Origin of the sequence: Pragia fontium DSM 5563 = ATCC 49100 (assembly GCF_900112475.1) — a bacterium.
GTDB classification, from domain to species: Bacteria; Pseudomonadota; Gammaproteobacteria; order Enterobacterales; family Enterobacteriaceae; genus Pragia; species Pragia fontium.
On record NZ_FOLW01000006.1, the window covers coordinates 57,672 to 173,014 of the forward strand.

At 44.5% G+C, this 115,343-nt stretch carries 99 protein-coding genes, 2 pseudogenes and 2 other annotated features (1 of these 103 only partly in view); of the genes and pseudogenes, 44 read left to right on the plus strand and 57 right to left on the minus strand.

Features of this window, described 5'->3' with window-relative positions; genetic code table 11:
- Positions 1 to 48 precede the first annotated feature (48 nt).
- Positions 49 to 279 carry a bile acid:sodium symporter gene (locus BMZ28_RS10200; protein WP_074822901.1) on the minus strand — a complete coding sequence of 77 codons (231 nt, stop codon included), beginning with the start codon at positions 277 to 279 and terminating at the stop codon, positions 49 to 51.
- A 229-nt stretch (positions 280 to 508) separates the two neighbouring features.
- On the opposite strand from BMZ28_RS10200, the gene BMZ28_RS10205 reads away from it, so the two are divergent.
- From BMZ28_RS10205 to gstA, 9 genes are all read left to right on the plus strand, one after another.
- Positions 509 to 2,212: a formate--tetrahydrofolate ligase gene (locus BMZ28_RS10205; RefSeq protein WP_074822905.1), complete on the plus strand. Its 1,704-nt coding sequence runs from the start codon at positions 509 to 511 to the stop codon at positions 2,210 to 2,212.
- A gap of 112 nt (positions 2,213 to 2,324) precedes the next feature.
- A complete protein-coding gene (gene rsxA / locus BMZ28_RS10210; protein ID WP_047782613.1) occupies positions 2,325 to 2,906 on the plus strand; it encodes an electron transport complex subunit RsxA in 582 nt (193 codons plus the stop codon).
- Positions 2,906 to 3,484, plus strand: coding sequence for an electron transport complex subunit RsxB (gene rsxB, locus BMZ28_RS10215; protein WP_047780978.1), 579 nt, complete (start codon positions 2,906 to 2,908; stop codon positions 3,482 to 3,484). The genes rsxA and rsxB overlap by 1 nt, the downstream gene beginning before the upstream one ends.
- Complete coding sequence (gene rsxC / locus BMZ28_RS10220; protein WP_074822908.1) at positions 3,477 to 5,633, plus strand: electron transport complex subunit RsxC; 2,157 nt, start codon at positions 3,477 to 3,479, stop codon at positions 5,631 to 5,633. The genes rsxB and rsxC overlap by 8 nt, the downstream gene beginning before the upstream one ends.
- Complete coding sequence (rsxD, locus tag BMZ28_RS10225; RefSeq protein WP_047780976.1) at positions 5,634 to 6,683, plus strand: electron transport complex subunit RsxD; 1,050 nt, start codon at positions 5,634 to 5,636, stop codon at positions 6,681 to 6,683.
- Positions 6,684 to 6,692: 9 nt separating this feature from the next.
- Positions 6,693 to 7,319 carry an electron transport complex subunit RsxG gene (gene rsxG, locus BMZ28_RS10230; protein WP_074822910.1) on the plus strand — a complete coding sequence of 209 codons (627 nt, stop codon included), beginning with the start codon at positions 6,693 to 6,695 and terminating at the stop codon, positions 7,317 to 7,319.
- On the plus strand, positions 7,320 to 8,039 hold the full coding sequence (locus tag BMZ28_RS10235; protein WP_047780974.1) for an electron transport complex subunit E: 720 nt from the start codon (positions 7,320 to 7,322) through the stop codon (positions 8,037 to 8,039).
- A complete protein-coding gene (nth, locus tag BMZ28_RS10240; protein WP_074822914.1) occupies positions 8,036 to 8,671 on the plus strand; it encodes an endonuclease III in 636 nt (211 codons plus the stop codon). Before BMZ28_RS10235 ends, nth begins: the two co-directional genes overlap by 4 nt.
- 105 nt (positions 8,672 to 8,776) lie before the next feature.
- On the plus strand, positions 8,777 to 9,382 hold the full coding sequence (gstA, locus tag BMZ28_RS10245; protein ID WP_047780972.1) for a glutathione transferase GstA: 606 nt from the start codon (positions 8,777 to 8,779) through the stop codon (positions 9,380 to 9,382).
- A gap of 74 nt (positions 9,383 to 9,456) precedes the next feature.
- Here the strand turns inward: gstA and pdxY are convergent, their stop codons facing one another.
- The 8 genes from pdxY to BMZ28_RS10285 form a co-directional block, all read right to left on the minus strand.
- Positions 9,457 to 10,317, minus strand: coding sequence for a pyridoxal kinase PdxY (pdxY, locus tag BMZ28_RS10250; RefSeq protein ID WP_047780970.1), 861 nt, complete (start codon positions 10,315 to 10,317; stop codon positions 9,457 to 9,459).
- A 131-nt stretch (positions 10,318 to 10,448) separates the two neighbouring features.
- Complete coding sequence (gene tyrS, locus BMZ28_RS10255) at positions 10,449 to 11,720, minus strand: tyrosine--tRNA ligase (protein WP_047780969.1); 1,272 nt, start codon at positions 11,718 to 11,720, stop codon at positions 10,449 to 10,451.
- A 115-nt stretch (positions 11,721 to 11,835) separates the two neighbouring features.
- Positions 11,836 to 12,486 (minus strand): pyridoxamine 5'-phosphate oxidase, encoded by a 651-nt coding sequence (gene pdxH, locus BMZ28_RS10260; protein WP_074822917.1) that lies wholly within the window; start codon positions 12,484 to 12,486, stop codon positions 11,836 to 11,838.
- Between the two features lie 97 nt (positions 12,487 to 12,583).
- Entirely contained in the window at positions 12,584 to 12,898 is a 315-nt protein-coding gene (locus BMZ28_RS10265) for an MliC family protein (RefSeq protein WP_047780967.1), read from the minus strand.
- Between the two features lie 68 nt (positions 12,899 to 12,966).
- The gene (anmK, locus tag BMZ28_RS10270; RefSeq protein ID WP_047782612.1) at positions 12,967 to 14,070 is read right to left on the minus strand and encodes an anhydro-N-acetylmuramic acid kinase; all 1,104 of its coding nucleotides are present in this window, start codon (positions 14,068 to 14,070) and stop codon (positions 12,967 to 12,969) included.
- Between the two features lie 197 nt (positions 14,071 to 14,267).
- A complete protein-coding gene (gene slyA / locus BMZ28_RS10275; RefSeq protein WP_047782611.1) occupies positions 14,268 to 14,699 on the minus strand; it encodes a transcriptional regulator SlyA in 432 nt (143 codons plus the stop codon).
- A 363-nt stretch (positions 14,700 to 15,062) separates the two neighbouring features.
- A complete protein-coding gene (gene sodC / locus BMZ28_RS10280) occupies positions 15,063 to 15,584 on the minus strand; it encodes a superoxide dismutase family protein (RefSeq protein ID WP_047780966.1) in 522 nt (173 codons plus the stop codon).
- A gap of 166 nt (positions 15,585 to 15,750) precedes the next feature.
- On the minus strand, positions 15,751 to 15,990 hold the full coding sequence (locus BMZ28_RS10285) for a DUF1289 domain-containing protein (RefSeq protein WP_047780965.1): 240 nt from the start codon (positions 15,988 to 15,990) through the stop codon (positions 15,751 to 15,753).
- Between the two features lie 221 nt (positions 15,991 to 16,211).
- On the opposite strand from BMZ28_RS10285, the gene gloA reads away from it, so the two are divergent.
- Together gloA and rnt are read left to right on the plus strand one after the other, a co-directional pair.
- Positions 16,212 to 16,619 (plus strand): lactoylglutathione lyase, encoded by a 408-nt coding sequence (gene gloA, locus BMZ28_RS10290; RefSeq protein ID WP_074822919.1) that lies wholly within the window; start codon positions 16,212 to 16,214, stop codon positions 16,617 to 16,619.
- Positions 16,620 to 16,773: 154 nt separating this feature from the next.
- Positions 16,774 to 17,427, plus strand: coding sequence for a ribonuclease T (rnt, locus tag BMZ28_RS10295; RefSeq protein ID WP_074822922.1), 654 nt, complete (start codon positions 16,774 to 16,776; stop codon positions 17,425 to 17,427).
- Between the two features lie 53 nt (positions 17,428 to 17,480).
- Here the strand turns inward: rnt and BMZ28_RS10300 are convergent, their stop codons facing one another.
- The gene (locus tag BMZ28_RS10300; protein WP_047780962.1) at positions 17,481 to 17,813 is read right to left on the minus strand and encodes a Grx4 family monothiol glutaredoxin; all 333 of its coding nucleotides are present in this window, start codon (positions 17,811 to 17,813) and stop codon (positions 17,481 to 17,483) included.
- 412 nt (positions 17,814 to 18,225) lie between these two features.
- On the opposite strand from BMZ28_RS10300, the gene sodB reads away from it, so the two are divergent.
- Positions 18,226 to 18,804: a superoxide dismutase [Fe] gene (sodB, locus tag BMZ28_RS10305; protein ID WP_047780961.1), complete on the plus strand. Its 579-nt coding sequence runs from the start codon at positions 18,226 to 18,228 to the stop codon at positions 18,802 to 18,804.
- Between the two features lie 69 nt (positions 18,805 to 18,873).
- Here sodB and nagK read toward each other — a convergent pair whose 3' ends face one another.
- The 19 genes from nagK to yceD all read right to left on the minus strand — a co-directional run bounded on the left by nagK (position 18,874) and on the right by yceD (position 38,216).
- Positions 18,874 to 19,785 carry an N-acetylglucosamine kinase gene (nagK, locus tag BMZ28_RS10310; RefSeq protein ID WP_047780960.1) on the minus strand — a complete coding sequence of 304 codons (912 nt, stop codon included), beginning with the start codon at positions 19,783 to 19,785 and terminating at the stop codon, positions 18,874 to 18,876.
- Between the two features lie 109 nt (positions 19,786 to 19,894).
- Positions 19,895 to 20,866: an AraC family transcriptional regulator gene (locus BMZ28_RS10315; RefSeq protein ID WP_074822925.1), complete on the minus strand. Its 972-nt coding sequence runs from the start codon at positions 20,864 to 20,866 to the stop codon at positions 19,895 to 19,897.
- Positions 20,867 to 20,947: 81 nt separating this feature from the next.
- Entirely contained in the window at positions 20,948 to 23,305 is a 2,358-nt protein-coding gene (locus BMZ28_RS10320) for a glycoside hydrolase family 3 C-terminal domain-containing protein (protein ID WP_074822928.1), read from the minus strand.
- Positions 23,306 to 23,322: 17 nt separating this feature from the next.
- Positions 23,323 to 24,687, minus strand: coding sequence for an MFS transporter (locus BMZ28_RS10325; RefSeq protein WP_074822931.1), 1,365 nt, complete (start codon positions 24,685 to 24,687; stop codon positions 23,323 to 23,325).
- A gap of 244 nt (positions 24,688 to 24,931) precedes the next feature.
- Positions 24,932 to 26,068 (minus strand): tyrosine-protein phosphatase, encoded by a 1,137-nt coding sequence (locus BMZ28_RS10330; protein ID WP_074822934.1) that lies wholly within the window; start codon positions 26,066 to 26,068, stop codon positions 24,932 to 24,934.
- A gap of 331 nt (positions 26,069 to 26,399) precedes the next feature.
- On the minus strand, positions 26,400 to 27,512 hold the full coding sequence (locus BMZ28_RS10335; protein ID WP_074822937.1) for an AAA family ATPase: 1,113 nt from the start codon (positions 27,510 to 27,512) through the stop codon (positions 26,400 to 26,402).
- The gene (locus tag BMZ28_RS10340; RefSeq protein ID WP_074822940.1) at positions 27,496 to 28,215 is read right to left on the minus strand and encodes an RNA ligase family protein; all 720 of its coding nucleotides are present in this window, start codon (positions 28,213 to 28,215) and stop codon (positions 27,496 to 27,498) included. Before BMZ28_RS10340 ends, BMZ28_RS10335 begins: the two co-directional genes overlap by 17 nt.
- Positions 28,216 to 28,509: 294 nt before the next feature.
- On the minus strand, positions 28,510 to 29,286 hold the full coding sequence (locus tag BMZ28_RS10345; protein WP_047780953.1) for a metal-dependent hydrolase: 777 nt from the start codon (positions 29,284 to 29,286) through the stop codon (positions 28,510 to 28,512).
- 28 nt (positions 29,287 to 29,314) lie between these two features.
- Positions 29,315 to 30,292: a DNA polymerase III subunit delta' gene (holB, locus tag BMZ28_RS10350; protein WP_074822943.1), complete on the minus strand. Its 978-nt coding sequence runs from the start codon at positions 30,290 to 30,292 to the stop codon at positions 29,315 to 29,317.
- Positions 30,289 to 30,927, minus strand: a complete 639-nt coding sequence (tmk, locus tag BMZ28_RS10355; RefSeq protein WP_047780951.1) for a dTMP kinase — start codon at positions 30,925 to 30,927, stop codon at positions 30,289 to 30,291. The genes holB and tmk overlap by 4 nt, the downstream gene beginning before the upstream one ends.
- 2 nt (positions 30,928 to 30,929) lie before the next feature.
- Complete coding sequence (gene mltG / locus BMZ28_RS10360) at positions 30,930 to 31,949, minus strand: endolytic transglycosylase MltG (RefSeq protein ID WP_047782610.1); 1,020 nt, start codon at positions 31,947 to 31,949, stop codon at positions 30,930 to 30,932.
- Positions 31,950 to 32,076: 127 nt separating this feature from the next.
- The gene (gene fabF, locus BMZ28_RS10365; RefSeq protein WP_074822947.1) at positions 32,077 to 33,318 is read right to left on the minus strand and encodes a beta-ketoacyl-ACP synthase II; all 1,242 of its coding nucleotides are present in this window, start codon (positions 33,316 to 33,318) and stop codon (positions 32,077 to 32,079) included.
- Between the two features lie 81 nt (positions 33,319 to 33,399).
- Positions 33,400 to 33,633 carry an acyl carrier protein gene (gene acpP, locus BMZ28_RS10370; protein ID WP_047780949.1) on the minus strand — a complete coding sequence of 78 codons (234 nt, stop codon included), beginning with the start codon at positions 33,631 to 33,633 and terminating at the stop codon, positions 33,400 to 33,402.
- 152 nt (positions 33,634 to 33,785) lie between these two features.
- Positions 33,786 to 34,520, minus strand: coding sequence for a 3-oxoacyl-ACP reductase FabG (gene fabG / locus BMZ28_RS10375; protein ID WP_047780948.1), 735 nt, complete (start codon positions 34,518 to 34,520; stop codon positions 33,786 to 33,788).
- Positions 34,521 to 34,553: 33 nt separating this feature from the next.
- A complete protein-coding gene (fabD, locus tag BMZ28_RS10380) occupies positions 34,554 to 35,483 on the minus strand; it encodes an ACP S-malonyltransferase (RefSeq protein WP_047780947.1) in 930 nt (309 codons plus the stop codon).
- A 21-nt stretch (positions 35,484 to 35,504) separates the two neighbouring features.
- On the minus strand, positions 35,505 to 36,458 hold the full coding sequence (locus BMZ28_RS10385; RefSeq protein WP_047780946.1) for a beta-ketoacyl-ACP synthase III: 954 nt from the start codon (positions 36,456 to 36,458) through the stop codon (positions 35,505 to 35,507).
- 6 nt (positions 36,459 to 36,464) lie between these two features.
- Positions 36,465 to 37,493: a phosphate acyltransferase PlsX gene (plsX, locus tag BMZ28_RS10390; RefSeq protein WP_074822950.1), complete on the minus strand. Its 1,029-nt coding sequence runs from the start codon at positions 37,491 to 37,493 to the stop codon at positions 36,465 to 36,467.
- A 14-nt stretch (positions 37,494 to 37,507) separates the two neighbouring features.
- Positions 37,508 to 37,678 (minus strand): 50S ribosomal protein L32, encoded by a 171-nt coding sequence (rpmF, locus tag BMZ28_RS10395; protein ID WP_029095369.1) that lies wholly within the window; start codon positions 37,676 to 37,678, stop codon positions 37,508 to 37,510.
- 16 nt (positions 37,679 to 37,694) lie between these two features.
- On the minus strand, positions 37,695 to 38,216 hold the full coding sequence (yceD, locus tag BMZ28_RS10400) for a 23S rRNA accumulation protein YceD (RefSeq protein ID WP_047780944.1): 522 nt from the start codon (positions 38,214 to 38,216) through the stop codon (positions 37,695 to 37,697).
- 244 nt (positions 38,217 to 38,460) lie between these two features.
- On the opposite strand from yceD, the gene BMZ28_RS10405 reads away from it, so the two are divergent.
- Both BMZ28_RS10405 and BMZ28_RS10410 read left to right on the plus strand, forming a co-directional pair.
- On the plus strand, positions 38,461 to 39,231 hold the full coding sequence (locus BMZ28_RS10405) for a hypothetical protein (protein WP_074822953.1): 771 nt from the start codon (positions 38,461 to 38,463) through the stop codon (positions 39,229 to 39,231).
- A 32-nt stretch (positions 39,232 to 39,263) separates the two neighbouring features.
- Positions 39,264 to 39,851 carry a Maf family protein gene (locus BMZ28_RS10410; RefSeq protein ID WP_074822958.1) on the plus strand — a complete coding sequence of 196 codons (588 nt, stop codon included), beginning with the start codon at positions 39,264 to 39,266 and terminating at the stop codon, positions 39,849 to 39,851.
- A 73-nt stretch (positions 39,852 to 39,924) separates the two neighbouring features.
- On the opposite strand, the gene rluC is transcribed toward BMZ28_RS10410, so the two are convergent.
- Positions 39,925 to 40,881 carry a 23S rRNA pseudouridine(955/2504/2580) synthase RluC gene (gene rluC / locus BMZ28_RS10415; RefSeq protein ID WP_074823145.1) on the minus strand — a complete coding sequence of 319 codons (957 nt, stop codon included), beginning with the start codon at positions 40,879 to 40,881 and terminating at the stop codon, positions 39,925 to 39,927.
- 604 nt (positions 40,882 to 41,485) lie between these two features.
- Between rluC and rne the strand changes: the two genes are divergently transcribed.
- Positions 41,486 to 44,773: a ribonuclease E gene (gene rne / locus BMZ28_RS10420; protein ID WP_074822961.1), complete on the plus strand. Its 3,288-nt coding sequence runs from the start codon at positions 41,486 to 41,488 to the stop codon at positions 44,771 to 44,773.
- Between the two features lie 69 nt (positions 44,774 to 44,842).
- On the opposite strand, the gene BMZ28_RS10425 is transcribed toward rne, so the two are convergent.
- Both BMZ28_RS10425 and dbpA read right to left on the minus strand, forming a co-directional pair.
- Positions 44,843 to 45,133 carry a putative quinol monooxygenase gene (locus tag BMZ28_RS10425; protein ID WP_047780941.1) on the minus strand — a complete coding sequence of 97 codons (291 nt, stop codon included), beginning with the start codon at positions 45,131 to 45,133 and terminating at the stop codon, positions 44,843 to 44,845.
- Positions 45,134 to 45,176: 43 nt separating this feature from the next.
- Positions 45,177 to 46,562, minus strand: a complete 1,386-nt coding sequence (dbpA, locus tag BMZ28_RS10430; protein ID WP_074822964.1) for an ATP-dependent RNA helicase DbpA — start codon at positions 46,560 to 46,562, stop codon at positions 45,177 to 45,179.
- 247 nt (positions 46,563 to 46,809) lie between these two features.
- Positions 46,810 to 46,912, plus strand: a sequence feature (Trp leader region).
- A 55-nt stretch (positions 46,913 to 46,967) separates the two neighbouring features.
- On the opposite strand from dbpA, the gene BMZ28_RS10435 reads away from it, so the two are divergent.
- From BMZ28_RS10435 to trpA, 6 genes and pseudogenes are all read left to right on the plus strand, one after another.
- Positions 46,968 to 48,530 carry an anthranilate synthase component 1 gene (locus BMZ28_RS10435; protein ID WP_074822968.1) on the plus strand — a complete coding sequence of 521 codons (1,563 nt, stop codon included), beginning with the start codon at positions 46,968 to 46,970 and terminating at the stop codon, positions 48,528 to 48,530.
- Positions 48,530 to 49,099: pseudogene (locus BMZ28_RS10440) on the plus strand (glutamine amidotransferase-related protein); the annotation flags it as partial. The gene BMZ28_RS10435 and the pseudogene BMZ28_RS10440, both read left to right, overlap by 1 nt.
- A 161-nt stretch (positions 49,100 to 49,260) precedes the next feature.
- Positions 49,261 to 49,363 (plus strand) — a sequence feature (Trp leader region).
- Between the two features lie 65 nt (positions 49,364 to 49,428).
- A pseudogene (trpD, locus tag BMZ28_RS10445) lies at positions 49,429 to 50,433 on the plus strand (anthranilate phosphoribosyltransferase); the annotation flags it as partial.
- A gap of 3 nt (positions 50,434 to 50,436) precedes the next feature.
- Entirely contained in the window at positions 50,437 to 51,798 is a 1,362-nt protein-coding gene (gene trpCF, locus BMZ28_RS10450; protein WP_074822973.1) for a bifunctional indole-3-glycerol-phosphate synthase TrpC/phosphoribosylanthranilate isomerase TrpF, read from the plus strand.
- Between the two features lie 32 nt (positions 51,799 to 51,830).
- Positions 51,831 to 53,021, plus strand: coding sequence for a tryptophan synthase subunit beta (gene trpB / locus BMZ28_RS10455; protein ID WP_074822977.1), 1,191 nt, complete (start codon positions 51,831 to 51,833; stop codon positions 53,019 to 53,021).
- The gene (trpA, locus tag BMZ28_RS10460) at positions 53,021 to 53,830 is read left to right on the plus strand and encodes a tryptophan synthase subunit alpha (protein ID WP_074822980.1); all 810 of its coding nucleotides are present in this window, start codon (positions 53,021 to 53,023) and stop codon (positions 53,828 to 53,830) included. Before trpB ends, trpA begins: the two co-directional genes overlap by 1 nt.
- A gap of 233 nt (positions 53,831 to 54,063) precedes the next feature.
- Here the strand turns inward: trpA and BMZ28_RS10465 are convergent, their stop codons facing one another.
- The 3 genes from BMZ28_RS10465 to phoB all read right to left on the minus strand — a co-directional run bounded on the left by BMZ28_RS10465 (position 54,064) and on the right by phoB (position 56,774).
- Positions 54,064 to 54,639, minus strand: coding sequence for a type 1 glutamine amidotransferase family protein (locus BMZ28_RS10465; protein WP_074822983.1), 576 nt, complete (start codon positions 54,637 to 54,639; stop codon positions 54,064 to 54,066).
- Between the two features lie 135 nt (positions 54,640 to 54,774).
- Complete coding sequence (phoR, locus tag BMZ28_RS10470; RefSeq protein WP_074822986.1) at positions 54,775 to 56,061, minus strand: phosphate regulon sensor histidine kinase PhoR; 1,287 nt, start codon at positions 56,059 to 56,061, stop codon at positions 54,775 to 54,777.
- A 23-nt stretch (positions 56,062 to 56,084) separates the two neighbouring features.
- Positions 56,085 to 56,774, minus strand: a complete 690-nt coding sequence (gene phoB, locus BMZ28_RS10475) for a phosphate regulon transcriptional regulator PhoB (protein ID WP_047780932.1) — start codon at positions 56,772 to 56,774, stop codon at positions 56,085 to 56,087.
- Positions 56,775 to 56,968: 194 nt separating this feature from the next.
- Between phoB and sbcD the strand changes: the two genes are divergently transcribed.
- From sbcD to trhP, 13 genes are all read left to right on the plus strand, one after another.
- Complete coding sequence (gene sbcD / locus BMZ28_RS10480; RefSeq protein ID WP_047780931.1) at positions 56,969 to 58,222, plus strand: exonuclease subunit SbcD; 1,254 nt, start codon at positions 56,969 to 56,971, stop codon at positions 58,220 to 58,222.
- Entirely contained in the window at positions 58,219 to 61,899 is a 3,681-nt protein-coding gene (locus BMZ28_RS10485) for an AAA family ATPase (protein WP_074822988.1), read from the plus strand. Before sbcD ends, BMZ28_RS10485 begins: the two co-directional genes overlap by 4 nt.
- A 119-nt stretch (positions 61,900 to 62,018) precedes the next feature.
- Positions 62,019 to 62,930: a recombination-associated protein RdgC gene (gene rdgC, locus BMZ28_RS10490; protein WP_074822991.1), complete on the plus strand. Its 912-nt coding sequence runs from the start codon at positions 62,019 to 62,021 to the stop codon at positions 62,928 to 62,930.
- 185 nt (positions 62,931 to 63,115) lie between these two features.
- Positions 63,116 to 63,703, plus strand: coding sequence for a hypothetical protein (locus tag BMZ28_RS10495; protein WP_074822992.1), 588 nt, complete (start codon positions 63,116 to 63,118; stop codon positions 63,701 to 63,703).
- A 206-nt stretch (positions 63,704 to 63,909) separates the two neighbouring features.
- Complete coding sequence (locus BMZ28_RS10500; RefSeq protein WP_074822995.1) at positions 63,910 to 64,392, plus strand: FidL-like protein; 483 nt, start codon at positions 63,910 to 63,912, stop codon at positions 64,390 to 64,392.
- A 201-nt stretch (positions 64,393 to 64,593) separates the two neighbouring features.
- Positions 64,594 to 65,811, plus strand: coding sequence for an MdtA/MuxA family multidrug efflux RND transporter periplasmic adaptor subunit (locus BMZ28_RS10505; RefSeq protein WP_074822998.1), 1,218 nt, complete (start codon positions 64,594 to 64,596; stop codon positions 65,809 to 65,811).
- Positions 65,808 to 68,942, plus strand: a complete 3,135-nt coding sequence (locus tag BMZ28_RS10510; RefSeq protein ID WP_074823001.1) for an MdtB/MuxB family multidrug efflux RND transporter permease subunit — start codon at positions 65,808 to 65,810, stop codon at positions 68,940 to 68,942. Before BMZ28_RS10505 ends, BMZ28_RS10510 begins: the two co-directional genes overlap by 4 nt.
- Before the next feature lies 1 nt (position 68,943).
- Positions 68,944 to 72,039, plus strand: a complete 3,096-nt coding sequence (gene mdtC / locus BMZ28_RS10515; RefSeq protein ID WP_074823004.1) for a multidrug efflux RND transporter permease subunit MdtC — start codon at positions 68,944 to 68,946, stop codon at positions 72,037 to 72,039.
- Positions 72,040 to 72,093: 54 nt separating this feature from the next.
- Complete coding sequence (gene mdtD / locus BMZ28_RS10520; protein ID WP_047780923.1) at positions 72,094 to 73,515, plus strand: multidrug transporter subunit MdtD; 1,422 nt, start codon at positions 72,094 to 72,096, stop codon at positions 73,513 to 73,515.
- A gap of 21 nt (positions 73,516 to 73,536) precedes the next feature.
- On the plus strand, positions 73,537 to 74,940 hold the full coding sequence (baeS, locus tag BMZ28_RS10525) for an envelope stress sensor histidine kinase BaeS (RefSeq protein WP_047780922.1): 1,404 nt from the start codon (positions 73,537 to 73,539) through the stop codon (positions 74,938 to 74,940).
- A gap of 2 nt (positions 74,941 to 74,942) precedes the next feature.
- The gene (baeR, locus tag BMZ28_RS10530) at positions 74,943 to 75,650 is read left to right on the plus strand and encodes an envelope stress response regulator BaeR (RefSeq protein WP_373876058.1); all 708 of its coding nucleotides are present in this window, start codon (positions 74,943 to 74,945) and stop codon (positions 75,648 to 75,650) included.
- Between the two features lie 55 nt (positions 75,651 to 75,705).
- Entirely contained in the window at positions 75,706 to 76,542 is an 837-nt protein-coding gene (locus tag BMZ28_RS10535; protein ID WP_074823007.1) for a hypothetical protein, read from the plus strand.
- 159 nt (positions 76,543 to 76,701) lie between these two features.
- The gene (gene trhP, locus BMZ28_RS10540; protein WP_047780919.1) at positions 76,702 to 78,066 is read left to right on the plus strand and encodes a prephenate-dependent tRNA uridine(34) hydroxylase TrhP; all 1,365 of its coding nucleotides are present in this window, start codon (positions 76,702 to 76,704) and stop codon (positions 78,064 to 78,066) included.
- Between the two features lie 289 nt (positions 78,067 to 78,355).
- On the opposite strand, the gene BMZ28_RS10545 is transcribed toward trhP, so the two are convergent.
- The 4 genes from BMZ28_RS10545 to BMZ28_RS10560 form a co-directional block, all read right to left on the minus strand.
- Positions 78,356 to 78,700: an antibiotic biosynthesis monooxygenase family protein gene (locus tag BMZ28_RS10545; protein ID WP_047780918.1), complete on the minus strand. Its 345-nt coding sequence runs from the start codon at positions 78,698 to 78,700 to the stop codon at positions 78,356 to 78,358.
- Positions 78,701 to 78,896: 196 nt separating this feature from the next.
- Positions 78,897 to 79,397 (minus strand): GlcG/HbpS family heme-binding protein, encoded by a 501-nt coding sequence (locus BMZ28_RS10550; RefSeq protein WP_074823010.1) that lies wholly within the window; start codon positions 79,395 to 79,397, stop codon positions 78,897 to 78,899.
- Between the two features lie 108 nt (positions 79,398 to 79,505).
- A complete protein-coding gene (locus BMZ28_RS10555; protein WP_074823012.1) occupies positions 79,506 to 80,129 on the minus strand; it encodes a response regulator transcription factor in 624 nt (207 codons plus the stop codon).
- A 3-nt stretch (positions 80,130 to 80,132) separates the two neighbouring features.
- Positions 80,133 to 81,446, minus strand: coding sequence for a sensor histidine kinase (locus BMZ28_RS10560; RefSeq protein WP_074823015.1), 1,314 nt, complete (start codon positions 81,444 to 81,446; stop codon positions 80,133 to 80,135).
- Between the two features lie 253 nt (positions 81,447 to 81,699).
- Here BMZ28_RS10560 and yegS point away from each other — a divergent pair, with 253 nt between their 5' ends.
- A complete protein-coding gene (yegS, locus tag BMZ28_RS10565; RefSeq protein WP_047780914.1) occupies positions 81,700 to 82,602 on the plus strand; it encodes a lipid kinase YegS in 903 nt (300 codons plus the stop codon).
- 2 nt (positions 82,603 to 82,604) lie between these two features.
- Here yegS and BMZ28_RS10570 read toward each other — a convergent pair whose 3' ends face one another.
- Positions 82,605 to 83,534 (minus strand): LysR family transcriptional regulator, encoded by a 930-nt coding sequence (locus tag BMZ28_RS10570; protein ID WP_074823019.1) that lies wholly within the window; start codon positions 83,532 to 83,534, stop codon positions 82,605 to 82,607.
- Between the two features lie 165 nt (positions 83,535 to 83,699).
- Here BMZ28_RS10570 and BMZ28_RS10575 point away from each other — a divergent pair, with 165 nt between their 5' ends.
- Together BMZ28_RS10575 and BMZ28_RS10580 are read left to right on the plus strand one after the other, a co-directional pair.
- Positions 83,700 to 85,496 (plus strand): adenine deaminase, encoded by a 1,797-nt coding sequence (locus BMZ28_RS10575; protein WP_074823024.1) that lies wholly within the window; start codon positions 83,700 to 83,702, stop codon positions 85,494 to 85,496.
- A 72-nt stretch (positions 85,497 to 85,568) separates the two neighbouring features.
- Positions 85,569 to 86,897 carry an NCS2 family permease gene (locus BMZ28_RS10580; RefSeq protein WP_047780911.1) on the plus strand — a complete coding sequence of 443 codons (1,329 nt, stop codon included), beginning with the start codon at positions 85,569 to 85,571 and terminating at the stop codon, positions 86,895 to 86,897.
- 56 nt (positions 86,898 to 86,953) lie between these two features.
- Here BMZ28_RS10580 and fadR read toward each other — a convergent pair whose 3' ends face one another.
- On the minus strand, positions 86,954 to 87,670 hold the full coding sequence (gene fadR, locus BMZ28_RS10585; RefSeq protein ID WP_047780910.1) for a fatty acid metabolism transcriptional regulator FadR: 717 nt from the start codon (positions 87,668 to 87,670) through the stop codon (positions 86,954 to 86,956).
- A 304-nt stretch (positions 87,671 to 87,974) separates the two neighbouring features.
- On the opposite strand from fadR, the gene dsbB reads away from it, so the two are divergent.
- Positions 87,975 to 88,502, plus strand: coding sequence for a disulfide bond formation protein DsbB (dsbB, locus tag BMZ28_RS10590; protein ID WP_074823027.1), 528 nt, complete (start codon positions 87,975 to 87,977; stop codon positions 88,500 to 88,502).
- Positions 88,503 to 89,053: 551 nt separating this feature from the next.
- Positions 89,054 to 89,791, plus strand: a complete 738-nt coding sequence (locus BMZ28_RS10595; RefSeq protein WP_074823148.1) for an ankyrin repeat domain-containing protein — start codon at positions 89,054 to 89,056, stop codon at positions 89,789 to 89,791.
- A gap of 366 nt (positions 89,792 to 90,157) precedes the next feature.
- Here the strand turns inward: BMZ28_RS10595 and BMZ28_RS10600 are convergent, their stop codons facing one another.
- The 5 genes from BMZ28_RS10600 to BMZ28_RS10620 all read right to left on the minus strand — a co-directional run bounded on the left by BMZ28_RS10600 (position 90,158) and on the right by BMZ28_RS10620 (position 93,550).
- Positions 90,158 to 90,604 (minus strand): hypothetical protein, encoded by a 447-nt coding sequence (locus tag BMZ28_RS10600; RefSeq protein WP_074823031.1) that lies wholly within the window; start codon positions 90,602 to 90,604, stop codon positions 90,158 to 90,160.
- A gap of 197 nt (positions 90,605 to 90,801) precedes the next feature.
- On the minus strand, positions 90,802 to 91,248 hold the full coding sequence (ycgN, locus tag BMZ28_RS10605; protein ID WP_047780908.1) for a cysteine cluster protein YcgN: 447 nt from the start codon (positions 91,246 to 91,248) through the stop codon (positions 90,802 to 90,804).
- A gap of 103 nt (positions 91,249 to 91,351) precedes the next feature.
- Positions 91,352 to 92,008, minus strand: a complete 657-nt coding sequence (locus BMZ28_RS10610) for a fumarylacetoacetate hydrolase family protein (RefSeq protein WP_047780907.1) — start codon at positions 92,006 to 92,008, stop codon at positions 91,352 to 91,354.
- A gap of 156 nt (positions 92,009 to 92,164) precedes the next feature.
- A complete protein-coding gene (locus BMZ28_RS10615; protein WP_074823037.1) occupies positions 92,165 to 93,202 on the minus strand; it encodes a lytic murein transglycosylase in 1,038 nt (345 codons plus the stop codon).
- Between the two features lie 66 nt (positions 93,203 to 93,268).
- Positions 93,269 to 93,550 carry a YcgL domain-containing protein gene (locus tag BMZ28_RS10620; protein WP_074823040.1) on the minus strand — a complete coding sequence of 94 codons (282 nt, stop codon included), beginning with the start codon at positions 93,548 to 93,550 and terminating at the stop codon, positions 93,269 to 93,271.
- A 147-nt stretch (positions 93,551 to 93,697) separates the two neighbouring features.
- Between BMZ28_RS10620 and minC the strand changes: the two genes are divergently transcribed.
- The 3 genes from minC to minE are packed head-to-tail and all read left to right on the plus strand — an operon-like array spanning position 93,698 to position 95,496.
- Complete coding sequence (gene minC, locus BMZ28_RS10625; protein ID WP_047780905.1) at positions 93,698 to 94,381, plus strand: septum site-determining protein MinC; 684 nt, start codon at positions 93,698 to 93,700, stop codon at positions 94,379 to 94,381.
- A 23-nt stretch (positions 94,382 to 94,404) separates the two neighbouring features.
- Positions 94,405 to 95,217, plus strand: coding sequence for a septum site-determining protein MinD (minD, locus tag BMZ28_RS10630; protein ID WP_047780904.1), 813 nt, complete (start codon positions 94,405 to 94,407; stop codon positions 95,215 to 95,217).
- A 6-nt stretch (positions 95,218 to 95,223) separates the two neighbouring features.
- A complete protein-coding gene (minE, locus tag BMZ28_RS10635) occupies positions 95,224 to 95,496 on the plus strand; it encodes a cell division topological specificity factor MinE (RefSeq protein WP_074823043.1) in 273 nt (90 codons plus the stop codon).
- A 246-nt stretch (positions 95,497 to 95,742) separates the two neighbouring features.
- Here minE and BMZ28_RS10640 read toward each other — a convergent pair whose 3' ends face one another.
- Positions 95,743 to 96,132 carry a RidA family protein gene (locus BMZ28_RS10640; protein WP_047780902.1) on the minus strand — a complete coding sequence of 130 codons (390 nt, stop codon included), beginning with the start codon at positions 96,130 to 96,132 and terminating at the stop codon, positions 95,743 to 95,745.
- Positions 96,133 to 96,714: 582 nt separating this feature from the next.
- Here BMZ28_RS10640 and BMZ28_RS10645 point away from each other — a divergent pair.
- Positions 96,715 to 97,329 (plus strand): PAS and helix-turn-helix domain-containing protein, encoded by a 615-nt coding sequence (locus tag BMZ28_RS10645; protein ID WP_083399679.1) that lies wholly within the window; start codon positions 96,715 to 96,717, stop codon positions 97,327 to 97,329.
- A gap of 44 nt (positions 97,330 to 97,373) precedes the next feature.
- Here the strand turns inward: BMZ28_RS10645 and BMZ28_RS10650 are convergent, their stop codons facing one another.
- The 10 genes from BMZ28_RS10650 to BMZ28_RS10695 all read right to left on the minus strand — a co-directional run bounded on the left by BMZ28_RS10650 (position 97,374) and on the right by BMZ28_RS10695 (position 111,724).
- The gene (locus tag BMZ28_RS10650; RefSeq protein ID WP_074823046.1) at positions 97,374 to 97,691 is read right to left on the minus strand and encodes a DUF1330 domain-containing protein; all 318 of its coding nucleotides are present in this window, start codon (positions 97,689 to 97,691) and stop codon (positions 97,374 to 97,376) included.
- Between the two features lie 128 nt (positions 97,692 to 97,819).
- Complete coding sequence (locus tag BMZ28_RS10655; protein ID WP_083399680.1) at positions 97,820 to 98,407, minus strand: cupin domain-containing protein; 588 nt, start codon at positions 98,405 to 98,407, stop codon at positions 97,820 to 97,822.
- A 10-nt stretch (positions 98,408 to 98,417) separates the two neighbouring features.
- Positions 98,418 to 99,818 carry a GntP family permease gene (locus BMZ28_RS10660; protein ID WP_074823050.1) on the minus strand — a complete coding sequence of 467 codons (1,401 nt, stop codon included), beginning with the start codon at positions 99,816 to 99,818 and terminating at the stop codon, positions 98,418 to 98,420.
- Positions 99,819 to 99,894: 76 nt separating this feature from the next.
- Positions 99,895 to 100,671, minus strand: a complete 777-nt coding sequence (locus BMZ28_RS10665) for an SDR family NAD(P)-dependent oxidoreductase (RefSeq protein ID WP_074823052.1) — start codon at positions 100,669 to 100,671, stop codon at positions 99,895 to 99,897.
- 543 nt (positions 100,672 to 101,214) lie between these two features.
- Positions 101,215 to 103,680 carry a DUF3772 domain-containing protein gene (locus tag BMZ28_RS10670; protein WP_074823057.1) on the minus strand — a complete coding sequence of 822 codons (2,466 nt, stop codon included), beginning with the start codon at positions 103,678 to 103,680 and terminating at the stop codon, positions 101,215 to 101,217.
- 51 nt (positions 103,681 to 103,731) lie between these two features.
- Positions 103,732 to 105,687, minus strand: a complete 1,956-nt coding sequence (locus tag BMZ28_RS10675) for a peptidase U32 family protein (RefSeq protein WP_074823060.1) — start codon at positions 105,685 to 105,687, stop codon at positions 103,732 to 103,734.
- Positions 105,688 to 106,104: 417 nt separating this feature from the next.
- A complete protein-coding gene (locus BMZ28_RS17735; protein WP_437438251.1) occupies positions 106,105 to 106,464 on the minus strand; it encodes an IS1/IS1595 family N-terminal zinc-binding domain-containing protein in 360 nt (119 codons plus the stop codon).
- Between the two features lie 120 nt (positions 106,465 to 106,584).
- Entirely contained in the window at positions 106,585 to 108,285 is a 1,701-nt protein-coding gene (locus BMZ28_RS10685) for a TolC family protein (protein ID WP_047780897.1), read from the minus strand.
- Positions 108,286 to 110,445, minus strand: a complete 2,160-nt coding sequence (locus BMZ28_RS10690; protein ID WP_047780896.1) for a peptidase domain-containing ABC transporter — start codon at positions 110,443 to 110,445, stop codon at positions 108,286 to 108,288. It abuts the gene before it with no gap.
- Positions 110,446 to 110,470: 25 nt separating this feature from the next.
- Entirely contained in the window at positions 110,471 to 111,724 is a 1,254-nt protein-coding gene (locus tag BMZ28_RS10695) for an HlyD family secretion protein (protein WP_047780895.1), read from the minus strand.
- Between the two features lie 1,036 nt (positions 111,725 to 112,760).
- Here BMZ28_RS10695 and BMZ28_RS10700 point away from each other — a divergent pair.
- Positions 112,761 to 115,343: the 5' portion of a hypothetical protein gene (locus tag BMZ28_RS10700; protein WP_047780894.1), read on the plus strand. The gene runs 1,059 nt beyond the window's last position; only the first 2,583 of its 3,642 coding nucleotides appear in the window; its start codon is at positions 112,761 to 112,763; the stop codon falls past the right edge of the window.

Sequence of the window (115,343 nt, forward strand, 5' to 3'; positions counted from 1 at the left end):
GGCTATTTTTTGCGCATGGCGTTGTGTTAAAAATGTACGCACCATTAATTATATCTGATGAAATATCATTAACGATAACACCATGATACCTATTGACGCAGCTGGAAACAATACGTTAGCCATGGGAATACCGCTTACCAAACTCTTTTTAGCACCACCAAAAACAAGGGGTATTTCATCTCGAATATTGAAACCCAGTAAAGGCGCCACTGCAGTATTAATCATTAGTGCCATCGTTAACAATAATGATAAAAGATAATAATACTTAACAATGCACAACCATTTACCTGATTCCAGATCCCTTCAACGAACCCCTGACGATTTAAGCTCAAATTAAGTAATAGCATATTTTTTGAACAATGTTAGCTAATGATTTGCCATAACAAAATATAAATAAAATGATCGTTGCCACCCTTTTCTACTTTGCTTTATGACATAATCAAGCTCTTGCTTACGCCCGATCCTCATAGCGTATATTGACTATATAATACATAGGATTTTGTAGAGAATGGCATCGATAGCATTAAAACCAATTAATGAAATTGCCCAGCAGTACGGCATCGCGCAGCAATATCTTATTCCATATGGCTCCAGTATAGCGAAAATCGACCCGATACTGATTAATCCTGATGCTGCCAAAGGTAAATTGGTACTGGTTTCCAGTATTACCCCAACGCCGTTGGGAGAAGGTAAAACGGTAACCACTATTGGTTTGAGTCAGGGGTTTAACTTTATTGGTAAACCCTGTATCGCCTGTATCCGTCAACCGAGCTTAGGGCCGGTATTCGGTGTAAAAGGCGGCGCAGCCGGTGGCGGTAAAGCTCAAGTTTTACCTATGGAAAAACTCAACCTGCATCTGACCGGTGATATTCATGCGATTACCGCGGCACATAATCTAGCCGCCGCGGCTTTAGATGCGCGTTTATACCATGAACAACGTTTAGGTGATCAATTCACGCCACAGACGGGTTTGCCAAGATTAAATATCGATATCAACCATATTTTATGGAAAAGAGTGGTTGACCATAACGATCGTGCTCTGCGTCATATTACTGTGGGTGTTGGTGGTGGCGTTAACGGTGTCGAACGTGCTGATGGCTATGATATCACTGCCGCATCAGAACTGATGGCCATTCTGGCGTTATCTGACGATCTCAAAGATATGCGTCAACGCATCAGCCATATTATTTTAGCTCATGATATTCATGGCGCCCCTATTACCGCAGAGCAGCTTGAAGTTGCCGGGGCCATGACAGTATTGATGAAAGATGCTATTCAACCTACCCTAATGCAAACCAGTGAGAACACGCCTGTTCTGATTCATGCTGGTCCATTTGCTAACATTGCACACGGTAACTCTTCCGTTATTGCTGACAGAATAGCTCTGCAACAGGCTGATTATGTGATTACCGAAGCGGGTTTTGGCTCTGATATGGGGATGGAGAAATTCTTCAATATCAAATACCGCCAGTCTGGTATTAAACCTTCCTGCGTAGTTTTAGTCGCTACCTTACGCAGCTTGAAAACCAATAGCGGTAAATTTGATATCAAACCAGGTCAGCCTTTACCGCCAGAAATTGCCGAGAGCAACGTTGAATTGCTGGCGTTAGGCTGCCAGAACTTAAGCTGGCACATAGCCAATGCCAAACGTTATGGCTTACCGGTAATTGTGGCCATTAACCGTTTCCCTACTGATTCAACTGAAGAGTTGGACTATTTACGCCAGTATGCCTTGTCCTGTGGAGCTGAAGGCGTAGAGATCAGCGACGCGTTCAGCGCAGGTGGAGCGGGTACCGCTAAACTGGCGCAAGCTGTTATGGCGGCTTGTGAAAAACCAAGTGATGTTAACCTGCTCTATCCTGATGAAGTATCCCTGATCGAAAAAGTTGAGGCACTAGTCAATACCTATGGTGCCAAGCAAGCTATTTTGACGAAACAAGCAACTGAGCAGTTATCCGCTCTGGAAAAAGCCGGATTTGGCCATTTACCCCTGTGTATTGCCAAAACTCCGCTCTCGATTAGTGCCGATCCGGCATTAAAAAATGTACCAAAAGATTTCACCGTCACGATTTCATCATTCAAGGTTTCTGCCGGTGCTGGTTTTATTCGAGCCTATGCAGGTAACATTATGACCATGCCAGGACTGGGAACCTTACCGGCTTATCGTCATATTGATATTGATGATGCTGGCAATATTGTCGGTCTGAGTTAGGTAGGTGATTTAACTCTATTGAGGTAAATACCAATAACCCTACATTTACAGTGTTGTGATTAAGCCGCCAATTATTGATAATATGGCGGCTTCTTTTCTTTTAGGCAAAACGATGAGCGATTATTTATTGCTTTTTGTCGGCACGGTTTTTGTTAATAATTTCGTCTTGGTTAAGTTTTTAGGTTTGTGCCCTTTTATGGGGGTATCTAAAAAACTTGAAACCGCTATCGGAATGGGATTAGCAACAACATTTGTGCTGACCCTCGCGTCAATCTGCGCGTGGTTAGTTGAAAATTATATTTTACAACCGCTAGGGCTGAGCTATCTGCGCACGCTGGCGTTTATTTTTGTTATTGCTGTTGTGGTTCAGTTCACAGAGTTAGTCGTGCGTAAAACCAGCCCGGTTCTCTATCGTTTACTGGGTATTTTCTTACCACTAATTACCACCAACTGTGCGGTATTGGGTGTCGCTTTGTTGAACGTGAACCAGTCACATAATTTTATGCAATCGACTATTTATGGTTTTAGTGCTGCGGTAGGTTTTTCATTTGTGATGGTTTTATTTGCCGCTATCCGTGAACGTTTAGCTTCCGCTGACGTGCCCGCACCGTTTAAGGGCTCATCTATAGCTCTGATTACGGCAGGATTAATGTCGCTGGCATTTATGGGTTTCACCGGATTGGTAAGGTTCTAATGTTTTCTCTGTGGTCCAGTATTATTGTTCTGACGCTACTTGCCTTAGTGTGCGGCGCTATTTTGGGTTTTGCCGCGCGCCGTTTTCAGGTAGATGCCGATCCGATCGTGGATAAAGTCGAAGCGCTATTGCCACAAAGCCAATGTGGGCAGTGCGGCTATCCTGGTTGTCGTCCTTATGCCGAAGCCGTGGCGAATGACGGTGAAATGATCAATAAATGTGCGCCCGGTGGCGAAAACGTGATGTTAAAGCTGGCGGATACGTTGGGTATTGAGCCTCAGCCTCTTGACGTAACCACCATGGAAACCAATCCACCTCGCAAAATCGCCTTTATCGATGAAAGCAACTGTATTGGCTGTACCAAGTGTATTCAGGCGTGCCCGGTTGATGCGATTGTCGGTTCAACCCGAGCCATGCATACGGTCATTATCGATCTCTGTACCGGATGCGATCTTTGCGTTGCTCCCTGCCCAACCGATTGTATAGAAATGCGCCCCATTGAACCTACTACGGCTAACTGGAAATGGGACTTACAGTCTATTCCAGTAAAAAATATTGAGACAAATTCACATGTTTGATCTGTTTGCTAAATTTAGAAAAACCAAAGTTTGGGATTTCAATGGCGGCATTCATCCTCCAGAGATGAAGGATCAAACACGTCTGATACCCATTAAACGCTTTGGTTTACCGAGCCAGCTGATTATTCCACTGCAGCAACATCTTGGACCATCAGGCGAGCTATTAGTAAAAAAAGGCGACTATGTCCTTAAAGGGCAGCCGTTAACCGTTGGTAAAAACAGAACACTTCCGGTACATGCCTCTACGTCTGGCGTGATTACTGATATTGGTGCTTATCCCAGTACTCATCCATCCGCCATACCCGAACGTTGCATTTCCCTAAAGCCAGATGGTCTGGACACGTGGTTTGATCGCTGTCCATTAGCTGACTACCAGAATTATTCGCCAGAACAGTTAATTGCCCATATTCATCAGGCCGGCATAGCGGGATTAGGTGGTGCGGTATTCCCTACCGCCAGCAAAATTAACGGCGCGCTTAGTCGCATTCATACCCTGATTATCAATGGCGCAGAATGCGAACCCTACATCACTGCCGATGATCGTCTGATGCAAGAGTACGCTGACGAGTTGCTTACCGGATGTGAAATTTTACGTCATATCCTGAAGCCCAGCGAAATCCTGATTGGTATTGAAGACAATAAACCAGAAGCTATCGCTAGCTTAAATAAAGCGTTACAACGTAACGAAAACCACAATATCTCAGTCCGGGTGATTCCAACTAAATACCCGTCTGGTGGTGCCAAACAGCTAACTAAGATTTTAACCGGCCGGGAAGTCCCGCACGGTGGTCGGTCGTCAGACATTGGCGTTTTAATGCAAAATGTAGGCACGGTTTTAGCTATTAAACGCGCGGTGATTGACGGTGAACCGCTAATTGAACGTATTGTGACATTAACTGGCGATGCTATTGCAGATAAAGGTAATGTTTGGGCTTTACTGGGCACACCGATTTCCGAATTACTTTATCAGGCAGGTTATCAGCCCCAACCACAACCAATGGTTATTATGGGCGGCCCGTTAATGGGATTTGCCCTGCCGGACCTCAATGTTCCAGTCATCAAGATGAGTAACTGCCTCATTGCGCCTTCAGAGACAGAAATTGCGCCGCCGGAACCAGAACAGTCATGTATCCGCTGTACTCAGTGTGCTGATGCGTGCCCTGCCGGACTGTTACCTCAACAACTCTACTGGTTTAGCCGCGGTAAAGAACATGAAAAAGCGCGTAACTACAATCTGTTTGACTGTATTGAATGCGGCGCTTGCGCTTATGTTTGCCCAAGCAATATTCCACTGGTGCAGTATTACCGTCAAGAAAAAGCCGAAATTAGGGAGCAGGACGAACAGGCGGAACTGGCCCGTATCGCAAAAATACGTTTTGACGCGAAACAAGCGCGGATGGAAAGAGAAAAGCAGGCGCGCATGCAACGCCATAAGCGAGCAGAAACCAAGCTGGACGCTGACGATAACCAAATGATTCAATCGGCGCTTGAGCGCGTTAAAAGTAAAAAAGCGGCGGATAAATCCGAAGAAGCTCTACAACCAACGATTAAATCAATCAATGGGGAAGTTTTACCTGATAACCGTGCAGCAATTGCCGCCCGACAAGCCAGAAAAGCTCAGCGCCAAAATCAAGTAGAACAAAGCAATCTATCGGTAACGTCTGAAACGCCATCGTCTACAGAATCCGATCCGCGCAAAGCCGCTCTGGCAGCCGCGATTGCCAGAGCCAAAGCTAAAAAAGAACAGCAAAAGCGGGAAAGTCAAAGCAACACTGATACGGCAATATCCACAGATAGTCAGGAAGCCTCAGCCGAAATCATTGACGATCGTAAGTCTGCCGTTGCCGCCGCCATTGCCCGAGCTAAAGCGCGTAAAGAGCAGCAAAAACAGGCACCGGATACAACACCGCAGTCGACTGCACCCAGCGATGATCGTCGTAAAGCCGCTGTTGCAGAGGCGATTGCTCGTGCTCAGGCACGTAAACAACAACGACAATCTCCAGAGCCACAAAAAACGGTTACCACTGTTGAAACACAAAACCAGACGGATGATGATGAACGCAAAGCTGCCGTTGCTGAAGCTATTGCCAGAGTGAAAGCCCGTAAAGCACAGCAAAAAGCGCTGTTAACTACATCAGGTAAAGAATAAATGTCATTTCGCATAACCAGCTCGCCCTTTTCTCATAGCCAGCAATCTACCCAAAGGCTAATGTTGCTTGTTGTTCTGGCTTGTCTGCCGGGGATCGCGGCTCAATGGTACTTTTTTGGTTATGGTAATTTGATTCAGATAGCGTTAGCGATAATTGTCGCGCTTCTGTCAGAAGGTCTGGTCCTCAAGCTACGCCATATTCCTGTAATACCAAGACTAGCTGACAACTCAGCACTATTAACCGCCCTGCTATTAGGAATCAGTATTCCTCCTCTGGCGCCTTGGTGGATTATCGTTATTGGCACTTTCTCTGCCATTGTTATCGCTAAACAGCTCTATGGCGGTCTGGGTCAAAACCCATTTAATCCAGCCATGGTTGGTTACGTTATTCTTTTGATCTCTTTTCCGATCCAAATGAGCAGTTGGCTACCACCGGAGCCGCTTCAGGCAACCCATATTGGTTTTATTGATACGCTGAGCATCATATTTACTGGACACAGCCAAAGTGGTGATGATGTCTTTAAATTGATGCTGGGTATCGACGGTGTCAGTCAGGCCACTCCACTTGATACGCTGAAAACTGGATTACGTAGCGGGCATACGATGGCGGAAATACTCAGCCAACCTATTTATGACAGCTTGGCTGGGATCGGTTGGCAATGGGTCAATGCAGGCTTTCTGCTTGGTGGGCTATATTTGCTATGGAAAAAGGTTATCCAGTGGCACCTTTCGCTGAGCTTTTTGTTAACGCTGACCATTATCTCTACCCTCGGTTGGCTGCTGGACCCGACACATAATACCGCCCCTTGGTTCCACCTGTTTTCTGGGGCCACCATGCTTTGTGCCTTTTTTATTATTACCGATCCGGTTACTGCTTCTACCACGGCAAAAGGACGAATTATTTTTGGCGCATTGGTCGCGGTATTAGTCTGGCTTATTCGTAGTTATGGCGGTTATCCTGACGGCGTGGCCTTTGCTATCCTGTTAGCGAATATTACCGTACCGTTAATCGATCACTATACTCAACCTCGCGTTTACGGACATCGTTAAGGAGCCATTATGCTGAATACGATGAAAAAACACGGATTAACATTAGCGTTGTATGCAGCGCTAGCGACAGGCATAACTTCTGCGGTTTATCTATTAACTCAGCCGACCATTGCGCAGCAGGCAAGCTTACAACAAAAAGCCCTGTTTGATCAGGTGCTTCCTCCATCAATGTACGATAATCAATTGCAGAATGAATGTTACGTTGTCACGGATTTGGCATTAGGATCAACTAAACCACATCGATTATTTATCGCCCGTAAAGGTTATATGCCGGTGGCCGCCATATTGGAAACCACGGCACCTGATGGTTATTCTGGGGCAATTCAACTGATGGTAGCGGCCGATTTTAATGGTCATGTTCTTGGGGTGCGAACGCTGGAACATCATGAAACACCGGGTCTAGGTGATAAAATAGAGCTAAGGATTTCTGATTGGATGACTAAGTTCGCTAATCAAACAGTAGAGAGTGATAACGATCCTCGCTGGGCGGTACGCAAAGATGGTGGTATGTTTGATCAATTTACCGGTGCAACCATTACGCCAAGAGCCGTGGTAAAAGCGGTTAAGCAAACTACTTTGTATATTCAGCAATACCATCAACAATTTGAATCACTCCCACGCTGTGAGGCGCAGTAAATGAACGAAATAAAGAATTTACTCAATCAAGGCCTATGGAAAAACAACTCAGCCTTGGTTCAACTTTTAGGGCTATGCCCCCTGTTGGCCGTCTCATCTACAGCAACAAATGCTTTGGGACTTGGGCTGGCAACCACCTTAGTGTTAATTTGTACCAATATTGCCGTTTCTGCTTTACGTCGCTGGGTTCCGCAAGAAATTCGGATTCCCATCTACGTGATGATTATTGCCTCGGTCGTTACGGTGGTTCAATTATTAATTAATGCCTACGCCTACGGTTTATATCAGTCGTTAGGGATCTTTATCCCATTAATTACCACCAACTGCATTGTGATCGGCCGAGCTGAGGCCTATGCTTCGCAGAATCCGCTATCCCTGTCTGCAATCGACGGTTTTGCCATGGGAATGGGTGCAACCTTTGTGCTGTTTATTTTAGGGGCCATGCGTGAAATTCTGGGGAATGGGACATTATTTGATGGCGCCGATACGTTATTGGGTGAATGGGCCAAGGTATTACGTATTGAAGTCATTCATTTGGATAACGCCTTCTTACTGGCGATGCTTCCCCCTGGCGCATTTTTAGGACTCGGTTTTTTGCTGGCGTTTAAATATGTTATCGATGAAAAGTTAAAGGCCTATAAACGTCGTACCGCCGAACTAAAAAATGAACCGCTGAATAGCGAAAAAAAAGAAATTATGAATAGGGATATCTCAGTTTGAATCAGGCAAAACGCATTGAAATTTTAACTCGATTACGTGATAACAATCCAACGCCGACTACAGAGTTAGCTTTTTCCTCACCTTTTGAACTGCTTATTTCGGTGCTACTCTCTGCTCAGGCGACTGATGTTAGCGTGAATAAAGCCACGGCTAAACTGTATCCGGTCGCCAATACACCAGAAACCATTCTGGCATTAGGCGTTGATCGATTAAAAGATTACATTAAAACGATTGGCCTGTTTAATAGTAAAGCAGAGAATGTCATTAAGACCTGCCGAATCCTTATTGAACAACACCATAGTCAGGTTCCGGAAGATCGCGCCGCGCTGGAAGCCTTACCTGGCGTTGGACGTAAAACGGCCAACGTGGTGCTGAATACCGCATTTGGCTGGCCAACCATTGCTGTCGACACTCATATTTTCCGCGTTTGTAATCGTACTCGATTTGCCCCAGGAAAAACCGTTGAACAGGTAGAGGAAAAGCTGATTAAAGTCGTTCCGGCAGAATTTAAAGTGGATTGCCACCATTGGCTGATTTTACATGGTCGCTATACCTGTATTGCCCGTAAACCCCGCTGTGGCTCTTGCCTGATCGAAGATTTATGTGAGTTCAAGGAAAAAACCGAAGAATAGTGCATTTAGTTTTCAGTTTCATAACATATATCAAACATACTATAGACGCGCTAGAATGCTCAGGTTCGTTCATTAACTTGTTTAATCAACAGCGGAGAAGTCTTGATGAAATTATTTTATAAGCCTGGAGCTTGCTCGTTATCTCCACATATCATTCTCAACGAAGCCGGACTGAACTATTCAGTAGAAAAAGTCGATTTGGCGACCAAAAAGACCGAACACGGTGACGACTTTCTGCAAATTAACCCTAAAGGTCAAGTGCCAACGCTACAATTAGATGATGGCAGCATTCTGACCGAAGGTGTGGCTATTGTTCAGTATCTTGCCCATAAAGTACCGGCTAAGCACTTAATCCCTGCGGTAGGTACACCTGAGTATTATCACGCCATTGAGTGGTTAAACTATATCTCAACTGAGCTACACAAAGGTTTTAGTCCGCTGTTTACTCCTCAAACGCCAGAAGAGTATAAAAAAATAGCGAAAGAGAGATTGTTAAAACAGTTTACCTATGTCGACAGCGTACTACAGAAGCACCAATTTATTTTGGGCTCTACCTTCAGCGTAGCAGATGCGTACCTGTTTACCGTCACTAACTGGGCCGCCGTGGTTAAACTTGATTTAAGCCATCTGAGTGCGTTAGCTGCTTATATGAAGCGCATTGCGGATAGACCTGCCGTCAACGCCACCTTAAAAGCGGAAGGTTTGAAATAATATTTAGTCTGATTAAGACTAAAGTAAAAAACGGGCCTTATGGCCCGTTTTACATGGAAAAGCTGTTAACTAACTTAAAGTTTAATCGCCGGGAAATGATGTTCTGGGTTAACCATTTTTTCCTGAGCAGCCACCAATTGCAGTTCATACTCACCTCTTCTCTGGGTTTCCAGCATCACTTCGTAAACCGCAGCCGTCACGTGTTCCAGTGCTTCAGGTAAAGACTTTTCCAACAGGAGATTAACTAGTAAAAGTCCACTGGTGATATCCCCGACACCAACCGGTTGGCGTGGGCCAAAATCGACCAATGGACGATTAATATGCCAAGCCTCATCAGGAGTGACTAAAGCCATCTCAAAGCAATCCGCCCGGTAACCAGCTCGACTCAGATGCTTAACCAAAATCACCTTCGGCCCTTTTTTGCATAGTTCACGTGCGGCACTGACAACTTCATCTACCGTGGTAATTGTTTTTCCACTCAGAATCTCCAATTCCAGCAAATTAGGTGCCATCATATCGCTAACCGGCAACGCTTCATTACAGAAGAACTCCGAAACACCTGGCGCAACAATACATCCCTTTTCCGGATGCCCCATCACAGGATCGCAGAAATACAAGGCTTTCGGATTAGCCGCCTTCACTTCAGCCACAACCTCAAGAATGCTTTTACCTTGCTCTGGAGAGCCAATATATCCACTCAGAACAACATCACAGCGAGATAATTGATTAATCTCGCTAATTCCCCGCACGATATCTGTTAAATGGCTCGCTGGCATCACACAGCCTTCCCATTGCCGATATTGCGTATGGTTAGAAAACTGTACCGTATTGAGCGGCCATACATTCACACCCATTCTACGCATTGGAAACTCTGCCGCACTGTTCCCGGCATGCCCATAAACCACATGGGATTGAATGGATAAGATATTTTTCATTTTGGAAATGTCCCTAAACAAGAAAGGTATATTATGGTTATTGTGTCAGATATCAGGCGGTTTACACTATGTATAATCCAAAAAATTCGGCCGCTTAGCGGCCGATATTATGAAATAAAATTATTTCCTGACTATTTCCACAGAATCAAACAATAATGTTTTTTACCACGACGTAATAAAGTATAACGATTAAACAAGCGATCGCCGTCGGTAAAGGTATACTCTGGGCTCGACTGTTTTTCACCATTAATCGTTACCGCATTTGAGCTAATCATGGTTCTTGCCTGACCACGTGAAGGGACTAATTCAGCCGTTACCAACGCCTGTTGTAAATCAGCATCATTCTCCAGTTCAATCGCTGGCATACCATCCTGCGCCAATTGCGCGAAGTCATCCTCAGTAATATCAGACAAATTACCTGAGAATAAGCTCTGAGTAATACGCTGGGCCGCTTCCAGTCCTTGTTCGCCATGAACTAAACGCGTCACTTGTTCAGCTAAAACATACTGTGCACGAGGAGCTTTACCGCTGTTTTTATCCTCTTCTTCCAGTGCATTGATCTCTTCAATGCTCATAAAAGTGAAGAACTTCAAGAAACGATAAACGTCAGCATCCGCAGTATTGATCCAGAATTGATAGAATTTATATGGACTGGTTTTCTTCGGGTCGAGCCAAATTGCGCCCCCTTCAGTTTTACCAAATTTAGTGCCGTCAGACTTAGTGATTAAAGGAACGGTAAAACCATACACCTGTTGCTGATTCATGCGACGTGTCAGATCAATCCCTGAGGTGATGTTACCCCACTGGTCTGAACCACCAATTTGCAGTTCAACGCCATGTTCTTTATTCAGACTGGCAAAGTCATAAGCTTGTAACAGGTTATAAGAAAACTCGGTAAAAGAAATACCGCTGTCATCGCGATTCAGACGCTGCTTAACCGCTTCTTTATTAATCATGGCATTGACAGAGAAATGTTTACCAATATCCCGTAGAAAGGTCAGTACTTTCATGCCACCAAACCAATCGTAGTTATTGGCCATTTTGGCGCTGTTAGTACCGCAGTCAAAATCCAGGAATGGAGAAACTTGCTGACGGATCTTGTTCACCCAATCCCCAACGGTATCTTCAGTATTCAGTTTACGCTCTGCCGCTTTAAAGCTAGGGTCGCCGATCAGCCCGGTGGCGCCACCTACTAATGCTACGGGTTGATGGCCCGCTAATTGAAAACGTTTTAAACACAACAACGGAACCAAATGACCCAAATGCAAGCTATCAGCGGTAGGATCGAAGCCACAATACAGAGCGATAGGCCCCTGTGCCAATCGTTCTGATAACGCCTCTTCATCCGTGACCTGGGCTACCAGCCCACGCTCTTGCAATTGTTTAATCAAATTGTTCGCCATTGGTACATAACTCCGTTGTTATAGATTGCGATAATTTATCTGTTTACTTATCGCTGAATAAAATAGTTTAAAGGAACTGGATAGCATAAACCTCACTTAACATATTGACCAGTGCTTAAGGCGCTAAACGGTCAATATTCCAGTGATTTTCTGTTCGTTGATAAACGAAACGATCGTGCAGACGGTTAACGCCACCTTGCCAAAACTCAATTTCATCAATACTGATACGAAATCCCCCCCAAAAGCTGGGCAGTGGCACTTCTCCCTGAAGAAATTTTTGTTTCAGTTCAATAAATTTACTTTCCAGTACGCCCCGGGCCGAGATACGAGAAGACTGCTGGGAGACCCAAGCTGCAATTTGGCTATCTTTTGGACGGGAATGAAAATATTTTAATACTTCCAGAGATGACAGGCGCTCCGCCTGACCAGAAACGATGACCTGTCGATCAAACGCATGCCATGGAAATAAGAGGCTAACCTGATTATTTTGTGCAATTTGCTGCGCTTTACGACTTCCCAAATTGGTATAAAAGACAAATCCTTGATCATCGTAATGTTTAAGTAAAACTATCCGCTGAGAGGGGCGCCCGTGTTCATCAACAGTTGCAACACACATTGCCGTGGGATCGGGCAGCTTCGCCTCACAGGCTTGTTTTAACCAGAGCTCAAAAAGCGTGAGCGGATTTTCAGGCAAATCTTTACGGCGTAAACCACCCTGAATGTATTCCCGCCGCAAATCTGCAATATTATTGGATTGATTAGGCATACCAGAAAACCTGTTGGACTCTACGTTGCTTTATCTTGCACTTACAACCACAGGATTTCAAACATTCAAAAAAAGAAAACAATAAAAAACCAATCAATTAAGGGAGCAGATTACAGTCATTAATGATGATGTCATCATTATGCATCACCATCGCACTATTCCCTTTCGACCAGAATGTATACTCACTATCACTGTATTTGGCTCCGGAAGCGGAGATAACCTGATTCAATAAGCGTAACTTACCATCAATAGTTAGTTGAAGATGTTGCTTTTCATTATCCAGGATAACAGTTAACAAGTGTTGTTTTTCACATTGATAGGTCAAGGTTGTTTCTACTGCCTGTGACTCAGTTGTCGAACTATGACAACCCATTAATACCACTGCCGCTAATCCAAGCATTAACTTTTTCATCCAACTCCCTCAATATTAAATATCGATAATCAACGTAACCTTTATATTTTATAACATAAAAATGCAGGTTATGGTGTATAAATTGCACCCAGCACTGTTGGTTTACTGGCTCCGGTTACCGCAGGTAAATTACCCGGTAAACCAGATACGGTACGAGCAGCTAACCAAGCGAAAGCAATAGCCTCCATATCATCACCACTAATACCATAATTATCGGTTATATCGACTCTTGTATTCGGTAACTCTTCCGCCATTCGTGCTATTAATAGAGGATTTCGAGCGCCACCACCACAAACTAATAACCTATCACATCCCCCCACCGCTTTAACGTGACGAATAATGGTCTGTACCGTTAATTCAGCTAATGTTGCCTGTATATCCTGTGGTGATACGTCCGAAAATGTTGTCAATAGCTGATGCAACCACTGCAGATTAAAATGTTCTCTACCGGTACTTTTCGGCGCGGGTAAATTAAAGTAAGGGTCAGACAACATTAAAGATAATAAGCCATTGTGAATATGGCCCTGACGAGCCCATTGGGCATCTTTATCGTATGGCTTGCCTTTCTGTTGTTGGATCCATGCATCCATCAACATATTTCCCGGGCCAGAATCAAAACCGGTCACTGCTGCATCTGGTGCCAATACGGATAAATTAGCAATACCACCGATATTCAATACAATTCTACGCTCATAAGGAACGGCCAATAATGCCTGATGAAAAGCAGGGACTAATGGCGCCCCCTGCCCACCAAATGCCATATCTTTACGGCGAAAGTCGCCTACCGTAACAATACCAGTCATTGCGGCAATGCGATTATTGTCACCCAGTTGCATAGTAAATGGATAAGGACTTTTCGGCTGATGCCAAACAGTTTGACCATGGCAGCCAATGGCAATAACCTCTGATGCGGCAATGTGATTATTGCTTAATAAACCGAGTACGGCTTCAGCAAACAGGAGCCCTAAACGAAGATCTAACTGACCGACTTCAGACAGCGTTGTTGTCTGCCCCTGACAAACAGATAAAACATCTGCTTTGATATCATCAGGCATGGGATGAAAATAACTGACTCTTTGCGTAACGCTACTCTCACTAATATTGACCAGAGCAACATCAACACCATCCAGACTAGTTCCTGACATTACCCCAATATAGTTACCTGTTTTTATCATTAATACGTTTCCGTTATTTCTGAAATAACCTAAATAATCAGACTAGCATTAGAACAAAAACATTGACGATTGCCATCTAAAAAGAAGAAGAATATTGAAAAGAGTTTCAGGGGATCTGATGCACACCTCCGCAAAGAGGTGCTTTACCGTTAAATATCATATTGATATTTTAATTGAATATGCCGTTAACTAAACTACTTACCTGATAGATCAGCAATATTCTTCTCAAATTTATTGATCAGATTAACAAATATAGCTAACTCTTCGTCTTTCACATCGCGCAAGATGCCACTGCGAACCCCGTCAACTACACCATTTACCTGATTTATGATTGGCTTAGCTTCTTCTGTTAAATTAATTTGTTTTGCACGACGATCGCATGGACATGGGTCTCTTCTTACATATCCCATACTTTCTAATTGGTCTAGTGTACGCACTAAAGAAGGTTGTTCAATCCCTATGGCTTTAGCTAATTGTATTTGTGACTGATTCAATGGTAAGCAATTTAAATAGTAAAGCGTAATCCAATGAGTTTGAGTTAAACCTATTGGCTTGAGTTGCAAATCAATAATACTACGCCAACTACGTACTAATCGTGCAATATCTGCACCCAACGTATATTCAATCTTAGAATTCATAATGTAGTCCGTTAATCAGTAAAAGTGAATGATATTGTATGATTGCTAATTATGACTTTTTTCAATGCAAAATGCCTAACAAATAAAGCATTAAATGAGAATTAATTTTCACAAATATGATTTCGTCGACAATTAATGCGTTTCAAATCGACAGCAATATTTTGAATATATAAAAAAATCATTTAATTTCAAAATGATAAATAGAAATAAAAAATCATCGATTTAAATAAGGCTCATTATTATATTAATGTTAAATAATAACGCATGAAAATAAACGCCAACTGAAAATGTTGGCGTTATATAGTAACGAATGTTATTAATGTTAATGCATTTTAAAATATATATGACAAGTTACTTGATTACACCACAAGCCGTTCTTGCCCCACCACCACCTAAAGGCTGTGGATTATCTGAATGATTATCGCCACCAGCATGAACCATTAAGGCAAGACCTTTAATTTGATCGATAGTCTTTAAGCGTGGTGCTAACACTGGATCGGTTGCGATACCCTCAGCATTAACATAAATTGCTGGTAAATCACCCAAATGCCCGTTTGCATATGGGCCTAAATGTTGCCCCGTTTTTTGCGGGTCCAAATGCCCACCAGCGGCTAATGCTGCCACGGCTTTGCCATCTTTGGTTCCTGGCTCACAGCTTCCCTTTTCATGTACGTGAAATCCATGGATGCCCGCAGGTAGTGATTTGAGATTGGGGGTGAAAAGTAAACCATAATCAGTTTCACTGATAGTTACCGTTCCAATTGACTGTCCGATTCCTTCAGCGGAAACACTATTAACGGGAACCTCAACGCTAGCAGCCTGAACGCCAGCACATGCCACCAGAGCAGCTAAAGCGGTTAAATAACGTTTCATTGTTTATCCTTTTATGATGATCGCTTATTTATCTAAGCGCTAATAGTATGATTGATACCACAAAAAAAATGCAGTCATATCATGGCACGGAGTGATCGGAATCACGTTGAATAGGCAAAAGCTGGTTGCTACGGTAAAGAAGATAACCGTAACGAGTTGAATTACTTTAGAATAAGGAAGGTTGTTCGGGAGGCGTATCCTCGTTTTCCTGCGCTTTTTTATTACGTAACATTTTGCGCCGATAGCATAAGCGCAACACTTCTCTTTTTTGTGCGTCATCCATAGACATCCATTTAAAGCGTTCATCCCGGCTTCTGAAACACCCAAGACAATACCCTCTACTATCGCTTTGACAAACGCCGCGGCAAGGTGAAGGGATCTCAAAAAATTCCAGTTGCTGTAACATAATGAGGCTCAATTAGCTGTCTTTGTTTAGCAAAATAATTGTTATTAATAGGTAATAGATTGAACTATGATAAAAAGCAAGAAGTTTGTTGTACTACGGATTAATGGTTGGTTCCGTCACTCCTCTGATAACAAACAATAAAAGTGTCAGTCCGGTATACTGGTTTTGTACTATTTAACTAAAAAATCAATTTAAGCTTTCATGCTCAAGGGGATAACAATATGCGTTTACTTCATACCATGCTACGAGTCGGTAATTTACAGCGTTCTATCGACTTTTATACTCAAGTGCTCGATATGCGTTTACTGCGCAGCAGCGAAAATACTGAATATAAATACTCACTGGCCTTTGTCGGCTACGGTGATGAAAGCCAAGGTGCAGTTATTGAATTAACCTATAATTGGGGCGTTGAAAGCTATGATATGGGCAGCGCATTCGGTCATATTGCTTTAGGCGTTGATAACGTTGCTGCCACCTGTGAGCAAATTCGTAAAGCCGGTGGTAACGTTACCCGCGAAGCTGGCCCGGTAAAAGGTGGTTCAACGATTATTGCCTTCGTTGAAGATCCCGATGGCTATAAAATTGAATTGATCGAAAATAAGCAAGCCAGTCATGCCCTAGGAAACTAAGCCATTTCACTTCCTCATTGAATATCCCTGTATGTTCAATGAGGTTATTATCAGCCCATTCGGACCGCAGTTTTTATGTTCCATGATTATGCAGAGCATCAGTCAACAAAATTTGGCATAATGGCGGCTTGTAAATATTAAAGAATAGGTAGACATGGCTGATAATCATTCCAAAAACAGTTTAAGCGAGCGTTTTCGTGGCTTCTATCCGGTCGTTATTGATGTAGAAACTGCAGGTTTTGACGCACGTAAAAATGCTTTATTAGAAATAGCCGCATTTACCTTAAAAATGACCGACCAGGGTTGGTTGATTCGCGATCAATCACTCCATTTTCATGTCGAGCCATTTGAGGGTGCCATTTTATCCCCTGAAGCGCTGGCGTTTAATGGTATAGACCCCACTAACCCACTGCGTGGTGCGGTGAGTGAGTATGAAGCATTACACGCTATTTTTAAGATGGTTCGTAAAGGTCTCAAAGACCAAAACTGTAATCGAGCCATTGTTGTTGCCCATAATGCTACCTTCGATCATAGCTTTTTGATGGCGGCAGCGGAGCGCGCAGGCTTGAAACGCAATCCATTTCATCCTTTTGCTACATTTGATACCGCAGCATTAAGTGGATTGGTTCTTGGCCAAACGGTACTGGCGAAAGCGTGTATTACCGCAGGAATTCCTTTCGATAGTTCTCAAGCTCATTCTGCGTTGTACGATACCGAAAGAACAACCGAACTATTTTGTGAACTGGTGAATCGTTGGAAAAAACTCGGTGGCTGGCCACTGACGCCCGATCAGCAGGTTAGAGACTAATCGTAAAAAAGCCCCATATCATAGGGGCTTTTTTATCAACACTAATCGGTAAACTATTCTGCGTCTTGAGAATCGTCAGCCGCTTCCTTCAGCAAAGGCTGTAATTCACCACGCTGATACATTTCCAGAATAATGTCACAGCCGCCAATGAGCTCGCCGTTAACCCACAGCTGAGGGAACGTTGGCCAGTTAGCATACTTAGGTAATTCCGCACGAATGTCTGGATTTTGCAGGATATCCACATAAGCAAAACGTGCACCACAAGCAGATAGAGCCTGTACCGCCTGGGCACTGAAGCCACAACTTGGTAGCTTTGGTGAACCTTTCATATACAGTATGATTGGGTTTTCAGCGATTTGACGCTGAATTTTTTCTAGTGTCGTCATTATTTTGCTTCCTCAAGCAGACATTACGCTTATTATATGACTATTGTAACTGCTATATGAACAGGAAAAAACACCACGTTCTACAGGGTCTTATTGTAGCAGATGGATGGGATCTTACCTGACATAGCCTGTAATCAAAATACTCTATTAATTTTGTCTGGTTGCCCTGCTTTTCTGCTACAGGTTTACAACACTCTGAAAGCCGCTTGTCCCGGCCTTTCTGAACAAAAATCGGCTTTAGTCTTCCTGCCTTTTGCTATCTACCTCTTTTAATATAACAAAAAGTTGATAAAATCATTTGTTATAACAAAGTAACAACAGTTTTTTTGCAAATGACTCATGATTTATCTAACCAAAATTTATTTGGTTAATAAAATTAATGAGCGCCATGTTTTTATTGAGGAGCAATATAATGTCGTTTGAATTACCAGCCCTACCTTATGCTAAAGATGCCCTGGAACCACATATCTCAGCTGAAACGCTGGAGTACCATTATGGTAAGCATCACAACACCTACGTGGTTAACCTGAACAACTTAGTAAAAGGCACTGAGTTTGAAGGTAAATCTTTAGAAGAGGTTGTTTTAAAATCATCTGGTGGCATTTTCAATAATGCTGCTCAAGTTTGGAACCATACGTTCTACTGGAACTGTCTGGCACCAAAAGCCGGTGGCGAACCTACTGGCGCATTAGCTGATGCTATTAACCAAAACTTTGGTTCTTTCGCTGCATTTAAAGAACAATTAACCGATTCTGCCGTGAAAAACTTTGGTTCGGGCTGGACTTGGCTGGTGAAAAAAGCTGACGGTAAATTAGCTATCGTTAACACCTCTAACGCAGCAAACCCAATGACCAATGGTGATAAACCACTGTTGACCGTAGACGTTTGGGAACATGCTTATTACATCGATTACCGTAACGCGCGTCCTAAGTATCTGGAAAACTTCTGGGCACTGGTAAACTGGGCGTTTGTTGCTAAAAACTTGGGCTAATTTTTTTACCCAAAGGTGTCATCCTAAAACGCCGCACTAATGTGCGGCGTTTTTTATTCGCTAAACTTCCTAATCTAATAAATTTAAACAGGCGGCCCCTCTCGCGCCTCCAGCATCACCATAGCGAGCTTTTTCTATTTGGGGTAACGTTGCAATACCGTACAAGTATTGCGGCAAATATTCAGGAAGTAGTCGATAAATTTCATCAAACTGCGATAAACCGCCGCCAATCACTAACAGGTGCGGGTCAAATAACGTCAGAATGTTCCCTAGGTACATCGACAATACGGTAACATAGCGTTCCACATGAACTTTTGCTGCGTCATCGCCAGCATAATAGTTTTCAATAATTTTTACTGCGCTCAGTTTTTCATGATAAAAGCAGCTATAAATTCTCTCAAATCCCGGACCGGAAAGGTACCCTTCAAAACACCCAGTCTTACCGCAACCACACACGATTTCGGGCACTTTATTGGTCAGCACATTAGCTGCCGCAGTCGTTAAATTTAGGTGGCCTATTTCACCAGCAATGCCGTTTTTACCGGAAATAACTTTGCCATCGACCACAAAACCACCGCCCACACCAGTCCCTAGGATCATGCCTAAAACGGTTGGATATTGGCGAAACTCCGTATCCCAAGCTTCCGACAATGCAAAGCAATTGGCATCATTATCAATTCTGACCGGACGTTGTAAGCAATGGGTTAAATCGGCAACCAGCGGTTTATGTTTTGCTGCCGGAACATTGGTGGTAAAAACCGTGCCCTGCTTAGCATTAACAATTCCCGGAATACCAACGCCAACCTTTCCTTTACTATTAAACCGTTGATCCGCTTCAAGGGTAAGCTCGGTAAACGTCTGTAATAGTGCCTGATAATCATCTTTTGGGGTTGGTACTCGTTTTTGCCACAGCTGTTTTAGATGCTCATCAAATACGGCCAATTCAATTTTTGTACCGCCCATATCAAAACCATAAAACATCTTAATCTCCGCATTATGTTTGGCTGACCATCGAATTTATCGTTGTTATCCGTCAGCTTTACTTTGTTGTGCCATCAATAGGTAACCCCAACTGACTGATAAAATACAATCAGCAGGGATGAATAATCTTATTTAAAATCTCGGGTGATAATTCAATATATCTAACGTCAGTCACCATTTCACTAAGCTCCTCATGCGTTTCTGAAACATAATTTTTTCTGAATTCTGTCGGTGTCATCAGGTAGTATTTTTTAAACACCGAAATCAAATGCTTATGTTCACTGAAACCGCAGCTATGGCTAATATCGGTAATAGGAACCTGCGTATTTTTTAATAAAAATTTGGCACGGTTAATACGTACAAAAGACAAATACTCTTTAAAGTTATAACCACTAATTTTTTTAAATAACCGAGAAAAGTAGTGATAGCTGATACCAGCCCTATCGGCTAACTGGGTTAGATTCAATTCACGGCTATAATTATTATTGATGTATTCAATGCAGGTTTTGATTAGCTGCTCATCTTTTTTACTCGTAGATACCTGAAGATCGTCAAGATGCTCGCCGGCCTGCTCCAAATTAGCCAATAGCATATAAATCAATGACATTTTATGAAATGACACCGAGTCTGAAACATGTAAACAGTCCTGTACTAACGCAATAAAAGCGTCGCGAACTTGACTATCTTTTGCACGGTAATCAGCGGTGCCGTTAACATAATAGTTAATGAGCAGACCATGACTCAGATCGTCAAATAAGTTTGGTGAAAACTGAATAGTCAGCAGTAAACTACCTGGTTCCGAGGCTTCCAAAGAATGTATTTCATCATGGTTAATGTATAGCATTCCGCCGGCAGTTAATTTCATAACATTGCGATTAACCGTTATTGCAAAGCCCCCTTGCAGTACATAGATAAATTCGGAAGCGTTGTGCCAGTGAGGCTCACAATTGCGAAACTGGGCGGCAAAAATATTGATTTTTTCCTTATCAAACGTTACCAGCTCGTAGCCAGAAACCTCATTGTCTGACGCTACAATTTCCTGCTGCTGATTCAACTTTCTGGTAACAGAAAACGGGAACATAATCTTATCCTGAGTTAACATTGATTGGCGTATTATGAGTATCATAAAACAGCCAATGATACTCATAACAACATCAAAGATTTACCCGACCTCAATCTCTAATGCTTGTGCCAACTCTGTACGGGAAATCTCCAACTCTAACATCTCGGTCAATGTAATAAATAACCCACAAAACATCTCTGGTGCTATCTCTATTAACCTTTGCTTGGCAAGTTCGGTATCCAATTGGCTTTTACTCGCAATCAGCTGTGCTACGCGCTCAAATACCGGTGGATTCTGAATGAGCTGTACCAGCGATGAATCAGGCTTAATATGTGGTAAACGCACTGGAGCCTGAACCTGTAAAACATTGCTCAGCTCAATCTGCCTTGAGGATTTTCCTATGCACAATTGATATTCACCGCTCTCAACGACCCATTCAGCGTAAGCCGGATCGTAATAGGCTAAATCATCCCAATTTAATATCAGTTCTACCGTTTTTGTTTCCCCCGGCAATAAGGCGATTTTTGCAAAAGCCTTTAGTGCCTGCACCTCTCGACTTAAGCGAGAAATTGGCGGTATAACATACAGTTGAACCACTTCTTTCCCCGCATATTTTCCGCTATTGCTGATGTCCACATTGATGGTTAATTGCCCACCATCACTTAAATTTGAGGAAGAAAGATGCATATTACGATAATCAAATTGGGTGTAGCTCAAGCCAAAACCAAACGGAAAGCGTGGTGTTATTTGACGTTTATCGTAGTAACGGTATCCAACATAAATACCTTCTCTATAATGATGTTGTAGGTTATCCCCCGGATAGCCCAAATAGGCTGGTGTTTCCTGCAAACTGTTCGGCACCGTAACCGTTAGCTTACCGCTGGGATTAACCTTACCAAACAGAATATCGGCAACCGCACGTCCCATTCCCTGACCCGCAAAGAACGTTTCTAATACTGCTGCGGCATTATCCAACCATGGCATCACCACCGAATCGCTGTTGGCTAATACCACCACCAGTTTTTTCTGTACCCGGGCAACTTCTTTAATCAGTACCTCATGGCTAGGCAAAATAGCTAAATCTTTACGGTCACCATTCTCACCATCTTCCCCTACCGCGGTACTGACAAACAAAATGGCAATATCGGCCTGCTCAGCGATTTGAACAGCTTTCTGCATCGCTTCTCTATTAACTTCGATATCGTCCGGCGTTCCGATCGCGTAGTGAATATCAAATTGTTCCCCAGCCACATCAAAAATTTCATCCAGTGGCCGATCCAAAACATAAGGAACGGTGGTAGCACAGCCGGAACCTTGAATTACCGGCTCTTGAGCCGGTTTTCCCAGCACAGCAATGCTTTTTACCTTTTGCGGCAATATGGGCAATGTTTCATCGTCGTTCTTTAATAATACGATGGATTCAGCGGCAATTTTTTGGGCTAACTGATGGTGTTCTTTGAAATCAACCTTCACACCAGTTTTCTTATGGTGCTCGAACTTCGCCAATAAATTTAACATGCGTTCACAAGCAGTGTTCAATGCTTCATCGGAAACCCGCCCTTGTTTGATGGCTGCCAGAAGTTCACTTTTATCGCGTTTACACTCGGGCATTGCCAGGTCATTACCGGCTAACAGAGACGCAGGGCGATCCTTGATGCCGTACCAATCGGACATCACTAACCCATCATAATGCCATTCATCGCGTAAGACCTGATTAAGTAGCCAAGAATTATGGGAGGTTTGTACACCATTCAATAAATTATAAGATGACATCACCGTCCATGGATTCGAGCGATCAATGGCTCGCTTAAAACCGGCCAGATAGATCTCCCTTAGGGCTCTTTCATCAACCACTGAATCCATTTCGGTACGGCGATATTCAGAGTTGTTACAGGCAAAATGTTTTAGGCTGGAACCGACGCCTTGATCCTGTAATCCGCGGATCAATGCCCCAGCGGTTTCACCGCTGACAATAGGATCTTCAGCATAATACTCATAGCCCCGACCGGCTAACGGCGTTCGGCGAATATTAATGCCTGGCCCCAACAATAAGCTCACCCCCATCGACTGACATTCTTTAGCTAAAGCCTGCCCCATCTGATAAGCCAGCGACAAATCCCAGGAACAGGCCATACTTGCACCATTAGGGAAACAGGTTGCCGGTTTGGATTTGCTAAACATCGCTTCCGAACCGCCCTTCTTATCAGTTGCGGCTTCATCTTTAGCGTCATCCGCATTGAGATTCACCACGGAGATAAAATCTTTAATGTTCCAGTTTTCACCCTGATCTATCTGACTGGAACTGTAGCGAACGCCATAAGTACCATCCGTCATAATAAAATCGCTAATACCATATTGCGGAAACGCCGTCGTACGCCATAAACCTTTCCCGCTTAACAAATCAACTTTCTCTTCAGCAGTCATTTGCTCAATAATGTGGCGAATTCTTTTTTGCATAATCGGTTATCTCAGGGTTAAAGCGCATTTTGTTTACGTAATTCGATTTTTTTCACAATGTTGACATAGGTCTTTTCATCGAGTTTGTAGAACAAAATAAAAATGAAGCCAAGAATGAACATCGCTGCAGGTACCAGCGTCATCATAATATTGATGCCATTTAAGGCGGAATCAGTGATCTTATCCGCAGAGTAATCGGAGTAATCTAACAACAACCCGGCCAAACCACCGCCAATAGCCATGGCAATTTTGGTGATAAAATTGAAGAAACCATAGATAGCACCTTCGGCACGAACCTCGGTTTTCCACTCAGCAAACTCAACGGTGTCGGCAATCATCGACCACATAGTGACAAACGCCATCCCCAGGCCCATGCTATAGATACAAATACAGGCCATGGTTAAATAAAGATTATCCTGCACAAACCAGTATTGAAAAATCAGCGCACCGGCGACAAATGCGGTGGCAAACAGCGTCAGCACTTTCTTACCTAACAGAGACACCAATTTTTCACAGAAAATGGTGCCAACAATATAGGCCGCAGTCTGAATGGCAAAGAATTTGGCGGTAAAGGCTTCGTCCTGTAAAACGTATTTAATAAAGTAAATCGCAATGGCCATCCATACCGTGTACGCAATGTAGATCGCTACGGTAAACATCGATAAATGCATTAACGGGGAATTACAATAAATAGCCTTAGCCATCTCTTTTAAGGTCGGCGGTGCGATATCTTTCTCAATCAATACCCGTTCTTTCGTCATACCAAAACAGGCAAGAAATAAGAATGTCGCCAATAAAGAGAAACAGCTTACGGCAAAGACATAGCCTTCTCGTGGCTCGGTAAAAAGCCCAATAAGATACTCAGCGTTAGTCGAAACGATCAAATAACCCACAATAGCCAATATAAAGCGATAAACCGATAACGATGCTCGAGAGCCTTCGTGTTGGGTCATCATATTAGTCATGGCTGAATAAGGGGTGTTAACGGCGGTATAGGCCATGCAATAGATGGTATAGGTGATTAAGGCGTAATAGAACTTCTGATCGGACTCAATTGAGGTAAAACACAATACGGTTAAAAACCCTAAAGGAATCGACCCAAATAATAAATAAGGCCTTAACTTGCCGTATCGAGTATTGGTTTTATCGACGATATAACCGATAAGAATGTTAAATACCGCATCAATAACTCGGGCAATAACAAAAATCAGGCTGGCCTGTGCCGCAGAAATACCGTAAATATCGGTATAAAAATAGAGCAAAAACAGAGAAACAAAACCAAAAGAGAGGTTCGAGGCTAAATCGCCAAATCCGTAACCTATTTTTTCTTTAATTCCGAGTACAACATAGCTTGTTGAGTTAACAGACTGTACATCCTTCATCCCAACGATCCTTTATTAAAATTATCTGTGTGAATGATATAACCGGCTTATTTCTATTACTTTGAACTCGTTATTTCCAACTGAGCGCTTTGTTTGCCATCATTTAATCAGCGAGACAAATATCACCATGAATTTAATCATGATCATGGATAAGCAAAGATAAAATAATCAATATATTCAAATTGATAATAGAAAAACATCCAGAACCGGATAGGCATCACGGCTCTGGATATGACGCAGTGGATTACTCGGTATACATCGCTTTTAAAGCTTCAATTTGTTGCTTAGTGATACCCATCTCTTTAAGCAAATAATTATCCACTGAACCGTACTTTTGTTTAATCAGATCCAAGGCCGCCTTAATATACTCCGGTCTGGACTGCTGAATAGCCAGAAAACCCTTAATCGCTTTAGGATCTTGATTAAACTCTTTACTCATGTCCTCAAGTTCTTTTTTATCAAACTCTTTGCGATACTCATTGGTCAATAAATATTCATTAACGATGGTTTCTTCCGGTACGCCTAATGCAGCCAGGAAGACCGCCGACACATAACCGGTACGATCTTTACCGCCGGCACAGTGCCATACCAAACCTTTTCCTTCCGCCGTTAACGCCGTCGACAGTATTTGCTTCATAGAGTCATGGCTTTTTGGTGCTTCAACCATATAAGCGTTGGTATCAACATAAAAGCTTTCGGCTCTTGGCGTACTGACAAAGTTATAGATCGTTTCTGTGGTATCCCAAGAAACGTCTTTATATGCCGGAGGAATATCGGGGATCTGGGTATGGAAATAAGTGATGCCATTCATAGCCGGGTCTGGTTTTTTAGCGACCTCATTATCATTGCGCAGATCGAATACGTAACCCATATTCATGTTATAGGCGACATAGTTATACCCTTCAGATTTTAGCTTATAAGGGGTATCCGCACGATACATCATGCCCCACTTGGTATAACGACCATCGACAGTTTTAAACCCACCAAGATCGCGCAGATTATCCAGCCCCTTAGCCGGAACTTTGCGTTCCGCCAAGGTAATGACGGTATTTTTATTGGTAGGCAGTTTGAATAGCGTGCGATGTTGCGGATTTGGATCGTCAAAGGTTACCGCACCCTCTTTGGCGATTACCTCTAATGCCGTTGACTTACCGGAAGCCACATCAACCCAATGAATGGTGACTTTGCCTTGTGTGGGCATATCCGCCCAACGAACAGTGAGCTGATTGCCATCACGCGTTACGTTACCATTTTGATTAATAAGTTGCTGGTTAATCGCAATTGCAGATGATTCCGTTTGGGCTGCATAGGCGGGATAACTAATAGTTAACGGAGCAAGAAGGACAGCGGTAAATAATAGCGATGATTTAATATTACTCATTATGCATACACTCCATCTATGTCATGGATTTATTATTATGTGAGTTACGCTTAACAGCGCAATCGTACATCTCTGCTGATGTAGGATGATTAAAGCATTAAAGATAGGGGTACAGCTTCCCGCTAATTGTGATTCCATGTCCGATTTTTTGTCATATCCTCACTTATTGCCAATACTGTGAATAAGCTCAACATTTAACAAAATAAATAATCTCTTTTGAGAAAAGAAACCTAAAATAGTAAAAAGCAATTTTTTTAAAATTAGCGAATTAATTTAAAACAAAAACACCGTATATATTAATACGGTGTTTATATAAGTCTACTGATTAATATCAATCAGTTATCTGATAAATAACCTGATGTGCTTCTTCCGGCGATGGTAACTCTAACTTTGCCAGCATGCGATCCATGACTTTATCTGGCACCATATACTCGCGTTCACGATTCTGCTGTCGCCATTTAGCATAAGGGACTTCAATATAGACGACCCTAACCCGTGCTTTATAACTGACAAATAAATTGATCAGCTGTTGGCGCATTTGATGAGTAATATTGGTGGCATTCCAGACAAAATCATCACCACGACGCAGCTTTTCCCGCGCCTGTTGCTTTGCCTGCTGAACTACCCAACCATTGGCTGCACTATCATCAGGATTGATCCTATGCTGACGACGAATATCATCCAGACTGATAATCGCTGCTCCACCACAGGCCTGTTGTATATATCGGTCTTTGCCCATACCCGGTAGGCCGCATAATAATGTGACCTGACTTTGATAATCATCATAAGGCTGATAGTTAACAGGCGCACCGTCTGTGGCAAAATAGCGGTAACGCGCTTCATCAGATGAAAATTGCCGCGCCTGCCGCCAACACTGTTGCTCATGGCAGTATAGGTTAAACAATTCAATGCGCCCCAGCAGCTCATCCACATCGGAGCATTGTCGCCCCAAAACATCAGCCTTAGCTAATAGTGATAGCAAATGGGTATCAACCCGCAGCGACGCAGAAAACAGCGCTTTTTGTGGGTCAGGCTTCTCCATCACCCAAAGCGGTAAGCCATGGTAACGCACTAATGCGGCTATTTGTTCACGAACGGCAAACGGCGCGGGAGAATCTTTAAACAAAATCTGCCTTGCCGTGAATTCGCCTTTACGAGCATGGCCTGGAGACACTATCCGGCCATCATGATCGACGCGAGTCGTGCTGCGTTTTTCCACATCATGCAACAGTGCCGCCATCCACAGAATTTCTTGTTCCTGCGGGGTTAATTGCTCATATTCCGCCATAGAGACTAAGGCAGCCAATACACTTTGAGTATGTACTGCAACATCCCCTTCAGCGTGATGCAGAGGATCTTGCAAAACCCCAGCCATATCAGTCACCCAAGAATAGCGTTCTGCCAAAAATGACCATGATTTATCAGCACTAAACATCCAGCTCATTTTGACCTCCTGCCGTATTTCTTTCGTAAACCAACGGGGCTCGCTGCCAATTTCGTTTCCAATGAATATCCGTTTTAACATGATTTTTACGCACATACTTAAACACGTTATGTGAAAAGTCTGCCACGGGATAAGCATTAAGGTTACGACTGACAATACCTTCCATTGAACAACGTTGTTGTGAATCCCATGACTCAAAATGACTATCGCGTTGAGCATGAGCAATAATCAGCTGGCTGAATTCGAACTGCCCGACCCCTTTCGTAGCTATGTTTACTTCGGGTATCAATGGAAAATCAAATAAGGCGGCATAAAACCTGACCTCTTCCCAACTCAACCACATATCATGGTGACGTATCGCAAATACAAAAAAGTAATCTTCCAACCGGCGATATTCAATGGAGTGAATGGCATACAGATTTTCGCCAAAAATCTCGATATCGCCTAAATCATCCTTAATCAATTGCCAGCGTTGGCGAATTTGCTGAGTCCAGGCAGACTGAGTTACAGCCCCATGGGAACGGGCAAATACGCCATATTTATTCAGACAGTTATTTTCACCATCCAGCTTTTCGGTATGAACCAACTGTGTAATATTTGATATATCGCGCCACCAATGATGATTGATACGATCGTCACTGGTGGTACCCGGAGAAAACGGGTAATGATAGGTTCTGCCATATTTTCTCGATTGCATGTTCATAATGCTGCTTCACTCTACTGATGCACATTATTTCATGACCAAGTTATTAAACGTTTCAATCCCGGCGCAGTAAGGCGCAAAAACAATCCATTCTCTGAAACTTATTCTTTGAAACAATAGTGCAAATTCATCTTACCCAAATGAGCAGATGTAATAGCGTAAACGGAGGGAATTTAACGCGGTGATATTTCGAAGGCGCGCGCATACTAACAACATAAAAATAGAATTGCTAATAAAATGTGCGGCAAAATTAAGTGAATCAAACCTACTTTGACTCACTTAATTGAAGATAAGTTACAGGGTAACTTTAAATAACTGACTGAAATTATTGGTGGTTACTTCTGCCAATGTTTCCAGTTCAACGCCCTTCAATACCGCCAAATACTCGGCCACATCACGTACATAGGCGGGCTGATTCTCTTTGCCGCGGTGAGGAACTGGCGCTAAATAAGGTGAATCAGTCTCAATTAACATTCTATCTAACGGAACGTAACGAGCCACTTCACGTAGCGCTTCGGCATTACGAAACGTCACGATACCGGAAAATGAAATATAAAAGCCAATATCCAACAGTTGCTGAGCAGTATCGATATCTTCAGTAAAGCAATGCAGCACACCTCGGCACTCTTCGGCTCTCTCTTCTTTCAGAATACTCAAGGTATCGGCTCGCGCATCACGCGTATGAACAATGACCGGTTTATTTAATTGGCGGCCAACCTGAATATGCTGTCGAAAACATTCCTGCTGTAAGGGAATATTGTCCTGTTGATAATAATAATCCAGCCCGGTTTCGCCTAACGCAACGACTTGGCTATCAGCAGCCAACGCCAATAGCGTCTCCGGCTGGTAAACCTCATCCAGATTAAGAGGATGAACGCCGCAGGAAAGAAAAATGTTTTGATGTCCGGCTACCATCTTTTTTAAAGCTTGAAACCCAGGTAGCGTGGTTGAAACCGCCAGACAAGATTTGACATCCCGCTGTTTCGCAGCAGTGAGCACGCTGTTTAAATCAGTATGCTGCTCGGTATAATCCAAAGCATCAAGATGACAATGTGAATCGACTAAATACATAAAAATAAGCTCATAACAGAAAAAGTGATCACGCCAATAAAATATCGGCCTGATTTAGCATATTGGTCAACAGTAACTCGCGGTTAACGCCCGCAACGCTAAGTAATTCATGGCGACACTTCAGCCAATCCTGCGCAATACGGTTAAACAGCTGAGGTGAACCCAGTCCAGCTAGGTTACGAATGACAGATTGGCAGTCTTGATTGACTACAAAATCAAACGCTCCTTGTTGGTCTTTCACCACATCGAGCAATAGAGAAACGGCCCAGTGAATCCGTTCATCGGCATTATCATGATTTAATGCCGGTAGGAATGAAAGTAAATCACGCTGGAAAAATGCCGACGATAATGACTGACAAACCCCTTCCCGGTTTTTCCAAGTTTCCGAGGTTAACAATTGCTGCGCCGCCACCGGTGCCCCGTGACTCAGGCGTAATGCCGTTTTCAAACTGTCCGGTTGGCCAGCGTTCTGGCGTCTTAGCCATTCAATGCTGAACGTTTCCTCAGGACAATCCATAACCCAAAACAAGCAACGGCTACGCACCGTTGCGGGTAATTTCGCCGGTTCATGACAGCCCAACAAGAAATAAGTATCGGCTGGCGGTTCTTCCAACGTTTTCAATAGTGCATTGGCGGCAGCCTCACTGAGGAGCTCCGATTCAGGAAACCAAGCAACCTTATAACCACTTTGCTGCGCGTGGTTATATAGCGTCTCAGTTAATTCACGAACCCGATCAACACCAATAGCACTTTTACCTTTTTCAGGCTCGATAACGTGCCAGTCGGGATGGGTTCCTGCTTTCATCAAATTACAGCTATGGCATATCCCACAAGTTTTTTCACCCTGTGGATTACGGCACATTAACCAGCGCCCGAGCGCCTGGATCAGCTGTCGATCGCCACTTCCGGGGATTGATTGCAATAGCAACGCATGGTGTTTGCGATCGGAAGCATATTGGCTAACCAATTGCCGATAGATCGGTGTCAACCATGGATACCAAATCACTTCACATTCTCCAGCAGCCATTGACGCATGGTTGTCTGAATATCAGCAGTGACCTTTGCCAGGGATTGCGAGGCATCGATAGTGATAATGGAATTATCGCTTTGTGCTAATTCCAGATAACGCTGACGAGTTCGCTCAAAAAAGGCCAAAGACTCTTTTTCAATGCGATCAAGCTCACCACGGGCTCTGGCTCGTTCTAACCCTTTCTCTGGTAACACATCAAGATACAGCGTTAAATCAGGGTGAAAATCCCCCAGTACCGTATCACGCAAGGCGGTCATTAACTGATTATCGATTCCTCGGCCGCCGCCCTGATAAGCCTGAGAGGATAAGTCATGACGATCGCCGATAACCCAGGCACCGCGAGCTAAAGCAGGTTTCATCACATTCTCAACCAACTGAACTCGCGATGTGTACATCATCAACAATTCAGCCTTATCGGTCAGAACTTCATCTCCGATTCCCTGTTTTACCAATTCACGTAATTTCTCCGCTAATGGTGTTCCCCCTGGTTCTCGGGTGAAGACAATATCGGTAATTCCTTTGGCGTTTAATTCTGCTACGATCGTATCACGCGCCGTAGTTTTGCCTGCGCCTTCAAGCCCTTCAATGACAATAAATTTACCTTTACTCATGTCTATTTTCCTGCCCTCAGAGTCTGAAGATATGTGCGAACGGCCTGATTATGGCTCTGTAAATTAGTGGTGAACGTATGCCCACCTTTACCATCTGCGACAAAATATAAATATGGCGTTTTCGCCGGATGCGCCGCGGCCTTCAATGATGCGATACCCGGCATAGCGATCGGCGTTGGGGGTAACCTGTCAATGACATAGGTATTATATGCCGTTGGTGTGGTTAAATCTTTACGGGTGATATTTCCGTTATACAGTTCGCCCATTCCATAAATCACGGTTGGATCGGTCTGCAATTTCATCCCAATGCGCATACGATTGATAAACACCGAGGCGACCTTATCCCGCTCCGAATCAAGGGCTGTTTCTTTTTCAATAATCGAGGCCATTATCATCATTTCGTAAGGTGTTTTATACGGCAGATTCTCTTCCCGCCCCGCCCAGATTTCATCTATAGCGACCTTCATTCGATTGTGTGCCCGTTTAAGCAACGCAATATCGGTGGTACCCGCAGTATAATTATAGGTATCCGGATACAGCCAACCTTCCGGGTGTTGCGGATCGTTGATATCCAGACGCTCGGCAATTTGCCGCTCGTTAAGCCCTTTTAAACTATGTTCCAAGTAATTAGCCTGTTCCAGCAGCGGCAGCCAGTCTTTCATTCGTGTACCTTCAATAAAACGAATAGAAAACTGAGCCTCGCGTCCTGAACGCAGCAGCAAAAGCAAATCTTTGACGCTCATACCGGACTTAATTTGGTAGGTCCCTGCTTTAAAACCGCCTAATTCAGGCTTCACCCGCAGCAACCATGGAAAAGGCTTAATATCCGTTACCAGTTTCTTATCAACCAGCAACTGCGCTAATCCCACTCGTCCAGTGCCGGCAGGCAGAGTAAAGTATGTCTCTTCAGTAATATTGAGTGGCGTCTCTGCATACTTCTCCAGCCATTGATATCCGGCAAATACTCCAGCCGCTCCAGCCAGAATCAAAATTGCAAAGATCCCTATAATTTTTTTCTTCATTGCCTTGGTCATTCTCGTTAGCGCATATCAGAAGCGTATTAAATTTATCCTGATTTTATAAGCAAAACGGCCCGGTGAATATACCAGGCCGTTTATTTACGCATTATCGAACGTATTCGTTTTGAACTTACACTTTACGGAACAGGACTGAACCGTTAGTTCCGCCAAAACCAAATGAGTTACATAATGTGTATTCCATTCCTTTAACCTGACGAGCTTCATGCGGAACGAAGTCCAAATCACAGCCTTCATCTGGGTTATCCAGATTGATGGTTGGTGGAATCGCCTGATCCCGTAGCGCAAGGATTGAAAAAATTGACTCTACTGCGCCGGCAGCACCAAGTAAATGGCCTGTCATTGATTTAGTAGAGCTCACCATCACACGTTGAGCATCCTCTTTAAAGATACTCTTCACTGCCTGGGTTTCAGCTTTATCACCTGCGTGAGTTGAAGTCCCGTGGGCATTAACGTAGCTAACCTGTGAAGGATCCACATTGGCATCACGTAACGCATTTTCCATGGCCAGCGCAGCGCCAGCACCATCTTCCGGAGGAGATGTCATATGGTAAGCATCGCTGCTCATACCGAAACCAACGATTTCAGCATAAATTTTTGCGCCACGTTTTTTAGCGTGTTCGTATTCTTCCAACACCATGATGCCGGCACCATCTCCCAGAACAAAACCATCACGGTCTTTGTCCCACGGGCGACTTGCTGCCTGAGGATTATCATTACGGGTTGAAAGTGCACGTGCAGCACCGAAGCCACCAACGCCCAAAGGCGTACTGGCTTTCTCTGCCCCACCCGCTAACATGATATCAGCGTCATTGTGAGCAATAATTCTCGCAGCATGACCGATATTATGCACGCCTGAAGTACAGGCCGTTGCAATAGAAATGCTTGGCCCTCTTAATCCATAAATAATGGATAAGTGGCCCGCGATCATATTAACAATGGTTGAAGGTACAAAGAATGGGCTTACTTTACGAGGGCCACCGGCCATTAAGGCGCTGTGGTTCTCTTCAATTAAACCCAAGCCACCGATTCCTGAACCGATAGCGGCACCAAAACGCGGTGCATTTTCTGCTGTGACTTCAATACCGGAATCTTTCATTGCCTGTATACCAGCAGCAATACCGTATTGAATAAATGAGTCCATTTTTCTGGCATCTTTGCGAGAAATGTACTCTTCACAGTCAAAACCTTTAACTAAACCAGCAAAACGCGTTGCGTAGGCGCTAGTATCGAAATGGTCTATTAGGCTGATACCACTCTGCCCAGCAAGAAGAGCTTTCCACGTAGTCTCTACATTATTGCCGACAGGGGATAACATGCCCATTCCAGTCACTACAACTCGACGCTTAGACACGTTGAATCCTCCAGAGGGGAATGATTTGTATATGGAAATGAGAAAACTTAGGCGGTCGAATGACCGCCTAGATATGTCTGATTACGCGTGAGCAGTGATATAATCAATCGCTGCTTGAACTGTAGTAATCTTCTCTGCTTCTTCGTCTGGAATCTCAGTATCAAACTCTTCTTCCAGAGCCATAACCAGCTCAACAGTGTCAAGAGAATCAGCACCCAGGTCTTCTACGAAAGAAGCTGCGTTTTTGACTTCTTCTTCTTTAACACCCAGTTGTTCAATAATGATTTTCTTAACACGTTCTTCGATAGTGCTCATACTCTTAAATTTCCTATCAAAACTCGCTAACGCGATGGTTTTCGTAGTTTATTCAATGTTGAAAAAGATGCAACCAAATATAGGCTGGTCGAACCACAATTTTAAGTTATTTTGCTAAATTTAACGCAAATAGCTTAAAATTTCAGCGATTCTTAAAGCATATACATGCCACCATTCACATGTAAGGTTTCACCCGTAATATATCCAGCTTCATCAGAGGCTAAAAATGCAGCAGCGCTGGCTATCTCTTTTGCTTCGCCCAAGCGGTTAGCTGGGACTTGTGACAAAATGCCTGACCGTTGTTCATCTGTCAATGCGCGCGTCATATCAGTTTCAATGAAACCTGGTGCAATCACATTAACAGTAATACCTCTTGAGGCAACTTCACGCGCCAACGATTTACTAAAGCCAATAAGGCCAGCCTTAGCTGCGGCGTAGTTAGTCTGCCCTGCATTACCCATTGTACCAACAACTGAGCCAATAGTAATTATCCGACCACAACGTTTTTTCATCATGGCACGCATAACTGCCTTAGATAACCTGAAAACGGATGTCAGATTGGTGTCAAGAATATCTTGCCACTCATCATCCTTCATACGCATAAGCAGATTATCACGGGTAATACCTGCATTATTGATCAAAATATCAATTTCGCCAAACTCTGCACGAATAGTCTCAAGCACAGCTTCAATAGATGCGGAATCTGTCACATTTAGTGCCATTCCTTTGCCATGCGTACCCAAATATTCGCTAATCGCTTTCGCCCCATTCTCTGTTGTTGCCGTGCCAATAACACGAGCCCCTTCAGAAACTAGTTTTTCCGCGATCGCTCGGCCTATTCCCCGGCTTGCGCCAGTGACCAGAGCAATTTTTCCTTCTAACTTCATGCATTTCCCCTTTAGGATAAATTCAGCTCTAACTTACAGTTCAAGTGCACTTTGCAAGCTAGCAGGATCGTTTACCGCCGCAGCGGATAAAGAATCAACAATGCGTTTAGTTAATCCAGTTAACACTTTACCCGGCCCTATCTCTAACAAATAAGAGGCATTGGCCGCGGCAATATGTTCAACTGTTTCAGTCCAACGTACCGGACTGTATAACTGACGAACGAGTGCGTTGCGAATCGCATCGCCATCGGTTTCAGCTTTGACATCAACGTTATTAATCACGCTAATCTGTGGTGTATTAAAGGTAACCGATTTCAGCGCTTCCGCTAATTTTTCTGCCGCTGGCTTCATTAACGCACAGTGGGACGGTACGCTAACAGGCAACGGTAATGCACGCTTGGCGCCCGCCGCTTTACAGGCTGCTCCAGCACGCTCAACGGCCTCTTTATTGCCCGCAATAACAACTTGGCCTGGCGAATTAAAATTAACCGGAGAAACAACCTGCCCTTGAGCGGCTTCTTCACAGGCCTTAGCAATAGAATCATTGTCCAGACCAATAATGGCATACATTGCACCAGTACCTTCCGGAACCGCGTCCTGCATCAGCTTACCGCGAAGCTCTACCAGACGAATAGCGTCTTTAAAATCCAGTACTCCAGCACAAACCAATGCCGAATACTCACCGAGACTATGTCCGGCTAACACTGCTGGTACCTTACCATCCTGCTGTTGCCATACGCGCCAAATAGCGACAGAGGCGGCTAATAAAGCCGGTTGAGTTTGCCACGTTTTATTTAATTCGGTATCCGGTCCTTGCTGAACCAGATTCCAAAGGTCATAACCCAACGCCTCAGAAGCTTCGGCGAACGTTTCTTGTACTACAGGAAATTCTGCAGCTAATCCGGATAACATACCGACAGTTTGAGAACCCTGTCCCGGAAATACGATTGCAAATTGACTCATAAATATTTTTTCCAGATGCGATTAGAAGCGGATTAATGCCGAGCCCCAGGTGAATCCACCACCAAAAGCTTCAAGCAAAATAAGTTGGCCGCGCTGAATACGCCCGTCTCTGACGGCTTCATCCAAGGCTGAAGGAACAGAGGCAGCCGAGGTATTACCGTGGCGATCGAGCGTAATAACCACCTTATCCAGATCCATACCCAGCTTTTTAGCCGTGGCAGAAATAATACGTAAGTTAGCCTGATGAGGAACCAACCAATCGAGTTCTGATTTATCAATATTGTTAGCAGCCAATGTTTCATCAACAATATGAGCTAACTCGGTGACGGCAACCTTAAAAACATCATTACCTTTCATCGTTAGATAGTCAGGTTTACTTGGATCCACCCGATCATGATTAGGTAACGTGAGGAGTTCACCATAACGGCCATCTGCATGGAGATGGGTTGAAATAATGCCTTGCTCTTCGGAAGCTCCAACCACCACAGCGCCAGCACCATCACCAAACAAAATAATGGTACCGCGATCTTGTGGATCGAGGGTACGACTTAATGCATCAGAACCGATAATCAATGCTTTTTTTACAAAACCGGTTTTGACATATTGATCGGCTATGCTGAGGGCGTAAGCAAATCCGGCACAGGCCGCTGCAATATCAAAAGCGGCGGCATCTTTAATGCCTAAATATTTTTGGACTTCACAGGCAGCACTAGGAAACGCGTTACTTGATGACGTGGTTGCAACAATAATCAACCCAATTTCATCTTTATCAATTCCAGCCATTTCAATGGCTCTGTCGGCCGCATGGCATCCCATTGAAGCCACAGTTTCATCCGCTGCTGCGATATGACGCTGGCGGATCCCGGTACGGGACACAATCCACTCATCAGTGGTTTCTACCATCTGCTCTAGATCGGCATTGGTACGCACTTGTACGGGCAGATAACTACCCGTACCTAGAATTTTTGTATACATGGACGATCATTCACTCTTAGGTAATACGGCCTGAAGACGAGCAGCTATTTGTGTAGGAACTTCGCGTTCCACAGCCTGCACGGCCTGCTCAATGGCTACGGTGAAAGCCTGTTGGTTTGCTGCCCCATGACTTTTAATCACGGAACTACGTAATCCTAACAGACAGGCTCCATTATATCGATCGGGATTTAAATGCCCGAAACGTTTTGACAGACTCTTTTTCAGCCAGTAGCTGATGATCTTCATCCACCACAAACGCTTTTTCTTCCCTGATGATAATAATGAAAGAAATACTCTTACAACACCTTCCAGTGTTTTTAACGTAACATTACCGACAAAACCGTCGCATACTAACACATCCGTTTCGCCAGTAAGAAGATCATTACCTTCAAGATAACCAATATAGTTTATCTGTTGCACATTGCGGAGTATAGCCGCCGCAGCTTGAATATTATCGAGGCCTTTACTCTCTTCTTCTCCAATATTCAGCAGCGCAACACGGGGATTAGGGATCTGCAGAATCTCTTCTGCCATCACTGCCCCCATAACGGCAAACTGAACCAACATATCACTGTCGCATTCAACATTGGCGCCCAAATCCAGTAACAGGGTTTCCCCCCCTTTCTGATTGGGTAATGCTGACACCAAGGCCGGACGTTCAATCCCCTCCAGCGGTTTCAGCATCAGTTTCGCCAAGCCCATCAATACACCGGTATTACCAGCGCTAACACAGGCCTGAGCCTCACCACTCTTCACTAAATCAAGAGCAATACGCATAGATGTACCGCGACTATTTCTGATTGCTTGTGATGGCTTGGCATCATTGGCGACCATAAATTCCGCAGGAACAATGTTAATACGTTCGAGGATGTCAGGTGAATTTGAATTGAGAAGAGGCTGAATCGCGGCTGGGTTGCCGACCAACTGAATATTAAGCGCAGGATTAGAAGCCAATGCCTGCAAAGCTGCAGGCACTGTGACGCAGGGACCGAAGTCCCCGCCCATAGCATCTAACGCAATGGTTAGACGAGCCAAGGTATCACCGCTAATTACTTAGCGATTACCTTGCGGCCACGGTAGTAACCGTCAGCGGTGATGTGGTGACGCAGGTGAGTTTCACCTGAGACTTTATCCACGGATACTGCAGCGGTAGTCAATGCATCATGTGAACGACGCATGCCACGTCTTGAACGGGTACTTTTGTTCTGTTGTACGGCCATCGACCTTACTCCTCGGTTACTTTTGCTTTAAACTGGCTAATACGGCAAATGGATTTGGCTTTTCCGCCTCAGGCGGTAACTCACCAAAAATCATGTCCGCTTCGGACACTTCACAGTGTTCATATTCATGAACCGGCGCTATAGGCAATGAAAGAATAAGTTCATCTTCAATCAGAGCCAACAGATTGATTTCGCCAAACTCATCGACTTCAATCGGCTCATAGCCTGCCGGTAATGCTTCTGCCTGCTCATCATTTTTGATCGGGCTGAAACAATACGTTGCGTGAATAGTGTAAGGAAAGTTGTTATTACAACGCTGACACATCAAGGTTACTGGAACCTTAGCCTGCCCTGTAATCACCACCAACCGCTGATTATCAATTTTAAATGATAATTCAGCGTCAATATCACTATCCACACTCACCACTGACTCGGCTAAACGCAGGGCCTGAGCGCCTGAATAGATACCTGAGTAATCCAGACTTTTCTGAGCCGTACGAAGCGGATCAATGGTTAAGGGTAATTTTACCTTTTGCATAGGGCGCGCATATTAACGTTGTCATCGCTGATAGTCAAAGGAAAAGCGCGTAATTTACGTGCTTTTGACGATCTCAGCCTTTAAGAATGCCCATAGTTTAAAATAGGCTTTGCTATTTCGCTACGTTTTTCATAAAAATTCAATCAAATAATAGCCAATGCATGTAAAACCAGATTCGCTTATGTTAGCTTCAGTGATTAACCGTACTACGATTTATTAATAATATTAAGAAAGGAATCAGATTATGGGATTTGATGTTAGCTACCACCCTATTAGTGAACAAGAAATTAATGAATGGTACTTCGATCAGATAGAGGAAATAAAACAGGGTCAAGATTGCCCATCAACCGCTAAAACGTTGGCTGAAGCGCATAACATTGAAGATTTTTATATTAATAAATACCTTGATACACTCAATGTCGGCGCAAAAACCGACCCAACAGATCCTTTTAACAGAACGCACGGCCTGTATGTTGCCGTTGTTCAAGGTTTTTTCAGGACTTACTTCTATACCCGAGGTTCCGCCTTCTCTTTCCTGATAGAAGACCACCCAGAGTTTATTAAATACACTAAGCCATGGCAAAAAGTCGTTCCATTTGAAATCACCAATCCCCTCTCTAACAATATTACTGAAAACTATTGTTCTGGGGTCTTTATTCCCTATGAACAGGTCATCGAACTCTTAAATGATTACAACGACCCGACCAACAAACAGATACTCGACAACTTTTTTTCCGAGCAAAGAATTCAGGTTTTTCTAAAAGCGCTCAACTACTGTCAGCAGCATAAACTAGGGTTACTAGAGGCAACGGAAGTTATTACGCCGAACCCGACAGATTTAAATGAGAGCTCATGTTATTCAAATTTACTTAACTGTGATCCTGATGGCTTGGTGTTGTATGCCGAAGCAGCCATGGAGCAAATTAATCAGTATATTAGTCAGTTTGAAGCGGCAGAAGCGGCTGCGACTGAACCAAAGAAAAAGGGATTTTTTTCCCGGTTCTTTGGTAAATAATCGGTTAAGTTATCAATATTCAGGAGCCCTATATGCCAGCCTTAATCCTTGCCTCTACCTCACCTTATCGTCAGGCTTTATTAGAAAAGCTGGGATTACCGTTTAGTTGTATGGCGCCTGAAATTGATGAAACCCCACTTCAACAAGAATCAGCACAGGAACTGGTCATGCGACTGGCTAGCGAGAAAGCCAAAGCCGTTGCAGCGAAAAACCCACAAAGTCTGGTGATTGGTTCCGATCAAGTGTGTGTGCTTAACCATAAAATTACCGGAAAACCGCTTAACCGAGAAAATGCCATAGCCCAACTAACGGAAGCCAGCGGCCACTGTATTACCTTCTATACTGGCCTGTGCTTATATAATGGTAATAACGGACAAATAGATACGATTTGCGAACTGTTCAAGGTTCATTTTCGCCAGCTGACATCCGTTGAAATAGCCGCTTATGTCGATAAAGAACAGCCTTGGTACTGTGCAGGAAGCTTTAAGTCGGAAGGTCTGGGTATCACACTCTTCGAGCGTTTAGAGGGCCGCGATCCCAATACTTTAATAGGATTACCGTTAATTGCCTTAAATCAGATGTTGATCCAGCATGGAATCAATCCATTAACGGTAGGATAAAACGTACAGCAGTAAAAAGCCCTTAATCCCCGAGAGTGATTTCAAGGAAATTAAGGGTGGTTAAGTTTTTCAATTATTGCTTTTTAGCACGTAAAACCGTCAGACAACGGTTCAATACTTTATCTAGCGGCGCTTCCACTCGCTGAGTTTCACCCGTAGCAGGATGTTCAAATCGCAGTGATGAGGCATGCAAAAATAGCCGGTTCAGCCCAGTATCCGCTAGCTGACCGTCAAACTCCCTATCTCCATAGCGATCATCGAAGGCAATGGGATGCCCGGCATGCAGCGTATGAACCCGAATTTGATGGGTGCGCCCAGTAACAGGGCTGGCTTTGACCAGCGAGGCATGTTCAAAACGCTCTTCTACTTTAAAACGGGTTTCAGAAGGTTTACCTTCCACATTAACTCTGACGATACGTTCACCGCTCTGTAAAACGTTTTTCAACAGCGGCGCCTGAACGACCTTACAATGGGACTGCCACTGACCACGAACCAGTGCCAGATAATCTTTCTGCATGGTTTTTAAACGTAGCTGTTCATGTAACGATCTCAGCGCAGAACGTTTTTTCGCGACCAGTAAAACCCCAGAGGTTTCCCGATCCAAGCGATGAACCAGCTCCAGAAATTTGGCATCTGGTCTTAATGCTCGTAATCCTTCAATCACACCAAAGCTTAAACCGCTGCCGCCGTGCACCGCAGTACCGGATGGTTTATTCAGCACCAAAATATGATCGTCTTCATACAGGATGCAGCTTTCCAGTACAGCGACTTTATCTAATTTGGCTGAAACAGGCGATTCTTCACGTTCAGCAACTCTAACTGGCGGAATGCGAATAATATCGCCATCTTCCAGTTTATATTCAGGCTTGATACGTTTTTTATTGACGCGCACTTCACCTTTACGCAGAACCCGGTAAATCATACTTTTTGGCACACCTTTTAGCATGCTTCTCAAAAAGTTATCAATACGCTGTCCGGCGGTATCGGCAGTGATGGTCACTATTTGTACGGTTGGATGACTTGTTTTCATGGCGGTCATTCTAGCACGATCAATTTTTGCTAAATATGTCCTTATTAAATTGTTTTAATGACTACACTTATAAATAACACTATTTGAGCAATAAAATAAGTGAGATACGTGTAGCAAATTTTCGCCACAGTTCCAGTATATGGGCTTGTGTGCGACATGATTTTAACACGCTTTTTACATTATTATGCAGAAGAGTAAAAGTCACCTTGCCATAATGCTGTTGGCAGTTGATAATGTGGCTGATTTTCTGCCTTGCATCCCCCCTAACGTGAGGTAACAGGCAAAAAATAAGATTTGCAGATCGCTCAGATAGTGCAGCAATGGCGTAAGACACAATGAGTATCAGGCAATTAGCGAGCTACGGGTAGTGGCTTGGATGGTAAAAGGGTCCGATTTCTACAGCTAAATTTAGAAACGGTTTTCCTGGATAAAAAGCGCTGCTTTCACAAAGAAATGCAGGCTTACCGAGATATGCGCCCCTGTGCAGGCGACAACCGTGAGGTTGACGATTTTGCGATAAGACTCGGGGCCGTCGGTTAACTCTGTCCATTAGTTCCCCTATGCGTAGACTCAATTGACAATATAAAAGAATGAGTATTTTTTGATGAAAAGAATGTTGATTAACGCAACTCAGCAGGAAGAGTTGCGTGTAGCCTTAGTTGACGGGCAACGTCTGTACGATTTAGATATTGAAAGTCCAGGGCACGAGCAAAAGAAAGCCAATATTTATAAAGGTAAAATTACCCGTGTTGAACAAAGTCTGGAAGCAGCATTTGTTGATTACGGCGCTGAACGACACGGTTTCCTCCCATTTAAAGAAATTTCCCGCGAATATTTCTCCTCCAATTCAAGCTCTGGTCGTCCGAACATTAAAGATGTTCTGCACGTCGGTCAGGAAGTTATTGTTCAAGTTGATAAAGAAGAGCGTGGAAATAAAGGCGCAGCACTAACAACCTTTATTAGTCTGGCCGGCAGTTATTTAGTTCTGATGCCCAACAACCCTCGCGCCGGTGGTATTTCCCGTCGTATTGAAGGTGACGATCGTCAGGAACTGAAAGAAGCATTAGATTCACTAGAAATTCCTAACGGTATGGGCCTTATCGTCCGTACTGCTGGCGTTGGTAAATCCGCTGAAGCATTACAGTGGGATCTTTCTTTCCGTTTAAAACACTGGGAAGCAATCAAGAAAGCCGCAGAGAGTCGCCCTGCTCCATTCCTGATCCATCAAGAAAGTAACGTTATCGTTCGCGCCTTCCGTGACTATTTACGCCCGGATATCGGCGAAATCCTGATCGATAATATTAAAGTTCTCGACCTGGCCAAAGAACATATCGCCGCTCTTGGTCGTCCTGACTTCAGCAGCAAAATCAAGTCTTACACCGGTGAAATCCCGCTGTTTAGCCACTATCAAATCGAATCGCAAATCGAATCTGCCTTCCAACGTGAAGTTCGTTTGCCTTCCGGTGGCTCTATCGTTATCGATACCACTGAAGCCTTAACGGCCATTGATATTAACTCCGCCCGTTCTACACGCGGTGGCGATATTGAAGAAACTGCCTTTAATACCAACCTGGAAGCCGCAGATGAGATTGCTCGCCAATTACGTCTTCGTGACTTGGGTGGTTTAATCGTCATCGACTTTATCGATATGACGCCAATTCGCCATCAGCGCGAAGTTGAAAACCGTTTACGTGATGCGGTTCGTCAGGATCGTGCGCGCATTCAAATCGGCCGTATTTCACGTTTTGGCCTACTGGAAATGTCACGCCAGCGTCTAAGCCCATCTTTGGGAGAGTCGAGCCATCATGTGTGCCCTCGCTGTAGCGGTACCGGTACCGTTCGCGATAACGAATCTCTGGCGCTCTCGATTCTGCGTTTAATCGAAGAAGAAGCGTTAAAAGATAACACCAAAGAAGTTGATGCTATCGTTCCGGTTCAAGTTGCGTCTTATCTGTTGAACGAAAAGCGTGAATCAGTGAATGCCATTGAACGTCGTTCCGGTGGTAAAGTTCGCGTGGTGGTTGTGCCTAATGAACGTATGGATACACCACATTACGAAGTTATCCGTAAGAAACCAGGCGAAGAAAGCCATGTATTAAGCTACATGTTGCCACAATTGCATGAAGCGGAAACCGAGTCGGAAGAAGAAACCGTACACGAGCGCAAAATCCCAGAGCAACCTGCACTGGCCAGTTTCTCACTGCCGACAGAGTCAGCTCCGGTTGAAGAGAAAAAAGTGGTCACCACAGCACCTGCGGTAACCGCACCTGCTGCGCCTGGCCTGTTCTCTCGTTTGGTTAGCGGTCTGAAAAGTATCTTAGCACCGGCCGAAACAGCTCCAGCCCAACCTGAAAAGGCTGCGTCGGAAAAATCTAGCTATAACCAGCAAGATCGTCGTAACAACAACCGTCGCAACAATAATCGTCGCGATCGTAATAACGACCGCAATGACCGTAACGGTGAACGTAACAACGACCGTAATAGCGATCGTAATAACGACCGTCAGAATCGTGATAACAACCAAGATTCACGTCGTAACAATCGTCAGCCTCAACAAGCAACGACCGATACCGCTCAGAATGCGACAGCCACCGCCCCTCGCGATGAGAACCGTCGTGAAACTCGAGCAGAACGCCAGCGTCGTCGTAACGAAGATAAACGTCAACAGCAAACGCAAACTCAACAAAATGAGCAGGTAGAAGCCAGCATTGTTGAGAACGTAGTTGTAGTTGAAGAAGAGAAGCCTGCATCGGTTCCAGCTCAACGTCGTCAACGCCGCCAAGTAAACCAGAAAGTTCGTGTTGCGGCACAAACTGAGCAAACAGAAAGCAATAGCGACGCAGTTAAACCTGAAACCATGATTGCAATGGTTGAAGAGGTTAAATTGCTACCGCAACCTGCTGCAGTGAACAAACCTGAAGAAGCAGGACTCACTACCGAGTCTGACAGCGATAAGAATGGTTATAATAACGGCAATAATACCAATGATGCTAATGGTATGCCGCGCCGTTCTCGCCGTTCGCCGCGTCACCTTCGCGTTAGCGGCCAACGTCGTCGTCGTTATCGTGACGAACGTTATCCAACCGTTTCACCGATGCCATTAGCTACAGCAGCGGCATCACCTGAACTGGCATCGGGTAAAGTGTTTATCAATTACGCAGCGTTAGCCGTTGAACAACCGAAAGCGTTCGAACCTATTGAAGCCTTGGAAGCAGCAAATAACGCCGAGAAGCGTATTACACAGCCGGAAATCGTTGTTACCAGCGTCGTCGCTGAAACAGTGGAATCCTCTGTCGTCAATGCAGCAGAAAAAGTTGAAGTGGTAGTTAATGAAGCTTCAACAATAGTTGAAACACCGGCAGCAGTCGCTCATGTTGAAACTCAATCTGATGAAGTGGTTTCTCCAGTGGTTGAAGCACCACAAGAATCCGCTGTTGTTGAAGAAAGTGTTACCGTCAGCAACCCTGAACCACAGGTTGTCAACACGATCACGGAACCAACAACATCAGTCGTTGCTACGCCTTCTATTCATGCAGGTACGTCTTCGGCGCCGGCTGCATCACCTTCATATCACGCAGAGCCTGTGGTTGAAGCCGTTGTACAACAGCCAACCCCAATCGTTGAAGACGTTAAATCACCGGTCGCGGATGCTGAAGTGAATACCATTAACCCCGTTCAGGTTGCCAGTTCTCCAGTCTCCAGACCTGTCATGCCTGAAGCTGAAGTATTGGCAGAACAACCAGTAACTGTGGTATCTGAAACGGTAGCCGTTGTTGAAACCCCTGCTACTTTACCTACTGAAGCATTCGCGGGTAAAGGTTCTGCTGGCGGCCATGCAGCCACTAATCACGCGGCTGCGCCAGCGGCAAGACCTGCCCCGATTGATGATTAATCTCATTAATCAATGAAAACAAAAAACCCGCATAATGCGGGTTTTTTATTGCCAGAAACCGAAGAGAAATTAGTAGACTTTGCTCATCAGGTTAATATTCAGCGATTCAATTTTACCCTTGGTGAACTGAGCAAATGAAGTAAAGTGCTCAGACTGGTTATGTGCATCGAGAATAGGTTGTGAGGCCCAACGTTCAATAAATACATACACTAAAGGATTCTCTTTATCCTGGTGTAAATCATACTGAAGGCACCCTTCTTCAGCACGGCTGCTATCAACCAGTTTCTTTAACTGTTCCATTAACGGTGCCTGAAAATCACTCTTAATCGTCAATGTAGCAACAATGGTTATTTCACTCATTTAAATTCCTTAACATATGTTTATTGAATGCCTAAAAATCAAATTACTTAATTAACCATACCCGGTAGTTTTTACCTTTAATTTTTCCATTACGTAAACGTTCCAATGCATTTTTAGCACTTTTACGTCGGATAGCAACATAAGCTTGAGTATCAAATATGGCAATCTTACCGACTTCTGCCGCTGTTAATCCCGCATCGCCGGTTAATGCCCCTAAAATATCCCCCGGACGCATTTTCGCTTTACGCCCACCGTCAATATTTAAGGTCATCATATCCGCAACCACCGGCTGAATATCCGCATGGTTTAGTGTTGCCGAATCTCTCCACTCCAACGACTCAGATAAATAATCTTCAATCGCGTGAGCCCGTTGTAACTCATTTACCGTACAGAAACTAAAAGCCATTCCTTCTGCACCCGCTCGGCCAGTTCGACCGATACGATGAACATAGACTTCTGGATCGTAAGGCAGCTCGAAATTTATTACTAACGGTAATTCTTTGATATCCAGGCCACGAGCCGCCACATCCGTTGCGACCAGTACTCGGCAGCTTAAATTAGCGAACTGCACTAAAACCCTTTCCCGGTCCCGCTGTTCCAAATCACCATGTAGCGCTAATACGCTATTGCCAGAGGTGCTTAACGCGTCAGCGATTTCCTGACAGTCTCTTTTCGTATTAGAGAAGATGACGCAAGATTGCGGCTGATAGTGTGACAATATTTTTTGTAGCAAGCTGATACGCTGCGATGAACTAACCTCAAAAAACTGCTGCTCAATGTGAATGCGATCGTCCGCCGACTCGATAATAATACGTTGCGGAGAACGCTGAACATTGGCGCTCATCTTTTCGATATCCACGGGATACGTGGCAGAGAAAAGCAACGTTTGACGCTGTGTTGGCGTCTGACTGATGATATTATTCACTTCATCAGAAAAACCCATATCCAGCATTCTATCCGCTTCATCCAAGACCAGCACCTTCAAGTCATTCAGCGTTAAGTTTCCCTTGCGCAAATGGTCCTGAATCCGCCCTGGCGTTCCTACAATGATATGGGCCGGATGAGCTAATGAATCGATCTGCTGACCCATCGGTTGACCACCACATAAAGTCAGCACTTTAATATTGGCAAGATATCTGGCCAAACGCCTTAACTCTTTACTGACCTGATCCGCCAACTCTCGGGTAGGACAAAGTACCAGAGCTTGAGTACGAAACTCCCCTACCTGAATAGCGTTAAGCAAGCCAATACCAAAGGCGGCCGTTTTACCACTGCCGGTTTTCGCCTGAGCGACAACATCCTTCCCCTGTAGAATAGCGGGTAACGAGGCCGCCTGAATGGGCGTCATTTGCGCATACCCTAATTCATTTAAATTAGTAACTTGTTCTTCGGGCAGTGATAGATCGGAAAAAGATAATGTTGTACTCACGATAAGCTCTTTTTACACAAAATAAATAGGCTGGATTAAATACCAGACGAAGGGTAAATATTAACAGACTTTCCTTGCTATTGATGCCAATTCCTCTGCGCTTATTTTCCTGCCGTTCGTTTGATTATGACAAATAACCAAAGGTGACTAAAAACAGTTGACACCAATCCATAAAACTAGTTTACTAGTACAAATTATCAAGCACAATAATCAGGTAATTATCATGATGACATGCACAGTAACAATGATTGATTGGTGGCGATTCATCCCTTAGCGGGTGGCCTGCTTGCGTCAATTTGTCATCAGATAAAGCAACATAGCCAGAGCCCGCAAAATGTGGGCTTTTTTATTGCCTAAAAATGATATGCACATGCTCAACAGAAACATTTAAATCGGCGTATAACCATGCAAACACATAAACCGACCTTGCAATTACTCACCGCAGAAACGCCTTATCGGAGCGATCCTACGGCAATCTTTACCCAGTTATGCAATAACCGCCCAGCAACATTGCTACTTGAGTCAGCCGAAGTCGACAGTAAACAAAATTTAAAGAGTCTGTTAGTGATTGACAGCGCGTTACGCATTACCGCGGAAGGCAACCGTGTAACATTACGTGCTTTAACCGACAATGGTAACGCCCTACTGATATTACTCGATAACCAGTTGCCAGCAGGTGTGGAAAATCACATAAGTCATCACAGGCGAGAACTAGTTTATCCCACCAATAACGACCTTCTGGATGAGGATGCACGTTTAAAATCGGTTTCGGTATTTGATGCATTACGTCAACTGTTGGTGCTGGTCAATGTCCCGCAAGATCAGCGCGAAGCGATGCTCTTAGGTGGGCTATTTGCTTACGATTTGGTTGCAGAATTTGAGAATTTACCCGCATTACACAGCGATCGGCGCTGTCCAGACTTCTGCTTTTATTTAGCCGAAACGTTATTGATTCTCGATCATCAGAACGGTGTATCCCGTTTGCAAGCTAGCCTGTTTAATCAGGATGCGAATGAACAGAAACGACTGGAAATACGTTTAGCTCAATTAAAAGAACAGCTAAGTCACCCAGCCTCAACGATCGCCGCACCAACCATTGCTGATATGACGTTAACTTGCGACCGCAGCGATGAGGAATATGGCGATATCGTTCGTCAGTTACAACAATCTATTCGTCACGGTGATATTTTTCAGGTCGTCCCTTCTCGCCGCTTTATGCTACCTTGCCCTTCTCCACTGGCCGCTTATCAGACATTAAAAGAGAGTAATCCAAGTCCTTATATGTTCTTTATGCAGGATGAAGACTTCTCACTATTTGGTGCATCTCCTGAGAGCGCCCTTAAGTATTCTTCCGAGAACCGTCAGATAGAAATTTATCCGATTGCGGGTACGCGTCCTCGTGGCCGACGTGCCGATGGGTCTCTGGATAAAGATTTAGACAGCCGCTTCGAGCTAGATATGCGTACCGATCATAAAGAACTGGCTGAACACATCATGCTCGTTGACTTAGCCCGTAATGATTTAGCCAGAATTTGTGAGGCCGGTAGTCGATATGTAGCCGATTTGACCAAAGTTGATCGCTACTCTTTTGTCATGCATCTGGTTTCAAGGGTGGTCGGCACGCTCAGAAACGATCTTGATGCCTTACACGCCTATCAAGCCTGTATGAATATGGGTACGCTCAGTGGTGCACCAAAAGTTAGAGCCATGCAGCTTATTGCCCAATATGAAGGGGTACGCCGCGGCAGCTATGGTGGCGCAGTTGGCTATATTACTGCCCATGGCGATCTTGATACCTGTATCGTTATTCGTTCTGCCTATGTTGAAGATGGCATCGCAACCATTCAGGCTGGCGCAGGCGTTGTGCTTGACTCTAACCCACAGGCTGAGGCGGATGAAACCCGCAGCAAAGCCCGAGCCGTATTGAGAGCGATTGCCACAGCTCATCAGGCTAAGGAGATTTTCTGATGGCTGATATTTTATTACTCGATAATATTGATTCCTTTACCTATAACTTGGTGGATCAACTGCGATCCGGCGGTCATAAGGTCACTATTTATCGTAATGTGGTGCCCGCTGAACTGATTATTGAGCGTCTTGGTCAGATGAATAAACCGATCCTGATGCTGTCTCCCGGTCCGGGGAAACCATCAGAAGCCGGATGTATGCCGCAATTGTTGCAGCAGCTGCGGGGAAAATTACCCATCATCGGAATTTGTCTTGGCCACCAAGCCATTGTTGAGGCTTATGGTGGTATCGTCAGCCAAGCTGGTGAAATACTGCATGGCAAATCCTCTCTCATTACCCATGATGGTTTAGCAATGTTTACTGGCCTACCTTCACCATTGCCCGTGGCCCGCTATCATTCTTTGGTTGGCAGCCATATTCCTACGGGGTTAACGGTTAATGCGCATGTTAACCAGATGGTAATGGCAGTACGAAACGACGAGGATAAAGTTTGTGGTTTTCAATTTCACCCAGAGTCAATCTTAACCACTCAAGGAGCCCGCTTGCTGGATCAAACTCTTGAGTGGGCGCTGTCGTAAGTCGAAAAGTCTTGCTAAGCACGATGAGCAATATTTTTATTTTTTTATGGCTAAATTAGTTGACAATAACCCATCAAACTAGTTTACTAGTACACAAGTTCAGTAAATCATTTAATACAGGCAAAATCATGATGACAGTTCAAATCGTTTTAAATCGTTGGTGGCGACCTCTCCTTTAGCGGGCGGCCTACTTGCAGCAATTTGTCATCAGATAAAGCAATTAGCCAGAAGCCCGCAATATGCGGGCTTTTTTATTGAATACGACTTTCCATAAAAGAAAAATAATGAATGACATCGGCGGAAATAACATGCAAACACAAAACAATATGCAACCTATCCTCAACAAATTATTCCGAGCCGAATCTTTAACTCAGCAGGAAAGTCAGGCTCTTTTCCGTGGTATTGCGCGTGGGGAGCTAGAGTCTTCTCAGTTGGCTGCGGCTTTAATCAGCATGAAAATTCGTGGTGAAACACCAGATGAAATTGCCGGTGCCGCGACAGCCTTCTTAGCCGATGCTCAACCATTCCCTCGCCCGGAATATGATTTTGCCGACATCGTCGGCACCGGTGGAGACGGTACCAACAGCATTAATATTTCAACCGCCAGTGCCTTTGTCGCCGCCGCATGCGGTATCAAAATTGCCAAACACGGTAACCGCAGCGTTTCCAGCCGTTCAGGATCGTCTGATTTACTGGCTGCTTTGGGGATTAAACTGGATTTACCCGCTGAGGCTTCTCGTCAGGCGCTGGACGATTTAGGCGTTTGTTTTCTGTTTGCACCTCAATATCACACCGGTTTTCGCCACGCGATACCGGTACGTCAACAGTTAAAAACCCGGACGTTATTTAATGTTCTGGGGCCGCTAATCAATCCGGCTCGTCCACAAAAGGCACTGATTGGTGTTTACAGCCCTGAGTTGGTTCGCCCGATTGCCGAAACGTTAAAAGTATTAGGCTATCAGCAGGCCGCAGTGGTACACGGTGGGGGTATGGATGAAGTCGCAATTCATGCACCCACTCAAGTCGCAGAATTACGCAATGGCGAGATTGAATGCTATGAATTAACCCATCGGGATTTTGGCCTTAATCAGTTCACCCTATCCGACCTGGAAGGTGGAACACCTGAAGAAAACCGTGACATTTTGTCCCGCTTACTACAAGGTAAAGGCGAATTAGCTCACGCTTCTGCGGTTGCGGCCAATGTGGCAGTATTAATGAGACTTTTCGGACAGGACGATCTGCGTATTAACACACAACGGGCAATGGATATAATTAATAGTGGCGCTGCTTTTGAACGCGTTCAAGCCCTGGCAGCGAGAGGATAAATGATGCAGGAAACGGTTTTAACACGCATTGTACGTGACAAACAACTTTGGTTAGCTGAGCGACGTCAACAACAGCCTCTTGAGAGTTTTCGTCATAAGGTTGTTGCCAGTGAACGGAACTTCTATCAGGCCTTAACCAGCGATAACGCGGTATTTATCCTGGAATGCAAAAAGGCATCGCCATCAAAGGGACTGATTCGTCAGAACTTTGATCCGCGAGCCATCGCTGAAAGTTACCGCAACTTTGCTTCCGTCATTTCAGTACTGACCGATGAAAAATATTTTCAAGGTAGTTTTGATTACCTGACGATGGTTAGCAATCAAGTCCATCAGCCAGTCTTATGTAAAGACTTTATTATTGATGCTTATCAGATCTATCTGGCACGCTTCTATCAGGCTGATGCCATCCTATTGATGCTTTCAGTACTGGATGATGAACAATACACCGCTCTGGCTGCCGTTGCCCACTCCCTCAATATGGGCGTGCTGACCGAGGTCAGCAATGAAGAGGAACTACAGCGCGCCATTGATTTACAAGCCCGAGTTGTCGGTATTAATAATCGGGATTTACGCGACCTGTCCATTGACCTTAACCGCACGCGCACCATGGCGCCACGGCTATCGGCATCAACAATTGTGATCAGTGAGTCAGGTATCCATAATTATCAGCAAATTCGCGAACTGAGCCAATATGCCAATGGGTTCCTGATCGGTAGCGCGCTGATGTCAGAACCTGAACTAGACTTGGCTATTCGTCGTATTATTTTTGGTGCGAATAAAGTATGTGGTCTGACCCGTGAGGAAGATGCCACCGCCGCTTACAATGCGGGTGCAGTTTATGGCGGTTTAATCTTTGTCGGTAAATCACCACGCTATATCGACTTAGTTCAAGCGGAAAAAGTCGTCGCGGCAGCACCGCTAAAATGGGTAGGCGTTTTCAGCAATGCACAACTGGAAGCCATCACTCTGGCGACTGAACGACTGAACCTTTCGGTGATTCAGTTGCATGGTAATGAAGATGCTCAATATATTGCTGATTTACGTGCCCGCCTTCCGCAACACTGCCAGATCTGGAAAGCACAAAGCGTAACCGACACACTGCCAGAATTAAACAATCCCGATATTGACCACTATCTGCTGGATAACGGCGCAGGTGGAACGGGGCAGGCATTTGATTGGCAACTGCTTAAAGACCAGCAACTGCACAATATTGTTTTGGCCGGTGGTTTAAACCCGACCAACGTCACTGATGCAGTTGAGCTGGGTTGTTGTGGCTTGGATTTCAACTCCGGTTTGGAAAGTCAGCCGGGCCATAAAGATATAGCGAAAATTAACGCAGTATTCAGCATACTACGTCAGTATTAATAACGATAAAAGTAGAAGACAAGGGATATCAAATGACATTACTTAACCCCTATTTCGGCGAATTTGGTGGGATGTATGTACCACAAATTCTTATGCCGGCTTTACAGCAATTGGAAGAAGCCTTTGTCAGCGCACAACGCGATCCGGCCTTTCACAGTGAGTTTCAAGAATTATTAACCAACTATGCCGGTCGGCCAACGCCCCTCACCCTGTGTCGTAATTTAACCGCAGGCACCAAAACTAAACTTTACCTCAAGCGTGAAGATTTATTGCATGGCGGCGCACATAAGACCAATCAGGTATTAGGTCAGGCTTTGCTGGCCAAACGCATGGGTAAAACCGAAATTATTGCCGAGACCGGTGCCGGTCAGCACGGCGTGGCCACCGCACTGGCTTGTGCATTGCTGGACTTGAAATGTCGTATCTATATGGGGGCTAAAGACGTACAGCGTCAGTCACCTAACGTCTTCAGAATGCGCCTGATGGGTGCCGAAGTGATTCCAGTTCACAGTGGTTCAGCAACCCTGAAAGATGCCTGTAATGAAGCATTACGCGACTGGTCTGGTAGCTATGAAAAAGCACACTACCTACTCGGTACCGCCGCTGGCCCACATCCATACCCTACGATGGTTCGCGAGTTCCAACGCATGATTGGTGAAGAAACCAAAGCACAGATGAAAGAGCGTGAAGATTGCCAGCCAGATGCGGTTTTAGCCTGTATTGGCGGTGGCTCTAACGCTATCGGTATGTTTGCTGATTTCATTGATGAAAGCAGCGTGAGATTGATTGGTGTTGAACCGGCAGGACTCGGTATCGAAACTGGTCAGCACGGTGCTACGTTGAAACACGGTCGTGTGGGCATCTATTTCGGTATGAAATCCCCAATGATGCAAACCAATGAAGGTCAGATTGAAGAGTCTTACTCTATCTCCGCTGGTCTGGACTTCCCATCCGTTGGGCCACAGCATGCTTATCTGGACAGTATTGGCCGTGCGGAATACGTTTCCATTACTGATGACGAAGCCTTAGAAGCCTTTAAACTGCTCTCTCGCCGCGAAGGTATTATTCCTGCACTGGAGTCTTCTCACGCCCTGGCCTATGCCTTAAAAATGATTGCTGCCGAACCTGAAAAAGAACAGATTTTGGTGGTTAACCTATCAGGACGTGGAGATAAAGACATTTTTACCGTCCATGATATTTTGCAAGCGCGGGGAGAAATCTAATGAATCGTTATCAACAGCTTTTTAATCGTCTGGCGACTAAAAATGAAGGTGCATTCATTCCCTTTGTTACCTTAGGCGATCCTAACCCTGAGCTTTCACTACAAATTATCGATACCTTAGTTGCCGCCGGTGCCGATGCTCTGGAGCTGGGTATCCCTTTCTCCGACCCACTGGCAGATGGTCCAACCATCCAAAGCGCGACCCTACGCGCCTTTGACGCTGGAGTGACACCGTCACTTTGCTTTGACCTGCTGGCGAAAATTCGGGCGAAATATCCAGAGATTCCTATTGGTTTACTGATGTATGCCAATCTGGTATTTACCCGTGGAATTGACGATTTCTATCAGCGCTGTGCCGATGTTGGAGTTGATTCGGTACTGGTAGCTGATGCGCCGATGGAGGAATCAACACCATTCCGTCTATCCGCTCAACGTCACAGCATTTTACCTATCTTTATTTGCCCACCGAATGCCGATGATGATTTACTGCGTCAGATCGCTTCTCACGGCCGCGGATATACCTACCTACTCTCGCGCGCAGGCGTAACCGGTGCGGAGAATAAAGCCCATCAGCCACTAGAACATCTGGTGAGTAAACTGAAGGAATATAATGCGGCGCCATCTATTCAAGGGTTCGGCATTTCAGAACCGGCACAGGTTAAAGCTGCGCTGGATAGCGGTGCTGCTGGAGCTATTTCTGGCTCGGCAATCGTAAAAATTATTGAGCAGCATCAGCAACAGCCAAAAGTACTATTGGAAACGCTGGCTGAATTTGTGCACAATATGAAAGCGGCCACGCGCGGTAATTAATCTTTCTCATTTCAATAAAACGATCGGAGAATGGGTAACTATTCTCCGATTTTTTATTCTAGTCCGTTGATAAATAGGTGTTGCACTCAGTTACTCTTCATGGGGTTTACGCAATATGTTAAAAAATTACCTATGTTATTTCTGTGTTTTTTCTACATTGCAAATGTGAATGCCGGAAGCATCAACCCAGGTAGATGGAATAAAAACGTTTAACTGATCGGCATTAACGCTATCTACGCTGTTTTATTATGTTCGGCAGCATACATCGACAGGTAATAATTAAAATTTTCATCCCTCTCAATGCCCAACGCGCCAAAAACTTCCACCATAAAGCTGACTGGAGCGGTACCGGGTGCCGTGACAACATGACGATCGGCAACGGCATAAGGGACATTTTGGTAATAGGCCGCCCCGGCATAATTGAGTTGAGATAAGTTTTCTGCTGAATTGGAGGTATGACGAAGATGATCAAGCAATCCTGCTTGTGCCAATACTCGGGTACCATCGCAAATGCCGGCAACCACAATATTTTTCTTATGGGCGGCAAGAAGCAGTTCGCTGATATCTGGCGCCTTATTGGTTTGCCAAATAGTCCCGCCACAGACAATTAGCAAATCAAAACTATCGAGGGCAATGTCTTCAATCGCTAAATGTGGAGTAACCAGCATCCCGCTGGAAGAGGTAACCGGCACACCGCCAGGCGTAGCAAAACGCGTCTCAAAACCGTAATAACCACGGCCGACGGAATTGGTTAAGGCAATTTCCCAATCAGAAAAATTCTCAGTAAGAATAGTAATAACGCGTTTCATTGTGTGTCCTTGATGGTATTGGTTTGCGGAATTCTCATTCCTGCGGCAATACATAGAATAATCAACATGACTGTCAGTTTCTGTCAGTAGTCAGCCTTGACCAAAAGGTTTACACCTTAAGACACGTATACCTTCTTACTTTTCTATCACTCGCCCCAATGGCAGAACAAAACTAAACTCACTGCCCTGACCCGGCTGGCTTTCAATATTTAGCTGTGAGTCATGATGATTTAAAGCGTGTTTAACAATCGCCAATCCCAAACCGCTACCGCCGGTTTGGCTGGAACGTGATGGATCGACCCGATAGAAACGCTCCGTCAGATGAGCAATATGCTCCCGACTAATACCGGAACCATTATCTCTAACGCTAAATTTTGCACCGCGAGGCGTTAATGACCAACTCACGCGGATTTCTGTTCCCTCGGGAGTATGATTAATGGCGTTATACACCAGATTAGACATCGCGCTATAAAGCTGTTCTTGATTACCGGCAACCTGTAGCTGTGGCTCAATATCAAAATGAATTTGCTGGCGTTGATTGCTTAATATCTCAGCTTCACGGAATAAGGTATCCAACAATACCGGAACGTTGATTGTTTCATTGAACTGATAGCGAGGAGCGGCTTCAATACGTGATAGAGTCAATAGCTGGTTGACCAAACTGCTCATTCGTTCAGTCTGCCCTTTCATACTGGCTAAAGCTTTCTGGCGTATATCCGCTCGAGTTTCATCATCAAGCATCTCCAGATAACCCTGAAGTACGGTTAATGGCGTTTTCAGTTCATGGCTAACGTTGGTGAAAAACTTACGCCGCACCTCTTCCAATTGGCGTATTTGCGACACATCACGTGCAGAAATCAGTAAGTTGCCTTCATCATAGGACATGACTCGAAATTCAATATAGCTACCATTGTTAAACCCCAGCGTTAATGGCTCATCAAAAACTTTATGATTAATAAAATCAGCAAACTGCGGATAGCGAATTAAATTAAGAATATGTTGACCATTATCTTCCGGCCAGCGAAATCCCAACATTTGCTGTGCCAGCCGATTACACCAAAAGATATGCCCGCTCTCAGTGCTCAGCACGACCGCATCCGGTAAAGATTCGGCTCCACTGCGAAAACGCTTAATCAACGAGGTCAATTCACGACGCCGCTGTCGATTGCGATGCTGCATTTGATATAAGCCATAAAATAACGGTTCCCAGCTACCTCTACCCGGCGGTGGCATAATGCTGCGATCCAGCCATAGCCAACGAGAGAGTTTGAGCAGGTTATAAAAATGCCACAGCAGCGCACAAGATACCGAGATCAATAACAGCAGCGTCAAATGACCGATAAACAGGCTAAGTAATAGCGCCGGAAGACAAAACAGTAATAATTCAACAACAATTTTCTTCCACGACAAACGTTCTAGCACAAAGGCGTCCCTAATTTGATAGGTTAAAAGCGCGTTGAAAAACGGTAGCCCGAACCGCGTACGGTTTGCAGCATTTTATCATAGCCGCTGGACTCTAACGTTTTACGTAAACGACGCATAAATACATCAACCGTACGATCCTCAACATAAACGTTGGTTCCCCATACTTGGTTTAACAACTGCTCACGGCTATATACCCGCTCAGGATGGCTCATAAAGAAGTGTAATAGCTTATACTCGGTAGGCCCCATCTCCAGCGGCACATCGTTTGCCATCACTCGGTGCGATGAGGGATCAAGGATTAATCCGTTAAAGGAAATAGATTCATGTTCCGGCATCGGAGAACTACGGCGCATAACCGCTTTAATACGCGCCAATAATTCTTTTGGCGAAAACGGTTTGGTAACATAGTCATCGGCGCCCGACTCCAGCCCCAGCACTCGGTCTTCTTCTTCGCCGCGGGCAGTCAGCATCACAATGGGGATATCGCGGGTCAAGGCCTCCCGCTTCATAGACTTAATCAGTTGAATACCTGAACCACCGGGCAACATCCAATCCAATAACACCAGATCGGGAAATGGTTCAGTCAATAACGTTTGGGCAATAGAAATATCGGCTGCCTCAATAGATTGGTAGCCATGCTGTTCAAGAACCAGAGAAATCATTTCCCGAATTGGTGCTTCATCCTCAACCACCAGTATGCGTTTTATCATGCGGGCTCTGCTCTTTGTTGTTTTATCAACACAATGCAAGTTGAATAATTATAGTGCATTTGCATTATGCTACAGATATATGACATTTTTATGACGTTAACCATCTTTTAATCTTAATCAATCTCGATGTTAAGTGGTTCTTAAGCTTCCCGCTGCGTATAATCTTTGCTGATAACCGTTGCTAGAGAGGATTCATGCGCATTATTCACACGTCTGACTGGCATCTTGGCCAATATTTTTTTACCAAAAGCCGGGCTCCAGAACACGCGGCATTTTTGCGCTGGTTAACAGAACAGGTTAAACAACATCAGGTTGATGCCATTATCGTTGCCGGGGATATCTTCGATACCACCTCGCCACCCAGCTATGCCCGTGAGCTGTACAATCAATTTATCGTTGAGTTGCAGCAAACCCACTGTCAATTAGTGGTTCTGGGCGGAAACCATGACTCTGTCGCCATGCTTAATGAATCCCGACAGCTGTTAACCTACCTCAATACCCAAGTTATCGCTGGCGTTACGCCGCAGCCTGAACAACAGGTGATTGAGCTACATGATGCTCAGGGAAAACCCGCTGCACTGGTATGTGCCATTCCTTTTGTTCGCCCTCGGGATATTGTTATCAGTCAGGCTGGCCAGTCCGCTCAGGAGAAACAGCAGTCGCTGTTAGAGGCCATTGCTGAACATTACCGACAAATTTATCAATTGGCACAGGATAAACAACACCAATATCCTACACCTTTGCCAATTATTGTTACCGGACATCTCACCACCGTTGGCGCCTCAACCACTGACTCGGTACGTGAGATCTATATTGGAACGTTGGATGCCTTTCCGGCTCAGCTATTTCCGCCGGCTGACTACATTGCCCTTGGTCACATTCATCGGCCGCAAATCGTCGCTAAATCAGACTATATCCGTTATTCCGGCTCCCCCATCCCCCTGAGCTTTGATGAAGCCAATCAGGAAAAAAGTGTGGTACTGGTAGATTTTAATCAGGGGCTTCAACCGCAGATAACCCTGCTGCCCATTCCGGAATTTCAACCTATGCGCTTAATTAAAGGCGATATTGATGAAATCAAAAGTGCCCTGAACGCTTTTCATGATTATCAGGGAGAAAAAACGGTTTGGTTGGACATTGAAGTAAACTCTCGCCTCTATCTGAACGATTTACAGCGACAAATTCAGCAGTTAGCCGAAACTTTACCCGTTGATGTGGTATTGCTACGCCGCAGTAAAGCGCTGACTCAACAGGCTATTCAACGTCAAGAAAAAGAAACCCTGTCAGAATTAACGGTAAACGACGTTTTTGAACGCCGTTTGGCTTTGGATAAAGACGAAAATGATAGCGACCAACAGCGAGAATGCCGAATACAGCAGCTCTTCCGCACGGTGGTAAATGAGATGGCCGAGGAAAATCAATCAACGGCAAAGGATGATACATTATGAGAATTCTCAGCCTGCGCCTGAAAAACATTAACTCGCTGAAAGATGAATGGAAAATCGACTTTACCCAAGCGCCGTTCTGCGACAATGCCCTGTTTGCTATTACCGGCGCCACCGGTGCAGGGAAAACCACCCTGTTGGATGCCATTTGTCTGGCGCTGTATCATAAAACGCCGCGCCTTAGCCCCAGCCCGACCCAAAATGAATTAATGACCCACCATACTGCCGAATCACTGGCGGAAGTAGAATTTGAAGTCCAAGGGATTGGCTATCGTGCGTTTTGGAGTCAACGTCGAGCCAAAGGCAGCGCCGAAGGTAACTTACAAACGCCGAAGGTGGAACTGGCCTATTTAAGCGATGGTAAGATTATTACCGATAAAATTCGCGATAAGCTTGAGCTAACCTCTCAGATTACCGGTCTGGACTTTAGCCGGTTCACAAAATCCATGTTGCTATCGCAGGGCGAATTTGCAGCTTTTCTCAATGCCGATCCTAATGAGCGAGCTGAATTACTGGAAGAGCTCACCGGCACAGAAATTTACGGTCAGATTTCAGAACAGGTCTTCCTGCGCCATAAAGAGGCCAGAAACCAGTTAGATACTCTGCAAGCATTGCTGGGCGGAGTTCAAATCTTATCAGAAAACGACCGTCAAACGTTGGAGCAACAGGTTACGCAGCTATTGATCCAGGAAAAACAGCTCAATCAACAATCTCAACAGCAACTGAGTCACAAACAATGGCTGGAGAAGCAACAAGACTACCAGCGTATTGAAACTGAATGCCGGGCTCAATTAACCCACGCTCAACAACAATTACAACAGCAACAACCGTTACTGGATAAGTTGCAACAAAATGAACCAGCAGAGAAACTTCGCCCACTTTACAACGAGCGACAACGGTTACAGCAAGAATTAAAGCAGATGACCAGTGAACTGGATAAAACCGCCCAGTTAGCGTCATCTCTCAAGCAAGAAACCAGTCTGGCTCAAGCCAATCTGGAACAAATAGAACAACAACGTGCTACGCAGTTAAAACAGCATCAACAAACCCGCGATCTGATAAATAATCAAATTACCCCCCTCGATGTACAGATCGAGAGCAAAACTCGTGAACAGATTCAGCTCAATACACAGTGGGAAAGTTTAAAACAACAGCAAACGATCCAGCAAACGGCGGTCAATAACGGTATTGAGCAGCAGCGAGTATTACTTACCCAACAAGACACGATTAGCCAATATTTTTCGCTTCACTCCCCTCATCAGTATTGGGGAGAAAATTTATCCCTATGGCAGCAACAACTTGGTCAGCTTAGCCGACAATATCCCGAGTTAAACGTTGTAAAACAGCAAATAGCGCATAAACATGCTGAGATTGCACAGCTTAATCAGCAGCTGAAAGAAGTGACATTGTCACAAGCCCAGAGCCAAACCGATCTACATCACTTACAGCAAACTTTTGACAAGACCGACGCTGAGTACCTGCGCATGCTATCACAGCAAGATTTAACCACTCTGAAGCAACAGCGCGATAGTTTCAGCCAAACTCGAGATATTCAACAAACGCTAATTCAATTGAATCAACGTTATCAGGAAACCCATAAACAGTATCAAAACGCACAGCAGCAGCTGGCTGAAATCACACTTAATATACAGCAGCTTAATGCAGATTTACTGATTAAACGCCAGCAATATGCCGATAAGAAAATCCATCTGGCGGATCTGGAAAAATTATCAGAACAGGAAAAATTAATTATCCGTTTTGAACAAGAAAGAGCCCAGTTAAAACCCGGCTCCCCTTGCCCGCTATGTGGTTCAGTGCAACACCCTTTGCTTAACCAACATCAATCCAATCAACCAACGGATACTGAACAGCGGTTAAATCAGTTAAACACTGAACTACAGGTACTGCATGATGCAGGTATTGAGATAAAAAGCCGGATCACCCTGCAAACAGAGCAGCACAATCGACTTCAACCAGAATCGGATGTATTACAACAAAATCAACAGCGAATAGCAGAGCAATGGTCTCAATCCTGTCAACGGCTATCCCTAAGTTTTGCCATTAGCGACAATATACAGTTTGAAGCTTATCTGGAAGGTTTTCGTGTTCAGGAACAGCAGCTTTATCAGCAAATTAATCTGCTGGAACAGGCTGAACAGCATTGGTTACAGCAAAAAGAACGACTTAATAAGCAGCAAATAGTGGTTAAAGAAGCCCTACAGCGCGTGACCTTACTGACACAAGATATTGCTTATCAAAGTCAGAACAGTCAGCAATTAGAGCAAACGCTGCAAAACTTGCAGAATAACTATCATGAGCTGCTAGCCCTGCTGCAAACCAATCTTGCTGCATACCAACTCCCCATGCCTGAAGCCGAACAGTATCAACAGTGGTTAACTGACCGGAAATCCGAATGGCAGCAGTGGCAAACCTATGTCATTCATCAGAAAGAGATTGACCAACAGCTGTCCGTACTTAATACCGATATCACTGCGGGAAAAACCCGGCTGGAAAATCTTACTCTACAGATTGAACAAAGTAGTGCTCAGTTAAATGCTCATAACAATGAACTCCAGCGGCTAAAACAGCAGCGGTTCGAACTCTTTGGTGATCAACAGACTGAACATATTAACCAGCAGCTTCAGTTGGAGCAGCAGACCCTTGAACAAACGCTGAATCAAACCAGAGATTGCTGGCAACAGTCTCATAATCGCTGGGTTGCTCTGAATGGGCAGCTATCAACTCTCCATCAACAGCAACAGTTGAAAATAGCGTCGGTGACTGATGTAGAAAACCAATTTACGCTGGCATTACAAGACAGTGAATTTAGCCATGAAACCGCCTTCCTGACGGCTTTACTGTCTGAAGATGAACGCCAACAGCTTACCAGCGAAAAAGAACGATTGCTGACGGGTTTAAATCAGGCGCATACCTTATTGAATGAAGCAGAGAAACGGCTACAGTCGCATGTGGCAACTCAACCTTCACATCTGGATATTAACATCCCCATTAATGAGCTCGAGCAGCAGTTAGCCAATCTGTCGCAGGAAAGCAAAGCCAACAGCATACGCCAGGGTGAAATTCGCCAACAGTTAGACAATGACCAGAAAAATCAGCAAAATCAACAATCTTTGGTTACACAAATTGAGCAATATCAGCAGCAGCTTGATGATTGGTCTTATTTGAATAATCTCATCGGTTCCAGTGATGGGGCAAAATTTCGTAAGTTTGCCCAAGGTCTCACTCTTGATCATCTAGTCTATCTGGCTAACCAACAGCTTAACCGGCTGCATGGCCGCTATTTGTTACAGCGTAAAGAGAATAGCGCGCTGGAGTTACAGGTGGTTGATACCTGGCAAGCTGATAATATACGCGATACCCGCACCCTTTCCGGTGGCGAAAGTTTTCTGGTGAGTCTGGCTTTGGCGCTGGCGCTATCAGATTTAGTGAGCCATAAAACCAGTATTGACTCACTGTTCCTGGATGAAGGATTTGGTACGCTGGACGCAGAAACGCTGGATGTGGCACTTGATGCACTGGATAACCTGAACGCCAGTGGTAAAATTATCGGGGTCATCAGCCATATTGATGCCATGAAAGAACGCATTCCGGTGCAAATCAGGGTTAAAAAGGTGAATGGCTTGGGCATCAGCAGGTTAGATGAGCAGTTCAGACATTAATCACTTTATCTATTTGTTTAGTCAGCATCATTGACCAAAATTAGCGCAAGAAGCATGATGATTGGTTATGATGGTGACTATGTTTATACAGAGCATCGCTCTTCTTAATGGAAATAATTATGTTGTGGTTTAAAAATTTAATGGTTTACCGCCTTAGCCGTGATATTCATCTTTCTGCTGATGAAATGGAAAAACAGCTAAAACCGTTAACCTTTAGCCCTTGTGGCAGTCAGGATATGGCTAAAACCGGCTGGGTTTCTCCGCTGGGATCTCACAGCGACGCCTTAACTCATGCCTCCGGCAATCAGATTCTGATTACCGCGCGTAAAGAAGAGAAAATATTACCGGCACCGGTAATTAAACAGGCACTACAGGCCAAAATCGAAAAGTTGGAAGCCGAACAACACCGTAAGCTAAAAAAGACTGAGAAAGATGCACTAAAAGATGAAGTGCTTCATTCCCTGCTTCCTCGCGCCTTCAGTCGTTTCAACCAAACCAGCCTGTGGATTGATACGGTAAATGGCCTGATTATTGTTGATGCCGCCAGCGCCAAACGCGCTGAAGACACCTTAGCACTATTGCGTAAAAGCCTGGGCTCATTACCCGTAGTCCCACTAACGTTGGAAAGCCCTATCGAATTAACGCTGACTGAATGGGTCCGTTCAGGTAATGTCCCTGCCGGCTTTATTTTGCAGGATGAGGCTGAATTAAAAGCTATTCTGGAAGGTGGTGGCGTTATTCGCTGTAAAGCTCAGGAATTGGTGAGTGATGAAATTGCTGTTCATATCGAAGCTGGAAAATTAGTGACTAAACTGGCTCTGGAATGGAGTGAGCGAATTCAATTTGTCCTATCCGATGACGGTAGCTTGAAGCGCCTTAAATTTACAGAAACGTTACGTGACCAGAATCAGGATATTGATAAAGAGGATTACGCGGCCCGTTTCGATGCCGACTTTGCGTTAATGACCGGTGAGGTTTCCTTATTAATTAAACAGTTAATCGAGGCATTGGGCGGAGAACATAAAGAATAACTTATACCTAATACGTGTTAATAGTACTGATGGAGATGCTAGACTATCCCCATTGTTACTATTAACACAACAATAATTACATTACGTAACCCTAATTTTAACCTGCAACTTGGTGCAGTAACGTGTAAAATAAGCTAACTTACAGTTAAAAACACCACGTACGAATGGATTACCGGAGGGAACGTTTGCATAACTATATCATTAATGACCGAGTGTTATTTAACACTTATACTGGAGTCCTGAGTCGTCTTGATGATCCCAAGCAATTAAGTACGCTAAGTAGTCATGCTAAACAGTTATTTCTGCGCCTGATTGATAGTGGTTACCAAATAATCCCTTTTGAACAGCTGTCTGTTGACGTTAAAGAACGGTCAGACTTACCCAATGTTAACGCCCAAATTACGGCTGAATTAGATAACATCGTTAAATCTTTTCAACAAATTGGCGAATATGAGCCAATGATGATTGTCTATTCATACGGTGTTCAGCTCTCTACTGACGTCGAACTTAAGGTTATCTCCAGTTACCGCTCCTTTAATGAAAATGAACGAGAAAAACCCTATATTGCCAAAGAATCAGTAATTGATTCTACCGTTACTCTCGATGGGCCAACGATTCCAGTTAAATCAAAAAACAACCGCTTTATTTGGTATTACACTCGTATTGTTTTGGTCATCTCGCTGTCTATTTTTTTACTTTATTTTGCGCTGAATTTATTTTCCTCCAAACCTGATTATTTTGCCGATTATCACTATCAAGGCAAATATCAGTAATGCAGCGTATTTATTCATAATCAAAAGCCCACCGATCTGGTGCATCTGAAACTCCGTCTGGAAGAGTTTAACGTTGCCTGTGATACTCCCCATAATATCTACGTGAGTATACCGGCTGACGATAGACGAGAATCGTATCAAGTTTGTGGTGGTAATCCAGATCAAGAGCAAGCCCCTTGTGTAAGCTATTATGTGGTGAAAGTTAAATGAGAAATATAAAGTTAACCGTCATTACTACACTTATTGTTACTGCCCTGTTTTTTAGTGGTATTTATCTGTTTTACTTTAGCCATCAAAACAACTTTAGTTGCTCAACTAATGCCACGTTTTTATTCGAAACCAATAAGCAAGAAAGTGAAGCGCTGATGGTTTCCCATATGCGATTTCGTTTTAACAACGGTAAAGGCATTAATCTGATAACCGGATACTTACAATTTAGCGGGCGAGAATACGTGATTAATCGTAAAGTCATGTTTGACTATACCACCAACAAAAATCACAGTTATTCGCTGATCAATACCGACGTTATTATGGAAAAAACGGATAATTTACCTAAAGATTTAGCTGAGCGTTATCTTTATCGTTTTAGCGCAGAGAAGCACGGCTCGACTCACCTAACCATTATTAATATGAATAGCGGAAAAAAATTATTCAGCAGCGGCACCCTGCCGTATTTCATCTGTGAATAAGTTATCTGGCCATTCCATGGCCGGATAAATGCCCTGACGCTAAACTAAAAGCTAACGCAACGCTGACTTTTCATTACCTAACCTTCATATTTCCTTCATTTTCTTTCTGTTATAACCGGTTATACTTGTCTATATCTCAGCATTTTCAATTAATTCAGCGTTATAGCTCAACTATATAGGCTGCTTCAAGTGAGCATAAAAATGGTATTCGAACTCAAGCGATTATTACGCCCGTTACCGCTGATTACGATAGCGGTTATCGCTGTTGGTGGAGCGATACTTTATTATCATTATTCATCTACCGATAACGGCAAACCTCAAACGTCCGTCAATAACGGACGTCGTAATATGCCCCAACCGCCAGTTCAGGTTGCCACTGCACTTCAACAGGAGATTCCCCGCTATCTCAGTGGTCTGGGCACCGTTACCGCGGCCAATACAGTGACCGTCCGCAATCGGGTTGATGGGCAAATTATGGCGATTCATTTTAATGAAGGGCAAGAAGTTAAAGCTGGCGATTTACTGGTTGAAATCGATCCCCGCCCTTTTCAGGTTCAACTGACGCAGGCCGAAGGGCAACTCGCGAATATGCAGGCAACCTTGAGTAATGCCAAACGCGATCTCAGCCGCTATCAAAAACTGATTCGTACCAATATGGTGTCACAACAACAGTTAGATACCCAAATTGCCCTGGTCAAACAAACGGAAGGAAGCCTAAAGGCTGCTCAGGGTGCCGTTGATAGTGCTAATTTACAGCTAACATACAGTAAAGTTACGGCCCCAATTTCCGGACGAGTGGGTCTAAAGTTAGCTGATGTTGGCAACTATGTAACGAGCGGTGACAGTACCGGTTTAGTGGTCATCACTCAAACTCATCCCATCGATGTGGTTTTTAATCTGCCGGAAACCACCATTAGTAATATCTTACCCGCTTATCACAGCGGTACTCCATTAACGGTTGAAGCCTGGGATAGGGAAAATAAACGGCTGATTACCCGCGGTAACCTGCTCAGTATGGATAATCAGATCGATCCCACCACTGGGACGATAAAATTAAAGGCTCGTTTTAGTAACGACGATAACATGCTGTTCCCTAATCAGTTTGTTAATACTCAGATAAAAGTTGATACGATAAAAAATGCCGTGGTGGTACCCACCGCTGCGATTCAGACTGGTAATAATGAAAACTTTGTCTGGTTGGTCGATCAGCAGAATAAAGTCAGTAAACAACCGGTTATCGTCGGTTTCCGTTCTGGTGAATTGACCGTTATCGATAAAGGCATTGAGACTGGACAACGGGTGATCACTGACGGGGTAGACCGTTTGAAACAAGGCGTGCAGGTTGAAGTGGTTACGCCTGAGTCCCTGAAAACATCCAAACCTGCCAATCTACGCCAGCAACAGGCCGCAACCAAATGAGTACTCAAGATATTCCTCCTTCAGGCGGAGGTCCTTCCCGACTCTTTATCTTAAGGCCTGTTGCGACCACGCTACTCATGATTGCCATCTTGCTGGCTGGGATTCTTGGGTATAAAACGCTGCCAGTCTCAGCCTTACCTGAAGTTGACTATCCAACAATTCAGGTCGTGACCCTTTATCCAGGCGCCAGCCCGGATGTCACCACATCGGCCATTACTGCGCCATTAGAGCAACAATTGGGGCAGATGTCAGGATTGAAACAGATGTCATCACAGAGCTCTGGTGGCGCTTCCGTGATAACCCTGCAATTCCAGCTTGAACTACCTTTAGATGTTGCTGAGCAAGAAGTTCAGGCGGCCATTAATGCGGCCACCAACCTGCTGCCCAACGATTTACCCTATCCGCCGATCTACAGCAAGGTTAACCCTGCCGATGCACCAATATTAACCCTTGCCGTTACATCGGATGCCCTACCAATGAGTCAGGTGCGGGATATGGTCGAAACCCGCATTGCCCAGAAAATATCTCAGGTTTCCGGGGTCGGTCTGGTCAGTCTATCAGGGGGGGAACGCCCCGCCGTCAGAGTCAGCCTGAATCCTCAGGCTATGGCCGCTTATGGGCTGGATAGCGAAACCGTCCGCGCTGCCATTACCAGCGCTAACGTGAATACCGCCAAAGGGAGTTTTGATGGACCAACTCGCTCGGCTACGCTCTCGGCTAACGACCAAATGAAATCGCCGGAAGACTATCGACAACTGATTATTTTTTATCAGAACGGCGCACCTATTCGCCTGAAAGACATTGCCAGCGTTGAGGAAGGTGCGGAAAACACTCAACTGGCTGCTTGGGCTAACCAAAAACAGGCGATTATCCTGAATATTCAGCGCCAACCCGGTGCAAACGTGATTACCGCCGCAGATGGCATCCGCAATATTTTACCTCAGCTCACCGATAGCTTGCCCCACTCTGTCAACGTTCAAGTATTAACCGATCGTACCGTCACCATTCGTACCTCGATTAGCGATGTACAGTTCGAACTCTTACTGGCGGTGATTTTAGTCGTGATGGTAATTTATCTGTTCTTGCGTAATCTACCCGCCACGATAATTCCCAGCGTCTCAGTGCCGTTGTCATTAATAGGTACTTTTGCCGTGATGTACTTTCTCGGCTTCTCGATTAATAACCTGACGCTTATGGCGATGATTATCGCCGCCGGTTTTGTGGTTGATGACGCGATTGTAGTGATTGAGAATATTTCCCGCTATATCGAGCAGGGAGAAAAGCCGCTGAATGCCGCGCTGAAAGGCGCTGGCGAAATTGGCTTTACGATTATCTCCCTCACCGTTTCGCTGGTAGCAGTTCTGATTCCACTGCTGTTTATGGGGGATGTCGTCGGTCGTTTATTCCATGAATTTGCCCTAACCTTGACGGTGGCCATTCTGATTTCAGGTATTGTGTCCCTCACCTTAACGCCAATGATGTGTGCACGTCTGTTAAGTCATGAATCTCTACGTCAACAAAATCGTTTCTCATTAGCCTGCGAACGTTTTTTTGAACGTATTATTAACGGCTATGGTCGTTATCTGACCGTAGTATTGAGACATCAATGGCTCACCCTTTCCGTGGCTGGCGGAACACTGGCCTTAACCATTTTACTGTATCTGTTTATCCCTAAAGGCTTCTTTCCTTTACAGGATAATGGCTTGATTCAGGGCTCCCTTGAAGCGCCTCAATCGATTTCATTTTCAGCCATGGCTAAACGCCAGCAGGAAGTCTCCGCCATTATTCTGCAAGACCCGGATGTTGAAAGCCTCTCTTCCTTTATCGGCGTAGACGGTAGCAATGCCACCTTGAATAACGGCCGTTTGCAAATCAACCTGAAACCATTGAGCCAGCGTAGTGCTCGAGCACCTGAAATTATCGAGCGTTTACAGCATAATGTGCAGGCCGTTCCCGGTATCACCCTCTATCTGCAACCAGTGCAGGATTTAACCATTGAAGACCGCATCAGTCGTACTCAGTATCAGTTCACACTACAAACCATGTCGCTTGAGCAATTAAGCCTCTGGGTGCCTAAATTACTGGAACGACTCAAGCAACTGCCGGAGTTAACCGATGTCACCAGCGATTGGCAAGATCAGGGTTTAGTTGCCTATGTGAATGTCAATCGAGATGATGCCAGCCGCTTAGGCATCAATATGACCAGCATTGATAACGCCTTATATAATGCTTTTGGTCAGCGACTGATCTCAACAATTTATACTCAGGCCAACCAATATCGCGTTGTTCTGGAACAAACTATTGATAAAGAACGATTATATGACGCTTTTGATAACATTTATCTGAAGAATAGTGCTGGGCAATCCATCCGTTTAACCAGTATTGCCAAGATTGAAGAGCGTTTGGGCCCACTTTCGGTTAACCGGATATCCCAGTTCCCATCCGCGACTATCTCTTTTAACCTGCCAAAGGGCGCGTCTCTGGGTGAGGCAACCAAAGCCATTACTCAGGCAGAAAAAGATCTGAACTTCCCAACGGATATCACGACACAGTTTCAGGGAGCCACACTGGCATTTCAGGCCTCTCTCAGCAGCACCCTTTGGCTGATTCTTGCCGCCATTGTCACCATGTATATTGTGTTGGGAGTACTGTATGAAAGCTTTATCCATCCGGTCACCATTTTATCTACTCTGCCAAGTGCCGGTGTCGGTGCTTTACTGGCACTGATCCTGTCAGGACAGGAACTGGATATCATCGCGATTATTGGCATCATCTTGCTGATCGGTATTGTGAAAAAGAACGCCATCATGATGATCGACTTTGCTCTTGCTGCCGAACGGGAACAAGGCAAAAGCCCTTACGATGCGATTTATCAAGCCTGTCTGCTGCGCTTCCGCCCTATTCTGATGACCACCATGGCCGCACTGCTTGGTGCATTGCCCTTAATGTTAAGTACCGGAATGGGCGCTGAATTACGTCAGCCGCTGGGAATTTGTATGGTTGGCGGTTTACTGGTAAGTCAGGTATTAACCCTGTTTACCACCCCAGTGATCTATCTGATGTTCGATCGCTTTAGCCGCAATAATAAGCCGGTAGCGCCACGCGCTGAAACCACCGAGGCAGGCGTATAACATGAAATTTTATGCCCTGTTTATCAACCGCCCGGTAGCCACAATCCTACTGACGTTAGGCATTATTCTCAGTGGTCTTATTGGTTTTAAACTGCTGCCGGTTTCACCGTTGCCTCAAATTGATTTCCCGGTTATCTCCGTTAGCGCATCGCTACCCGGTGCATCACCGGAAACCATGGCTTCCTCCATTGCTACGCCTTTAGAGCGTTCCCTTGGCACCATTGCTGGCGTTAACGAAATGACCTCCAGCAGCTCGCTGGGCAGTACTCGCATCATTTTGCAGTTTGATATGGATCGTGACATCAACGGTGCCGCTCGTGATGTACAAGCCGCTATTAACGCCGCGCAAAACTTGTTACCCAGCGGAATGCCGTCAAGGCCGACTTATCGCAAGGCCAATCCTTCCGATGCGCCGATTATGATTCTGACATTAACCTCAGACGTCTATAGTCAGGGAGAATTGTACGACTATGCATCGACCCAGTTAGCACAAAAGATTTCTCAGTTGGAAGGCGTTGGCGATGTATCCGTCGGCGGTAGCTCCTTACCGGCAGTTCGCGTTCAACTCAATCCTCAAGCCCTATTTAATCAGGGCGTATCACTGGATGCGGTACGAAACGCCATTAGCCAAGCCAACGTACGTAAACCCCAAGGTTATCTCAAACTGGATAGCCAAAACTGGCAAGTTCAGACCAATGATGAAATTAAAGCGGCTGATGACTATCGCCCTATTATTGTCCATTACAATAATAATACCCCGGTTAGATTAAGCGATGTAGCGACCGTAACCGACTCGGTACAGGACGTACGCAATGCCGGTATGGCCAACGGTATTCCGGCCATTCTGATTATGATTCGGCGCTCTGCCGATGCGAATATTATTGATACCGTTGACCGCATTCGAGCCGAGATGCCCGAGCTGCAATCCTATATTCCTGCATCGATTAATCTGGCGATTGCTCAAGACCGCTCGCCAACCATCCGCGCTTCGTTATCTGAAGTAGAACGCGCGTTAGCCATTGCTGTCGCGCTGGTAATTTTGGTGGTGTTCCTGTTCTTACGTTCTGGTCGCGCTACCCTGATTCCCGCCGTTGCAGTGCCGGTTTCATTGATCGGTACCTGTGCCGCCATGTATATGCTGGGATTCAGTCTGAATAATCTGTCATTAATGGCTTTAACCATCGCGACAGGTTTTGTGGTTGATGATGCCATTGTGGTACTGGAGAATATTTCCCGCCATATTGAGGCTGGGATGAAACCCTTTGATGCCGCACTAAAAGGCGTGAGCGAGGTTGGTTTTACCGTACTCTCCATGAGCCTGTCATTAGTGGCGGTATTTATTCCGTTGCTCTTTATGAGCGGCCTGCCAGGACGACTGTTTAGTGAGTTCGCAATTTCCCTTACGGTAGCTATCGCTATCTCTCTGGTGATTTCCCTGACCTTAACGCCAATGATGTGTGCCCGATTACTAAAAGCACGCAATCCGCAGCATCCACGGCCATCGGTGGGTTTCGGCCGGGTTATTCTGGCCCTACAGCAAAGCTATGCTCGTTCCCTCAATTGGATACTGAATCATGCGCGTTTAGTGCTTGTGGTATTTATCAGCACCGTGATACTCAATATCTGGCTGTATATGAACGTCCCAAAAACCTTTTTTCCTGAGCAGGATACCGGTCGATTAATGGGGTTTGTTCAGGCTGATCAAAGTATTTCCTTCCAGTCGATGAAGAAAAAGATGGAAACCCTGATGAAAATCGTCAGCAGCGATCCGGATGTTGATAATGTCACCGGATTCACCGGAGGTTCACGCACTAACAGCGGCTCGATGTTTATCTCTCTCAAACCACTCACTGAGCGAAAAGATACGGCTCAGCAAGTGATTAACCGACTGCGCGGCAAATTATCCCAAGAGCCTGGCGCCAGCCTATTTCTAATGGCGGTACAAGATGTACGAGCCGGAGGTCGGCAGTCCAATGCCGGTTATCAATATACGCTACTGTCTGATGATTTGAACACCTTACGCCAGTGGGAACCGAAGATACGCACCGCTTTCGCAGCCCTACCGGAATTGGCCGATGTTAACTCTGATCAACAAGATAAGGGCGCTGAAATTGCCATTATCTACAATAGAGAAAGCATGGCGCGATTAGGTATTGATGTATCGGATGCCAATGCGCTGCTGAATAATGCCTTTGGACAACGACAAATTTCAACCATCTATCAACCGCTAAACCAATATAAAGTGGTGATGGAGGTGGCGCCGCAATATGCTCAGGATCAGAGTGCATTAGAGAAAATGTTTGTGATTAACAAGGAAGGTAAATCCATTCCCCTGTCCTATTTTGCCCAATGGATGCCGTCCAATGCCCCGCTTTCGGTTAACCATCAGGGACTTTCTGCCGCCTCCACCGTTTCGTTTAATCTGGCTGACGGTTACTCACTTTCAGAAGCAACCAACGCCATTGAACGTACCATGACGGCATTAGGCGTACCGAACACCATCAGAGGATCGTTTGCCGGTACCGCGCAGGTGTTTCAGGAGATGCTCAGCGCTCAAATTTTCCTGATTATTGCCGCTATTGCCACCGTGTATATTGTGTTGGGTATTCTATATGAAAGCTATATCCATCCATTAACCATTCTCTCTACACTCCCGTCGGCGGGCATCGGAGCAATACTTGCGCTGGAGTTGTTCAAGACGCCATTTAGTCTGATCGCCTTAATCGGCATTATGCTGTTAATCGGATTGGTAAAGAAAAATGCCATCATGATGGTCGATTTCGCTCTGTCGGCTGAACGGCAAGGTCATTTAACACCGCGTGAGGCGATTTTTCAGGCCTGTCTGTTACGTTTTCGCCCTATTATGATGACAACTTTGGCGGCTATTTTTGGCGCGATACCTTTGGTATTAGGCAGCGGCGACGGTGCTGAACTCCGTCAACCGTTGGGGATCACCATTGTTGGTGGTCTGGTGATGAGCCAATTAATAACCTTGTATACCACACCGGTGATTTATCTCTATTTTGACCGTTTGAGCCAATGGTTTAAACGTCGCCGTGTATCAAAGAGCTTGGTTCACCGCACATTTTCCAACTGATAATAATAATGATTCCGATTAGAATGGTGAGAATATCAGCAGGGGCAGAATAAAATGAAGAATTCAACAACGGGTGTGCGCTGGCAACTGTGGATTGTGGCACTGGGATTCTTTATGCAATCTTTAGATACTACGATTCTTAACACCGCACTACCGTCAATGGCCCAGAGTTTGAATGAAAGTCCATTGCAAATGCAGTCAGTTATTGTTGCCTATATTTTAACCGTCGCGGTGGGTTTACCGGCCAGTGGCTGGCTGGCCGATCGTATTGGGGTAAAATGGGTATTTCTGTCGGCCATCGTACTGTTCACGCTAGGCTCGTTGCTCTGCGCCCAGTCGGAAACGCTGGCCGAACTGGTTCGTTCCCGCGTAATTCAGGGAATTGGTGGAGCGATGATGGTTCCCGTCGGTAGGCTGACGGTAATGAAAATTGTTCCTCGTGAGCAGTATATGGCCGCCATGACCTTTGTCACCCTGCCCGGTCAGGTGGGTCCATTAATGGGCCCCGCTCTGGGTGGTTTTCTGGTGGAATACGCCAGTTGGCACTGGATTTTTCTGATTAATATTCCCGTCGGTATTATCGGGGTGCTGGCAACGCTCTATTTTATGCCTAATTACAAAATGCCGCCGCGCCCGTTTGATCTTATCGGATTCGGCTTACTGGCCATTGGTATGGCAACCATCACCCTATCTCTGGATGGACACGCCGGCTTGGGTCTAGCTCCTGCAACTATTCTGCTGCTATGCGCCTGTGGCATTAGTGCGCTGGGAATTTATTGGTTATATGCCCGGCGAGCAAAAGCGCCGCTGTTTAACCTAGCGATGTTCAAGATCCCCACCTTCTCTTTGGGTTTAAGCGGAAGTTTACTGGCTAGAATTGGTAGCGGAATGATGCCATTTATGACCCCGTTGTTTCTGCAGGTCGGTCTGGGATTTACCCCATTGAACGCCGGACTCATGATGATTCCGATGATTATTGGCAGTATGTGTATTAAACGGCTGGTGGTGCAAATTGTGAATCGTTTTGGCTATCGCGCCGTTCTCAGTATTGCTACGCTGGTCTTACCGGTGATTACCTTGTTGATTCCTATCGCCGGTATATTGGGCTGGTACTGGCTGCTGCCGTTTATTTTATTCTTTTTAGGCGTGACCAATGCAGTACGTTTTTCCACCATGAATACGCTAACCCTGAAAGACTTACCCGATGAGTTAGCCAGCGGTGGTAACAGTCTGTTATCTATGGTCATGCAATTATCTATGAGCCTTGGTGTCAGCATTGCTGGTATTTTGCTGGGCGTTTTCTCCGTGCACCAGATTAATGTCGGTAGCACAGATATCCAAATGGCGTTCCTGTATACCTACTTATGTATTGGCCTGCTTATGCTGATACCTACCTTGGTGTTTGCTCGGGTTCCGAAAGATGAAGCCAAAAACCTGACGCTGGGGTCTCGACGAAAAAAGGATAAAAATGCCTAACCACCACGGAAACCGCACCTGATGAAAATAGGGATCACCGGTAAACTGTTTTTTGCCATTCTGGCAACCTGCATGCTGATACTCATCACCATGAACTGGGGTACACGTATCAGCTTTGAACGAGGATTTACCGATTATATTCGTTCCAGTAATGAACAGCGTCTGAACCTATTGAGCCATGCCTTAGCAGAGCGTTATCGCCATGAAGGAAACTGGCGCTTTATACAGCGCAATGAAAAGGTGATCTATCAGTTATTACGTTCATTTGAGCAAAATGACGACCAACGTGATGAAGCACCGCTTCCCCCTCAGGGATGGCGTGCCCCGTTCTGGATATTTGATACCCAGGGACGCATGTTGGCCGGCTCATCTCATCCCGTTCCGCAACAGGCTAACCGTAAAGCCATTATGCTGGATGGTGAAGCTATTGGCTGGATAGTTGGAATGCCCAGCGAAAAATTAACCCGCAGTACCGATATTAATTTCGCCAAACAGCAAAACCGTACCAGTTGGATTCTGATTGGCCTCTCCACGCTATTGGCGGCTATTGTTACCCTGTTGGTTTCCCGCAGTTTACTCTCGCGAGTGAAACATTTGATGGCCGCCACTCACCATTTGGCCGCCGGGGATTTCTCAGCCCGCGTTCCGGTAACCAGTCGAGATGAATTGGGCACTTTGGCTAATGATTTTAACCAACTCGCCAAAACGCTGGAAAAAAATGAGCGAATGCGCCGAGCGTTTATTGCCGACGTCTCCCATGAACTCAGAACTCCGCTGGCAGTATTACAGGGTGAGTTGGAGGCACTGGAAGATGGTGTCAGGCAGCTCACCCCAACATCTCTGCATTCGCTACAGGCTGAGGTGCGCTCCCTGACTAAGTTGGTTAACGATCTGCACCAGCTCTCCCTTTCCGATCTCGGTGCCCTGACCTATAGAAAGAGCAATCTTGACGTTATTGCACTACTCAATCTGGCTATTGCGGCCTATCGTGGGCGCTTTGAAAATAAAGGCCTGTCAATTGAGGTAGAGCTACCGCCGAGCGCGATGCTATTTGGCGATCCGGATCGCTTATCTCAGCTATTTAATAATCTACTGGAAAATAGCCTGCGTTATACCGATGCGATGAATAACCACACCAGTGGAAAACTCAAAATCTCCGCTAGCCAGACGAAAGACCAGCTCTTATTACTCTGGCAAGACTCTGCTCCCGGCGTAACCGATGAGCAATTGGAGCAAATTTTTGAGCGCTTTTATCGCACCGAAACCTCACGTAATCGGGCCAGCGGCGGCTCTGGCTTAGGGTTATCTATTTGTTGGAATATAGTCGATGCTCACGATGGCCAGATCAGCGCAACACATTCGCCTTTAGGGGGACTGGAAATTAAACTATTCTTACCTTTAGCCTCAGATACCAGCACGCTATGACTATGGTTGAAAATTTATCATTATCCGGCACAGATCTACCGCCGATATTAATTGTCGAAGATGAACCCAAACTCGGCTTATTGTTGGTTGATTATCTTCAGGCCGCCGGATATCAAACCTACTTAATCGCCAATGGGCTTGAAGTGGTTGACTATGTTCGCCAATTTCCACCATCGCTGATTTTACTGGACTTGATGTTGCCCGGCATTGACGGTATTAGCCTATGCCGGGAAATTCGTACCTTTTCTGATGTTCCCATTGTGATGGTTACCGCTAAAACGGAAGAGATAGACCGGCTTTCAGGTCTGGAAATCGGAGCAGATGACTATATCTGTAAACCTTATAGTCCTCGGGAAGTGGTTGCCCGAGTGAAAACGATTATTAAGCGCTGCTATCAGGCTCCACGGCTGATTCCCAAAACGCCTCAAGAGATACAGCTGGATGAGTCACAGTTTCAGGTGCGTTATAACAATATGACCTTGGATCTCACCTCAGCCGAGTTTCGCTTATTGAAAACGCTATTATCCCATGCTGGGCAGGTATTAACCCGGGAGTCATTGCTGGATAATCTCTATAATGACTATCGCGTCGTCACCGACCGAACCGTCGACAGTCATATCAAAAACCTGCGCCGTAAACTGGAAGTATTTGCCCCAGAAAAAACATTTATTCGCTCAGTTTATGGTTTAGGCTATCGCTGGGAGGGGTAAATAGATATTATCTGGGGTCATTTAATGGAGCAATATAACAGGAGTTATTGGTTTAATGAGTTCAGCAATCCGAATATCCTTACTGACTTTGGCTATTGGTGCCTTATATTTTCCTGCTGCGAATGCTTCAGAAAGCTGCCCCATCACCAAAGAAACCAATAACAATAATCATCTGGCTCTGCTCAGCATCCCTTCCTTCAATCATGCTCGTGAAATTGAAACCGTTACTGAACGGGATAATACCGGGTCATTTTACTATTTTAAGTTTAACTATGATCGCTGCGGACAGTTGCAATCTATGTATGCTCAAATTTCCAAAAATGAGCAACGCTTTAGAATTGATTCATTCTATGATGTCCGCAAAACCGCCGATGGCTGGAAAAATAGTTACAACGTCACGTTAATTGGTCTAAATAAACTGTTGTATGCCCGGGAAGGCAATATCCTTTATGGCGTCAATCAACAGGGGTTGATTACCCACTCTACCGATAGCTTTATTTCCGGCGGTGAAGGGAAAGTGGAGCAAGGCGTTACCAATGGCAGCTATACAATTGATGATCTTAATCGCATGGCCTACAGTCAACTTACCGGCAGTGATGAAACCGTCAACGGTGAATACCGATTCTTCTATAACGCCAATAATATGCCTTCTTTTCTGACGACCCCTTCCGTTAACATCTCTTACTTGTATGATGCCCAAAATCGCAATAATAGAATGATAGAAACAACGGTGTCTCCCTACTATCTTGGCAATAAGCTGACCGACTGTACTGAGTGGAATAGCCAGAATGACTGTACCCGTTCAGTTTCCCGTGAAATAGAGTTGTTCCCCACCTATGCTATTGACCGCCAAACGACACTGCGTTCAACCTATAGCTATTGGTCAGATTAAAGGATAACGACGCCAATACGCTATTGCTCTTGGGATGAATAACGTTTCCGCCATTGCCATTCGCCCTGACCAAGTCTACAATTCCCGCCCTGGGAATTACCCCAACGTTGTCCCCCTTGGGGACGACACTGACTTGTGATCAGACAAAGAGAAATCAATATGTTCAAACCGGAATTACTTTCTCCGGCCGGTACGCTGAAAAACATGCGTTACGCCTTTGCTTATGGCGCAGATGCAGTTTATGCCGGTCAGCCTCGCTACAGCCTGCGGGTACGCAATAACGAATTTAACCATCAGAATCTGGAACTCGGTATTAACGAGGCCCATGCGTTGGGTAAAAAATTCTATGTGGTGGTAAATATTGCCCCGCATAACTCCAAGCTAAAAACCTTTATTCGCGACCTGACACCGGTAGTGGAAATGGGGCCTGATGCCCTGATTATGTCCGATCCTGGACTGATTATGATGGTGCGTGAAGCCTTCCCTGATATGGATATTCACCTTTCTGTTCAGGCGAATGCCGTCAACTGGGCCACGGTGAAATTCTGGAAACAGATGGGGCTGACTCGGGTGATCCTGTCTCGCGAGCTCTCTTTAGAAGAGATTGAAGAAATTCGCCAGCATGTACCAGAGATGGAACTGGAAACCTTCGTTCATGGTGCTCTGTGTATGGCCTATTCCGGCCGTTGCCTGCTTTCCGGCTATATCAATAAACGCGACCCTAATCAGGGAACCTGCACCAACGCCTGTCGTTGGGAGTATAAGGTTGAAGAAGGTAAAGAAGATGACACCGGTAATATCGTGCATATTCACGAACCGATTCAAGTCAAAAACGTTGAACCTACGCTAGGTGCTGGCGCGCCAACGGATAAAGTGTTTATGATTGAAGAAGCCATGCGTCCGGGCGAGTATATGAGCGCCTTTGAAGATGAGCACGGCACCTACATTATGAACTCCAAAGATCTACGCGCAGTCCAGCACGTAGAGCGCCTGACTCAATTAGGCGTACATTCATTAAAAATTGAAGGCCGAACTAAATCCTTCTATTACTGTGCCCGTACCGCGCAAGTCTATCGCCGAGCTATTGACGATGCGGTTGCCGGTAAACCCTTTGATGAATCACTGATGAGCACACTGGAATCCTTAGCCCACCGTGGCTATACCGAAGGCTTCCTACGCCGCCATGTGCATGATGAACACCAGAATTATGATTACGGTTACTCTATTTCCGATAGCCAACAGTTCGTTGGGGAATTTACCGGTGAACGCCGGAATGGTTTAGCTGCGGTTGATGTAAAAAATAAATTTTCCGTTGGTGACAGCGTAGAGATGATGACGCCTCAGGGCAATGTCCACTTCACGATTGAAACTATGGAAACCGTGAAAGGTCAGCCAACCGACGTTGCACCAGGAAATGGACATGTTGTTTATCTACCGGTGCCAGATGATATGAATCTGGAATATGCTCTGTTAATGCGCAATCTGGGCGCTAATAGTAATACGCGTAACCCGCATAGTGCATAAGATCTAATTTTTACCATCAAAGTTGATAAAAAATCGGCTTTAATTGTCAATTATTAGAAACAGATCACATCTATTAGCAAAAAAATGGACTACTATCTCAGTCCTAAAGATTAATAACTAGTTGTGTTCCTATTATTCATTTAATAGAAACCACCTCCTTACCAGTCCAATCTCCCTTGGGCTGGTTTCTTTTTTTTAGCCCTCGTAAACCTACTTCCCGCTCAATATTTACAACAATCCTTTTCTTTTTATTTGATAGCCGGTTTCAGAAATAATTATCAGACTTAGCTTAACCGTGAGTTTCACGGCTATCCTGCGGCGCCTGCTCCCGTTCAAGCATGCCATAGTCGCGTACCACGCCAGCGATCCTTAATCGATAATCGTTAAAAATTGATTTTCTACCGGCTATCTGAGCCTGTCGGTGCAACTCCAGATCGCGCCATTGTGCTACTGCCTCTTCATCACGCCAAAATGAAAGAGAAAGCAGCTTGCCCGGTTCAGAAAGACTTTCGAATCGCTCAATTGAAATAAACCCGTCAACCTCACTCAGTAACGGTTTTAATCCAGCAGCAAGATCGAGGTATGTCGATTTCTGCCCCTCTTTAACCTGTACTTCAAAGATAACTGCGATCATAAATAATGCCCTTTATTGTTAACGCCATAAAATGCGGTAATACACTAAACTTGAGTCATTGAATGAAAATCATCTTAAATGAAAAGCGAAGAAGGGTCATTACAGGATAAGCACTAAAAATGGGATGACCCTAAAGTCATCCCAAAATAAAGGAATAGATAATTCAAAAATGAGGGAGAATTAAAAATGATGAAATTTAGCTATCTTTAAGCTGATCTTGAACTTTGCTGATGGCATCAAGCGCGCACTGTTGGTCAAGATGACCGCCTGGTGCACCACCAATACCAATAGCGCCAATCGTTTGTGTACCCACTTTTATCGGCACGCCGCCAGCGACTAACAAGAAGCCCGGAATATCACGTAAGTTTTGAGCACCGGCATTAGCCTGTGAATTTTTAGTCACATCATCCGTCGCGGTCTTAGTCGAGAGTGCGGTAAACGCTTTCATCCGGCTGGCTTCAACCGTATGTGGGCCGGCATTGTCCATACGTTTTGTGATTTTCACCACCCCAGCCCGATCCACGACAGTCACGGTAATATTGTAATTATTGGCGCTACAAGATTGAATGGCGTGTTGCGCCAGTTGATCGGCCAATTCAAGAGAGAGGTTTTTCTCATTCAATACACCACTGGCAAAGCTGGGGGAAGCAATACTACTGCTCATCAATACCGCAGCGAATAGCAAACGTTTCTTCATAGATTTGTACCTTCTCATAGACAATACAATGGATTAGTTCATATCTATAAAATAGGCAGAGTACTGACATTAAGCAATTCGCTTAATTACCTATTAGCCTAGGTATTTTTACTTAGTCATCAAAGAAAGCGGCAGCGTACCATAGGCTTTTATCAATTTTGCCAATGAATTAATCTCTAACTTAGTGAATATATTGGCGCGGTGAGCTTCAACCGTTCGGGGAGAAAGATCCAAATATTTAGCGATTTCTTTGTTCGACTGTCCTCCCATAATCAAGCGAAGAACGTCATTTTCACGGGTTGAAAGCGTATTGATCTTGGCGGTTAAATCAGCATTTTTTTCCCGATGCTCCCCTAAAATACGCTGCTGTTCCATGGCTGCCCCCACCGTCTCAATCAACAAATCCGCATCGATGGGTTTGGTGAGAAATTCAAATGCCCCATTTTTAAAAGCCCGGCGACACAAGTCGATGTTGCCGTGCCCGGTCATAATAATCACCGGTATTTCCAGCCCATACTGTTGGCACTCTTCCAACAAGGTCATCCCGGTTTTTCCTGGCATTCGGATATCCAGTAACAGGCAGCCCGCTAAAGTGCTTAATTCCCCCATTTGCTGTTGGAAATCCAGTACGCTGCTATACGTTTCAGTTTGCCAACCAACGGTACCTAATAATGCGCTAAGCGAGCAACGAATGGCCTCATCGTCGTCAATTAGATAAATACGCTGTTCCATTAATCAAACCTCATGCGGATTAAGAGGAAGCCATACGGTAAAGCGCGCTCCCTGCCCCTCAATATTCTCTACTTTGATATGACCATTGAGACGCTGTACCAAGGTCTCCGTTAGCGTCATTCCCAAGCCTAACCCATCCACTCGGGTGGTATAAAAAGGCATAAATACTTCCTGTAGTGCCTGTTCGGAGAGTCCCGAGCCTCCATCCGTTATCGTTAGCGTAATGCCTGTACCTGATTGCCAGGCATTGACCTCTACCCAGCCGGAAGCCATTGATAGTTGAGCCTGAATAGCATTGGTTAAGATATTATGCAGAATTTGCTCAACCCCGATAGGGTCAGCCAGTAACTCAGGTAACGTTTCGGACATCCGATTCACAATCGTGATTTTTCCACTCCGCAGCTCTTTCTCCAACAGCATAACTACCCGTAACCAAATCTGATTAAGCTGAACCGGCTGTAACGCCGCCTCATCATGGGTCAATTTTTGCCGCAGCTGTTGCAATAAGGCGTTAATCCGTTTGATCTGTACCACGCTGGCATCAAGTAATGGCGGTACGCCCTGAGTCTGCTGTTGCTGAATTAAGCGTACGGCAGCCTCGTTATAGCTTAACGCTGCCGTTAACGGTTGATTAAGCTCATGGATAATCCCGGCTGTAATTTCTCCCATGGCATTTAAACGGGTTAATTCAGAAAAATGAGCACGTAAGTTGGCAATATCATGCTGATGTTTATTGGCTCGATATTTATTAATAAAATAAACCATAACCGCCCAAAACAATGAGGATATCAAGATCATTAGCCAAGGTAAGTCCCCCCAATTAGGGTTATTCCCGACGGATAAATTAAACGGTTGTGATTGACTGACTAACGTTTTATTCCATTGCCAATAAGCATTTGATTTGTCAGCGCCCTTTTCGATCAGGGGAACGCCATCCCAGCTTAAACTGACCTGCTGAAAATACTGAGTTTGTGGCAAGTCGGCGATGAGCGTATTAATATCAATGAGTAACGAAAAACGCGGTGCGTTCAGCCAATAAGTGCCATGACCAGCAGGTGCCAGCGTCTTCTCCGGCCGAATGTCTGAATGTTGCTGCCAGCGTAAAATCTGTGGAAACTGCTGCTGGATCCGTTCAAAACTGCTGGAGGCTGACATCAGAGAAAGAATAGCATCATGCTGAGAGAGTTTTACCGCGATATCACGATAAAGAATGCGGAATTCCGCGCTTTGTTCTTCATACTGTTGTTGCAAAGCATAGATACCCCATCCGCAGCCTGAGATAATTGATAAAACTAGCCAGATGACGATCTTCTGCATAATGATTCCATGTAATCATTGAATTGATGTGAATATATCGCCTAACGTTCCCGCTATTCTTGGTACTAAACCGTACGACGCCCCTCTTTTAAAGCCGCCACTATAGCAGTAGAAAACTCAGCTAACCGAGTTTCTCATGTCAGAAAAAGGAAAAATAATTCAGTATCAGACTAAAGCTAAAAATCCGATCCGGCAATATTAAGCGCTATACTGCTTCTTATTTTTTCTTATCTCACGACGTTAAGGAAAGTTTATGGCCAATTTATCCTCTGCCTTTGTCATTCTAAATGGTAAAGGGGCTAATCACCCCGATGTTCGTATGGCTATCAAACACTATAGAAAAAAGGGATACCCGCTGGAAGTCAGAGTGACCTGGGAATATGGTGATGTTGCCCGCTACGTTAATGAAGCTTGCAATTGTGGCTCATCGCTGATTATTGCCGGAGGCGGCGATGGCACAGTGAATGAGGTTGCCAGCGCGATCGCTAGCCTAAAACAAGCGATAAAACCCCGTCTGGCTATTTTACCCTTGGGAACTGCAAATGACTTCGCCACCTCCTGTCATATTCCGCTGAAGCCAATATCCGCATTAGAACTGGCACTAACGACGACCGCAATCCCCATTGATATCGCGGTGGTGAATGAACGACATTTCTTTATTAATATGGCCACCGGTGGATTTGGCACTAAAATCACCACGGAGACGCCAGCAAAGCTAAAAGCGGCTCTGGGTGGTTTTTCCTATCTGCTACACGGTATTGCTCAAGCAAACACATTAAAACCGGAGAGTTGTACAATCACGTCAGATGATTTCAACTGGAGCGGCGAAGCGCTGGTAATTGGTATTGGCAATGGCCGCCAGGCTGGAGGCGGTCACGCTATCTGCCCCGAAGCAAAAATTAACGATGGTCGATTACAGCTAACCATCTTAATGAATGATGAATCTTTACCAGCCCTGCTATCCAGCCTGATTGACGGTAAGAACAGTAACCACATTATTGAAAAATCACTCTCTCATCTGAATATTTCATCTTCACAGGAGATGATACTCAATCTGGATGGCGAACCACTAAAGGGCAACAGCTTTGCCATTAAAATCCTTCCCTCAGCGATTCTCTGCCATCTACCTGAAAACTGCCCGTTATTGACACAATAAGATTATTTGGTGACATCGTCACGTAATCGAGCCAACACTAACTTAAAGCACTCATCAACCAAAGGCGTTGATGAGCTTTGTGTGGCCCGCATTAGAGCAATTGACCGATTCATCTGAGGCTGTTGCAACGTTAAAACCACCAATTCAGGATCGCACAGCGTGGTGGTATACAGTCGGGGTAAAATCGCCACCGCCAGCTTAGAACGCACTAACCCGTATAGCGTCTCCAAAAAATCCACGTGGTAGTAAGCCTTTAGCGGCAAGCGATGGGTTTCCGCCATAGAGGCAACCATTCTGCTGATGTTTCCTTTGGAAAATAAGGCAATATGACGCGCTACCAGCATACGCCAGGGAATATGCTGTGACTCAGCTAACGGATCGTCCTTACGAGTAATCGCCACAAATTCATCTTCCAATAACGGATAAATTTCAAGCGTGCCGGGAACGCTACTATCCAAGGCCCCGATACCAAAATCCAATGCCCCAGATTCCAGCCCGGTTAACAACCCATCATTGGTCCGATCGTGGAACTCAACCCGCAACGTTGGAAACTGCTCGGCAATCAGCTCCGGAATCGAGGGGAAAATTAATGAACTCACTGAAGGTACCAACCCTATCTTGACCGTTCCATCACCACCCTCGACCACAATACGCTGAATATCATCAAATGCGCTATGGGCAATATTCAGCAGTCGCTCTGCATGGGGAAGTATCGCCACCCCTAATTCCGTTAATGTAAGCGCCTGAGCCGTACGGTGAACCACCTTCCCACCCAGCACAGTTTCAATATGACGAATGGCGCTGCTTAACGCCGGTTGGCTAATCGCCAACTGATTAGCCGTATCGGTAAAATGGCGCAGCGAAGCCAGCGTAACGAAATATTGAATTTGTTTTAGTGATAAAGCCGGCAAACGACGCCAGGGTTCAGCCATAGTAACAACCTCGGATAATAAGCCGATAAAAGATAATCATGGTTTAGAAAAAGGAAAACGTTTGCTTTACTATAATTTTTAGTTATAGCCCTATAAATTTATTCACCTGTGCAAACGCTGCCAACCCCCCTACATTACCAGAATACTGCGATTACAGGATGCTTTATGTGTACTTCAAACACCCCTAAACAAACACCAGTTCGCCGCCGAGCGGTCAATGCAGCACTGGGACAGGCTCCTTTTGATCTACTACTGATTAACGGTCAAATTGTCGATATGGTAACCGGAGAAATCCGTCAGGTCGATGTGGGAATCGTCGACCATCTGATTGCCAGCGTTCATCCGCGCGGACAGTTTTCTCAGGCTGAGCAGATTCACGATCTGAACAATCAATTTCTCAGCCCCGGACTGATTGATACCCATGTTCATCTGGAAAGCTCTCACCTTCCAGCCGATCGCTACGCTGAAATCGTAGTTGCTCAAGGTACCACCACCGTATTTTGGGATCCCCATGAATTAGCCAATGTACTCGGCCTCGACGGTGTGCGTTATGCTATTGAGTCCAGCCGAGATCTGCCGTTACGTGTCATCTGTGCAGCACCATCCAGCGTTCCGTCTACGCCAGGACTGGAAATGTCTGGGGCTGATTTTCGCGGTGACGAAATGAACACCATGCTGAGCTGGCCTGAAGTCGCTGGTGTGGCCGAAGTAATGGATATGCACGGCGTTCTGCACGGCAGCGATCGAATGATCGAGATTCTGGAAGCCGGTTTAGCCAGCGGTAAAATTATTGAAGGCCATGCCCGCGGACTCAGCGGTGAACGATTACAGGCCTATCTGGCCGCCGGGGTCACCTCCGATCATGAGTTAACTTCCGCCGCTGACGCACTGGAAAAACTCAGAGCCGGTTTAACGTTAGAAATTCGGGGTTCCCACCCTTACCTGCTACCAGAAATTGTTGAAGCCCTAAAAAGCCTGCCTCATTTATCTTCACAAATAGTTCTGTGTACCGATGATGTTTCACCAGACATGCTATTAGAAAATGGTGGCATCCTTCAGTTAGTTCGCCTACTGGTCAGCCATGGCTTGCCGGTTACCGATACATTAAGGATGGCGACGCTCAACGGTGCAATTCGACTACAGCGTCCTGATTTAGGCTTAATTGCTGCCGGAAGAACCGCTGATTTAGTGGTTTTTGACAGTTTAGAGACGCTGGAACCCAAGGCCGTCTATGTGCAAGGTAAACACGTTGCAGCAGAACGACGCATGTTGGTACCGGTAAAGGCCAATGCGAGCGTATCAGCACCGCGAGATACTATCCGTTTAACGCCTCGTTGCCAGCAGGACTTTGAGTTAAGCATTCCTAATGTAACTCATGGTAAAGCCCGCTTAAGAATCATTAAAGGTGCCCGTTTTACTCAATGGAGCGAAATCACCGTTGATGTCAGAAACGGTATCGCCGTTCTGCCCGCAGGCTATAGCATGATCTATGTTCAGCATCGTCATGGTAAACACCAGTTAGCGGGACAACTTGCCATTCTGGAAGATTGGGGAGAAATGAAAGGCGCGATTGCGACTACCTATTCTCACGACTCCCACAATTTAGTGGTTATCGGTCGTACCCCAGACGATATGATGTTAGCGGCCAATACCTTAATTGCCAGCGGCGGTGGTATGGTGCTGACGCAAAACGGCAGCATTCTGTCCCATGTTGCCATGCCTATCGCCGGTATGCTCTCGGATGCCGAACCGGCCATCTTAGCCAGAGACTTTAAAGCCCTGCGCGATCTCAGTGCTCAGGTAGCTGAATGGCAACCACCTTATCGGGTATTTAAAGCGATTGAAGGTACCTGTTTGGCCTGCAACGCCGGACCTCATTTGACCGATCTTGGCTTAACCGATGGTTCAACTCGCGAAATTGTTGAACCACTGATTGAGGCATGGTCAACGGAAACTGATTAATCCTGTACTGAAATAACGATAACAGCATGAATTAATGCTGACATAACAAACTCTTTGAATCATAGGTAAAGCATGTCACACACAACAAAGGATGGAATATTGCAGCGCGTTTTTAAACTCAACGAGCGCAATACCAATGTTAAAACTGAAACGCTGGCAGGGATCACCGGATTTCTGGCCGCCGCTTATTTATTAGTGGTTATTCCTGGCTTACTGGCTGCCGGTGGTATGGATAAAGGTGCGGTCACCACTGGTACCATCTTGGTTTTTGTTTTCAGTTCATTATTAATGGCTTTTTACGGTAACCTACCGTTTATCGTCGGACCTGGTATCGGTGGTTCGGTATTAGTCGGCATTACCTTAGCCAGTAATGACGGGATTGGCTGGCAAATTGGTCTGGGAATAGCCTGCTGGTCAGGTGTATTATTCTTTGTGCTCACGGTTTTTGGCTTGCGGGAGGTGGTAACCCGCTCGGTTCCACAGTCAATCAAGCTGGGACTAACCGCTTCAATCGGCCTGTTTGTCGCCGTGCTTGGCTTCCGTAATGCGGGTTTGGTTCTGGCTAATGCCAAGAACAATTCCTTCATGCTGGGTGATTTTACCTCTCCTGGTGCTTTGATTGCCCTACTCGGCTTGATGATTGCTATTGGTCTACAGGCTCGTCGTTTTCCCGGCGCTATATTATGGGCGATTCTGATTGCGACCCTTGTGGGTATTCCATTTGGCGTCACCAAAGTACCCGAAAACATCTTTGCGATGCCACATTCTCTGGAGCCGGTATTAGGCCACGTTGATTTAATCGGTGCGTTAAATATTGCTTTCCTGCCCTATCTGTTTGTGTTTTTCGCTTCTGAGTTTTTCTCCACCATGGGAACCACGCTGGCAGTAGGCGGTAAAGCTGGATTATTAGATGAACACGGCAATATGAAACATATAAACCGTCCGTTTATCGTTGACTCCATTGCTGCAGCACTGGGTCCCGTGGTTGGTATTCCCGCGGCGACTGCGTTAATTGAGTCATCCGCCAGTGCCGAAGCCGGTGGTAAAACTGGTCTTACCGCACTGGCTGCCGCGGTCATGTTTTTACTGATGTTACTGTTTACCCCTATTGCACTGATGATTCCTAAAGAAGCCACCGCTCCGGCATTGATTCTTATCGGCCTGAGTATGTTCAGCGGCTTACGTAAAGTCGATCTGGATAATTTCACCGAAGGGTTACCGGTGTTGATGATGGTGATGATCACGCTGATTGCCAACAGTTTTGGTACAGGTATTGCCGGCGGCCTACTGTTCTATATCGTGATTAAGTTGGTTGCTGGTAAATGGCGGGAAATTCCATTCAGCCTGTATATTTTGGCGGTTCCATTAGCTTATTACTTCACCACGTTGGTAAAACACTAACGATAAAAAAACGGGCGCTAAATTAGCGCCCGTTTTATCTGATTCAATAAAGCTGATTATTTCGCGTCAGCCAAATCCTTCGGCATTCCACCCTGCATATTCTGCCAAATTGCGCCGCTGGCTTTACCATAGTGGCGAACACAATCCATCACCTGATCGTGCAGCTTATCCTGACAAATATCAGAAAGCTTGCGATAGAAATTAATCGCCAACTGACGGGCTTCTGGATTAGAGAAATAATAGCGTCCAACGCGCATGTACAACCCTCTAATCCCATTGAGAATCAAACCATAAATCGGGTTTCCGGAAGCAAACGCCAAACCGCGAAAAATATTATAGTCGAGCTCAGTAAAGGTTTCTGAACCCTCATCAAACTTTTCAGCCTGAGCTAACACTTCCTGCGCTTTTTCTGGATTTTGACGAACTGCCGCACGAATAAAGATCGAAGCGATATTCGTTCTAACGGCCAACAGGTTATCAATAAGCTGCGGCACGCTATCGTGATCCAATCGAGCCAACGTTTCTAGCAGGCTTAGGCTGGAAGTTTCCCAAAAGTTATTCACTTTAGTAGGCTTGCCGTGCTGAATGGTTAACCAGCCATCACGAGCTAAACGTTGTAATACTTCGCGTAAAGTTGTACGGGTTACCCCAATTAATTCAGATAGTTCCCGTTCTGCAGGAAGGATAGAGCCAGGAGGAAAACGATTATTCCAAATACTCTCTATCAAATACTCTTCCGCAAATCCTGCCGGACTCTGCGCCTTGATCACCATAAAAGTGTTATTCCATTAGGGTACATAAATAATTATTCATTGCGCGCATCATATCAGATGCGTCTGGTTGGTTATAGCATCAAGCCATATTGATTAGAGGAAACTGTGGTTTATGTTGCAAAAATAACGAATTTCTAGCGTTAAAAGTTTTTCTTAATCAAATTAATAAACAGTAGAACAAGAATTTTAGCGCAAATAGGTCAAATCTGGCTCAGAAAATGCATTTCAAAGATGGCATAGCGATAAAACTAGTTTAAACTAATCAACACTGGCGATCGCTGATACATATTAAAGTGAATGAATCATGTTACGTTTTTTAAATAGCTGTTCAAAAGGAAGAAGTGCTTGGCTGCTACTCGCTCTGAGCGTCATTGTATTAGAATCTATTGCCCTTTATTTCCAGCACGTCATGCTACTAAAACCCTGCGTACTCTGCATTTATGAACGCTGTGCGTTGTTTGGTATTCTTGGCGCTGCATTAATTGGCCTTATCTCTCCATCTTCAACGCTGCTTCGTTATGCCGCTTTAGGGCTCTGGTTATACAGCACCATTGAAGGTCTGATGCTGACGTGGAAACATACCATGATCCAGCTTTACCCTTCTCCAGCGAATATTTGCGATATTTTCGTAAACTTTCCAACCTGGCTACCCCTTGATAAGTGGATGCCGGCGGTGTTTATGGCCAATGGTGACTGCTCAGAAAAACAGTGGGCGTTTTTATCATTAGAAATGCCGCAGTGGTTGCTGATTATTTTCGCCATCAATCTGGTGCTGGTTTTACTGGTTATTATTGCTCAGTTTGTAAAACCTAAAAGACGCTTCTTCTCTTAATAAGAGATGATTACCTAAATAAAAACGGCATCTTTAAGATGCCGTTTTTATTTGCCGAATTTACCCACCACTATTTTATTCACACGCTTTTTACTGTTCAGTGCGGTAAATAAAGAATCCATGGTTATTGGTGTCTTCCCCTTATATCAGGGATTGGTAGCTCATCGTCTTTACTGGTGGGGTATGGGGTTAAGCGCGACTTAACAAAAAAAAAATTTCATTATTATTATTAATTTGTTGATACACCAATCATATGTAATTGTGGCTTGTGCAGCGTCCATAACTTCTCTGCATCCATTAATATAATAAAAACTCGTTATACCAAGATGTTATCCCCCGCCAGTCGGGGGTATTTTTTATCCTGTTATTCACTCCCTCATCTTATTAGTGCTACATAACCACTTTAGTTCTGATGACTTTCCCCTGCCAACGCTAAACTTGCTCAAACAATAATTTTGATATTGTTTATCAAATTATATGACTTACCTTTCGTTATCAGAACAATTACATTGAGGTCTCTATTGATGAGTACCATTGAAAAGGAGTTTTTCTTGAAACATATCATTGCTATATGCGCCCTGCTTTCTCTCTCTTTTGCTTCACACGCCAAAATTGTGAATAACAATAATCCTGAAGGATTTAAAGCATTCAAAATGGACTACGCTGAAATGACCGATATTGCTAATCCCAATAAACTAGCATGGCGTGTTTTTTACGATAAACCCTCTACCGGTAAAGATCACCTATGGTTTGATGCGGTGAAACAAGGGGATTTAGACACAGTTAAAGCGATGCTGGCGGCCGGACAAGATATCGAAGCAAAAGATACCGGCAGCCTCGATCAAACTGCGTTGGGCTGGGCCGCCTTTATCGGTTATGACGATATGGTGGACTATCTGATTGCTCAGAAAGCCAACCTATGGGCCACCGATAAAGGTGACGTCTATAACACGTTAAAATCTGCTGTATTGGGGAAAAATACCAAAGTGGTAGAAAAGATTTATACCCTGCTAAAAGACCAAGTTAATATTAACGATCAAACGTTAGAAGACGATGGTGAAACGCTGGTTATGGTTGCTGCCAGCAATAACCGCATTGAAACGGTAAAATACCTGATCGGTATCGGCGCTAACGTGAATATCTCAACCACCACACAAGATAAAAGCTTAAATTCTTATGACCAAAGCCCATTAACTTATGCTTGTAAGCGTGATTTAAAAGAGATGCAGCAGCTATTAATTGCTCATGGTGCTGTTAACCATCGAACTAAATTAGCGGCCTGTGACTAATATGAAGTGAACAAGATAGAGACTCGAGTTACATTTATTTGATTTTTTATTCACTGTGTGCAGCTATCACTCAATAATTTAACTCATGAGATACAATAGTTAGGCTAACTAGTAAATATGACAGTTACAACGCTTTAGCTATTTCGTTAATATTAACTCGCTATAAATTGTTGCGTTCTATTATGTGTTAGTTCTTTTGCCCTGCCTCTGTGGGGCTTTTTTGTGCCTGAAAAAGTAATGGAAAGGAAATACATACCTATATCATGGTTAATTGAACGCAAGTTTCATACTACTCTCTAGATATGTTAGAACATTATCCTTTTATAGTATTCATACTCGGATACTCTTGCTATCAACCCACTTAAATCAATCAGTACAGCTAAAATGTAGAAGATAATTCCCATAGCTAGATTCAAAAATATACTCATCATATAAAGAACCGTACCAGATTGGTGGAGCCGTAATGAGCCTATAAACTTTAAAATTATCCATTATCTCAAAGAGCATGTCATAAAAGCCGTTCATTATGGACATTCGGGTATTCTTATGTAGACTGTCAAGATCCTCATGCTCAAAAAACCAACGTCCCGCAGTTACTTCTACGTCATCAAAGTTCACTATTTCAAGATTTGGATGCCAATACTCAGGCGGGAATGATTCCGTTAATGATTTGTGATATTTATTAATTGAATCAAGTAGCGACTTACCATCTTCTAGCTTGACTATGTAATAATCGGAAACTCGATCGCAGTCATGATTGATTAACTCAAGTAGATGTAAGTATCCGTTTATTTTCTCAACATATTTATCCATGATTTCTTTTACACATATCTATAGAGCAGTATATGAAACGTAGAATGAGATTTAGCAAAATAGTACTAATTTTCACTGACACGAATAGAGCATACATCAATCCAAACAATCTACCGCATTTATGAAAAATAGATGAGGGAATGCCCCCGATACCCCGACAATAAATGGATAATTAATAGGTTTATAAACTCAATTAATTATCTAGCCCAACCGGGCTTATTCAATATATGGTCCTGCCAGTCAACCACTTCGCTTTCCGGTACCGCTATATGGCGAACCGTGATTCTGGCAGCATGCATCGCTGATTTAGAACCCACCAGCAACGGATGCCATTCAGGTAATGACTGACCTTCTGCTATCAAACGATAAGCACAGGTTGGTGGTAGCCAGCTAAAGGTCGGTAAATTATCTCTGGTCAGCTTTATACAATCCTCTTCCAGTTCGAAGCGGCGATCGTAATTACGGCACTGACAGCTTTTAATATTCAGCTGATCGCAGGCAACGTTAGTGAAATAGATTTCATCGGTATCTTCATCCATCAGCTTATTCAGACAACACTGACCACACCCATCACACAGCGACTCCCATTCATCATCGGTCATTTCAGATAAAGTTTTTTGCTGCCAAAAAGGGGTCTGACTCATTACGCTATTCCACTCATTACTATAAAAAACAAGGCCTATCTAAAATCAAACGCCTGTAACAGTGAGGTTACAGGCGTCAACGATAATAGATGATATAAATTGATTATAACACGCGACTGCTAATTTCTTTACCATTAAGGGAAACGGTGAAACGATCGCCATGTTCTATCGGCCCTACGCCGGATGGTGTACCAGTTAAAATGATATCTCCCGGCCGCAACGTAAAGAACCGACTCATATAGGCGATCAACGGTAAAATTGGCGTGATCATCTCTTTCGTATTGCCGCTTTGACGGATTTCATCGTTAATGGTTAGCGATAAAGTGGCCTGTTGAGCATCCCCAAACTGCCCTACCGGAATAAAACCCGATATCGGGCAAGCGCCATCAAATGCCTTGGCTTTTTCCCATGGTTCGCCCGCTTTTTTGCATTCGGCTTGTAAATCACGCAGCGTTAAATCGATGGCAATACCGTAGCCTACAATGGCGTTTGCCACTCGGCCTTCATCCGCATTCTTTAACGGCAGACCGATCAAAACCGCCAGTTCAACCTCATAGTGAACTGAGCCAAACCCGTCAGGAATGGCGATTGGCTGAGTAATATCACAAAGCGAAGTTTCAGGTTTGATGAATAATAACGGCTGTTTTGGCGCATTATCCCCCATCTCTTTAATATGATCAGAATAATTCTTACCTACGCAGACAACTTTACTTACCGGTAACTCTAATAAGTCACCCTGCCAGTCCCGATGTTGATACATATGTTTACTACTCCTTCACATAACCATGATCTGGTTCAGTCGGTTTACGGACTTATTATTTACCCGGCAGCGATGCAACGCTAACCTGATATTATCGTCCAACTATGATCTCAACATCATATCACTGTACCAATAATGAAAACTTAGATTCACCGCTTAGTTTTGTATAACTTTATCCGCTAATGTGCCAATACTAATGGCAAAATAGGTAGAACGATTCCAATGCATGATGGTGCGGAAGTTATTAAACACCAAAAAGGTTCTGCCCTCAGCGTCATCAGGCTGAATAATCCATGCTCGCTGACCGGTAGGAACTTTCTTCGATAGTTTAATCCCTAACGTCTTCCATTCCCCAACCGTCTTGGATTTTTCATCTTCCAACCCAATCCACTCACGATTAAACTTTTTCGAAATGCGAACTTCCTGACCCCAACTCTCTTTATTATTCCACCCTTCAGTGGCTAAATAGTTGGCCGTTGAAGCAAACACATCATCCAAATTATTCCAGATATCAATCCGACCATCGCCATCACCGTCCATGCCATAGGTAATAAAGGATGTTGGCATAAACTGGCATTGCCCCATAGCGCCAGCCCACGAGCCTTTAAGTTGATCGGCGGTGATATGCTTCTGCTGCAAAATTTGTAGGGCAGCCATCAGTTGTTTTGTGAAGAACGCTTCTCTACGTCCCTCAAAAGCCAACGTTGACATGGCTGAAATAATATCCTCTTTCCCCTGCATCTTGCCGAAGTTACTTTCCATTCCCCATAGAGCAACAATATAGTTAGCCGGAACCCCGGATCGTTCACTGGCTCGACTTAGCTTATCCTGGTTAGCATGGTACATCTGACGAGCTCTTTGCACCTTTTTATGAGGGAGAACCCGTCGTAGGTAATCGTCCAACGTTATCTTTTTCTCTAACTGATTCTGATCGGACTGGATCACCCGATTGAGAAAATAAACATTGGCAAACGCCTGATCAATTGTTTGCTGGTCAATACCTTGCGCCAGAGCTTTAGCTTTTAATTTTTCGATATAAGCAGGAAACTGGGATTCGTCATTAGGCACAACGTCTATCACCGGAACTGGCGCTACCGGCAATTCGGTCAAAACAGTTTCAGCTCCGATAACGTTACCAGAACCCCCAACCAACACCGCTGCGCCCATTAACCAAGCCATTATTGATAATTTCACTACGTCCATCCTGAAGCATATTTACTTTAAAAAGTTAAACGGCAATATCTATATTTACCCCACGCATTAATCTTCTGTTGACCAACCATATTCTTCAGGTTGTTGCAGCAAACTCTCTATCGGCGGTGGCACCTGTAAATAAAAGCCCTTCTCGGTTAAATCCTGCTTCACCCGTACGATATCCGCTGATGCCAGACGCTCTCGGCTATCGAGCGACAGCGTCATCACAAAAATCGGTTTACCAAAATTAGCCATTAACTCTTCTGGTACTTTGGAGAAATCATCCTGCTTTTCTATATAAATATAGGTCTGATCGCGCTTATTACTTCGATAAATTGCACACAACATATGTCATTACGCTCTAATTAATTTATTCATTGACTTGCCTAGATATGCCGCTAACTATAACATGCAGTATCCGTTCGTGTATTTTACAATATTGAACTTTAAAGCAGTGCTTTGACGTTAGTTAGAGCCAAAATTGAGTCAGGATAGATGTCACAATCGCCAATTGAATTAAAAGGCAGTAGTTTTACTCTGTCAGTTGTTCATTTAAATCATTCAGAACCTGAAGTTATTCGTGAAGCTTTAACCGAAAAAGTAAAGCAGGCACCGGCGTTTTTACAAAACGCCCCAGTGGTTCTGAACGTTGCTACTCTACCTTCCGATGCTGATTGGTTACAAATCCAACGCGCCGTATCGGATGCAGGTTTACGTGTGGTTGGCGTAAGTGGTTTTCAGAATGACGAGCAAAAGCTTTCCATTCAATTGGCTGGCTTACCGTTATTGACGGAAGGAAAAGCGCCGAAATCACCAAAATCTGCGCCTATTGTGGCACCGCCGCCAGTCGTGAAAACACGAATTATCAGTACGCCTATCCGTACCGGTCAGCAGATTTATGCCCGCGATTGCGACCTCATCGTCACCAGCCATGTTAGTGCCGGTGCCGAGCTGATTGCCGACGGTAATATTCATGTCTATGGCATGATGCGCGGTCGTGCCCTTGCTGGAGCCAGCGGTGACGCTAGTTGTCAGGTATTTTGTACCCAGCTTGCAGCTGAATTGGTATCAATTGCCGGTCAATATTGGTTAAGTGACCGGATACCAGCTACATTTTATGAGCACAGCGCCCGTCTGTTTTTGAAAGATAATATTTTAACCATTGAATCATTAAATTAAGCCTTTTTTACAAGGAACACGCTATGGCACGTATTATTGTTGTTACTTCCGGTAAGGGAGGCGTTGGTAAGACTACCTCCAGCGCTGCCATTGCTACTGGTTTAGCACAAAGAGGTAAAAAGACCGTTGTTATCGATTTCGATATCGGTTTACGTAATCTTGATCTGATCATGGGCTGTGAGCGCCGTGTCGTTTATGATTTTGTAAACGTTATTCAAGGTGATGCCACGCTAAATCAAGCACTGATCAAAGATAAACGTACAGATAACCTCTATATTCTGCCTGCGTCTCAAACCCGTGACAAAGATGCGCTAACCAAAGAAGGCGTCGCCAAAGTACTCGAAGATTTAAACGAGATGGGATACGACTTTGTTGTCTGTGACTCTCCTGCTGGTATTGAGAGTGGCGCCCTGATGGCGCTTTACTTTGCTGATGAAGCCATTATTACCACTAACCCTGAAGTTTCATCGGTTCGCGACTCTGACCGTATTCTTGGCATTCTGGCTTCCAAGTCCAGACGCGCAGAAAATGGCGAAGATCCGATCAGAGAACATCTGTTGGTAACGCGTTATAACCCTGGCCGCGTAACTCGTGGTGATATGTTAAGCGTAGAAGACGTGGTCGAGATTCTACGTATTCCATTGGTTGGTGTGATTCCTGAAAGTCCATCGGTTTTACGGGCATCTAACCAAGGTGAACCGGTCATTCTTGATACCGAATCCGATGCAGGCGTAGCCTATTCCGATACCATCGATCGCCTTCTTGGCGAAGAGAAACCATTCCGCTTCCTAACGGAAGAAAAGAAAGGTTTATTAAAGCGACTGTTCGGGGGATAACGCATCATGGCACTGTTAGATTTCTTTCTGTCCCGCAAAAAGGCAACAGCCAATATTGCCAAGGAGCGGCTGCAAATTATCGTTGCCGAACGCCGTCGCGGAGACAGCGAACCTCACTATTTGCCACAACTGAAAAGAGATATTCTTGAAGTTATCTGCAAATATGTACAAATCGATCCTGAAATGGTCAGCGTTCAGTTGGAGCAAAAAGGAGATGATATCTCCGTGTTAGAACTTAACGTTACCCTGCCGGAAAATGAAGAGCCGCCGAAGCGCTAAATAACCGCTTCCTGGTAAAAGTAACGGCAGTCTGGTCCCCGGTAACAGTAAATATTTTTACTGTTACCGGAAATCGGGATAAAACAGAACAATAACAAATCAGAATCCACCAACCTCGTCCGACAAATACCCCCCATACCTATAAATAACACGCACAGAAACCTGCCGATAAATATCAGCAGGCAGAATATAACGCGTGGGAAACAGTATTTTTTATCGTTGGCGATATTAAAAATTATTCAACAATCAATTTGATTTGGCTTTTCTGGCTATCATTTCAATTTCTACTTCGGCCCCCAAAGGCAAGCCCAGTACTGCGATGCAGGTTCGAGCTGGATAAGGCGCAGAAAAATATTTTTTATATTCTTCATTCATTTCTGAGAAATTTTCCATATCCGTCAGATAAACGTTAACCTTTACAACATCGCTCTCACTCAAGCCAGCCGCTTTAAGCAACGCCAATAAATTTTTAAAACATTGAGCCGTTTGCTTTTGAATGTCATCTGCATAAGCAACGCCTGCTTCAGAATTCATGGCCGTTTGCCCGGCAAAATAGACCAACTCTCCAGCGTCAACAGCATTGGAATAAGGCCCCGAGGCAACAATTTCTGGCGAATCGTAGACAATTCTTGGCATACTCTATACTCCTTATCGGATTAACTTGATCAATGGTAAACTTCAGTCTAACCGATAGTGGCATAAGGGCCGTAGCAAGACTATTAGTATTATTTTACTAATCAAGCATAAATATGTAATACCAATGTATCTTAAACGTTACTTCTTAGATTATTTATCATTAAATCTTCCACTTCACATAACTATAAAATGTTAGGCAATTAAATGAATGAGACATCATTCAGCTTAATAATATAAAAACATTTTTTTGTTAAAAAATTATTTTCGTTTTTTTGATGCTGTTCAAAAAAGTGATATTAATTCCTCGTATATTTTTATTTGTTTATTTATAAATAAAAGAGACTCATCAAAGTAAAAACAAGGAAAACTTTTCTCCTCATTGCCATACCTTAGCCCCTTTTACCATCGGGTCAGGGGCAATGGTTTGCTGTCGCTAAGTCAGCGTGGCTTCTAGCCCCAGGAGAATGACTGACCTCTAACTACCAGCGATTTAATATGATTGATTTTTAATACGAATAGTCGACTGATAAATATTTTAAACCTTTACGTAATCAGCAAATTAAATGAATCAGGGATGTTTAAATGCTCAATAAAAATTTTCAGCCACCATTAGAAAATAATATTCATATCAACAATACTAGCAATAATGAACAATTGCTAAATGTTGCTTTTCATTTTTCTCCTGTCGGCTTACTCGTCGTTGCTAAAATAAGAACAATCAGTTTTTACAATAAAGCCTTCGCTGATATGTTTGGCTATGAGTCTGATGAACTTATCGATCGATCATTAGATTGCTTATACCCTTCTCTTACGGAATTCGAGCATACCGGCAATCGAGCCGCAGCAGTTATGCGTGAAACAGGTTTGTACAGTGATGAGCGCATCATGCGCCATAAAACAGGACGTTTATTTTGGTGTTATGCCTCAGGGCAGGCAATCGACAAAGCCGATCCACTCCAATCTGCCACTTGGGTTTTTCAAGACATATCATTACGTCGGCCAGTGTCCAGAGAATTGACTGTACGTGAACGTGAAGTTGCTCAATTTCTCGTGCTGGGTCAATCCAGCAAAGAAATTGGCAGGCAACTTGGTATCAGTCAACGCACGGTAGAAGCGCATAAAGAAAGGTTAATGCAGAAGCTGTCCGCGAAATCTACGGGCGAACTTGTCGCCAAGCTTATTGGTCGATATCTTTAACGCCGTGATATCCCCCACATATCACAATCAGAGCTGGAATACGCCTATTCCAAGTCATTTTGTACCGGTAAACCATCCAGAATATAGAGATGTGTATACGCAGAACGAAATCTATACGTTATGATTTCTTGATATTCTTGTGAGTAATAAAAATCTTTAGCGACGTTAACAGAGCTAAACTCCAGTATAATAACGCGCGGCACATTTCTTCCGCCCTCAAGAACCTCTGGCACATTAGTGGAAACTAAAAATCGTGCCTCATACTTTTTCAAAATTGGCTCAACTCGGCTCATGTAATCTTTATAAAAAACCTCAGAATCAAGCACCCTCAACTCAGCAAAAAGATATCCTCGTTTAATCATAACTCTCCCTATGCATAGATATGATGCAAAAATATGTAGTCAACCTTCAAATACCGATCGCATTATTAAATGAAGAAAGCCTTCTGCCTCATCAGCTATTGATTACAGAAGGCGTACATCCGACAGGATTATGCAAATTTGCCGATACCCTCCGGCGGATTACAGGGAACGGTTTCCATTTTCGCGGGTACCGACATTTCAAATAACTCCAGATCCTCAGAGATGGCCGTTTCGTTATGTTTTAGACCGGGTGGAATAAAGAGCGACTCGCCAGCACCCACTCGAATAGTCCTTCCGTCTTCGAACTGAAGATCAATCCAGCCTCGCAGGGTATAGATAAAATGAACATCGCAGATGTGGTAATGCCATCCCGTTTGCTGCATGACGCCTGTTGCCATTGTCACTTGAGCTCTTACCTGCCCCTCCGTAGCATCTGTCAGACCAAGCTCTCGATACTTAAAAAATGCCCGGCGCCCAGGTACGAAAGGTGCTGTCTCAGGTGTAGCATAAGTCAGTTTTTTGAGTAGTTCCGCTGGGGACTTCGGTTGCAGTGATGAATTCGAAGAATCTAGACTACTTTTCATTGTATTCCTCCGGTTTACATAAATATGACTATCTGGTTGATGGCGTGTAAATCCCCCCATCATCGGACGATGATCAACACCTCGGTACAACTCGCTTTTATGATTTATAAAGCGTTCTTGATTAAATGGCATGGCTATAACCTCATACCCATCCAGTTATGTAATAAACCGCGATGACAACAAACACCGCAATCGTTTTAATTATCGTGATACCAAAGATCTCTTTATATGACTGTCGGTGAGTAAGTCCTGTGACAGCCAGCATGGTAATAACGCCACCATTGTGAGGAAGCGTATCCATTCCACCACTTGCCATAGCAACAACCCGGTGCAAAACGTCTAGTGGTATCTGCGCTGCTTGCGTAGCAAGAATAAATTGGTCGCCCATTGCCGCTAATGCAATGCTGAGTCCCCCGGAAGCGGAACCGGTCACCGCCGCCAGCGTAGTCACCGATACTGCCGCATTCACCAACGGATCGGGAATGTATTGTAATGCACTGCCCACCATCAGAAATCCTGGCAACACGGCAATCACACTGCCGAAACCATATTCAGATGCAGTATTCAATGCCGCCATCGATGCGCCTGAAATCGCTGTTTTAGAACCGGCAGTAAAACGTTTACTCACTGGTTTATAAGCCGTCAGAATGACAAACAGAATCCCGCACAGCAGCGCCCCCTCGACGGCCCAGATGGCTGAGACGCTGGCGATTGACCCCGTTATTGGCGTATGAATACCCCGTAAAACCTCATTGGTAACGTTATAAGAGTTGCCATACCATTGCGGTATGAAAACCGTTAATAAATAATTCACCACACCAACTAATAACAGCGGTGCTATTGCTAACAACGGATGGGGTAATTTAGAAACCTCAACTTTCTCTGGTTCATTGTCGTTATTCTTGCCATAACCTTCGCCGGTTTTTATTGCCGTGCGTCGTCGTATTTCAAGATAAACCAATCCTGTGGTTAAAACGAAAAGAGAGCCCGCTATGCCCAGTACTGGCGCGGCTAACGATGTCGTATTAAAAAAGGTGGTGGGAATGATATTTTGGATTTGTGGCGTACCAGGCAATGCATCCATGGTAAAAGAGAACGACCCCAGAGCGAGTGCGCCCGGCATGAGTCGCTTTGGGATATTACTTTGCCGATAAAGTTCTGCGGCAAATGGATAGACCGTAAAAACGACAACAAAGACCGAAACACCACCGTAAGTCATCAGCGCACACGCAGCGACGATAATGATATTGGCTCTTGATAGTCCAAAAGATCGAATAACCGCAGCGACAATCGCCGACGAAAAACCCGATATTTCAATAACCTTGCCAAACAGCGCCCCCAAAACGAATACCGGAAGATATAACTTCATAAAAGTCATCATCTTCTCCATAAAAACGCCAGAGAAGACCGGCACGACAGCGGATGCATCCGTTAATAACACAGCCCCGAGTGCCGCAATGGGCGCGAAAAGTATCACGCTATACCCTCGATAGGCCATAACCATGAGAAATGCTAATGCTGACAACACTATGAATATAGGCATTTTATTATCATCTCTATAACAGACATTTTTTCTCCTCCCGGTTTTGGGCAAGAAATCGATATCCTACTCAGCACGTCTAGCTTATTTTTCCGGTTTTATTGACGCCCCCAGCAAGATAACCGCCATCAACCGGCATAAAGATGCCATTGATATAACGAGCATGATCGGATGCCAGAAAAAGAATGGCATTGGTCATTTCATCCAACGTACCTAACCGTCTGGCTGGAATCATCGAAGTGTAAGCATCGATGGTTTCTGTGGTATAACTTGCTGCGGTCATCGGGGTTAATACCGGGCCTGGAGCTATCGAATTGGCCGTCACGCCATATGGACCTAATTCCATGGCCAGTTGTCTGGTTAAACCCACCATCGCCGCCTTGGATGTCCCATAAGCAATCCGGCCAACCCCAGCCCGCTCCGCACTAACGGAAGCTACATTCACAATGTGTCCAGCGTTTGCCTTAACCATACTTCTTGCCGCCCGCTGAGCGCATATAAATGCCCCTGTGACATTCACCGCCATCACTTGCTGAAATTGTGCCAATGTATAATCAAGAAAAGCATTGATACCAATGATGCCAGCACTGTTTACCAAGACGTTCGTTGTTTCACCGTACCAAGCTTCAGCCTGTGAAAATGCAGCATCTACCGACTCAGCACTCGATACATCAAGTGAAATAGCGATGGCTTTACCACCTTTGCTCGTAATTTCATCCGCGACCTTTTTAGCATGGGTAAAATTAAGATCGGCGATAGCAACACGTGCCCCTTCAATCGCAAATGCTTGACTAACTGCCCCACCGATACCGGATCCGCCGCCAGTTACAAAGACCGTTTTATCGGGAAATCGCATACCGTAATCCTTTTATAAATTTAATGAATTAGCAGGCCGCAGTACTTATCAAATGATGAAAGTGGCACCCAGTGAGCATTTAACGGCCGAGATGTAACAAGGAAATAATTAACAATTAATTTTCTTTTCATTAACAACGCTTCGCTAATATCAGTCAGAAATCATGCCGTTTCTAGTCGTAAAATTACCTAATCAAATTGAGTTTCAGCGTGTGATAAAAATCCCGCCTATTGATATATAAAATGCCGATATGGAATGAATGCCTCCAATCGGAGGTGATGGTCGTTAAAAACGGAAAATTTCAAGCTGAAGTAACAAGTTGAGATGAAACGTTCTTATTAGACGATTTGAGTTTTACGAGAGGATTAACACGAAGCTTATAAACAATAAAAGTGAGCCATTAAATTCAGCCGCTTTGAACATGACCACCAAATAGTTAGCATCAATCTCAACGCGCTAACTATTTGGTGAAAGAAAAGAAAACAAATAACCCCTGCATTATTGACACCTAGATAACGTTCACCACTTCAGAATCACGCTTATCTAGGCATCATCTTTCTTCGCGTTATCCGTATAATTCGCCGCAATCTCCGCAGGAAGATTTTGCACCACCAGATTCTGTGGACTGGAGAGTTGCACCCCGGCAACCCGCAAACGCTTAAGAATATCAAACAACAAATCACTTTTGGTACGGCTAACAATACGCGGACTGCTGACGTATCCCGTTACGCTTAGCGTGATACCATCAGGCGTGAGCTGACTAAACGAAACTGACGGTGCGGGCATATCTTGAATGGATTCATGCTGGGTATACGCCTCCAGGAGAATATCCCTGACCTGCTCAGGATCGATATCCAACGGAAAGATCAACGGAATGGTTGCAACCCCTTGGGCATTGCCCATCGTAACGTTACGCACATTCTGAGAAATCAGTTGAGAGTTAGGTACAATCACCGTTGATTTATCGCTGAGCTGAATTTCAGTCGCCCTGACGTTAATACGGCGAATATCCCCTTCAACGCCACTTATACTGACTAAATCACCAACTTTTACCGGTCGTTCTGTTAATAAGATCAGGCCAGAAATAAAGTTCTTCACGATTTCTTGTAGGCCAAAACCAATACCGACGGATAATGCACTGACAATCCAGGCCAATTTATTCCACTCTATGCCCAATACGGACAAGGTAACCAGAATAACTAACACATAACCGATATTACTGAATAGCGTTACCAACGACATTCGCATGCCGGAGTCCATGGCAGTTTTCGGCAGGAACTTGGTATTCAACCAGCGTCGTGCCGTACGCAGAATGTATAGGCCAACCACTAAACAAATAACGGCATTCATCAAATTAGCCGGTACGATATTAATCTTGCCGAGACTATCGCTGCCCATAATTTCGATAACTTTATCGACAATCGTCATCGGCGTCGTTGAGCCATAGGTACCGTTAAACAAGGCAATAATTGCCAACAGTACCAGGATGGTTCTGCCAATAGCAGAAAACAGGATACTGGCCTGTTCTAAATAGCGACCATCCAGATTAAACGCTTGTTTAATCCATTTACCGCTGGCGTGGTGTTCAGAAAACAAGCTCTCACACAGATCGCCGGTTAGCTTAGTCGTTAAATACAGGCAGGATAATACAATGCTGAACCACACCACTTCATAGGTAAGAAAGCGGGCTAATGGAATATAACCGATCATTAATGCCAGTAATATCACCACCGAAACCACTGTAGCAGAGAGATAAATCAAACCCACAATGGTAGAACGAGATTCCACGGTCTCGTCCTGAGCCCTCAGTTTTTTACGTGCTTTATTAACCCGTAATGTGGCTGAGCCAAGCAATAGTCCAATTAACAACGAGGCAATACCGTTGCCGAAAATCGCCGTAGAGACGCTGCTACCGACTACGGAATTCATCTGCTCAATGGTACCAAAAAGCATCAATAAAATAGCCATTGCCGCTGGATAGCGACGAAGTGCATGAGCTAAAGGATCCGGCAGGTGCATCAGGCGCCATGATGGTCGTTGAATTGATAATAGCGCCCTGCCCAAACCCACAATCAAGGCTGAGAAAATGGTCAATCCCAGTAGCGCATCAACAAACCCTTGCATCAACGGCGTAAGCTGATAGTTACGGGCAAACACCAAATACATCAGGTTAGCGCCACCATAGATGGTCACCACCGTTCCCACTACCATGGCACAAGCCAGAAAACTGCGGCGTAGCCTGCCATCGGGAAATACCCGGGCACTGATCCACACCAATACATTTTCCATTAACCGTCGACTACAGAGCCAGATAGCAATAGAAAGTAGCGCCAGACTTAAGGAACCCCAAAAAACATCCGATTCCCAAGCGGCAGACCAGGTATCTTTCAGTTGTTGCCAAAAATCGTCAAATTTAAGCTGATCCTCCGGCAGAGGACTAAAAATAGGCGACCAAAAGCGAGAACTTAATATGCTACCCGCATCCAATGCCAGTTGAGTCTTCAAGGCATTCCGGCGTAACTCAATGATCTGTTTGGAAAGGTTAGCCGCATTACTCTTTAGCGTTTGAGCATAGTCCAGATTCTTCTCAATCTTCGCTTTCTCATTATTAAGGCTGTTACGTTTTTTGCTCACTTCAGCAGATTCGTCCAGCGCTCCCGGTTCGGGCGCTGGGCCAACTACCTCTAACTGAGTTTTTATCTGCGCCAAATTAGGTAATAAAATGGTGGTATATTCATCCGCCTTATTAGCTAACTCCGCTGCCTGATTATTTAATGCGCTAAGCTGACTATCTTTAGAAGCAGCAGAAACCTGCTGCTTTATCTCATTCAACTGCTGCTGTAGGTCTTCCAAATCGGCCGTCTTAACCGTTTTGTTCTCTTCAACGGCCGTTGTGGTGTCACTGTTCTTCCCAACAGTATTAGATTTATTGACCGCCATGCTTGCGGATGACCAACCAATAAGCAACATGGAAAAACAAAGTAGTAAGGTCCGTGAAAATTTGCGCATAATAAGTACAACCTCAAAGCCTAATCACATTCCATCGCTAAGTTATTTTCTTTATGATTTAATGGTCTTCTTCAAATCATCAACGCTAATTGACGCCACAATACTACCGGCTAGCGGCGTTTTCAGGACATGAGGTTTTATCTTACCCCACACCTGCATCTCACAAGGCTTACAGTCAAACTTTAACGTTAATACTTCATCGTTATGCACCAATTGCATCGGCGTCGCTCGACCTTTAACCCCTTGAACGCCTTTTGCCTGTTTCGGGCACAAATTAAAAGCAAAGCGTAAGCAGTGTTTGGTAATCATCACCGGAACATCGGATTTTTCCTGATGAGCTTCATAAGCGGCATCAATCAACTCTACGCCAAACTGCTGATAAAATTCACGAGCTTTATGATTATAAACGTTAGCCAAAAACGTTAGATGCGTCTCAGGATAAACCGGCGCCGGAACGGAAACAGGTCGACGCTCGGCACGCTGATAATTTTCTAAACGAGCAATGGTTAATGCATCAATGGCATTACGTCTTAACTGATTTAACTGAGCGCTGGGAATAAAATAAACCGTCGGTAAATCGATAGTCACCTTACTAGCGCGGTAGACTGTCTGCCCAAGCTTAGCAAGCCCGTCCTGCAGACTTTTCCGCGCCTTTTCGACCTGATTAGCCACTTCAAACCGCTCATTAAGTGACACTGTAACCATGACACCTTCTTCGCATGTTGCCTGAAGCTCCAGGCCTGAGGCCCCTTCGGTTAAATATAATTCAACATCAATACGGCGTTCGCTGGATGACTTCAATAATGCTTGTTGCCAAACATGATCTAAATTGCGGCTTAGCGGATGGTTCGGCCTTAATTTACTAAACTCACTTAACATTTCATTCGGGTAAACGCGATAACGCAGGCTATCAACCTTCTCCACTTTACTGGCGCGAAAGCCAACAATTTCACGCTTAATCAAAACGTTCAACCCATCACCGTTACTTAGCGATTCAGTAACCTGAACATCGAGATATTTATCCGCCACTTTCAGCACTTCTCCTATCGGTAATCCGACAAATTTTGGAGAATCAAAAGCACCAATATCTATTTTTCGTTGATTAACAAAATAGTCGGTACTGCCGCGATGGAACGTTTTTTGCGGATCGGGAGTAAAATAGTGTGTTGTTTTACCGCTGGCAGCGCGAGATAAATCCGGGCGCTGCTCTAAAATAAGATCGAGCTGCTGGCGATAATAGGCGGTAATGTTTTTCACATAGCCCATATCTTTGTAACGCCCTTCAATTTTAAATGAACGTACGCCAACATCAATTAAGGCAGACAAATTAGCCGACTGATCGTTATCTTTCATCGATAACAAATGCTTGTCATAGGCAACCACGCCCCCTTTATCATCCTTTAAGGTATAAGGCAGACGGCAAGCTTGGGAACAGTCACCACGGTTAGCACTTCGACCAGTTTGCGCATGAGAAATATAGCATTGACCAGAAAATGCGACACACAAAGCCCCATGAATAAAGAATTCAATAGATGCATCCACATTTTGTTTGATTTGTCCTATCTGCTCCAGACTCAGTTCTCTGGCTAAAACCAACTGGGAAAAACCAACCTCCGACAGGAATTTAGCTTTCTCTACCGTCCGGATGTCTGTCTGAGTACTGGCATGGAGATCGATGGGCGGAATATCCAGCTGTAGAATGCCCATATCTTGTACAATCAGCGCATCAACACCGGCCTCATAGAGCTGGCTGATCAACTTCCTCGCTGGTTCAAGTTCATCATCATGCAAAATGGTATTCAGAGTAACAAATACTTTAACGTAGTAATGATGGGCAAACGTGACTAAATCAGCAATATCTCTGAGACTGTTCCCCGCGTTATGCCTGGCGCCAAAACTGGGGCCACCAATATAAACAGCGTCCGCACCGTGCAAAATAGCCTCACGAGCAATTTCTACATCACGAGCCGGGCTAAGTAATTCAATTTGATTGTCTAAAAGTCTCATATTCACTGATTTATATTATTGTTAATCGGAATTGCTACACGTTTGCAATGGATACCGGTCTAAACATGGCTAAAACTAAACCATTAATATTCAACCAATTTTTAACTGGTGAATAGACCATGATTCACGATTGCGTATTGTACCTTAGATTTGATTATTCTCGCATTGTCAGATTGATAGCGGAATATTTTGTCAGGAATCATTTCCTATTGAAGGGGATACTGCCCAGAGAGGGAAAACGCCATATGTTTAATTGATTAAAATAACCACACTGATACACCAAATCATGCTCAAGAGAAATAGCTGAAGAAAAACACCTATCCAGCTATCCTCTTCAGCTCCTCCCCAAAATACGACATCGCATAAATATACAAATAAACGTTCCTGATAAATGATATTCAGGCAAAATGATAATGCTTAATATGCGTCACTTTCCATTGAAATCAGATAAAGATAGCGATCAACGACCACTGGATTAACTCCCAGATTTCGACAAATTTCTGCCCTGGTTTTTCCCTCATCGTACATGGACTCGACCTGACGTAGAATCTTCCCTTCGTGCCCCTGATAAATATAGTTAATCTGAAATGTTCGTTTACAGTTTGAACAAAAATACCTTTGTAACCCAGAACGAGCTTTTCCGTGTCTACGAACACAGTTTCTCTCGCTACAATGATGACATATAATCAGACGACTTTTCATTTCAATACCTCCATATATCTCACGCCCTGAAAAGCGATAGCAACGGCTGTACGCATTTTCTGCCTTAAGTGGCATTTTGGAACACAACGATTAACCGATTGTGCCAATTTGTTTCAGACAGGATAAATCTGTTGATAAATCAATTCCTTTTCCTGTCACAAAACAAAACTTCATTATTTTTCAAAACTTCACTTTTTATTGATTAAGTGGACTGTTTTTGATGGTAGACACGTTCAGCTGACCTAAACTTGAAGCTAACGCAAGCCGGGCCAAGTGCCAGTCCACCATGGTATTTACATTATTCATTTGCGCTTCTGACAGGTCGTTTTGCGTATTGAGTAATTCTAAGATGCTACCGACGCCAGATTGATAACGACCACGAGCAATGTCATACGCTTTACGTGATGACGCGACTAATTCACTCATATTTGTTAGATTATTTTGCGCGGTTGTTAATCGTTGATAGGTTTGCCATACCTGTAGCGCAATATCTTGCCGAGTTTGAGCTAACTGATTCTTTGTCAGCTCAACTTTATTTTGCGCTGTCCTTACTGCGTTATACTGGCTAAAACCGCTAAATAGAGGAACTTTGACGTTAACCCCCATATACAGCTCTTCGGTATCATAGCCAGGACCGTATTTAAGGCGATCGTTGCCCCAACGGGAGGTAAAATAGACCGAGGGTAGAAAGCCCCTCTTTGCCACATCAAGCTCTTTCTCTGAAACCCTTATCTGTTCTTTCGCCGACAACAACTGTGGATGTTGATTCAACGCCTTCTCAATCAGTTGATTAATATCATTAAGAGAGCGCTGAGAAGGCACCGTTAAACCACGTTGGAAACTAATGTCTTTAGTAATATTTTTCCCCAACACTGAGGCCAGAGCACCCATCGCATTGCGCACATCACCTTCCGCTTTAATACGATAGTTTGTGGCTGATAAGGCGGCGTTTTTAGCCTGTAATTCATCCGCTAATACACCAATTCCCGCTTCACGCTTAGCCTTGGTAACCTGTAGGCTCTTATAAGCGATCAGTTCGATATCTCGGGCAGCGTCCAAATAAGCTTCAGCAGCGATAACGGAAAAGTATTTCTGAGCAGAATCCAGAACCACATCCTGTAAATCAGATAGCGATAAAAACTCTACGGCTATTAATTCACTTTTCGCGCGGTCTACGCTAGCTTCTCGCTGGCCAAAATCGAATAAAAGCCAACTCAGCTCCAAGGTGTGTGCCCAGGACTCCTTTTTAATATCAATATCTTGCCCTTCAACCTTAGTCGTGTTGTCGGTATGATTAAAAGATGAAGTCAGATCTACCGTCGGCATATAACCGGCATAACTACCGTCTTTGGCAATTTGATAATGGCGTAAATTCAGCCAGGTCGCCTTAGCTTTAGGGTCGTTACACATCGCTAACACAACGACCTCATAAAAGCTCAGCTTGTTCTTACTCGCCGCGTTCGTCAGGCAAATATCCGGTTCCATTCCCTTCTTCACGGAGAAATCTTGTACTACCACCTGATTTTGAGCCGGCGGCGGCGTCAATGAGGTTGACTGAGATAATGACTGCTCGGGTTGCGATAATGGTGACTCCGTTGAGATCTCATTTGAACCTTGATAGGTCGATGAAACCTTGGTCCATGTTTTCCCCTCGGATTGCTGAGCAACCCTATTCGGATTGGCTTTAACTTCTCTCAGATATTGTGTTGCATCCGGCAATTCCTTAAGGGAGGTTTCGCTTTGCGGTATGGATACAGCTCGACTCTCCCCGGTTGATACCGGTCTTGATGTTGCAATATCATCAATGAAATTGTGTACATTGTTTACTGCGCTACTGGCAGTTCCAACCGGAAACAGGACTGAATAAATCAGGCTGGCAAGAAGTATCTTTTTCAATTAATTACCCTCCTCTGCTACCGGCTCGGCGGTTTGGAAAAGCTCAGCCGGTGTCAGCTCCTGTCCTACGGTTCCATTTTCAATCACAATAATTCGATCGACCATAGCCAAGGTTTGTGGACGATGAGCAATAACTAAACGGGTAATGGCTAATTGACTAACGGACTGGTTAACCAACTGTTCAAGTTGAACGTCGAGATGACTGGTCGCCTCATCAAGAATGATGAGCTGAGGTTGCTTATACAACGCTCGGGCTAATAAGATTCGCTGTTTCTGACCACCGGATAAGGCAATCCCCATATCACCAACTAACGTGTTGTATTGCATAGGCATTTGTTCGATATCATGATGAATCGCCGCCATACAAGCACATTTAACCGCCAATTCATGATTAATGTTGTGATCAAAGAAGGTGATATTGTCCAGAATCGATCCAGCGAACAACACGTCATCCTGCAATACGGTGGCACTAAAACGTCTGAGGTTCGCAACCGTCAGGTTTCTAATGCTAACGCCGTCAATCAGTATTTCGCCGGAGTTTGGCTCCAGACTACCGATTAGCAGTTGGCTTAACGTTGTCTTACCGCAGCCGGAAGCGCCGGCTAGTGCTACACATTCCCCAGGTTCAATGGTGAATGACACATCATTAATCACCAATGGTTCATGTTCTGAATAGCGGAAACTGACGTTTTTAAACTCAATTCTCGGCGGTTTGGTTTGTGGGGCAACCTGCTTTTGTTCAATGGCATCTTCAGGTTCAGTGAGTACAATATCAGCCAAACGTTCGGTTTGAATACTCAACATCTTCAATTCAAAATATTTATCGATCAGGCTACTAATACGGCTACTGAACTGCCCTTTATACGACGTAAAAGCCATCAAAACCCCAACGGTAAATGTTTGGTCCATGACCATCACCGCCCCCAATCCTAAGACCACTAAGTTTTCAATCCCGAACAGTAATCCGTTCAATTGCTGATAATAAATCTGTAGTTTTTGTACTCGAACGCCGGAGTTAACCTGCCGGACCAACAAAGCCATCCAATCTGCAGTACGTTCCGCCTGACGTTGGAATAATTTGATGGTTCTGACGCCGCGTACCGTCTCTAAAAAGTGACTTTGCTGTTTGGCGCCATGGATAATTTGCTCCTCGGTTGCCATACGTAATGGCCGATACCAAAGGATCCGGCCAATAACATAAAACAGCATGGTGATCAGACAGATGGTTGCCAACATTGGGCTATAGATATACATCATGACCAACGTCACAATCGTCATCAGACCATCGAGAATAGCCACAAAGAACGATGACGATAGCGTAGATTGAATCGCATCAACCGAACCAAAACGGGAGACAATATCGCCCAAGTGACGCTTTTCAAAATAACTAATGGGAAGACGCATCAAATGCCGAAATACGCTATCACGCCATTGCACACTGATTGATGTTGAAATATACATCATCACCCACGCACGTACGGCGGAAGTCAACTGCTGAACCAGCATCATAAAACCAAAACCGACGATCAAGGTTAGCAACAGATTTTTATCATTCGAGACAATGACATAGTCAATAGTCCATTGAGTAAATAGCGGGGAGACAATACTAAATAGCTCAATCCCTAACGCCAGTATCAATACCTGAATAAAACTGCCTTTCAGACCGGTGATTTTGCCGATAAGATCCCTGAATCGAACGTGACGACGCTCCTCTTTGGCTTTAAATCCCTCATCTGGCCATAATTCTACCGCTACACCAGTAAACGACTTTGATACTTCAGAAAATGTCAGTTGGCGAACGCCAAATGCCGGATCGTGAATAATGCATTTATTACCTTTAATCGCTTTCAAGACAACGAAGTGAGAAAATTCCCAATGCAGTATGCATGGCAGCTTAAGCTTAGGAAGTTCGTCAAGCTCCAGTCTCAACGAACGACTGTTCAAATTTAGCTGCTTTGAAATATTCAATAATTGGCTAAGGTTGGCACCTTTTTGGGAAATACTGTATTTTCCCCGTAAGGTCGCCAAATCGATATTGTAATTATAATAGCCAGCTATCATGGCTAAACAGGCCAGTCCACATTCAGCAGACTCTGTCTGTATCAGAACTGGTAAGCGCTGACTGGTTAATCCAAAGTTAATTTTCTTAACAAAACTCATCCTTTATTCCCTATTCCTCTGGCTGTCAGTCAGCTGTTCTTTTTGTAATGCTTAACAAGGGTTCCAATACCCATTCATAAAGCCTTCTCTTATCCAGCGTAATATCCGCCTCGAGCTCCATCCCTGGTTGCAATGGCTTATCTTTTCCATATACCTTGACAAATTGTTGTTCCGGCTGAACGGTGATTTGATAAAGAGAAGCTTCATTGCTGATACTGGCTGTACTTTTCAGCTCATGCTGTAACAATGCCGTTTTAGAGATAGAGATAACTTTACCGCGATACTGGCCAAATTTTTGATAGGGATAAGGTTGATAGCGTAACCAAACTTCCGCACCTTCCTGAATAAACCCAACCGCATTACTTGGCGCATAAAGATGAACCAGTAGTCTGGATCCTTCTGGAATAATACTGACCATAGGTTTGCTGTTGTCGACAAACTGCCCCGTTTGAGCCACAGCCGCTGTGATCGTTCCCGACTGAGGAGCCTGAATAATGATTTCACGCTTAGCTTCACTTTCAGCCAGTTCTTGTTTTGTTGAAGAGATATTTCGTTCTATCTGAGACTGTTGTTTATCAAACTTCAGTAATAAACCGTCTAACTCTGACTGTCGCCCAGCCAGCTCTTTTTGAGCATTAATCTTTTCTCGCTCATAGCTACTCAGCGCACTCTGTTGTTGGAGTACCTCTTCTTTAACCCGCTCAAATTGTTCCAGAGAAATATACTCTTTTTTATAAATATCCTGATACTGCTGCTGACGTCGCTGCACTAACTGTAATATTTTTCTCTGATTAACAATTTGTTTGTCTAATGTATTCACTTGATTATTGAGCTGGTGAATATAGTTCTCGAGCAGTGATTTCTCCGCAGTAAACTGTTCGCGGTTTTTATCCAGATCTTCATTTAGAGAAGCCAAGCGAGACTGTATTTGTGTACTGATGGCCTGCTGTGTTCCACGATTGTTCGACGCTTCCCTTTCGCTGGAAATAATATAAAGAACGTCACCTTTATTAACCAACTCGCCTTCTTTGATCTTTTTATCCGTAACAACACCATACTGCTGGCTGTAAACCTTAATAACGCCTTTATCTGGCACCAATTGTCCCGTAACGGTTTGTTTTCGGGTATAGGAAAATAGTACGCAGAACACCACGATAAAAACGGTAGTGGTACAAACAAAAAAAGTAAAAAACTTCAGCGTTAAAGGTGTACTTAGCATCACGCTGCCAAGCCACTTTTGCTTTTCAGCCTGAAGAGCCTCCTGGCGAAATAGCCCCATAATCCCTCTTATCCTTAATATTTATGGTATTGCATATGCTACTGAGTGAGATGATTGTTCCAGTAAACCAACAGGGATTAGCCTGTCTTTACTAACTCAACTACCCTCAGTTTTTCTCAAATTTAAAATAAAAAAATCACACGCTATCATCCGGTTATTAATTACCCCCCGGTATTTGACGGTGTAATCTCACTAACATCTAAATCATTATCTATTACATAACACTGAATTTTGCATAGACAGAATTAATAGCGTTTTATGTACAACGAAAAATATAACTTACTTCATATAAGAAGTTACTCATAAGAAATTAATAAAAACCTAATTACTTATTTGAAGTGGATACCAAAACATCACCCTTTATTAAAATAGACGCTATATTTTTTTGAGTGTATAACAACAGTGTAAATAAATGCAATGACAATTACTAACTTAAAAACATTTTACCTGACAAGCAATCTTATTATAAAGTGACTCTTAATAACTTAGAGAAATATGTCAATCTCAATCCTTCAAAAGTTACCATCAACCCTATATAAGTTATTTTCACTTACATAATAGTCGCGCCATGAAATTAATTAAAACGCATTCATTTTTAATCGATAAAAACAATGTTTAAAATTAACTCATTGATTTTACTTTAAAATAAAAAACAAAAAACCAAGAAGACACAGGTATCAAAGGAGTTCTAAAAAAAAATTAACAACACCACACCACCACATAAGTATAACTTTGTTTTTATAAATGAAATCTAAATTATTATAAATCAGTACTTATTTTCATATAAAAACAGCAACATATCTTTTCTTTAAATTTGCATTATATATTTTTTTTGTTAAATTTGACTCGCACATAAATAAGCATATGAAGCCGAATGAGGAGGGAGTGGATTTGTTAGATTGAAAAATTTGACATTAATGCATTTAAACAAAATATAGAAAGTTACACTGTTAATGGAAACTATTAGCTGGTAATCCCCTTAAATTAAATATTTATCTTTAAAGCTAATTTTACACCTCAAATATAGGTTATGGATATGAAACTATACGTACAAAAAGCAGGGCAAGCTGTACAAGAAATGCCGTTGGATCTATCAACAAGCATTAGCGCAAACCCAGGCACTCGTTTATTTGTTGAAGGCAATAATGGCAACATCGCCAACATGTCTCGTTCTGGATCACAATTAGTGATTCATACCACAGACGGCAAAGTCATTAATGTTGATAACTTTTTCGGCCCAGCCGATCAGGCAATGAGTTCTATCACTATCGATAACGATCCTCAATCAGGCTTACCGGAAAAACAAATTGTTCTGGGTGATGAGCGTCTTTATGCTGATGGTAGCGAAGTTATTGCCTATACCCCAGAGCAATTAAAAGACGTTATCTCCGGTTGGGATTACTATGAACTACGTGGCGAAGAAGGCGCAGTCGCTGAAGATGGTGATGATAATACCGGTTTATTTGTTGCATTAGGTTTAGGTGCTGCAGGCGTCGCAGGTCTTATCGCTTTAGCCGTTGACCACAACAAAGATTCATCCTCTGGCTCTCGCGGTCCAAATCCAAGCGACGCGGGTGATGCAACGACTCTGACGATTAATCGTTCAAATGGTTCGAGCCTGTCTGGCGCAAGTGATGCGAAAAATACCACGGTTTATATTGATGTAAACAGCGATGGTCAGCATGACTTTACCGCGACAACAGATGCAAATGGCAACTGGACTTTCCCTGCACCAATCACTATTCCTGATGGGGCAACGGTTACTGTTTGGGTTCTAAACAAATCAGGCGAAAAAGTACTGGTTAAAACCATTATTGACGCAACTGCACCTGATTCTGAATCCATGGTCGTTTCTCAGGATCTCAACGTTATTACTGGTAAAACCGAGCCTGGTGCAGTAATCAAGTTAGACGTAGATGGTGACGGTAAAACTGATTATGAAGTGAAAGCCGATGATAAAGGCAACTACAAAATCACTCTGGCCGATGGCACCGCATTAATTCCTGGCACCAGCGTCATCAGCATGGCGGATGACTTAGGTAACACAGCAAAAATCACTGTTCCTGTCACAACCAAAGCCACCATTATTGGTATGAGTGACGGTGAAAACGCCATCGATATCTCTGCTACCACTGAGATTACCTCACCAACTATCCATGGTCTGGGAACCCCAGGTTCTGTGGTAAACGTGATGGATGGTGATAAAGTTGTTGGCACCACCACCGTAGGCAAAGATGGTAATTGGTCAGTTAAAGTTGAAAATTTACCTGTTGGTAAGCATGATTTTGACGTTAGTACTGTGATTACGGCACCAGTTACTGATTCAACCAAAACCGCTGATATCACTTTCGAACAAAAACCTTACAATATGTCTGTCATTACGGCTGACATTCGTGGAGTCGAAACTGATAACGAGGTTGACGCACCAATTTCTATCACCCGTGCCCTGCCTAACGGCGGCTATCTGGTAGCTTATCCAGAAACCGAAGCACCGGGTTCTAAGTTCTATGATATTAAAGTTAAAATCTTTGATGCTCAGGGTGCGCTGGTTAATGAAATGACTCTGGGTGACAAAAATGTTGCCGATGGTTACAGCAGAGCAACTGCCCAACAATTCCTGAGTAACTTTGATGTTGCTGTATCACCTGTTGATGGCGCAATTACCGTGCTTTACGCCAAGAATGGTGACGCAACCAGCTATACCGGTCATGATGTGGTATTTGAGCGTTTCACCGCTGAAGGTACGCCAATTACCAACGGCCCACAGATGGTTAAAGCACATAATGATATCGGCGGAATGAATGGCTTCCTGAAAGAATGGCTGCCGGACAACGTTGCTGACTTCATTACCAATACTTTATCAGGCATCGTTAACCCAATTGCTGACTTCCTGACCAGCGCTCTGAAAACCATTGATTTCCTGCATATCCTTCCGGATACAGACTTCAAAGCAATGGTTGATGGCTTCGTGAATACCCTGACCAACCACATTGCTACCGCACTTATCGGTCAAGGTGCACATAGCACCTCTATTATTCAAATGGAAGATGGTAGCGTTGTCTTTACCGGCAGCAACAACCGTGAACCTCTTGATTTAGAAAATATCGTCGATAACCTAGATGTTTCTGGCCTGGTGAGAGAATTCTGTAGTGCTTTAGGTTTAAAAGGCATTCCAATCGTCGGTTCTCTGATCGATACCATCGTTGAAGGTATTCTGAAGCTGGCTGTTGAACCGATCGAGTCTATCGTTGATAAAGTACTGAGCTTCTTCGATTTCAACCTGTTAGAAGCGGGTACCAACCTGTATAGCATGCGCTATGCTGAAGATGCTAACGGTAATCTGGTCAAGGTAAGTGACAATCTGGAAACCCCACATGACATCTTGTTAGGTGGCTTCCTGTCTGAAAATGGCTATATCACCACCAACAATGGCGTATTCGACAAAGTTTGTAACTTCCTGTTTGGAACTAACCCAGGTAGTGACAGCCAAGGCTTAGCCGGTTCAGATATCGGTGGCGGTCAATACGCGGTCGTATGGCAGCAGGGATGTAAAGACTGGTCTCTGGATCAATTCCTGAAGAATCCAATCGATCTGAAACTGTCTGTTGTTGACTTCAAA

Bases quoted from the DNA above. Each gene is read 5' to 3' on its own strand.
- BMZ28_RS10205 (WP_074822905.1), top strand. From the start codon at position 509: ATGGCATCGATAGCATTAAAACCAATTAATGAAATTGCCCAGCAGTAC.
- rsxA (WP_047782613.1), top strand. From the start codon at position 2,325: ATGAGCGATTATTTATTGCTTTTTGTCGGCACGGTTTTTGTTAATAAT.
- rsxB (WP_047780978.1), top strand. From the start codon at position 2,906: ATGTTTTCTCTGTGGTCCAGTATTATTGTTCTGACGCTACTTGCCTTA.
- rsxC (WP_074822908.1), top strand. From the start codon at position 3,477: ATGTTTGATCTGTTTGCTAAATTTAGAAAAACCAAAGTTTGGGATTTC.
- rsxD (WP_047780976.1), top strand. From the start codon at position 5,634: ATGTCATTTCGCATAACCAGCTCGCCCTTTTCTCATAGCCAGCAATCT.
- rsxG (WP_074822910.1), top strand. From the start codon at position 6,693: ATGCTGAATACGATGAAAAAACACGGATTAACATTAGCGTTGTATGCA.
- BMZ28_RS10235 (WP_047780974.1), top strand. From the start codon at position 7,320: ATGAACGAAATAAAGAATTTACTCAATCAAGGCCTATGGAAAAACAAC.
- gstA (WP_047780972.1), top strand. From the start codon at position 8,777: ATGAAATTATTTTATAAGCCTGGAGCTTGCTCGTTATCTCCACATATC.
- pdxY (WP_047780970.1), bottom strand. From the start codon at position 10,317: ATGAAAAATATCTTATCCATTCAATCCCATGTGGTTTATGGGCATGCC.
- tyrS (WP_047780969.1), bottom strand. From the start codon at position 11,720: ATGGCGAACAATTTGATTAAACAATTGCAAGAGCGTGGGCTGGTAGCC.
- pdxH (WP_074822917.1), bottom strand. From the start codon at position 12,486: ATGCCTAATCAATCCAATAATATTGCAGATTTGCGGCGGGAATACATT.
- BMZ28_RS10265 (WP_047780967.1), bottom strand. From the start codon at position 12,898: ATGAAAAAGTTAATGCTTGGATTAGCGGCAGTGGTATTAATGGGTTGT.
- sodC (WP_047780966.1), bottom strand. From the start codon at position 15,584: ATGAAACGTTATTTAACCGCTTTAGCTGCTCTGGTGGCATGTGCTGGC.
- BMZ28_RS10285 (WP_047780965.1), bottom strand. From the start codon at position 15,990: ATGTTACAGCAACTGGAATTTTTTGAGATCCCTTCACCTTGCCGCGGC.
- gloA (WP_074822919.1), top strand. From the start codon at position 16,212: ATGCGTTTACTTCATACCATGCTACGAGTCGGTAATTTACAGCGTTCT.
- rnt (WP_074822922.1), top strand. From the start codon at position 16,774: ATGGCTGATAATCATTCCAAAAACAGTTTAAGCGAGCGTTTTCGTGGC.
- BMZ28_RS10300 (WP_047780962.1), bottom strand. From the start codon at position 17,813: ATGACGACACTAGAAAAAATTCAGCGTCAAATCGCTGAAAACCCAATC.
- sodB (WP_047780961.1), top strand. From the start codon at position 18,226: ATGTCGTTTGAATTACCAGCCCTACCTTATGCTAAAGATGCCCTGGAA.
- nagK (WP_047780960.1), bottom strand. From the start codon at position 19,785: ATGTTTTATGGTTTTGATATGGGCGGTACAAAAATTGAATTGGCCGTA.
- BMZ28_RS10315 (WP_074822925.1), bottom strand. From the start codon at position 20,866: ATGTTCCCGTTTTCTGTTACCAGAAAGTTGAATCAGCAGCAGGAAATT.
- BMZ28_RS10320 (WP_074822928.1), bottom strand. From the start codon at position 23,305: ATGCAAAAAAGAATTCGCCACATTATTGAGCAAATGACTGCTGAAGAG.
- BMZ28_RS10325 (WP_074822931.1), bottom strand. From the start codon at position 24,687: ATGAAGGATGTACAGTCTGTTAACTCAACAAGCTATGTTGTACTCGGA.
- BMZ28_RS10330 (WP_074822934.1), bottom strand. From the start codon at position 26,068: ATGAGTAATATTAAATCATCGCTATTATTTACCGCTGTCCTTCTTGCT.
- BMZ28_RS10335 (WP_074822937.1), bottom strand. From the start codon at position 27,512: ATGAGCTGGATGTTTAGTGCTGATAAATCATGGTCATTTTTGGCAGAA.
- BMZ28_RS10340 (WP_074822940.1), bottom strand. From the start codon at position 28,215: ATGAACATGCAATCGAGAAAATATGGCAGAACCTATCATTACCCGTTT.
- BMZ28_RS10345 (WP_047780953.1), bottom strand. From the start codon at position 29,286: ATGTATTTAGTCGATTCACATTGTCATCTTGATGCTTTGGATTATACC.
- tmk (WP_047780951.1), bottom strand. From the start codon at position 30,927: ATGAGTAAAGGTAAATTTATTGTCATTGAAGGGCTTGAAGGCGCAGGC.
- mltG (WP_047782610.1), bottom strand. From the start codon at position 31,949: ATGAAGAAAAAAATTATAGGGATCTTTGCAATTTTGATTCTGGCTGGA.
- acpP (WP_047780949.1), bottom strand. From the start codon at position 33,633: ATGAGCACTATCGAAGAACGTGTTAAGAAAATCATTATTGAACAACTG.
- fabG (WP_047780948.1), bottom strand. From the start codon at position 34,520: ATGAAGTTAGAAGGAAAAATTGCTCTGGTCACTGGCGCAAGCCGGGGA.
- fabD (WP_047780947.1), bottom strand. From the start codon at position 35,483: ATGAGTCAATTTGCAATCGTATTTCCGGGACAGGGTTCTCAAACTGTC.
- BMZ28_RS10385 (WP_047780946.1), bottom strand. From the start codon at position 36,458: ATGTATACAAAAATTCTAGGTACGGGTAGTTATCTGCCCGTACAAGTG.
- rpmF (WP_029095369.1), bottom strand. From the start codon at position 37,678: ATGGCCGTACAACAGAACAAAAGTACCCGTTCAAGACGTGGCATGCGT.
- yceD (WP_047780944.1), bottom strand. From the start codon at position 38,216: ATGCAAAAGGTAAAATTACCCTTAACCATTGATCCGCTTCGTACGGCT.
- BMZ28_RS10405 (WP_074822953.1), top strand. From the start codon at position 38,461: ATGGGATTTGATGTTAGCTACCACCCTATTAGTGAACAAGAAATTAAT.
- BMZ28_RS10410 (WP_074822958.1), top strand. From the start codon at position 39,264: ATGCCAGCCTTAATCCTTGCCTCTACCTCACCTTATCGTCAGGCTTTA.
- rluC (WP_074823145.1), bottom strand. From the start codon at position 40,881: ATGAAAACAAGTCATCCAACCGTACAAATAGTGACCATCACTGCCGAT.
- rne (WP_074822961.1), top strand. From the start codon at position 41,486: ATGAAAAGAATGTTGATTAACGCAACTCAGCAGGAAGAGTTGCGTGTA.
- BMZ28_RS10425 (WP_047780941.1), bottom strand. From the start codon at position 45,133: ATGAGTGAAATAACCATTGTTGCTACATTGACGATTAAGAGTGATTTT.
- BMZ28_RS10435 (WP_074822968.1), top strand. From the start codon at position 46,968: ATGCAAACACATAAACCGACCTTGCAATTACTCACCGCAGAAACGCCT.
- trpCF (WP_074822973.1), top strand. From the start codon at position 50,437: ATGCAGGAAACGGTTTTAACACGCATTGTACGTGACAAACAACTTTGG.
- trpB (WP_074822977.1), top strand. From the start codon at position 51,831: ATGACATTACTTAACCCCTATTTCGGCGAATTTGGTGGGATGTATGTA.
- trpA (WP_074822980.1), top strand. From the start codon at position 53,021: ATGAATCGTTATCAACAGCTTTTTAATCGTCTGGCGACTAAAAATGAA.
- BMZ28_RS10465 (WP_074822983.1), bottom strand. From the start codon at position 54,639: ATGAAACGCGTTATTACTATTCTTACTGAGAATTTTTCTGATTGGGAA.
- phoB (WP_047780932.1), bottom strand. From the start codon at position 56,774: ATGATAAAACGCATACTGGTGGTTGAGGATGAAGCACCAATTCGGGAA.
- sbcD (WP_047780931.1), top strand. From the start codon at position 56,969: ATGCGCATTATTCACACGTCTGACTGGCATCTTGGCCAATATTTTTTT.
- BMZ28_RS10485 (WP_074822988.1), top strand. From the start codon at position 58,219: ATGAGAATTCTCAGCCTGCGCCTGAAAAACATTAACTCGCTGAAAGAT.
- rdgC (WP_074822991.1), top strand. From the start codon at position 62,019: ATGTTGTGGTTTAAAAATTTAATGGTTTACCGCCTTAGCCGTGATATT.
- BMZ28_RS10500 (WP_074822995.1), top strand. From the start codon at position 63,910: ATGAGAAATATAAAGTTAACCGTCATTACTACACTTATTGTTACTGCC.
- BMZ28_RS10505 (WP_074822998.1), top strand. From the start codon at position 64,594: ATGGTATTCGAACTCAAGCGATTATTACGCCCGTTACCGCTGATTACG.
- BMZ28_RS10510 (WP_074823001.1), top strand. From the start codon at position 65,808: ATGAGTACTCAAGATATTCCTCCTTCAGGCGGAGGTCCTTCCCGACTC.
- mdtC (WP_074823004.1), top strand. From the start codon at position 68,944: ATGAAATTTTATGCCCTGTTTATCAACCGCCCGGTAGCCACAATCCTA.
- mdtD (WP_047780923.1), top strand. From the start codon at position 72,094: ATGAAGAATTCAACAACGGGTGTGCGCTGGCAACTGTGGATTGTGGCA.
- baeS (WP_047780922.1), top strand. From the start codon at position 73,537: ATGAAAATAGGGATCACCGGTAAACTGTTTTTTGCCATTCTGGCAACC.
- baeR (WP_373876058.1), top strand. From the start codon at position 74,943: ATGGTTGAAAATTTATCATTATCCGGCACAGATCTACCGCCGATATTA.
- BMZ28_RS10535 (WP_074823007.1), top strand. From the start codon at position 75,706: ATGAGTTCAGCAATCCGAATATCCTTACTGACTTTGGCTATTGGTGCC.
- trhP (WP_047780919.1), top strand. From the start codon at position 76,702: ATGTTCAAACCGGAATTACTTTCTCCGGCCGGTACGCTGAAAAACATG.
- BMZ28_RS10545 (WP_047780918.1), bottom strand. From the start codon at position 78,700: ATGATCGCAGTTATCTTTGAAGTACAGGTTAAAGAGGGGCAGAAATCG.
- BMZ28_RS10550 (WP_074823010.1), bottom strand. From the start codon at position 79,397: ATGAAGAAACGTTTGCTATTCGCTGCGGTATTGATGAGCAGTAGTATT.
- BMZ28_RS10555 (WP_074823012.1), bottom strand. From the start codon at position 80,129: ATGGAACAGCGTATTTATCTAATTGACGACGATGAGGCCATTCGTTGC.
- BMZ28_RS10560 (WP_074823015.1), bottom strand. From the start codon at position 81,446: ATGCAGAAGATCGTCATCTGGCTAGTTTTATCAATTATCTCAGGCTGC.
- yegS (WP_047780914.1), top strand. From the start codon at position 81,700: ATGGCCAATTTATCCTCTGCCTTTGTCATTCTAAATGGTAAAGGGGCT.
- BMZ28_RS10570 (WP_074823019.1), bottom strand. From the start codon at position 83,534: ATGGCTGAACCCTGGCGTCGTTTGCCGGCTTTATCACTAAAACAAATT.
- BMZ28_RS10575 (WP_074823024.1), top strand. From the start codon at position 83,700: ATGTGTACTTCAAACACCCCTAAACAAACACCAGTTCGCCGCCGAGCG.
- BMZ28_RS10580 (WP_047780911.1), top strand. From the start codon at position 85,569: ATGTCACACACAACAAAGGATGGAATATTGCAGCGCGTTTTTAAACTC.
- fadR (WP_047780910.1), bottom strand. From the start codon at position 87,670: ATGGTGATCAAGGCGCAGAGTCCGGCAGGATTTGCGGAAGAGTATTTG.
- dsbB (WP_074823027.1), top strand. From the start codon at position 87,975: ATGTTACGTTTTTTAAATAGCTGTTCAAAAGGAAGAAGTGCTTGGCTG.
- BMZ28_RS10600 (WP_074823031.1), bottom strand. From the start codon at position 90,604: ATGGATAAATATGTTGAGAAAATAAACGGATACTTACATCTACTTGAG.
- ycgN (WP_047780908.1), bottom strand. From the start codon at position 91,248: ATGAGTCAGACCCCTTTTTGGCAGCAAAAAACTTTATCTGAAATGACC.
- BMZ28_RS10610 (WP_047780907.1), bottom strand. From the start codon at position 92,008: ATGTATCAACATCGGGACTGGCAGGGTGACTTATTAGAGTTACCGGTA.
- BMZ28_RS10620 (WP_074823040.1), bottom strand. From the start codon at position 93,550: ATGTTGTGTGCAATTTATCGAAGTAATAAGCGCGATCAGACCTATATT.
- minC (WP_047780905.1), top strand. From the start codon at position 93,698: ATGTCACAATCGCCAATTGAATTAAAAGGCAGTAGTTTTACTCTGTCA.
- minD (WP_047780904.1), top strand. From the start codon at position 94,405: ATGGCACGTATTATTGTTGTTACTTCCGGTAAGGGAGGCGTTGGTAAG.
- minE (WP_074823043.1), top strand. From the start codon at position 95,224: ATGGCACTGTTAGATTTCTTTCTGTCCCGCAAAAAGGCAACAGCCAAT.
- BMZ28_RS10640 (WP_047780902.1), bottom strand. From the start codon at position 96,132: ATGCCAAGAATTGTCTACGATTCGCCAGAAATTGTTGCCTCGGGGCCT.
- BMZ28_RS10645 (WP_083399679.1), top strand. From the start codon at position 96,715: ATGCTCAATAAAAATTTTCAGCCACCATTAGAAAATAATATTCATATC.
- BMZ28_RS10650 (WP_074823046.1), bottom strand. From the start codon at position 97,691: ATGATTAAACGAGGATATCTTTTTGCTGAGTTGAGGGTGCTTGATTCT.
- BMZ28_RS10655 (WP_083399680.1), bottom strand. From the start codon at position 98,407: ATGCCATTTAATCAAGAACGCTTTATAAATCATAAAAGCGAGTTGTAC.
- BMZ28_RS10660 (WP_074823050.1), bottom strand. From the start codon at position 99,818: ATGCCTATATTCATAGTGTTGTCAGCATTAGCATTTCTCATGGTTATG.
- BMZ28_RS10665 (WP_074823052.1), bottom strand. From the start codon at position 100,671: ATGCGATTTCCCGATAAAACGGTCTTTGTAACTGGCGGCGGATCCGGT.
- BMZ28_RS10670 (WP_074823057.1), bottom strand. From the start codon at position 103,680: ATGCGCAAATTTTCACGGACCTTACTACTTTGTTTTTCCATGTTGCTT.
- BMZ28_RS10675 (WP_074823060.1), bottom strand. From the start codon at position 105,687: ATGAGACTTTTAGACAATCAAATTGAATTACTTAGCCCGGCTCGTGAT.
- BMZ28_RS17735 (WP_437438251.1), bottom strand. From the start codon at position 106,464: ATGCCACTTAAGGCAGAAAATGCGTACAGCCGTTGCTATCGCTTTTCA.
- BMZ28_RS10690 (WP_047780896.1), bottom strand. From the start codon at position 110,445: ATGAGTTTTGTTAAGAAAATTAACTTTGGATTAACCAGTCAGCGCTTA.
- BMZ28_RS10695 (WP_047780895.1), bottom strand. From the start codon at position 111,724: ATGGGGCTATTTCGCCAGGAGGCTCTTCAGGCTGAAAAGCAAAAGTGG.